The 115,343-nt window shown below is 63.3% G+C and carries 95 protein-coding genes (1 of these 95 cut by a window edge); 61 read left to right on the top strand and 34 right to left on the bottom strand.

Annotated features, from left to right (window positions below; genetic code table 11):
• The first annotated feature begins 96 nt into the window (after positions 1–96).
• The 4 genes from V3330_RS02700 to V3330_RS02685 are packed head-to-tail and all read left to right on the top strand — an operon-like array spanning position 97 to position 5,787.
• On the top strand, positions 97–1,314 hold the full coding sequence (locus V3330_RS02700) for a TolC family protein (protein WP_354693842.1): 1,218 nt from the start codon (positions 97–99) through the stop codon (positions 1,312–1,314).
• Entirely contained in the window at positions 1,311–2,402 is a 1,092-nt protein-coding gene (locus V3330_RS02695; RefSeq protein ID WP_354693841.1) for an efflux RND transporter periplasmic adaptor subunit, read from the top strand. Before V3330_RS02700 ends, V3330_RS02695 begins: the two co-directional genes overlap by 4 nt.
• Positions 2,402–5,473, top strand: coding sequence for an efflux RND transporter permease subunit (locus V3330_RS02690; protein ID WP_354693840.1), 3,072 nt, complete (start codon positions 2,402–2,404; stop codon positions 5,471–5,473). Before V3330_RS02695 ends, V3330_RS02690 begins: the two co-directional genes overlap by 1 nt.
• Before the next feature lie 2 nt (positions 5,474–5,475).
• Entirely contained in the window at positions 5,476–5,787 is a 312-nt protein-coding gene (locus V3330_RS02685; RefSeq protein ID WP_354693839.1) for a DUF3240 family protein, read from the top strand.
• Between the two features lie 115 nt (positions 5,788–5,902).
• Here V3330_RS02685 and V3330_RS02680 read toward each other — a convergent pair whose 3' ends face one another.
• Positions 5,903–7,660 (bottom strand): virginiamycin B lyase family protein, encoded by a 1,758-nt coding sequence (locus V3330_RS02680; protein ID WP_354693838.1) that lies wholly within the window; start codon positions 7,658–7,660, stop codon positions 5,903–5,905.
• A gap of 167 nt (positions 7,661–7,827) precedes the next feature.
• Complete coding sequence (locus tag V3330_RS02675; RefSeq protein ID WP_354693837.1) at positions 7,828–8,097, bottom strand: hypothetical protein; 270 nt, start codon at positions 8,095–8,097, stop codon at positions 7,828–7,830.
• A 203-nt stretch (positions 8,098–8,300) separates the two neighbouring features.
• Between V3330_RS02675 and V3330_RS02670 the strand changes: the two genes are divergently transcribed.
• The 3 genes from V3330_RS02670 (at position 8,301) to V3330_RS02660 (ending at position 12,249) form a co-directional block, all read left to right on the top strand.
• Positions 8,301–9,839, top strand: a complete 1,539-nt coding sequence (locus tag V3330_RS02670) for an AMP-binding protein (protein ID WP_354693836.1) — start codon at positions 8,301–8,303, stop codon at positions 9,837–9,839.
• Between the two features lie 148 nt (positions 9,840–9,987).
• Complete coding sequence (locus V3330_RS02665) at positions 9,988–11,502, top strand: IPTL-CTERM sorting domain-containing protein (protein WP_354693835.1); 1,515 nt, start codon at positions 9,988–9,990, stop codon at positions 11,500–11,502.
• A 357-nt stretch (positions 11,503–11,859) separates the two neighbouring features.
• Positions 11,860–12,249, top strand: a complete 390-nt coding sequence (locus V3330_RS02660; RefSeq protein ID WP_354693834.1) for a hypothetical protein — start codon at positions 11,860–11,862, stop codon at positions 12,247–12,249.
• Positions 12,250–12,354: 105 nt separating this feature from the next.
• On the opposite strand, the gene V3330_RS02655 is transcribed toward V3330_RS02660, so the two are convergent.
• Entirely contained in the window at positions 12,355–12,570 is a 216-nt protein-coding gene (locus V3330_RS02655; RefSeq protein ID WP_354693833.1) for an amidohydrolase family protein, read from the bottom strand.
• Between the two features lie 216 nt (positions 12,571–12,786).
• Here V3330_RS02655 and fabA point away from each other — a divergent pair, with 216 nt between their 5' ends.
• Together fabA and fabB are read left to right on the top strand one after the other, a co-directional pair.
• Entirely contained in the window at positions 12,787–13,314 is a 528-nt protein-coding gene (fabA, locus tag V3330_RS02650; protein WP_354693832.1) for a bifunctional 3-hydroxydecanoyl-ACP dehydratase/trans-2-decenoyl-ACP isomerase, read from the top strand.
• On the top strand, positions 13,311–14,522 hold the full coding sequence (gene fabB / locus V3330_RS02645; protein WP_354693831.1) for a beta-ketoacyl-ACP synthase I: 1,212 nt from the start codon (positions 13,311–13,313) through the stop codon (positions 14,520–14,522). Before fabA ends, fabB begins: the two co-directional genes overlap by 4 nt.
• On the opposite strand, the gene V3330_RS02640 is transcribed toward fabB, so the two are convergent.
• The 4 genes from V3330_RS02640 to V3330_RS02625 all read right to left on the bottom strand — a co-directional run bounded on the left by V3330_RS02640 (position 14,509) and on the right by V3330_RS02625 (position 17,815).
• The gene (locus V3330_RS02640) at positions 14,509–15,036 is read right to left on the bottom strand and encodes a helix-turn-helix transcriptional regulator (protein WP_354693830.1); all 528 of its coding nucleotides are present in this window, start codon (positions 15,034–15,036) and stop codon (positions 14,509–14,511) included. The genes fabB and V3330_RS02640 overlap by 14 nt on opposite strands.
• 268 nt (positions 15,037–15,304) lie before the next feature.
• A complete protein-coding gene (locus V3330_RS02635; RefSeq protein WP_435791237.1) occupies positions 15,305–16,093 on the bottom strand; it encodes a TerC family protein in 789 nt (262 codons plus the stop codon).
• Positions 16,094–16,286: 193 nt separating this feature from the next.
• Positions 16,287–16,694: an ACT domain-containing protein gene (locus V3330_RS02630; protein ID WP_354693829.1), complete on the bottom strand. Its 408-nt coding sequence runs from the start codon at positions 16,692–16,694 to the stop codon at positions 16,287–16,289.
• A complete protein-coding gene (locus V3330_RS02625; RefSeq protein WP_354693828.1) occupies positions 16,691–17,815 on the bottom strand; it encodes a histidine decarboxylase in 1,125 nt (374 codons plus the stop codon). Before V3330_RS02625 ends, V3330_RS02630 begins: the two co-directional genes overlap by 4 nt.
• Positions 17,816–18,151: 336 nt before the next feature.
• Between V3330_RS02625 and V3330_RS02620 the strand changes: the two genes are divergently transcribed.
• From V3330_RS02620 to V3330_RS02605, 4 genes are all read left to right on the top strand, one after another.
• Entirely contained in the window at positions 18,152–18,514 is a 363-nt protein-coding gene (locus tag V3330_RS02620) for a response regulator (RefSeq protein ID WP_354693827.1), read from the top strand.
• On the top strand, positions 18,511–19,287 hold the full coding sequence (locus V3330_RS02615) for a chemotaxis protein CheC (RefSeq protein WP_354693826.1): 777 nt from the start codon (positions 18,511–18,513) through the stop codon (positions 19,285–19,287). The genes V3330_RS02620 and V3330_RS02615 overlap by 4 nt, the downstream gene beginning before the upstream one ends.
• A 90-nt stretch (positions 19,288–19,377) precedes the next feature.
• On the top strand, positions 19,378–20,586 hold the full coding sequence (locus tag V3330_RS02610) for a BaiN/RdsA family NAD(P)/FAD-dependent oxidoreductase (protein ID WP_354693825.1): 1,209 nt from the start codon (positions 19,378–19,380) through the stop codon (positions 20,584–20,586).
• 214 nt (positions 20,587–20,800) lie between these two features.
• Positions 20,801–21,292, top strand: a complete 492-nt coding sequence (locus tag V3330_RS02605; protein ID WP_354693824.1) for a MarR family winged helix-turn-helix transcriptional regulator — start codon at positions 20,801–20,803, stop codon at positions 21,290–21,292.
• Between the two features lie 135 nt (positions 21,293–21,427).
• Here V3330_RS02605 and V3330_RS02600 read toward each other — a convergent pair whose 3' ends face one another.
• Both V3330_RS02600 and V3330_RS02595 read right to left on the bottom strand, forming a co-directional pair.
• The gene (locus V3330_RS02600) at positions 21,428–24,694 is read right to left on the bottom strand and encodes a WD40/YVTN/BNR-like repeat-containing protein (RefSeq protein ID WP_354693823.1); all 3,267 of its coding nucleotides are present in this window, start codon (positions 24,692–24,694) and stop codon (positions 21,428–21,430) included.
• Positions 24,695–25,128: 434 nt separating this feature from the next.
• Positions 25,129–26,343: a VOC family protein gene (locus V3330_RS02595; protein WP_354693822.1), complete on the bottom strand. Its 1,215-nt coding sequence runs from the start codon at positions 26,341–26,343 to the stop codon at positions 25,129–25,131.
• A gap of 421 nt (positions 26,344–26,764) precedes the next feature.
• Between V3330_RS02595 and V3330_RS02590 the strand changes: the two genes are divergently transcribed.
• From V3330_RS02590 to V3330_RS02570, 5 genes are all read left to right on the top strand, one after another.
• Positions 26,765–28,558, top strand: coding sequence for a hypothetical protein (locus V3330_RS02590; protein ID WP_354693821.1), 1,794 nt, complete (start codon positions 26,765–26,767; stop codon positions 28,556–28,558).
• A 61-nt stretch (positions 28,559–28,619) separates the two neighbouring features.
• Entirely contained in the window at positions 28,620–29,429 is an 810-nt protein-coding gene (locus tag V3330_RS02585; protein WP_354693820.1) for a thrombospondin type 3 repeat-containing protein, read from the top strand.
• A 185-nt stretch (positions 29,430–29,614) separates the two neighbouring features.
• On the top strand, positions 29,615–30,292 hold the full coding sequence (locus V3330_RS02580; RefSeq protein WP_354693819.1) for a spermidine synthase: 678 nt from the start codon (positions 29,615–29,617) through the stop codon (positions 30,290–30,292).
• Positions 30,293–30,339: 47 nt separating this feature from the next.
• The gene (locus V3330_RS02575) at positions 30,340–31,350 is read left to right on the top strand and encodes an LLM class flavin-dependent oxidoreductase (protein WP_354693818.1); all 1,011 of its coding nucleotides are present in this window, start codon (positions 30,340–30,342) and stop codon (positions 31,348–31,350) included.
• Between the two features lie 195 nt (positions 31,351–31,545).
• Positions 31,546–32,610, top strand: a complete 1,065-nt coding sequence (locus tag V3330_RS02570) for a hypothetical protein (RefSeq protein ID WP_354693817.1) — start codon at positions 31,546–31,548, stop codon at positions 32,608–32,610.
• A gap of 19 nt (positions 32,611–32,629) precedes the next feature.
• On the opposite strand, the gene V3330_RS02565 is transcribed toward V3330_RS02570, so the two are convergent.
• Positions 32,630–33,088 (bottom strand): YybH family protein, encoded by a 459-nt coding sequence (locus V3330_RS02565; RefSeq protein WP_354693816.1) that lies wholly within the window; start codon positions 33,086–33,088, stop codon positions 32,630–32,632.
• Positions 33,089–33,371: 283 nt separating this feature from the next.
• Between V3330_RS02565 and V3330_RS02560 the strand changes: the two genes are divergently transcribed.
• The 5 genes from V3330_RS02560 (at position 33,372) to V3330_RS02540 (ending at position 38,105) form a co-directional block, all read left to right on the top strand.
• Complete coding sequence (locus V3330_RS02560; RefSeq protein WP_354693815.1) at positions 33,372–34,433, top strand: NAD(P)H-dependent amine dehydrogenase family protein; 1,062 nt, start codon at positions 33,372–33,374, stop codon at positions 34,431–34,433.
• A 179-nt stretch (positions 34,434–34,612) separates the two neighbouring features.
• Positions 34,613–34,831 (top strand): hypothetical protein, encoded by a 219-nt coding sequence (locus V3330_RS02555; RefSeq protein ID WP_354693814.1) that lies wholly within the window; start codon positions 34,613–34,615, stop codon positions 34,829–34,831.
• Between the two features lie 250 nt (positions 34,832–35,081).
• Entirely contained in the window at positions 35,082–35,345 is a 264-nt protein-coding gene (locus V3330_RS02550) for a hypothetical protein (protein ID WP_354693813.1), read from the top strand.
• The gene (locus V3330_RS02545) at positions 35,338–36,915 is read left to right on the top strand and encodes a carboxylesterase family protein (protein WP_354693812.1); all 1,578 of its coding nucleotides are present in this window, start codon (positions 35,338–35,340) and stop codon (positions 36,913–36,915) included. Before V3330_RS02550 ends, V3330_RS02545 begins: the two co-directional genes overlap by 8 nt.
• Before the next feature lie 161 nt (positions 36,916–37,076).
• On the top strand, positions 37,077–38,105 hold the full coding sequence (locus V3330_RS02540; protein ID WP_354693811.1) for a PfkB family carbohydrate kinase: 1,029 nt from the start codon (positions 37,077–37,079) through the stop codon (positions 38,103–38,105).
• A 75-nt stretch (positions 38,106–38,180) separates the two neighbouring features.
• Here V3330_RS02540 and V3330_RS02535 read toward each other — a convergent pair whose 3' ends face one another.
• Positions 38,181–40,376 (bottom strand): M3 family metallopeptidase, encoded by a 2,196-nt coding sequence (locus V3330_RS02535; RefSeq protein ID WP_354693810.1) that lies wholly within the window; start codon positions 40,374–40,376, stop codon positions 38,181–38,183.
• Positions 40,377–40,610: 234 nt separating this feature from the next.
• On the opposite strand from V3330_RS02535, the gene V3330_RS02530 reads away from it, so the two are divergent.
• Positions 40,611–41,105: a YybH family protein gene (locus V3330_RS02530; RefSeq protein ID WP_354693809.1), complete on the top strand. Its 495-nt coding sequence runs from the start codon at positions 40,611–40,613 to the stop codon at positions 41,103–41,105.
• Positions 41,106–41,155: 50 nt separating this feature from the next.
• Positions 41,156–42,115, top strand: a complete 960-nt coding sequence (locus V3330_RS02525) for a YihY/virulence factor BrkB family protein (protein WP_354693808.1) — start codon at positions 41,156–41,158, stop codon at positions 42,113–42,115.
• A gap of 89 nt (positions 42,116–42,204) precedes the next feature.
• On the opposite strand, the gene V3330_RS02520 is transcribed toward V3330_RS02525, so the two are convergent.
• A complete protein-coding gene (locus V3330_RS02520) occupies positions 42,205–42,528 on the bottom strand; it encodes a DUF4156 domain-containing protein (protein ID WP_354693807.1) in 324 nt (107 codons plus the stop codon).
• A 160-nt stretch (positions 42,529–42,688) separates the two neighbouring features.
• Here V3330_RS02520 and V3330_RS02515 point away from each other — a divergent pair, with 160 nt between their 5' ends.
• From V3330_RS02515 to V3330_RS02505, 3 genes are all read left to right on the top strand, one after another.
• Complete coding sequence (locus V3330_RS02515) at positions 42,689–43,885, top strand: MFS transporter (protein WP_354693806.1); 1,197 nt, start codon at positions 42,689–42,691, stop codon at positions 43,883–43,885.
• A gap of 231 nt (positions 43,886–44,116) precedes the next feature.
• Positions 44,117–45,223, top strand: coding sequence for an efflux RND transporter periplasmic adaptor subunit (locus V3330_RS02510; RefSeq protein WP_354693805.1), 1,107 nt, complete (start codon positions 44,117–44,119; stop codon positions 45,221–45,223).
• Between the two features lie 60 nt (positions 45,224–45,283).
• Entirely contained in the window at positions 45,284–48,319 is a 3,036-nt protein-coding gene (locus V3330_RS02505; RefSeq protein ID WP_354693804.1) for an efflux RND transporter permease subunit, read from the top strand.
• Positions 48,320–48,405: 86 nt separating this feature from the next.
• Here the strand turns inward: V3330_RS02505 and V3330_RS02500 are convergent, their stop codons facing one another.
• On the bottom strand, positions 48,406–48,960 hold the full coding sequence (locus V3330_RS02500; RefSeq protein WP_354693803.1) for a carboxymuconolactone decarboxylase family protein: 555 nt from the start codon (positions 48,958–48,960) through the stop codon (positions 48,406–48,408).
• Between the two features lie 270 nt (positions 48,961–49,230).
• On the opposite strand from V3330_RS02500, the gene V3330_RS02495 reads away from it, so the two are divergent.
• Positions 49,231–49,812 carry a TetR/AcrR family transcriptional regulator gene (locus V3330_RS02495; protein ID WP_354693802.1) on the top strand — a complete coding sequence of 194 codons (582 nt, stop codon included), beginning with the start codon at positions 49,231–49,233 and terminating at the stop codon, positions 49,810–49,812.
• A 189-nt stretch (positions 49,813–50,001) separates the two neighbouring features.
• Here the strand turns inward: V3330_RS02495 and V3330_RS02490 are convergent, their stop codons facing one another.
• Positions 50,002–51,318 (bottom strand): amidohydrolase family protein, encoded by a 1,317-nt coding sequence (locus tag V3330_RS02490; protein ID WP_354693801.1) that lies wholly within the window; start codon positions 51,316–51,318, stop codon positions 50,002–50,004.
• 132 nt (positions 51,319–51,450) lie between these two features.
• Here V3330_RS02490 and V3330_RS02485 point away from each other — a divergent pair, with 132 nt between their 5' ends.
• From V3330_RS02485 to V3330_RS02475, 3 genes are read left to right on the top strand one after another with little or no spacing between them, the layout of a single operon-like run.
• Positions 51,451–52,377 (top strand): AAA family ATPase, encoded by a 927-nt coding sequence (locus V3330_RS02485; protein ID WP_354693800.1) that lies wholly within the window; start codon positions 51,451–51,453, stop codon positions 52,375–52,377.
• 19 nt (positions 52,378–52,396) lie between these two features.
• Complete coding sequence (locus tag V3330_RS02480; protein ID WP_354693799.1) at positions 52,397–53,395, top strand: DUF58 domain-containing protein; 999 nt, start codon at positions 52,397–52,399, stop codon at positions 53,393–53,395.
• Positions 53,382–55,382: a transglutaminase TgpA family protein gene (locus V3330_RS02475; protein WP_354693798.1), complete on the top strand. Its 2,001-nt coding sequence runs from the start codon at positions 53,382–53,384 to the stop codon at positions 55,380–55,382. Before V3330_RS02480 ends, V3330_RS02475 begins: the two co-directional genes overlap by 14 nt.
• A gap of 51 nt (positions 55,383–55,433) precedes the next feature.
• Here V3330_RS02475 and V3330_RS02470 read toward each other — a convergent pair whose 3' ends face one another.
• From V3330_RS02470 to V3330_RS02430, 9 genes are all read right to left on the bottom strand, one after another.
• A complete protein-coding gene (locus tag V3330_RS02470; RefSeq protein ID WP_354693797.1) occupies positions 55,434–55,826 on the bottom strand; it encodes a nuclear transport factor 2 family protein in 393 nt (130 codons plus the stop codon).
• A gap of 282 nt (positions 55,827–56,108) precedes the next feature.
• Positions 56,109–56,558 (bottom strand): DUF3237 domain-containing protein, encoded by a 450-nt coding sequence (locus V3330_RS02465; RefSeq protein ID WP_354693796.1) that lies wholly within the window; start codon positions 56,556–56,558, stop codon positions 56,109–56,111.
• Entirely contained in the window at positions 56,555–57,883 is a 1,329-nt protein-coding gene (locus V3330_RS02460; RefSeq protein WP_354693795.1) for a flavin-dependent oxidoreductase, read from the bottom strand. Before V3330_RS02460 ends, V3330_RS02465 begins: the two co-directional genes overlap by 4 nt.
• Positions 57,884–58,086: 203 nt before the next feature.
• A complete protein-coding gene (locus tag V3330_RS02455) occupies positions 58,087–58,584 on the bottom strand; it encodes a MarR family winged helix-turn-helix transcriptional regulator (RefSeq protein WP_354693794.1) in 498 nt (165 codons plus the stop codon).
• Positions 58,585–58,722: 138 nt separating this feature from the next.
• Positions 58,723–59,679, bottom strand: coding sequence for a PepSY-associated TM helix domain-containing protein (locus V3330_RS02450; RefSeq protein ID WP_354693793.1), 957 nt, complete (start codon positions 59,677–59,679; stop codon positions 58,723–58,725).
• 81 nt (positions 59,680–59,760) lie between these two features.
• Positions 59,761–60,738, bottom strand: coding sequence for an ornithine cyclodeaminase family protein (locus tag V3330_RS02445; protein ID WP_354693792.1), 978 nt, complete (start codon positions 60,736–60,738; stop codon positions 59,761–59,763).
• Positions 60,739–60,812: 74 nt separating this feature from the next.
• Positions 60,813–61,946: an alanine racemase gene (locus tag V3330_RS02440; RefSeq protein ID WP_354693791.1), complete on the bottom strand. Its 1,134-nt coding sequence runs from the start codon at positions 61,944–61,946 to the stop codon at positions 60,813–60,815.
• On the bottom strand, positions 61,943–63,760 hold the full coding sequence (locus V3330_RS02435) for a DUF885 domain-containing protein (protein WP_354693790.1): 1,818 nt from the start codon (positions 63,758–63,760) through the stop codon (positions 61,943–61,945). Before V3330_RS02435 ends, V3330_RS02440 begins: the two co-directional genes overlap by 4 nt.
• Positions 63,761–63,898: 138 nt before the next feature.
• On the bottom strand, positions 63,899–65,086 hold the full coding sequence (locus V3330_RS02430; protein ID WP_354693789.1) for a DmpA family aminopeptidase: 1,188 nt from the start codon (positions 65,084–65,086) through the stop codon (positions 63,899–63,901).
• A 239-nt stretch (positions 65,087–65,325) separates the two neighbouring features.
• Between V3330_RS02430 and V3330_RS02425 the strand changes: the two genes are divergently transcribed.
• From V3330_RS02425 to V3330_RS02415, 3 genes are read left to right on the top strand one after another with little or no spacing between them, the layout of a single operon-like run.
• Entirely contained in the window at positions 65,326–69,012 is a 3,687-nt protein-coding gene (locus V3330_RS02425; RefSeq protein ID WP_354693788.1) for a prolyl oligopeptidase family serine peptidase, read from the top strand.
• A gap of 29 nt (positions 69,013–69,041) precedes the next feature.
• A complete protein-coding gene (locus V3330_RS02420) occupies positions 69,042–69,575 on the top strand; it encodes an RNA polymerase sigma factor (RefSeq protein ID WP_354693787.1) in 534 nt (177 codons plus the stop codon).
• A gap of 7 nt (positions 69,576–69,582) precedes the next feature.
• A complete protein-coding gene (locus tag V3330_RS02415; RefSeq protein WP_354693786.1) occupies positions 69,583–70,629 on the top strand; it encodes a FecR family protein in 1,047 nt (348 codons plus the stop codon).
• Positions 70,630–70,714: 85 nt separating this feature from the next.
• Here the strand turns inward: V3330_RS02415 and V3330_RS02410 are convergent, their stop codons facing one another.
• Positions 70,715–71,050 carry a hypothetical protein gene (locus V3330_RS02410; protein ID WP_354693785.1) on the bottom strand — a complete coding sequence of 112 codons (336 nt, stop codon included), beginning with the start codon at positions 71,048–71,050 and terminating at the stop codon, positions 70,715–70,717.
• Between the two features lie 36 nt (positions 71,051–71,086).
• Between V3330_RS02410 and V3330_RS02405 the strand changes: the two genes are divergently transcribed.
• The 5 genes from V3330_RS02405 to V3330_RS02385 all read left to right on the top strand — a co-directional run bounded on the left by V3330_RS02405 (position 71,087) and on the right by V3330_RS02385 (position 78,223).
• On the top strand, positions 71,087–73,363 hold the full coding sequence (locus V3330_RS02405) for a TonB-dependent receptor (RefSeq protein WP_354693784.1): 2,277 nt from the start codon (positions 71,087–71,089) through the stop codon (positions 73,361–73,363).
• Between the two features lie 30 nt (positions 73,364–73,393).
• Complete coding sequence (locus V3330_RS02400) at positions 73,394–75,322, top strand: serine hydrolase domain-containing protein (protein WP_354693783.1); 1,929 nt, start codon at positions 73,394–73,396, stop codon at positions 75,320–75,322.
• Positions 75,323–75,325: 3 nt separating this feature from the next.
• Positions 75,326–76,390: a pyridoxal-phosphate dependent enzyme gene (locus V3330_RS02395; RefSeq protein WP_354693782.1), complete on the top strand. Its 1,065-nt coding sequence runs from the start codon at positions 75,326–75,328 to the stop codon at positions 76,388–76,390.
• A 98-nt stretch (positions 76,391–76,488) separates the two neighbouring features.
• Positions 76,489–77,790, top strand: coding sequence for a hydroxyacid-oxoacid transhydrogenase (locus V3330_RS02390; protein ID WP_354693781.1), 1,302 nt, complete (start codon positions 76,489–76,491; stop codon positions 77,788–77,790).
• A gap of 4 nt (positions 77,791–77,794) precedes the next feature.
• Complete coding sequence (locus tag V3330_RS02385; RefSeq protein ID WP_354693780.1) at positions 77,795–78,223, top strand: acyl-CoA thioesterase; 429 nt, start codon at positions 77,795–77,797, stop codon at positions 78,221–78,223.
• Positions 78,224–78,242: 19 nt separating this feature from the next.
• Here the strand turns inward: V3330_RS02385 and V3330_RS02380 are convergent, their stop codons facing one another.
• Positions 78,243–80,021, bottom strand: a complete 1,779-nt coding sequence (locus tag V3330_RS02380) for a M14 family metallopeptidase (RefSeq protein WP_354693779.1) — start codon at positions 80,019–80,021, stop codon at positions 78,243–78,245.
• A gap of 238 nt (positions 80,022–80,259) precedes the next feature.
• Here V3330_RS02380 and V3330_RS02375 point away from each other — a divergent pair, with 238 nt between their 5' ends.
• Positions 80,260–81,108 (top strand): alpha/beta hydrolase family protein, encoded by an 849-nt coding sequence (locus V3330_RS02375; protein ID WP_354693778.1) that lies wholly within the window; start codon positions 80,260–80,262, stop codon positions 81,106–81,108.
• A gap of 53 nt (positions 81,109–81,161) precedes the next feature.
• The gene (locus V3330_RS02370; RefSeq protein WP_354693777.1) at positions 81,162–82,439 is read left to right on the top strand and encodes an amidohydrolase family protein; all 1,278 of its coding nucleotides are present in this window, start codon (positions 81,162–81,164) and stop codon (positions 82,437–82,439) included.
• Between the two features lie 40 nt (positions 82,440–82,479).
• Here the strand turns inward: V3330_RS02370 and V3330_RS02365 are convergent, their stop codons facing one another.
• Positions 82,480–83,802, bottom strand: coding sequence for a paraquat-inducible protein A (locus V3330_RS02365; RefSeq protein ID WP_354693776.1), 1,323 nt, complete (start codon positions 83,800–83,802; stop codon positions 82,480–82,482).
• 137 nt (positions 83,803–83,939) lie between these two features.
• Here V3330_RS02365 and V3330_RS02360 point away from each other — a divergent pair, with 137 nt between their 5' ends.
• Positions 83,940–84,380 carry a hypothetical protein gene (locus tag V3330_RS02360; protein ID WP_354693775.1) on the top strand — a complete coding sequence of 147 codons (441 nt, stop codon included), beginning with the start codon at positions 83,940–83,942 and terminating at the stop codon, positions 84,378–84,380.
• Between the two features lie 139 nt (positions 84,381–84,519).
• On the top strand, positions 84,520–85,638 hold the full coding sequence (locus tag V3330_RS02355) for a D-2-hydroxyacid dehydrogenase (protein ID WP_354693774.1): 1,119 nt from the start codon (positions 84,520–84,522) through the stop codon (positions 85,636–85,638).
• Positions 85,639–85,704: 66 nt separating this feature from the next.
• Here V3330_RS02355 and V3330_RS02350 read toward each other — a convergent pair whose 3' ends face one another.
• Positions 85,705–87,027 (bottom strand): NAD(P)-binding domain-containing protein, encoded by a 1,323-nt coding sequence (locus V3330_RS02350; protein WP_354693773.1) that lies wholly within the window; start codon positions 87,025–87,027, stop codon positions 85,705–85,707.
• Between the two features lie 377 nt (positions 87,028–87,404).
• On the opposite strand from V3330_RS02350, the gene V3330_RS02345 reads away from it, so the two are divergent.
• The 4 genes from V3330_RS02345 to V3330_RS02330 all read left to right on the top strand — a co-directional run bounded on the left by V3330_RS02345 (position 87,405) and on the right by V3330_RS02330 (position 92,184).
• A complete protein-coding gene (locus V3330_RS02345; RefSeq protein ID WP_354693772.1) occupies positions 87,405–88,055 on the top strand; it encodes a DJ-1/PfpI family protein in 651 nt (216 codons plus the stop codon).
• Between the two features lie 63 nt (positions 88,056–88,118).
• Positions 88,119–89,999 (top strand): NAD(P)/FAD-dependent oxidoreductase, encoded by a 1,881-nt coding sequence (locus V3330_RS02340; protein WP_354693883.1) that lies wholly within the window; start codon positions 88,119–88,121, stop codon positions 89,997–89,999.
• Positions 89,996–90,319, top strand: a complete 324-nt coding sequence (locus tag V3330_RS02335; protein ID WP_354693771.1) for a hypothetical protein — start codon at positions 89,996–89,998, stop codon at positions 90,317–90,319. The genes V3330_RS02340 and V3330_RS02335 overlap by 4 nt, the downstream gene beginning before the upstream one ends.
• On the top strand, positions 90,316–92,184 hold the full coding sequence (locus tag V3330_RS02330; protein ID WP_354693770.1) for a hypothetical protein: 1,869 nt from the start codon (positions 90,316–90,318) through the stop codon (positions 92,182–92,184). The genes V3330_RS02335 and V3330_RS02330 overlap by 4 nt, the downstream gene beginning before the upstream one ends.
• A gap of 6 nt (positions 92,185–92,190) precedes the next feature.
• Here V3330_RS02330 and V3330_RS02325 read toward each other — a convergent pair whose 3' ends face one another.
• The 3 genes from V3330_RS02325 to V3330_RS02315 are packed head-to-tail and all read right to left on the bottom strand — an operon-like array spanning position 92,191 to position 94,927.
• Entirely contained in the window at positions 92,191–93,411 is a 1,221-nt protein-coding gene (locus tag V3330_RS02325) for a glycosyltransferase family 2 protein (RefSeq protein WP_354693769.1), read from the bottom strand.
• Entirely contained in the window at positions 93,404–94,150 is a 747-nt protein-coding gene (locus tag V3330_RS02320; protein WP_354693768.1) for an ABC transporter ATP-binding protein, read from the bottom strand. Before V3330_RS02320 ends, V3330_RS02325 begins: the two co-directional genes overlap by 8 nt.
• Positions 94,151–94,159: 9 nt before the next feature.
• The gene (locus V3330_RS02315) at positions 94,160–94,927 is read right to left on the bottom strand and encodes an ABC transporter permease (protein WP_354693767.1); all 768 of its coding nucleotides are present in this window, start codon (positions 94,925–94,927) and stop codon (positions 94,160–94,162) included.
• Positions 94,928–95,160: 233 nt separating this feature from the next.
• Between V3330_RS02315 and V3330_RS02310 the strand changes: the two genes are divergently transcribed.
• From V3330_RS02310 to V3330_RS02285, 6 genes are all read left to right on the top strand, one after another.
• Positions 95,161–96,639 carry a glycosyltransferase family 39 protein gene (locus V3330_RS02310; protein ID WP_354693766.1) on the top strand — a complete coding sequence of 493 codons (1,479 nt, stop codon included), beginning with the start codon at positions 95,161–95,163 and terminating at the stop codon, positions 96,637–96,639.
• A gap of 55 nt (positions 96,640–96,694) precedes the next feature.
• The gene (locus tag V3330_RS02305; RefSeq protein WP_354693765.1) at positions 96,695–98,734 is read left to right on the top strand and encodes a TonB-dependent receptor plug domain-containing protein; all 2,040 of its coding nucleotides are present in this window, start codon (positions 96,695–96,697) and stop codon (positions 98,732–98,734) included.
• Between the two features lie 53 nt (positions 98,735–98,787).
• Positions 98,788–99,855 (top strand): tripartite tricarboxylate transporter substrate-binding protein, encoded by a 1,068-nt coding sequence (locus V3330_RS02300; protein WP_354693764.1) that lies wholly within the window; start codon positions 98,788–98,790, stop codon positions 99,853–99,855.
• 12 nt (positions 99,856–99,867) lie between these two features.
• Positions 99,868–101,382 (top strand): tripartite tricarboxylate transporter permease, encoded by a 1,515-nt coding sequence (locus V3330_RS02295; RefSeq protein WP_354693763.1) that lies wholly within the window; start codon positions 99,868–99,870, stop codon positions 101,380–101,382.
• 1 nt (position 101,383) lies between these two features.
• Entirely contained in the window at positions 101,384–101,857 is a 474-nt protein-coding gene (locus tag V3330_RS02290; protein WP_354693762.1) for a tripartite tricarboxylate transporter TctB family protein, read from the top strand.
• 85 nt (positions 101,858–101,942) lie between these two features.
• The gene (locus V3330_RS02285; RefSeq protein WP_354693761.1) at positions 101,943–102,734 is read left to right on the top strand and encodes a glycosyltransferase family 2 protein; all 792 of its coding nucleotides are present in this window, start codon (positions 101,943–101,945) and stop codon (positions 102,732–102,734) included.
• 8 nt (positions 102,735–102,742) lie between these two features.
• Here the strand turns inward: V3330_RS02285 and V3330_RS02280 are convergent, their stop codons facing one another.
• On the bottom strand, positions 102,743–104,359 hold the full coding sequence (locus V3330_RS02280) for a hypothetical protein (protein WP_354693760.1): 1,617 nt from the start codon (positions 104,357–104,359) through the stop codon (positions 102,743–102,745).
• A gap of 77 nt (positions 104,360–104,436) precedes the next feature.
• Here V3330_RS02280 and V3330_RS02275 point away from each other — a divergent pair, with 77 nt between their 5' ends.
• Together V3330_RS02275 and V3330_RS02270 are read left to right on the top strand one after the other, a co-directional pair.
• Positions 104,437–105,258, top strand: a complete 822-nt coding sequence (locus tag V3330_RS02275; RefSeq protein ID WP_354693759.1) for a glycosyltransferase family 2 protein — start codon at positions 104,437–104,439, stop codon at positions 105,256–105,258.
• A 2-nt stretch (positions 105,259–105,260) separates the two neighbouring features.
• Entirely contained in the window at positions 105,261–106,253 is a 993-nt protein-coding gene (locus V3330_RS02270) for a glycosyltransferase family 2 protein (protein ID WP_354693758.1), read from the top strand.
• Between the two features lie 13 nt (positions 106,254–106,266).
• Here the strand turns inward: V3330_RS02270 and V3330_RS02265 are convergent, their stop codons facing one another.
• On the bottom strand, positions 106,267–107,163 hold the full coding sequence (locus V3330_RS02265; protein WP_354693757.1) for a glycosyltransferase family 2 protein: 897 nt from the start codon (positions 107,161–107,163) through the stop codon (positions 106,267–106,269).
• 129 nt (positions 107,164–107,292) lie between these two features.
• Here V3330_RS02265 and V3330_RS02260 point away from each other — a divergent pair, with 129 nt between their 5' ends.
• The 3 genes from V3330_RS02260 to V3330_RS02250 all read left to right on the top strand — a co-directional run bounded on the left by V3330_RS02260 (position 107,293) and on the right by V3330_RS02250 (position 111,247).
• Positions 107,293–108,678: an ATP-grasp domain-containing protein gene (locus V3330_RS02260; RefSeq protein ID WP_354693756.1), complete on the top strand. Its 1,386-nt coding sequence runs from the start codon at positions 107,293–107,295 to the stop codon at positions 108,676–108,678.
• A gap of 218 nt (positions 108,679–108,896) precedes the next feature.
• On the top strand, positions 108,897–109,628 hold the full coding sequence (locus V3330_RS02255; RefSeq protein ID WP_354693755.1) for a phosphatase PAP2 family protein: 732 nt from the start codon (positions 108,897–108,899) through the stop codon (positions 109,626–109,628).
• A complete protein-coding gene (locus V3330_RS02250) occupies positions 109,625–111,247 on the top strand; it encodes a phosphoethanolamine transferase (RefSeq protein WP_354693754.1) in 1,623 nt (540 codons plus the stop codon). The genes V3330_RS02255 and V3330_RS02250 overlap by 4 nt, the downstream gene beginning before the upstream one ends.
• Before the next feature lie 164 nt (positions 111,248–111,411).
• Here V3330_RS02250 and V3330_RS02245 read toward each other — a convergent pair whose 3' ends face one another.
• Entirely contained in the window at positions 111,412–112,431 is a 1,020-nt protein-coding gene (locus V3330_RS02245; RefSeq protein ID WP_354693753.1) for a glycosyltransferase family 2 protein, read from the bottom strand.
• Positions 112,428–113,555, bottom strand: coding sequence for a DegT/DnrJ/EryC1/StrS family aminotransferase (locus tag V3330_RS02240; RefSeq protein WP_354693752.1), 1,128 nt, complete (start codon positions 113,553–113,555; stop codon positions 112,428–112,430). Before V3330_RS02240 ends, V3330_RS02245 begins: the two co-directional genes overlap by 4 nt.
• Positions 113,556–113,764: 209 nt before the next feature.
• Here V3330_RS02240 and V3330_RS02235 point away from each other — a divergent pair, with 209 nt between their 5' ends.
• Both V3330_RS02235 and V3330_RS02230 read left to right on the top strand, forming a co-directional pair.
• The gene (locus tag V3330_RS02235; RefSeq protein ID WP_354693751.1) at positions 113,765–115,198 is read left to right on the top strand and encodes an aldehyde dehydrogenase family protein; all 1,434 of its coding nucleotides are present in this window, start codon (positions 113,765–113,767) and stop codon (positions 115,196–115,198) included.
• Between the two features lies 1 nt (position 115,199).
• Positions 115,200–115,343, top strand: the 5' portion of a protein-coding gene (locus V3330_RS02230; protein WP_354693750.1) for an alpha-keto acid decarboxylase family protein. The gene runs 1,533 nt beyond the window's last position; the window shows 144 of its 1,677 coding nt (coding positions 1–144); it begins with the start codon at positions 115,200–115,202; the stop codon falls past the right edge of the window.

The following is a 115,343-nucleotide window of genomic DNA, read 5'->3' as shown; positions in this document are numbered from 1 at the left end:
GCGGTTCGAGCATATCGCCAGATGGCCATCTTAACGGACACAATCAGACTGTCCACCCGCGCGCGATCGCGGCCATGCCTGCTACAGATGGTGGCCTTGATCGTTTCGTTAACGGTAACGGCGGCCACCCAGGCCGCTACCAGGCACGAAGAGGATGCACTCGCCACCGACGCGAGTTTAACGCTCTCTGCCGTCCTGTCGGCGGCTGAGCAGCGTCATCCCGTTCAACGGCTTCTCGCGGCCCAGGCGGCCACTGGAAATGCGGAAGCCCGTTACGGCAGCCGCTGGATGCCGGAATCTGTCCAGCTCAAAGCATTCCACATGAGCGATCGCACTTTCGACGATATCGGCGCGAACGAGAGCGAACTGGCCGTTTCCTTTCCGGTCTGGATGCCGGGTGAGAAGCGGGCCCAGAAGGCCGTGGGTGACGCCGCGGCCGTAACCCGGGTTTCGCGCGAGGCCGGTTTTCGCTGGCAACTCAGCGGCGAGATTCGGCGACAGCTCTGGGATATTCGTTTGGCGCGGCGGCAGTGGCAGTTCGCGCAGGAACAGGAGCAACGACTGCAGGAGGTGTTTGAGCAGGTGGCGCGGTTCACCGAGGCCGGAGAACTGGCGCGCGCAGACCTGCTGTCCACGATGCAACAACTGGCGGTCTGGAAAGCCGAAACCATCGCGCTGGAGGCTGAATACCAGGATGCGGCGCGATCATACCGCTCACTGACCAGCCTGTCGGTCGTTCCGGAACACATCGAGGAAGTGCTCAGCGACAAGGACGATGCAGGGCCGAGCCACCCGGCGCTGAGCCTGGCGAGCGACCGAATGGCCGAGGCATCCGCCGTGGCCGAAGCCGTGTCGCAGACCAACGGTTACCGCCCGACGCTGGATGTGTTCTGGCGTGGTTTCCGGGGCGATCGCATGAGCACTTCCGTGGATGCGGTCGGAATCGGCTTTTCCGTGCCGCTGGGCAAGTCCCCGCGCAAAGGGCCGGAGATCGCCCGTGCGTGGGAAGCATATGCCCAGGCCGAATCGGAGTATCTGCAAGCACGGCGCGATGTCGAGTTGCAGCTCCATGAGGCCAGGCATCAGCTGGAAACCCTGCAACGCCAGTTGCATAACTCCGAGGCGATGATCAAGACGGCCGTTGAAAAATACGACCTGGATCGAATGGCGTTTGACCTCGGCGAGCTTTCGACCAACCAGTGGCTGCGACGGCTGGCCGAATTCCAGGAAATTGAGCGTTCGCACCAGCTTTTGCAGGTGCGGTACGGCGCCGCCATTGCTGCTTACAACCAGGCTGTTGGAGAGTCATTATGAAGTGGATCAACCCCCTGGCGCTGACTGCGTTGCTGCTGCCGGCTGGAGTTCTCGGGGCTGCCGATCTGCAGGTGGCTGTCGACGAACAGCGGTTGCTGGACATCCAGGTGGACCCGGTTTCCGCGCTGGCCGAAGCCGGCACGGCGGAGCTCACCCTGCGTGTGCGTTTCGCTCCGGATGGGGAGTGGGTGATCAAGACGCCTCTGCCGGGCATCGTGCAACGCGTGCATGTACAGAAGGGCGATCACGTCAGTCCGGGTGACCCGCTGTTGGTGGTCCGCAGTGCCGAGGGGGTTACATTGCAGCGAGATTTCCTGAAGGCGCGGGCCGATCTGACGCTGCAGCGTTCCACGCTCGAGCGAGACCTCAAGCTGGCCGAAGCCGGTTCGATATCCGAACGGCGTTTGCAGGAAACCCGCTACAACCACGACGCCGCCGAGGCGGAATTCTCGGGTCTGCGTGGTCGTTTGATGCTGGTGGGGTTCACTGAAAAAGACCTTCAGCGTCTGGTTGCGGGAACCCAGATAGGCCCGGACATCACCATACGCGCGCCCTGTGATGCTGTGGTGCTCGACCGACCGGTGATGTTGGGCGATCAGCTGGAGGGCAGCGAAATGCTGGCGCACCTGGGTCAGCCAGGCAAGCTCATGCTGCAGGGAAGTCTGGCCAACGCGGTAGCCGCGCGCCTGGCGGAAGGCGCTGTCCTGGAGTGGCTGGAAGGAGACAGCGTGGCGGATGTGGTCTTCATGTCCGACGTGATCGACCCGCAGACGCAGACCGTTCAGATTCGAGCGCGGCCGCGCGATCCCTACGGCCTGGTCCCCGGCCAGTTGACGCGCTGGCGTGTCCTCTCGGGTGGCAGCCTGCTGGCGGTTCCTTCGAGATCCGTGGTCAAGCTCGACGGCCGCGACGTGGTGTTTCTGGCCGTGCCCGGCGGCTTCGATATTCGCGAAGTCGATGTACGCAATACCGGGACGGGTTCCTGGATCGTGCTCTCCGGGCTCGAGCCCGGTGACCGCATCGCCGCCAGGGGCACCGCGGTGCTCAAGGGCATGAGCCTGGGCATGGGCGGAGGAGACGGTCCCTGATGTCGCTCGCCGCGCTTATCCGCTTCTCGCTGACCCAGCGGCTACTCATGCTGCTGCTGGTGGCGATTCTGCTGCCTGCCGGTTGGTGGGCCTTTCGGTCGATACCCATCGACGCCTTTCCGGACATCTCGCCCACACAGGTCAAGATCATCATGAAGGCTCCGGGCATGACGCCCGAGGAAGTCGAGTCGCGCATTACGCGTCTCATTGAGGTGGAATTGCTGGGCGTGCCGCGCCAGACCATGCTTCGGTCGATTGCCAAGTATGCCCTGACCGACATCACCGTGGATTTCGAGGAGGGCACGGACATCTACTGGGCGCGCCAGCAGGTGGCCGCCCGCCTGGCGGCGGTGCGTGACTCGCTGCCGGAGGGGATCAGTGGTGGCCTCGCACCGATGAGCACACCGCTCAGTGAAATGTACATGTTCACGGTGGATAGCGAAGAGCTGTCGTTGAGTGAACGGCGCTACCTGCTGGATTGGGTGGTGCGGCCCGCGCTGCGCACGGTACCCGGCGTCGCAGACGTCAACGCCCTGGGCGGGCTGGTCAAAACCTATCGCATCACGCCGCGCGCGGACGCCATGCTCGCGCTTGGCGTGACGACAGGTGAAATCCGACATGCGCTGGAGGCGAACAATCGTAATGACGGCGCCGGGCGCATGACCCGCGGTGAAGAATCATTGATGGTGCGCTCGCAGGGTGCCATGGACCGGATTGAAACCATCGAGGACACGCCGGTCGCTGAGCGTGATGGAAAGGTCATTACGCTGGGCATGGTTGCCGGCGTCAGCCTGGGCAGCCTCGAGCGCTACGGCGCTGTGACCGAAGATGGTACCCATGAGGCGGTCGAGGGACTCGTTGTCAGCCGGAGGGGCGCCAATGCGCGCGACGTCATTGTGGGCATCGAGAGCAAGCTGGCAGAAGTCCGGTCGGGTCTTCCGGACCATGTCAGTATCAGCGTGTTCTACGACCGCGGACATCTGGTCGATCGGGCGGTGAAAACGGTTTCCAAGGCCCTTGTCGAAGCCGTGGTCCTGGTGCTGGTTCTGCTCGGGTTGTTCCTGGGTAATCTTCGTTCGGCCATGACGGTGGCGCTGATTCTGCCGCTGTCAGCCCTCGTGACCTTTATCGCGATGCGGTTGACGGGCCTGTCGGCCAATCTGATGAGCCTGGGTGGCTTGGCCATCGCCATTGGTTTGCTGGTGGACGCCGCGGTCGTGGTGGTCGAGAACGTGGTGACCAAGATGGCCACCGCCAACCGTGAGACCCTGCCCCGGCTTCATATCATTTACCGCGCCGTGAAGGACGTTGCGGCCCCGGTGACCTCCGGCATTCTGATCATCATTCTGGTGTTTCTTCCCTTGCTGTCCCTGCAGGGGCTGGAAGGCAAGCTGTTTCGGCCGGTGGCGATGACCATCGTCTACGCGCTGGCCGGTTCGCTGCTCCTGTCGCTGACGGTGATTCCGGTGTTGTGCTCGTTCCTGATCCGCTCGGCCGATCATACCGAACCGTGGTTGCCCAGGCGTCTTTCGGCCCTGTACGGACCGGCCCTGAACTTCGCGCTGGCAAGTGAGCGGCGGGTGATCATTCCGGCGGCGCTTTTGCTCGCTGCAGCCGTGATCGCTTTTCCCTTCATCGGCAAGACCTTCATGCCGACCATGGATGAAGGCGACATTATCGTCCAGCTTGAAAAGCTGCCGTCGATCAACCTCGAGACCTCAATACGCCTGGACCAGGCGGTTCAGAGTGCACTTCTCGAGGAAGTTCCGGAGATTCAGCGCATCGTCGCACGGACCGGGTCAGACGAACTGGGTATGGATCCGATGGGGCTCAATGAGACGGACATGTTTTTGCAACTGAAGCCGTTGGAAGAGTGGAGGATGGACGAGAAAGGGCAGCTCGAAGATGCCATTCGGGATGTGCTCGACCGCTTCAAGGGCATCAACTACGGATTCACGCAACCGATCGAAATGCGCGTCTCGGAGATGCTCACGGGTTCACGTGGCGATCTCGCAGTGAAGATATTCGGCCAGGATATTGGAACGCTCAACGGGCTCGCGCGCGAGGTGGCCCAAACGCTCCAGGGCGTCGAGGGCAGCACCGACGTGCTGACCGGCGTGAACGAGGGCATGCAGTACATCGTGTTGAAGCCCCGGCGGGAAATTATCGGCCGTTACGGGCTGGATCTCGGCCAGATCACGGACCATGTAAAGGCGCTGGTGGAAGGTCTCCCGGCGGGTGTCGTCATCGAGGGCAGCGCCCGGGTGCCGATCGTCCTGCGCTATGCGCAGCTCGACGACGACCCGCAGGACCGATTTGCGCGGGAGCTCGTTAATCTGCCTGACGGTAGCCACGTGCCTTTGCCCACTCTTGTGGACATCGAGCGCGTCGAGGGCCCCGTGGCGGTGAAGCGAGAGCAAGGGCGGCGTTTCGTAGTGGTCATGGCCAACGTGCAGGGCCGGGATCTGGTGGGCTTCGTCGAGGACGCGCAGGCGCGTATCGCGGATTCGGTATCCATGCCATCCGGGTACCACATGGAATGGGGCGGAGAGTTTCAGAATCAGCAACGTGCTGCACAGCGCCTGATGCTGGTGGTGCCAGCCGCGATGATCCTGATCTTCCTGTTGTTGTTTTCGACCTTCCGTTCGGTCACGCAGGCGGTTCTGGTGCTGGCCAATGTGCCGCTGGCTTTGATCGGCGGAGTGCTCGCGCTGGCCGTTTCCGGAGAGTACATGTCCGTGCCGGCGTCGGTGGGCTTTATCGCCTTGATGGGCATCGCGGTGCTGAACGGCGTTGTCATGGTGACCTACTTCAACCAGTTGCATGCCCGCGGACTGCCGGTCGACGAGGTCGTGCGGCGCGGATCCGAGCGGCGTCTGCGCCCGGTGTTGATGACCGCGTCGATCGCCGCGCTCGGCCTGGTGCCGCTGTTGTTCGTTTCCGGTCCGGGGTCGGAAATTCAGCGTCCGCTGGCCATCGTTGTAATCGGCGGGTTGATCAGCAGCACAGCCCTGACGCTCTTTATTCTGCCGGTGCTGTACCGGCGCTTCGGTGTTTCGCGAGGTGAATGACCATGGAATACCTGCTGCGGCTCAACATACCCCCGAATCTCGAAGAGGACGTGGTCGACTTTCTGCTCGGGTCCGATGGCATTAAAGGATTTCAGTCCCTGCCGGTGCGCGGTCACGGCCTGGCCGGTGCGATGAGCATCGCCGAGCAGGTCGCTGGCCGGCGCCAGCGGATCCAGTTCGAAATCATGCTGGACGCCGACAGGCTGGATGCTTTGCTGCAGCGGCTCGAGGAGGCGTTTCCGGTGCGCGATGCGATCTACTGGGTGACACCCATCGTGCGGTCCGGTCGCCTGTTGGCGACGGCAGATTCCTGACCCGGTTCTCGCCGCGGCGCATGCCGTCACTTCTGCCCGGCCATCGCGGGGTTCGCCATCCCGCTATCGGCAACCGGATCACCCGGTGGGCATCTGGTCCGCTGATGTCCTGAAACTATCGGGTGGGTTTTGCGGGGTGCGGAGATCCGGAGCCGTAGGCCTTGCCCCACTCGTCGACCTGATAGTACGCGCCCAATGTCGTCATGCGGGAAACATCGGGGTACAACACGCCCACTGTCGCCGGTCCGTGCCCGGAGGAGGCGTACGAGCGATTGCTGTACCACACCGCACCCTCGCCCGTGATCGCCATCTTGGGCATGTCGCTGCGCCGTGGGCTGGGGTAGTAGGTGAACTGTTCGGTGTCGGGATCGAAGCGCACCAGCATTCCGCCCTGTCCGCCGTCCGTCAGCCAGATTTTGTCATCGGGATCGGCCCAGGCCTCGTAAGGTTCACTGAAGCGGCCAATCCGGTATTCCTTCATCTCGCCCGTCTTGGGGTCGATTCGGCCGAGCTTGCCGGAGCTGAAAGCGCCGTACCAGATGATGCCTTTCGAATCGAGACCGAGACGGCGCGAGGTGCAGGGTGACGATGGCAGGGTGTACTCGGTGAAGGACTCGGTCTCGGGATCGAAACGAGTCACCTGGCAGCCGTAGAACTCGGCGAACCAGACCTTGTCGTCGTGATCGACCAGGATGCCGTACGGTCGTCCACCCTTGTTCGGGATATCGAAGTGTTTCAGTTCGTCCGTTTTGCGGTCCCAATAACCGATGCGGTCCGCGGCGATCTGGGTCCACCACAGGTTGCCCCTGGAGTCGAAGACCGGCGTGTGACCGCCCCAGCGTTGCGGGTTGGACGTATCACCGTAGGGCGTCATTTCTCCGGTCTTCATGTCCATCCGCGTGACTTCGACCCCGCGCCCGGCCCACCACAGCATTTGCGGGTTCTGCGGGTCGACCACGAGGCCGTGCGGTGACCACTGGGGGTTGGGCGTTGGAAACCGGGTGAATTCTCCGGTGCGCGGGTCGAGTTTCAGGATCGCCGGCGCGCCGCGGGTTCTCTCCGTGTACCAGACGTTGCCCTGCAGATCGAAATACGGTTCCTGAATCCAGCGGTTCTGGCCATCCGGAGATTTCGGCTGGGCCACGGTGTATTCGACCCACATGGCCTTGCCCAGGGCCGCCTGGTCCAGGGGCAGATCTTCATCGTTTCGCACCATGCGGGCCGGCTGGTCGGGGCCGAAGTGTTCGGCGAGGTAGGCGATCAGTTCCTTGCGTTGCGCCGCGTTGATCGCGCCGGGCGGCATCATCGGCGTGCCGTCCTCGATGCCCCAGATGCTGTCGTTCATATTCAGCATCATGTCGACGAATGCCGTCCATGCGGTGGCATCGTTTCCGGAACGCTGCGAGATCCAGTTCACGCCGTGGCAGACGATGCAGGTTCGCTCCAGGGTATCGCGCCCCGGGCCTGGCGGATAAATTTCCTCGTAACCGGCGAACGCCACCGGGGCCACCGGGCGAGAGCCGACGACACGCACGCCCTGGCCTTCGCGCTCCACCTCGAGATCAATCGTGATTTCCGCGCCCGGGCTGACCGAGACCTGCTGGGAAGTACTGACCAGGCCGGGTTGTTCGACCGTGACCTCGTAGTTGCCCGGCAGTACGTAGGGGGCGGAAAAACGGCCATCCGCGGTATAGACCATGTACGTGAGATTGCGCTTCGGCTCGCGCAGGTAAACGCTGCCGGCCACCAGTGGCTCGGTCGAGGCAACGCGGCCTGAAACTGATCCGGTTCCGTCCAATTCGTCGGCGCGGACCGAGGGGAATGCAATCGAGAGAGAAAACACCAGGAACGGGACGATGAGGAAAGGGTTCATGCGCGTACTCTCCATGCAGAGTGAGTGCGACGGCACCTGACGTCAGGTCAGGCCCCGGTTTGCATAAGTACCTTTTTCATTACACGGCCGCATTGCGGCCTCGTCAAACCGCTTACCGCAGCGTTTATCCCGCGACCGCAGAACCTTTTTGGGTCCGAATCCCGGTGCTATTCGAATCCGTCTTTGAAGAGCAATTGAACTGGCAGATCACCCCCTTCGAGCGAACACTGCAGTTCATAGGTCCCGGCGAGAGGTACGGGCAGGCCGCCATCCTGACCGACGCGCAGGTAGTAAACGCCGGTTTGCGTAAAGTCGTACTCGATGTACGGATCACGCGGGTCGACCGAACCGATGGCTGCTGGCTGATCGCGGAACCATTCGCGCGATGTCGTGACTCCGGGTGGATTGGGTTGCTGACCCGAATCATGAACGGACATGCCGGAGTTTGATGCGGCGTGCCGCAATGGTGGGCATCAGCCCGGATCCTGCCTGGCTGCGGCCTGTCGATCGGGAAACCTGCCATCACTCATGGTTGCGAGATGGACGGATCCCGCTCGTGGAAAATCGCTCCCCCGTGCTTGTTAGAACGGGGAGGTGGTTGCGCTATACTTTCTGACCGCAGCTATTGAGGGGGGTTGAGATGCAGGTTCCACTGTCCATCATTGACTATCTGCGCCGCGCGGAACAGGTTTTTCCCGAGCGGATCGCCTTTGTTGACGAGCCGAACCAGCCGGCGGAGTCCTGGGGTGCGCAGACTTACCGGGAAATGGCGCGTCGTGCGCGCGCCCAGGCGGCGGGTCTCGATGCTCTTGGCATTGCTCGTGGTGCACGGGTTGCCATTGTCAGCCAGAACTCGGCGCGGCTGCTGACCTCGTTTTTCGGTGTCAGTGGCTACGGCCGCATCCTCGCGCCGATCAATTTTCGTCTCGTGGCCGATGAGGTCGCCTACATCGTGGACCACTGTGGCGCGGAAGTCCTGATCGTCGACCCGGAACTGGATGAAGCGCTGGCGGATGTGAGCGTCAGGCACCGGTTCGTCATCAGCGCGGAGTCGGACGAGGCGCTGTACCGGTTCGGTGTGGAACCCGAGCCCTGGGAGCATCCGGACGAGAATGCGGTGGCCACCATCAATTACACCAGCGGCACCACCGCGCGGCCCAAGGGCGTACAGCTCACCCACCGAAATCTGTGGCTGAATGCGGCGACCTTTGGTTGGCACCTGGGTGTGAATGACCGCGATGTTTATCTCCATACCCTGCCGCAGTTTCACTGTAACGGTTGGGGCATGCCCTACGCGGTAACCGCGATGGGTGGCCGGCACGTGATCCTGCGCAAGGTCGACGGTGCCGAGATTCTGCGACGGATCGAGTCGCATGGCGTGACGCTGATGTGTGGCGCGCCCGCGGTGGTGAACCTGGTGCTCGATGCCGCCGAACACTGGCGGGGTGAGATTCCCGGTGCGGGGCGAATGCAACTGGTGGTGGCGGGTGCGCCACCGCCGGCACGTACCATCGAACGGGTCGAGACCGAGCTGGGCTGGAAGCTGACACAGATTTACGGCCTCACCGAGACCGCCCCGCTGCTGACCATCAATTCTCCGCGGCAGGAGCTGGATGATCTGCCGCCTGCTGAACGGGCCACCCGGCTGGGCGCGGCCGGTGCTCCGGCTCTGGGTGTGGAAATCGCTGTCGATGACGATGGTGAGGTCCTCGCGCGCAGTAACGTTGTCATGGGTGGCTACTGGAACCAGGCTGAGGAGACCGACAAGGTGATCGCCAACGGTTGGTTCCGCACCGGTGACGGTGGGAGCCTGGGCGAGGGCCACGTGCTGACCATCGCCGATCGCAAGAAGGACGTGATCGTCAGCGGTGGTGAAAACGTCAGCTCCATCGAAGTCGAGGACGCCATTTTCGCGCATCCGGACGTTGCCGAGGTCGCCGTGATCGGCATCCCGGACGAGAAGTGGGGCGAGCTCGTGATGGCGCTGGTGGTGCGGAAGCCCGGGTCCGAGCTCTCCGAGCGTGACGTGATCGACCACACGAAGAAGAAGCTGGCCGGTTACAAGTGCCCCAAGCGCGTCGAGTTCCGCGAGCAGCTGGCCCGCACGGCTACCGGCAAGCTGCAGAAGTTCAAATTGCGCGAACCGTATTGGCAAGGGTATCAGCGGAACGTCAACTGAGGCTTGTCACCGCACCCCTTCGTTTGAACGAAGAGCCGTCTCACCGTACAATTCACGGGCTTTCGTTCGATGGTTGATGTGGAAACCCCGCAATAATTAACTCCCGCAACAAGAATTTCCGTAACAAACACCAAGGAGTGAAATTCGCATGTCCCGATACCCTGCCGCTGGTCGGCTGATGCTTATGGCCGTGTTGATCGCCCTGACGGGCCAGGTCTTCGCACAGTCCGTGCTCATCGCCAACACCAACGATAACGACCACGCCCCACTGGCTGCCGCGCTGTCTGGATTGTTCCCGACCGTCGACAATTTTGAAATGAACGATGACGGGTCGCTCACCTCAGGGGTGCTTGCCCCGTATGACGCGGTTATCGCCTACACCAACTCCGCGCTGGACGACAGCGCCGGCGCTGGCGACGCACTGGCTGACTATGTGGATGCCGGTGGTTGCATGGTTTTGGCTACCTACGGTATGTCAACCCCCTGGGAAATTGCGGGACGAATTGCCACGACGGGCTACAGCCCGCTGGTCAATGTCGGCAGCAATGGGACCGTCAGCGGCAATCTCAATGCCCTCGTTCCAGCAGATCCGGTATTCGCCGGAGTCAATTTTGGAACCTTGACTTACGACAATAACCCCAACTTTGCTCACCCTGATCTGGACACCGGTGCGACCCTGCTCGCCGACGACGGGGCCGGGATCAACATGATTGCGCGCAATGCCAGTGGAAACGTGCTCGCGATGAACCTGTTTCCTGAAGACGATGCTGACAATAATAATGATCTCTATCGGTTATTCGTCAACGCGGCGGCCGAATGTGCCGGCGGAATCCAGGCTTCGAGCCGTGCGTCTTTCAGCGTGGAAAAGGACTTCAGCGACGACAATCCTGGCGAAGTCGACGTGACGATCTCCTGCAACACCGGCCTGCCGCTGGAGCAGACCAAGACCATCAGCGAGGGCGAGGGTGTGCAGTTCATCGTCACCGATTACGATGACGGCGAACTGGATTGCACCATCACCGAATCCGTACCGGCGGGCTACGAGGTCGAGTACGACGATGGCAGCAGCGTCAGCGCGGACAGCTGTCAGTATGAAAACGTCGCGTTCGGTCAGGGATTCAGCTGCGATATCACCAACACGCCGGCTCCGGTCGACATCGTGATCGAGAAGGAGTGGGTGTTCGAGGGCAGCACCGGGCCGGAGGGTGTCGATACGGACTACTGGCTGACCCTGTGGTGCGATGCCGAGATCGTGAACGGTGTCGACACCGGCGATTTCGTGGAGGCGCCCGCGGTTCCGGGTCCGAAAGGCCCCGGGGGCTGCGGCCTGGTCCAGCCGACCCAGGAGAGCGGGCAGTTCATTGGCAATTACCACAACTGGTGCCAGTCGTTCTACGGTGACAGTTCCGCGGTATTCAACGCCCAGGTGATTCCGGAGTACCCGGACTCGCACTGCTACGTGACCGAGTCGGTGTTCGACGGCGCGGTCGAGGTGGACAACGGCTGTGACGACCTGACGGTCAGCGCCGGGCAGGGGGCCTCGTGCACCATCACCAACTCGGTGTTCTACGAGGGCATTCCGACCCTGAGCCAGTACGGCATGGCCATCCTGGCGCTGCTGATGCTGGGCATGGGCCTGGTCGGCTTCCGCCGCTTCGCCTGAGCCGAAGAGCAGCCAGTCAGGGCCAACCACCGGCCCTGACCCGCACGACCCAACCCCGCGGCAGGTAACTGCCGCGGGGTTTTTTGTTTTCCCGGTCGCGGCCACCAGGAGCAAAAATGGGGTCAGAGCAATAATGGGGTCAGAGCAATAATGGGGTCAGAGTAAAGGGACAGAGTAAATACTCTGTCCCTTTACTCTGACCCCAAAGTTTGTGACCCCGAAAGTTGCATCCCGCTTTCCAGCCTGGCGTCGATGCCGGCCACGACCGCCAGCCTCCCGGCCGGAGGCATGGGCGGGTTGGCTGGTCTATGCTGGAAAAAGCAAAACGCTGCATATCTTTATTGAAGGAGAATAGTCATGAGAAACCATTCGGTTCTGATACTGCTTCTGGCGCTGTTTCTTGCAACTCCCTCTGATGCGGATATGTTTCTGGTGAAAACAAATGACGGGCCGGGTTTTGCGACGCCGGATGAGGCGGCTGAAGTGCTTGAAAATGGCATCATCCTCACGTTCAATGCGTTGGCGGCATTGAACGTCGACGGGAGGATCCTCGTCGGAGGCCTGCCGGTGGGTACGCGCACGATTTACCTGATTGTCGAAGCCCCGTCTCACGACGAAGTCGACCGCATGCTGCGGGATCTCCCGGCCTGGGGTGTTTTTTCGTGGAAGGTCGTGCCGCTACAGAGTATCGAGGGCAGGGCGGCGATGGGGCGGGAAATACTGGCATCGCTCAAGGCGGGAGACTGACGCGTAATCGTTATACAGGTTCTGCCACGGTAAACGGCCGCCCGGTCCGCTGGTCGTGCCGACCCTTGATGCCATTCCCGTGTCTGGCCCTTGAGGGGGGAGGATCTACCTGCCGTGGTGCCGGGCGATTACCGTCTCGTTCAGCCGCAGGAAGCGGGCTGCATTGTGATACAGGATATCGCGTTTCTGGGCTTCGCTGAGAAACGGAGCCTCGTTTTTGACGTTTATGCTGCGCTCGATTGTCTCGGGCCAGACCATGTGATCGGAACCGAACATCACGTCCATGCTCACCAGGCAAGAAAGTAATACGGTCTGACGCATACCGGTACCCGGGCCGAGTGTCACGGACACCCGGAATACGCGATTTCCGGCCAATGGATAATCTCACGGTTTTTGACGCCGGGTTTGAGTGAGTCGCGCGCCCTGGTGACCGCCCGGTTTTTTGACCGCGGGTAAAGGCGTGGGAACGCAGGGTCAAGCACGCCGGCCTGCGTGCGGATATAGTTGGGCAGTTAACCCACTTGAGCCATCCGAGCCATGAACCGTCCCGAAAGTTACGACAAGGCCGCGCTGGTCGCCTGCGGCGAAGGTCGATTGTTTCCTGGCGACATGCGCCTGCCGGTCCGACAGATGCTGATGCTCGACCGGATCACAAAAATATCCGACAGCGGGGGCACCTACGGCAAGGGCGAGGTGATCGCCGAATTGGATATTCACCCCGATCTGTGGTTTTTCGACTGTCACTTCCAGGATGATCCGGTCATGCCCGGCTGCCTGGGCCTCGACGCGCTGTGGCAATTGCTGGGGTTTTTTCTGGCATGGGGCGGCGCCCAGGGACGTGGCCGCGCATTGGGTGTCGGCGAGGTCAAGTTTTTCGGCCAGGTGCTGCCCGAAAATAAGCTGGTGCGCTACCAGCTGGATGTTCGGCGCGTGATTCAGCGTGGGCTGTCCATGGTCGTGGCCGATGGGCGAATGGCGGTGGATGACCGCGAGATCTACACGGCGCGGAACCTGAAGGTCTGCCTGTTCACATCGATGGAAGGATTTGCGGGAGGTTCGGCATGAGACGCGTCGTCGTTACCGGTATGGGTATCGTCTCCAGCCTGGGCGTGGGCATCGAGGCTGTCGAAGAGTCGCTCCGGACCGCTCGTTCCGGCCTGGTGTTCAGCGACGAGGCCCGGGATGCCGGTCTGCGCAGTCACGTCGTTGGAGGCATCGATGTCGACCTGGAGGCGCTGATCGAGCGCAAACAGCGGCGCTTCATGTGCCCGGCCGCGGGCTATGCCACGCTGGCCATGCGCGAGGCGATCGCCCAGGCCGGCCTGGATGAGGAGCAGATCCGGTCCGACCGTACCGGTCTGGTCGCCGGAGCCGGCGGCAATTCCAGCGTGGAGCTGATCGATGCGGTCGACACCCATCGCGAACGTGGCATCCGGCGCGTCGGGCCGTTTCGCGTGCCGCGAACCATGAGCAGTTCGATCAACGCCAGCCTCAGTACCACGTTCGGCATCCGCGGCATCAATTACGGCATGACGTCGGCCTGCGCCACCAGTTCGCATGCCATCGGACACGCAGCCGACCTGATTGCACTCGGGCGACAGGACGTGATGTTCGCCGGTGGCGGTGAAGACCTGCACTGGAGCCTGAGCATGTTGTTCGACGCCATGGGCGCGTTGTCGACCCGGTATAACGACACGCCCGAGCGGGCGTCTCGCACTTACGATGCCGACCGCGACGGCTTCGTGATTGCCGGGGGCGGCGGCATTCTGGTACTCGAGGAACTGGAGCAGGCGCGGCAGCGCGGTGCAACGATTCTGGCCGAAGTGGCCGGTTTCGGAGCGACGTCCGACGGGGCCGACATGGTCATGCCGAGTGGTGAGGGTGCGGTGCGCTGCATGCGGCAGGCGCTGGCGAATGTGGACGAGCCGGTGGCTTACATCAATACCCACGGCACCAGTACGCCGGCTGGTGACGTGGTCGAATTGCAGGCCATCGCCGAGGTTTTCGGCAGCGACATGCCGCCGCTGTCATCCACCAAGCCGCTGACCGGCCATTCGCTGGGCGCGGCAGGTGTACACGAGGCCATCTACTGCCTGTTGATGCAGCAGGGCGGCTTCATCACGCCGTCGGCCAACATCGAGAACCTGGATCCGGCCGCCGAAGGATTTCCCATCGTGCGCGAACCGGTCGAGTCTACTGAACTGCCCCTGGTGTTGAGCAACAGCTTCGGTTTCGGTGGCACCAACGCCAGCCTGGCATTCAGGAAGCTGTAACGCTTCCAGCGCGGTATTGCGCGGGCGACTGGCCCATCCAGCGCTTGAACGCGCGGCTGAAGGCACTCAATTCGGAAAACCCCAGTCGTTGCGCCATTTCGGTCAGCGAACGGTCGGGGTCCTGCAGGTAGTTAAGGGCCTGTTCGCGCCGCACGCGGTCGAGCAGCGCCGCGAAAGTCTGGTTTTCCGCCTTGAGTCGTTTGTACAGTGTTTGCCGGCTCATATTGAGCTGGTCGGCGATCACCGCGGCACGGGCACGACCGGTTTCGAGCTGGCGGGTGATGAGTTCGTGCACTTTCTGGCTGAGTTTTTTCTGGCTGATCCCGGGCGACGGGCCCATTCTTTCCTGCAGCAACTGCCACAATCGCGTCATCTGCGACGGTGACAGCATCGGGCTCGTATCGTCAGGCTGTTCCGGTGGATCGTTAGCCTCCGAGGCCAACTCGTGGAGCGAAGTGCCGGTCGACTGCAGGTAGCGCGCCATGACATCGACCAGCCCGTTCAGTGAGCTCATCAGTATTTTTCCTCCCGTGCAAAAAATGCGGCTTTAGCGCCGGCTCGCCACTACGCCGGCTTCCGCGTCTGTGTGTGTCAGGTCCAGTGACCTGGTAAGACAGGTGGCTGGTTTTCAGCTCCCTCTTATACCATGTCCAAGCGCACCGTTCCGCGTGACAAGTATCCCCGGGCCGCGCCACTGCCACAGGTTCGCGCGACCTGTTGTTGTTCGCTGAGTGGCGCTGTACGTTTATATGAAGTTTTGCGTTCACTCTTCCAGGCTGTCGTTACATGCCCCTGGCTCGTGCCCGCCGTGCGCGGCGCGACAGCATGTTCAGCCCTTCCACCAGCGCGGAGAAGGCCATCGCGGCGTAGATGTAGCCTTTCGGCACGTGGGCACCGAAACCCTCGGCGATCAGTGTCGTGCCAATCAGCAGCAGGAAGGCCAGCGCCAGCATCACGATGGTCGGATTGCGGTGGATGAAGTTGGCCAGCGGGGTTGCCGCGAGCAGCATCACGCTGACCGCGAAGATAACGGCAATTACCATGATCGGGACGTGGTCGGTCATGCCCACGGCGGTGATGATGCTGTCGACGGAAAACACCAGGTCCAGAAGCAGGATCTGTCCGATCGCCGCCGCCACACCCATCGTCGCCTTGCCGGAGTCGAACAGGTCGGGGCCGGGGTCCGGGTCGACGTTGTGGTGAATCTCTTTGGTCGCCTTCCAGACCAGGAACAGGCCGCCTGCGATCAGGATCAGGTCACGCCAGGAAAATCCCTCTCCAAACAGTTCGAACACGGGCTCGGTGAGCTGGATGATGACGGCGATCAGCCCGAGCAGCACGAGGCGTAAAATCAACGCGCCGGCGATACCGATGCGGCGGGCCTTCTCCCGCCGGTCGGCCGGCAATTTGTTGGTCAGCACCGAGATGAAAATCAGATTGTCGATGCCCAGCACCACTTCCATGACGATGAGAGTGGCCAGCGCCAGCCAGGCGTTGGGGTCGAACAGAAGTGTCGCGAGATAGTCCATGGTGGGTTTGGAATTCCTGCGCTGCCGATAGTTTCGGGACAAGACTAGCAGAAGTGATACGCAGCGAATGGCGGACGAGTATCGACAGGTGTTTCACCGGAATGTGACGGTTGCGGCTGAACGTCGGACGTCAATAGAGATGAAGAATTATCCCGAGTTGAGTGTCCGGCGGTGTTCTTCAGCGGCGCTTGCGCTCCGAATCCGGTCCGAGTGATTGGTGGCCCATAACCGGAAATCAGTCGTCGGACTCATCCCGCACGAGCTGGTCGGCCAGAATCTCGCGTGCCCGGCGGGCATCAGGGGTTTCCAGTGCGACAATGCAGGCTTCCGGGTCCCGGCTGACGAAGTGCAGGCCGCGCACGTCGACCGCGGAGTCGGCCAGCCGGCGTGAGAGTTCGGCCAGGGCACCCGGATGATTCTCCAGCCGTACCAGCAGGTGGTCATGCGAGACGATTCGGTACCCGGCCTCGCCCAGGCAGCGAAACGCCTCCTCGTAGGGCTCCGCATGGATGCTGAAAACCACGTTGCTTCCAACCGTCTGTCCGGCGAAATCCTTGATACAAACCCCGGCTTCTTCCAGCAGCGACGTGAGTTCCGCCAGCACGCCGTGACGATCCTTGCCAATGACGGTGAGCAACTTCACGCGGCGTGATCCCGGGCTGTTTCTATGTCGCGAAGCAGCGAGTCAATCCGCTCACGGGTGACATGGGGCATGCACATGACGTGGCTGATGCCGTCACTGCTGGCGAGTTGCCATTTGGTGCACACTTCAGGTGCGGGCTGGGGAATGATGACCGACAAAGCCGCCGGGTTGCGCCAGGCGTCAATGCCCGCTGTCCGGAACCGATCTTCGGCGTAGGCCGCGACCTCGAGTGCGGCGTGCAGTCTTTGTTTCATGCCGTCCTCACCCAGCGCCCGGATCGCATACCAGAATATCAGCGACGCCAGGCCATTGCGTGATCCGGATATCGTTGTGTCGACGGAACCGATGTAGGCCACCGCGTGACTGATGCGCTCGACGTGCTCGCGGCGTGCCAGCACGATGCCACACGGCACCGGCGCACCGAGGAATTTATGCCCTGAAATCGCAATGCTGTCGGTGCCGTCGGCGAAATTCCAGTTGGGGCGGGGTTCGAGCCACGCGGCGTATCCGCCGCACAGGGCCGCGTCGCTGTGAATGTAGTACTGCTCGATAGCCAGGTCTTCCATGATGCCCCGGATGCGGGTGATGTCGTCGCGTGCCTCTTTCATGGTGGTGCCGATGTTGGCGAACACGATGGGCGGCACGTCCCGTCGGATCCGAATCGTTTCGCGCAAATCCTCGTAATCGATTTCGCCGTGCGGCTGCGATCGGATCATGATGTGCCGCATGTTCAAGAAGCGCAGATTCTTGGCCACCGAGTAGTGGCTGTCCTGGGAAAAGTAGGCAATGCCGTCCGGATAGCGCTCGCGCGCGAGATACAGTCCGTAGAGATTGCCCTCGGTACCACCGTTGCTGACATAGCCCCACCAGCCGTCTTCCGGGGCCTCGGTCAGACCGGCATAGAACGTCACCACCTCCCGCTCGAAAGCGTGCGAGTTCAGCCTGTAAGACGTTTCGCCGAAAGGATCGCCGATATTGTTCAGGCAGTAACGCAGAAAAGGCGCCAGTGCGCGGTAGTCCAGATCGAGCGCGCCCGGATAGCCGACTTCGGTCTCGGCGGCCTGTTCGAGGCTGTGCAGAAACTGGTCGAGCTGCATCTGGTCGGGTCGCGGTAGTTGCAAAATTCTGGATTCCTCGTCAGTTTCCCGTCAATTCCTCATCGTTTCAGAGCGTGAATATGCATCCGGTTGCATGGATGGTCGGTGCGTTTTCGCGCCTTGCCGGAACGAACTGCACCAGACGCCTGTGAAAATTAATCAAGGCACAGCGGTGGCGCCATGACCGGGGTCAGTCAGTCGGGCTACGAGCTTGCCGGATTGAGGATCCAGGCATGCGTTCCGCCTGAATGGGCACGAATTAGCCTGCGCTTTTTGCAACGACTGTAAGAATTGTCAGTCGGATTCCGCAACGGATTGAGGTTAAATGGTCCGTGATTGCCACCAAGGGGGAAATAGCACATGGCAAGTATTCTGATAGTGGATGACTCGGCGTTCGCGCGCAGCAGTTTGCAAATCATCGTCGAAGGCGGTGGCCACAAGGTGATCGGCCGGGCCAGCAATGGTGAAGAAGCCGTTGACCTGTTCAACGAGCTGAAGCCGGAACTCGTTACCCTGGACTTTTTGATGGCCGGTGAGACCGGCGACCAGGTGCTGGAGCGGCTGCTGGACATCACGCCCGATGCCAGGGTCATCATGATATCCGGCATGGGCGATCCCGCCATACAGGAAAAGGCCATGGCCGCTGGCGCCAAGTGCTTTCTTCCCAAACCCTTCAAAAAGGGTGAAGTGCTGAATTCCATCGACCGGGTTCTGCAGCCATGAGGTCCCGTGGCGTAATACTGGAACCGTGTCATGAGGACGGCTTCGACCGCCTCCTGCTGAAGGGTACCCAGAGCGTTCTGCAGTCGCTCGAATCCATGTTCGAACTGGAAGTCGAGAATTCCGCTTCGCTGCTCGAGGTCGTACCCTGGGACGAGAACCAGGCGCCGCTGCAATTTGGCGACGGCCCGTTCTACTCGGTGAGCTGCGGGTTCGACGGCGATCTCGCCGGCCGGGCTGCTTTCGTGCTCAGTGAGGACGACTTCCGGCACCTGGCCAACGAGCTCATGCCGGTTCTGAGTCTGATGTTTCTGTCGGATCCCGGGGCTGAACTGACCAGCCTGGAGGAAAGAAAGCCGAACTGGATGGAAGACACTTCGTCTGCGCTCGATGACGAGGAATGCCGAGCTCAAATTCTCGACGCCTTCTCCGAACTGGGCAACGTTCTTGTCGGAGCCTGCACTCGCGCGATCTTTGAATTGACCGGGTTGCGGACGCAGCATTCGTTGCCCGTCGTCGAGTTCAGCCACGACCGCAGCAAGGTCGACGGCTTGCTGGTCGAAGGCCTGGACTCACCGCCCATGTTGGTGGTCATCGACAACGAGCTCCTGATCGGTGGGCGGACGTTGCGGTTGTGGAGTTTCATCACGCTGGATGCTGTCTCTTTCGAGCGCGTGCTGGAAAGTCTCGACTCGTGCACGGAACGGGACAATTTCTCGAACCTGGTGGCCCGCAGCGGCCCCAAAGCCACGTACGCCGATTCGTTGGCGGTGTGATGCCGGGAATTCGGCTGCTGACCGTTTGACCGGGGCACCTGCTCCGGTCAGAACGCGACGCGACCGGGTTTAAGCGCTATCCTGCGGCCCATGCCGGCCCGCTCCACACACTACGACTGCATCGTTCTCGGCGCCGGAGCCGCCGGGCTGATGTGCGCCCTGACGGCCGGCCATCGTGGCCGGCGCGTGCTGGTGCTGGAGCGGTCGAACAAGCCGGGCAAGAAAATCCTGATGTCGGGCGGTGGCAAGTGCAATTTCACCAACCTGCACGTTGCGCCGGACCGGTTCCTGTCGGCCAACCCCCATTTTTGTAAAAGTGCGCTGGCGCGCTATTCCCAGTGGGATTTCATCGAGCTCGTTGAGCGCCACGGCATCGAGTATTTCGAGAAAGAAACCGTCAACGGTCTCAGCGGCCAATTGTTCTGCCGCCAGTCATCGAAACGGATCGTCGCCATGTTGATGGCGGAGTGCGACGCGGCCGGCGTCGAGGTTTACACCGGCTGCGAAACAAGCGGCGTGGTGCACCGGGATGGCTTCCATCTGGAAACCACGCTGGGCGGCTTCGCCGCCGATTCCCTGGTCGTGGCCACCGGTGGGCTGTCCGTGCCCAGCCTGGGCGGATCACCCTTCGGCTACCGCCTGGCCGAGCAGTTCGGCTTGAATGTATTACCCGTTGCGGCCGGCCTGGTGCCGTTCACGGTCACCGGCGCGCTGCATGAAATGTGCAGCCGCCTGTCGGGGGTTTCCTGCGAGGTCCGTATCACCACTTCGGCCGCGACCTTCCGCGAAGACCTGTTGTTCACGCACCGTGGCCTGAGCGGACCGGCCGTGCTTCAGGCTTCCAGTTACTGGCGGCCCGGTGAATCGGTCAGTATCGATCTGCTGCCCGGCGAGGATGCCGCGGCGTTGCTGTTGGGCTGGAAAGCCACGTCGCCGCAGAAGTTGCTGCGTTCGCTGCTGGGTGAGCGGTTGCCGAAGAACCTGGTGCACGAACTGGAGTTGTTGCACTGGCCGCGGCAGTCCGGGCACCCGCTGGCCGAGTGGCCCGACCGCGAACTTGTCGCCGTCGCCGCACAGCTCGAGGCGTGGCGGGTAAAGCCCGCGGCTACCGAGGGATACCGTACCGCCGAAGTCACTCTGGGCGGCGTCGACACGCGGGAGTTGTCGTCCAGAACCCAGTCCTCGCAGGTTCCAGGGCTCTTTTTCATCGGTGAAGTGGTCGACGTCAGCGGCCACCTGGGCGGTTTCAATTTTCAGTGGGCCTGGTCATCCGGTCATGCGGCCGGGCTCGAGGTGTAGATCTGATCCCACCCCCGGCAAACCCCTCAGGCTCGAAGCTGTGTTCCCATCGCGCCTGAGTAATTGATGATGGTCTCATCGATTTTCTTCGCATGTTTGCCGGGGCCTTGGTTTATTCCCGGAATCAGCCGCCGAGAGGCGATCCGGGGCGTAAGCGCTTTTCCAATATAATTCACGTTAATGATCACCCGATTCGTCATCAGGAATTTTGGCCATGACCAAGAAAACGAGTCAGAAACTTCCGGCATATCTGGATCCGGCGGGCAGCGAATTCGATCTGTTCAAGTCGCCTTTCTACCTCATTGCCCACGCGGATTTTCAGTACCACGCAGATCTCGACATGGCTATCGCCAAATACGGGCTCGACCGCACCTGCTACCGGCTTCTCACGATTCTGAAAAGCAAGGCTCCGCTCAATATCAAGGACGTGGCCGCACTGACCTTGCTCAAACGCTCCACCGCCAGCCGGGCGATCGAGCGGATGAGGCAGGAGGGCTGGGTCGAATCGGCGGCCAGTGAGACGGACCAACGGCTCAGCAATGTGCAGCTATCCGCCGAGGGCACGGCGCTGGCAGAAAAAGTGATGCCGATGGGACGGCGTCAGCTCGAGCGTGCCATCGAGGGTCTGGAGCCGTCGCGGATAATCGAACTGGTACGGACGCTGGAACATCTGGTCGGCAATCTCAGCCGGCTACCCATCGAATAGGGGAGGCCGGAGGCAATAACCCGGGTTGGCGCGGATTGCGGGTTCGGGAGCCGGGCTGCCGGGCGCGGGCCACCGGCCGGCCCCTGTGGTCCGGTCGGCAGCGCGGCTGGCCGCGGGGTTTTGCTGGCGACGTGATTATTGCGGGCGTGATACGTCCAGCCCGGGCAATTCCATTTGCAGCAGCAGCCGGTCGAGTTCACGCACGTCGTTTTCCAGCAAGCGGTCCAGGATGTCCAGTTGTTCGTGGATCTGACCCTGCAGCTTCTCGTAAACGGCATAGGACTGACGGGTGGGTGCCCGGTCGGAATTGGCCACGGTTCCCATCAGAATGCCGAGCTTGTTGTCGAGCCGGATCGGATAGTGAAACGCATCCGCCGGTCCTTCCATGCGTGGTTCGGTCAGGGCGTATTCAACGTCGGTCAGCCGGGCTTGCACCGTTTCGATGATCTCGGTGAGTCCGGTCTGACCCTGTGTGACTGCGTCCAGACCTGCCAGCGCTTCAAGCTGGCCGCGCACGTGACGGACGGTCAGAATGCCATCGCTGACGTCGGTGAGCTGATCACGAATCTGCAGGTGGAACTGCAGTTGCTCGTGCAACTCCCCGGGTCGTTCCTCGATGCGGGGATCGGACTCGATGACCAGGGGGGCGGTCATCACCTCACCCCCCGCCTCGAGTCGGACCTGGTAGCGGCCGGGAACGGCCAGCGGTCCGACCGGCGGTGTCTTGGGCCGGTGCCAGAAGGAGACGCGACCGGGTACTCCGAGCGCGCCGGGGTAACGCAGGTCCCATACGAACCGGTGCAACCCGCCGCCAGTGCCGACGGCCGTGCTGCGGCTGTACGCGGCACCGGTGTCTTCTTTCTCGGGAAACGGACTGGTTTCGATGGTCTGGGCCACGGCGTGCGTCGCGGATTCGCCGTCGGCGTCCGCCGTGGTCCGAAACGCGGCACCCGCCGACTCCTGCTTTTCGCTGGAGAATCGATTGACCAGCTTGCCGTCTCTGTCGAGGATCGAAAGGGTGACGGGGCCGCTCACATTGTCATCGAGGCGATAGTAGATGACGGCGCCGGGTGGCGGATTCTCGCCGACCGGCGAGGTCGGCGCCACATAGTCGTCGCGCACCCGAAGCGCGACCGCGGGATTGAACAGGTGCACCCGGGACCGGAGGGCGTCATTGCTCATCTGGCGCAGCGGACCGATATCGTCCAGCACCCAGAAAGCGCGGCCGTGGGTGGCCACGACGAGATCGTCCTCATGCACGGTCAGATCGTAGATGGGCGTGACCGGAAGGTTGCGTTGCAGCGGCTGCCAGCGGGCGCCGCCGTCGAACGACACAAAGATGCCGGTCTCCGTGCCCAGGTAAAGCAGGCCGGGGCGCACCGGGTCCTCGCGTACCACGCGGGCGAAGGTGTCGCCGGGCAGTCCTTCCACGATCTTGCGCCAGGTCTTGCCGTGGTCGGTGGTGCGGTACACATACGGGCGGTAGTCGTCGTGGTCGCGGCGCTGAACGGCGAGATAAGCCGTGCCGGCATCATGCGGCGAGGCTTCGACGGAGTTGATCTTGCTCCACTCGGGCAGGAGGCCGTCATCGGGTGTGATGTCGGTCCAGCTTTCACCGCCGTCGCGGGTGAGGTGGACCAGCCCGTCGTCCGAACCGACCCAGATGGCACCTTGTTCGACCGGCGATTCCGCCAGCGCATAAATGGTGTTGTAGACCTCGGTGCCGACGTTGTCGCGGTTGATCGGCCCGCCCGACGGTTTCTGCCGGCTCTTGTCGTCCCGGGTGAGGTCGGGGCTGATCAGCGCCCAGCTCATGCCGTCGTCGGTGGAGCGGAACAGGCGATTGGATCCGGAGTAGAGCATGCCGGGATCGTGTGGCGAAATGAGCAGTGGCGATGTCCACTGGAAGCGGAATTCCGCGGCCTCGGCGCCGTGACCGATGTTGGTTTCGGGCCAGGGGTCGACGGACTGGTTGCGTTGGGTCCCGTGATCGTAACGGCTGACCCCGCCGTCGGTGCAGCCGGCGTAAACGTACTGATGAGTGCGACGGTCCGGAGCGGCCCAGCCCATTTCGCAGCCGCCCACCGGGTACCAGTCGCGATGGCCGATGCCGTTCCAGTCTCCGCGGCTGGCGATGGCGATGATTTCCCAGTCCTGTTGGCCGCCGTAAATGCGGTAGGGGAAACGGTCGTCAGTGGTCACCCGGTAGAACTGGCCGGTGGGCTGGTTGTCGTCGGATCGGCTCCAGGTGGTGCCGGCGTTGAACGACACGTTGGCCCCACCGTCGTTGGCGCTGATCATGCGCGTGGGTAGTCCCGGGTCGATCCACAGGTCGTGGTGGTCGACGTGGTGTGCGCTCATGGGTGCGAAGGTCTCTCCTCCATCCGTAGAGCGTTCCAGGTTGATGTTCATGACGTAAACGGTATCGGCGTCGGTGGGATGCGCGATGATGTCCATGAAGAACCAACTGCGCCGCCACAGCGCGCGACTGCCATTGACATGGCGCCAGGTGCGTCCGTGGTCGTCGGAACGATACAGGCCGCCCTGTTCGGCCTCGATGACCGCGAAGACCCGTGCCGGGTCGGCCGGCGATACGGTCACCCCGCTCTTGCCCCAGACACCACCGGGTAATCCGTTGCCCTGCAGGCGTTCCCAACTGTCGCCACCGTCGGTGGAACGGAACAGCCCGCTGCCCGCGCCTCCGCTGACCAGTTCGTAGGGGTTGCGTTTCATCTGCCACGTGGTGGCGTAGAGCACGTCGGGATCGCCGGGGTGGAAGGTGATGTCGTATGCGCCGGTGCGGTCGTCGACGTAGAGCACCTTGTCCCAGGTGCGCCCGCCGTCGCGGGTGCGGAAAACTCCGCGGTCTTCGTTGGGGCCGAACACGTGTCCCAGTGCGGTGACATAAACCGTGTCGGGATCTTGCGGGTGAACGATGACGCGGCCGATGTGGCGAGTGTCGTCCAGACCCAGATGCTGCCAGGTACGGCCGCCGTCACGCGAGCTGTAAACCCCGTTTCCACGGGCCACATTGCCGCGCGGTTTCGGGTCGCCGGTGCCGACGTAGAGGATGTCGGGATTCGATGGCGCGATGGCGATGTCGCCGATGGCGGACACCGGCTGATCGTCAAAGATGGGCTGCCAGTTGACGCCGCCGTCCGTGGTTTTCCACACGCCGCCAGCCGGGGTTCCGAAATAGTAGGTGGCCGGATCACCCTCGATACCGGCCACCCGGCTGACCCGTCCGCCGCGCATCGGCCCGATCATGCGATAACGCAGGCCTTCCAGGGCGGATGCCGGAACGGCCCCGGTTTCCAGTGACCGGGCCGGAGCGGCCGTACCCAGTGCCCAGAACGTGATGCTCAGTAACAGCGTGGTCTGCAACAGGCGAAACGACTTCATTCAGCTCTCCTCGGTGGGGTCGGCCGGACCGTCATCATCCCGCAATCAATCGAGGTCGGCGAAAAACGGATGATCGAATGGACGGAGGCCGGGGCTTCACGCGTCAAGATTCCGGTCCAATATAACCAAATAAATATGAATAGTAGCAGGAAAAGGTTAGCTGCCCACACGAGCGAGCCTGCGGAGGACGCCAATCCTCGTGTGGGCTCATGGTTCAGGTGATCGGCGTGGGCCGGGCTGGCCCTGGACATCACGGCTCACGGCCCGGCCGCGGGCAGGGCAGTGCTTTGGGCTCGACGTTGGGGCGACCGTTCAAGCCATGCTCGAATGGAGCTCATCATCGTGCAGAAACGTGGCCGGGAAACTCAGGGGTTCACGTTAGCCTGAAGGCGGCGGCGTGCAGAAGGCGGACGCCCACGGCCCAGGGAGACGCGTCAGGGCCGGTTGTCCCGGGGATCCCAGAGCCGCGTTTGCGCCGAAGCCTCGTAGGCCATGCCGTCGGGATAACTGATCAGCTCGATGTAGGTACCGAACGGCGCGCGGACGTAATTGATGGTCTGTCCGGCCGCGGGGCCTTCGGTCACGGGCAGGGGGCCGAACAGTTTGTCGGCGCCAAGCGCGATGAGGTGGGCGACGGCCTGCTCGATATCGCTGACGTAAAAGGCGATGTGCTTGCCGCCGCGGTCCGAATTGCGGCGGAAGGTCTGATCCTGATCCGGGGCTTCGTACTCCATCAATTCGATGCTCGCGCCGGTACCGCAACGCACCTGCGTGATGCGGTTCACCACGGCGCGGGGATGTACGCCGAGCAGATCCTGCATGAAGGTCCCTTCAGGGTCGCTGAAGGGCCCGAAGGTCAGGGGCGCGCTGCAGCCCAGGCTGTCCTCGAGCCACGCGACCGCAACGTCGATATCCGGCACGGTGATGCCGGCATGATCGACGCCGAGCAGCCCGGGTACTGCAGAGCCCGATGCTTCGGTGCCGTTGTGTTTCGGTGACCACAGGGCCGGTTCCGCGTCCTGTTCGTAGGCCATGCCTTCCGGGTAGCTGATCAGCTCGATGTAGGTGCCGAAGGGTGCCCGGAAATAATTGATGGTCTGCCCCGCTGCCGGACCTTCGTTAACCGGCAGTGGCCCGTGCAGCTTCTCAACCCCTTTCGCCACGAGGTCCGCGACGGCGGCATCGATGTCCGTTACATAGAATGCGACGTGGTGCCCGCCCCAGTCGGAATTCTTCGGATAGCTGCGCTCCGGATCCGGTGATTCGTATTCCAGTAACTCGATATTGGCGGACTGGCCGCAGCGCAGCATGGTGATCTGTTGGATCACGGCCCGCGGGTGCACCCCGAGCAGGTCCTGCATGAACGTGCCTTCGGGGTCGCTGAATGGCCCGAAGCTCAGCGCGGCGCTGCAGCCGAACACGCTTTGGAACCAATCGACCGCCTGTTCGATGTCCGGTACCGTGAGCCCGACGTGATCCGCCGCGACGATAACGGGCGATATTTCCGCTGCGGCCGGTTCGACGGCGGCGCTTTCGTCTTCGGCGCTCACGGCCACCGGCGGAGGCGTGCCTGCGCCGTCACCGGAAGAGCAGGCCGTCAGGGCAAGGATGGCTGCAATCAGCAGGGTGGCGCGACACGATGGATTCATGATTTAGCCTTCACGGATTGATCAGTTTCCTGGAATGGTCTATGCGGCATTCAGGCCGACAGCGTGTTACCGCAGCGTTCGAAGGTATCACGCCGGTTGCAAATGCGGCAATCGCGCTCGCGTGGGGCCGTCCATGCCGTCCGTCCGCGGTTGCAGTTCGACTGCGGCGAGGACGGCCCGCAACCGGCAGGCAATTCATCGGTTGAAGATTCATTTCGATGAAGTTTGATCAACGACTTGCCTGACCGCCGGAATACACGCTTAATGGAGCGCCATGTCTCAGATGAAGCCGAAAATAACCGTGCTGGACACAACGGATTCAGTCCCGGGTTCGAACGGACCCATGGGTCTTGATGCTGACAGCGATAAACGATGGGACACGCATCGGGCCGGGGGCGGTTCAGTGGCGGAAAGCTTCGCGATGGCTATTCTCCTGGCGGTGGTTTGTGCAATGTCGCCGGGAGTGGCGCGCGGCTGGATGCAGCCGGCGGATTGCCCGCCGCCGGGTGATGTGGCGGAAGTGGCGGCATTGTTCGAGGCGGTGCGGGCCGGCCGCCATGACGAGCCGGCGGCCGGGCACGGCATGGAGGCCCATGCGCGCTGCCAGGTGTTTCTGACCGTTGGCGGACCCGATCGTGCCGCATTCACCACGGTGGGGCAGGGTGCGGATCCGGGACGTGCCCTGGCGGAGGCCATGGCCGGTCAGCCGGATGGTTGGCGAGACGGTACATGGCACCGCCTGGACTTCGTCTCCCGGGTTGAGCCGTTCATCGCTGGCGGACCACCCCGGCCGCGCAGCCTGTACGGGCTCGCTACCGGCGAAGTTGACGGCATCGCTCTGCTGCCAATGGAGCTTTCCGTGTGGGGCCTGGCCGACAAGGATGGCAGTCCGCGGGACGATCGCCTGCAGCGCTTTCTGGACCGCCAGCCCTGGCGATCGCGCCGGTCCGCGATATCTTTTCGGCCGGAGGTCAAGCCGGTGCCCTGGCGACATCGCTTCACGACGGATGCGTGGTTCTCCGTCGGGGGGGCACCGGTGCGACTGTACCGTGGCCACCCGGACGCACCCGCAACCGACCGGGAATCCCTGCTCCGCGCGGCAGTGGATGGTGGCGACTACCTGTTGCGTTCGCTCAGCGCGAAGGGCCGTTTTCTCTATCATTATTCCGCCCGCGACGATCGCGATCGGGGGGGATACAACATCCTGCGTCATGCCGGCACCACGTTCAGTTTGTTCGAGCTGTACCGGGCCACCGGGCTGCCCCGATTCGCAACGGGTGGCCGGCGTGCGCTGCAGTACCTGGAAGAGCACATCGTCGATTGCCCCGGCGACGCGGCGGCGGCGTGCGTCGCAGAGCATGGCAAGATCAAGCTAGGCGGCAATGGTCTGGCTCTGGTCGCGTTGACCGAGTACTTCGGCGCCACGGGTGATGACTCGATTCTGCCTGTTGCTCGGCGTCTCGCCCGATGGCTGGCCCGGGCGCAACAGCAGGACGGGCGTTTTCGCCCCCATCAGTGGAGCTACCCGGAGGGTGAGCCGCTCGATTTCATTTCGGCCTACTACCCGGGTGAAGCCATCTTTGGCCTGGCCCGTCTGCACGGTCTCGATCCCGATCCGCGCTGGTTGGACACCGCGAGCCGGGCCGCGCGTTATCTGGCCACAGGGCGCGACGGAGGAGTTCCCACCGACGAACTCGCTCATGATCACTGGCTGCTTTACGGCCTGGCGGAACTGCAGGTGATCGGGCCGGAACCGTTGTGGATCGATCACGGGACGCGCTTGTCACGAGCCATACTCCGATCGCAACGTCAAAAGGGCTCGCCCTGGCCCGACTGGCTCGGTAGCTATTACACACCTCCGAGATCGACACCGACGGCGACCCGGACCGAGGCGTTGGTGGCCGCCTGGCATCTGGCTGGCGCGGCGGGTCGAAATGAAGATCAACCGGTCCTGCTGGCCGCCGCGTGCCGTTCCGCGTCCTTCCAGCTGATGACCCGGTACACGCCGGCCAGCGCCCTGTTTCTGCCGGCTCCGGCGCGGGCGCTGGGCGGTTTTCGCTCCAGCCTGACGGACTTCAATGTCCGTATGGATTTCGTTCAACACAACATTTCCGCATTGCTGGGCATCGTCGTCATACTGGACGAAATCCTGGCGCACACAGAACCTGCGCAACGTGTCTGTTCGCATGCGTATGATCGCCAGAGGGGCAATTGATGGTATAAATCTGCATCTTTCCTATACTGAGGAATAATGTCGTGTAGGAGGGAGGGCTGTCATGATGTCGTATTCTCCGTTCAGAATTTCCGCCGTTGTCCTGATTCCGCTTCTGATTTTCTCCACACCACTGCTGGCGCAGTCCGAATGCGATGCCCTGTCCAATCGCAGCGCCGATTTGTGCGCGGATTACTGTCACGTACTCGAGTGCGATGCGTTGGGGTCGAATCCCTCCAACCGGGAGGTCAGACAATGCGACAAAACCCGCGACAAGTTGCTCGAGCGCATCATTCCCTCCGACCTCGTGACCGTGGACTGCGAAGACGTGGACCAGGACCTCGTTTACAACAGCGAGGACAATTGCCCCGAAGTGGCGAATTCGGACCAGTCGGATGCGGACGGGGATGGCATTGGTGATGCGTGTGACAATTGCCCTTCGGTCGGCAATCCCGATCAGCATGACAGCGATGGCGATGGAAAGGGTGACCTGTGCACCGCTCAGGGTGCCGCCCAGTGCCCGTGCTTCAGCATCGGGTTGGCGCGTCTGGTGATCCGGAGTCTTCAGCCCGGAATCAGCACCCAGGCCCCCGCCAATGACTACTGTATTTCGATGCCCGGCGTGATCGGGTCCATTCACGCGGGGTTTTCGGACTTTACCAGCCTGTCCAATCCCGGGCTGACGTCCGCCAGCGTCTACCAGCCGTCGGCCGGCACTTTCCGTTGCAGCATTACCTACCGGCACTACAACGTGATTCGGTACATGACCCTGGGCGCCACTGCCGAGGAGCGGGACGCCTGTGTGGATGTCATGGTCGAAGCCATTGCGCTGGAGGACAACAACGACCGCTGCAACAAGGACTATCTGCAGTAGCTCAGGACGTTTCCGGGCCTGAGTGGGCCGGATCAAACGCGTTCTTCCGGATGCCATCCGGCATCCGGAAGAACGGTTGACCGGTCCGCTCGCGTTCCGCATTCCCTCGAACTGAAAAGCCTGCTCTGAATTCCGGCAGCGGCGCGGGTACACTACGCCGGCCACACCGGGCTGCGGGAGTCGACTTGAAACGCTGGAAGGAATTGGGGATCGCAACGATCCCGGGAACATCGCAGCACCTCTATCTGTATCAGGGCACGGACGACTTCTCGATCAAGCTCGCGCGCGGGCACGAATTGATGAACACGCGCAAGCATGGCTCGGAGGATGCACTTGGTGCCTTGCCGTGCCGCCGCCTGGCCGACCGGCGGGCGCCGCGGGTTCTGATTGGTGGCCTGGGCATGGGATTCACCCTGGCGGCGGTGCTGGCCGAAGTCGGTGACGGGGCCCGGGTGACCGTCGCCGAGCTGGTGCCGGAAGTGGTGGAGTGGAATCGCGGTCCCCTGGGCCAGGCCAGCGGCTATCCGCTGAATGATCCGCGGACCCGGGTTCATATCGGCGATGTCGCGGAACTGCTGCGCGGCAGTCGCGAGGCTTTCGATGTGATCGCGCTGGATGTGGACAACGGCCCGGAAGGATTCACCACTCGCGGCAACGACTGGTTGTACTCCCTGGAAGGCATTGCCGTGACCAGCGGGGCGCTGCGCCCGGCCGGCGTGCTGGCCTACTGGTCGGCCGAACCGCACCGGGCGTTTTCCAGGCGGCTTGGCCAGTGTGGGCTGGATTACGAAGAAGTGCAGGTATACGCGCACGGCAACCGCGGTGCGCGGCACACCATCTGGCTGGTGCGAAAACCCGCATGAAACTTTTGCATGGAATACAGGGCCGGCAGGCCCCGGGAGTGTATTGAGTGTCCACCAAATTCAGTATCGACCTGAACGGCAATTACCCGGCAGGTGAGTACGTGCGACTGGCGCGGTTGGCCGAAGACCTCGGCTTTGACGAGGTCCACGTGGTCGATGATCTCGGTTTCCGGCCGGCCTGGCCCTTGCTGGCCCTGATCGCCGCGAATACCCGGCGCATCGGGATCGGACCCTGGCTGGTGAGCCCGCGGATCGTCCATCCGGCGTACCACGCGGCCAACCTCGCGGAAATCGATGAACTCAGCGATGGCCGGGCGGTATTCTGCATCGGCCGCGGCGGATTCATGGGCGCGCTGGGGCTCGACGAGCCCGACAAACCCCTGACCATGCTGCGTGAGTCGGTGGGGTTGATTCGCCGCCTGCTGGCCGGTGATCTCGATGCGTTCGAGGGTTCCGTGTTTCAGGCGCAGGAAGGATTGGGCCTGCATTTCGAGCCACGGCGTTCACGGGTTCCGCTCCTGGTCGGAACCTGGGGTCCGCAGACGGCGAAGATGGCGGGCGAAGTTGCCGATGGCTTTCTGGCCAGTTGCCTGACGGATCGCGAGTATTACCGTATGCTGGTGGAAAGCTTCGAAGCGGGCGCGGCGAAAGCCGGGCGGGATGGAACTTCCCTGGAAAAAGCCGTCAGCCCGTTGTGCTGCATTTCCCACGACCGCGAGTTGGCTTTCGAACTCATGCGCCGGAAACTGCCGGCCATGCTGCAGCACCTGTACCCGCTGACGGCACGGGCCGGCATCGATCCCGCCGACGTTCCGCGCGAGGCCTACAACGTCAAGGCGCTGGACCGGAGTCGGCCGGTGCCCGAACACGGTCTGGCGCTGACGGAAGACCAGGTCCGGTTTTTCTCCACGGTCGGCACGCCAGCGGATGTCATTCCCCAGGTCGAGGGCTTGATCGAAGCCGGAGCGACCCACATCGCCTTCAGCGGTCTGCTCGGCCCCGTTCCCGACGAGGCCATTCGATTGCTGGCAAGCGAGGTGGTGCCACGTTTCCGATAATGTTTGCCAGGGGACGCCCCCGTGACGCATTGTGTACTTCCGTGAATTCCAAAGCCGGAGTCAGTACCCGCGTCAATGCTGTGACAATGCCCGGGCAGCCGGATCGGATCATGGCATGGGTCTGCAAATGCCGGCCGCAAGGCCTGCCAGGCAGCATTGGCACGAAACTTATCACCGAGTGCCGGGGTCATTAACATGAGCCTCACACGAAACAAGGGCATGGCGCAGACCGCTAAAATCAAATCCGTTGCAGGAATCGTGGCCGCGGTTCTGGTCGTGGGGCTGATGGCGGCGTGGCTCATGTCGCGTGAAGAGTCTTCCGGGGTTGATGGTTTCGGTCAGGTGTCCGGGGTCGACGAAAGTTCGAGTCCGGACGATCTGGCCGCAGAGCCGGATGCCGCGGTGCCGCTCGAGGCCGATGAGTTGCGGTCGACGATTCTGGCGCGGGAGGCCGGGGATAGCCGCGCCGGGCAGACTATGCGCCGGGCGGCTCCGGTGGAAGTGACCATTCCGCGTGATGTCGTCATGGCCGACTACAAACGCGATCTGTGGACGGACATTCAGGCCAGCCCGCCCGACCTCGAAGCGCTGGATGACGTGCTTATCGACGCGGAAATGGCCTATCGGCTGTACATGTACTACGGCAACTGTTCCGTGTTACCGCGCACGGACACGCAGGCCGACCGGCGGCTGCAGCAAATCGAAGACCGTGTGGAACGGGCCCGGGGCCGCTTTCTCGAACGCCTGGAAGGGCGTGCCGATCAGATTCTCGACGACTATGAACTGTGCAGCCTCATCCCGCCCGACGAGGATGCCCGGTTGGAGGCGGTGGCGTGGCTATCCGAGGCGGTTCGCCTGGGGCACGAGGTCGCCGAAGTGCAGTTCTACGAAAAGGCCATGGGTTTCATTCTTCGCTCTGACCGCAATACGAATACCCCGCCGCTGGCCCTGCTGCAGCCCGGCGTGGTGATGGAATTCAAGGACACCGCCCGCTTCGCCTTCGCGCGCGCCATGGAGCGGGGGCATCCCGAGGCTTTTCTGGCGATGTCGCGCGCGGTGCTCGAAGGACTGATCTACCCGCGCGATCCGGTGCTGGCCTATGCTTACGCCGTCAAAGCGGAGATGGAAGCCGCCACCAATCGCACCATCGCCAGCAATGCCAGTTACTGGCGCGAGGCGGCGGGTCAATTCCTGGACCAGGATCAAATCGCCGAAGCCAGGCAACTGGCGCTGGAAATGCACTCTACCCTGGACGATTGAGTGCGGGCGTCAGGTTCGCCTACTCCGCGCCGGGCAGTGGTCGGTTGGAATTCCAGATATCGCAGTGGATCAGCCAGCTGCCATCGACCTTGCGGTTGACGTTCATCCATTTGCCGCTGTCGAGCACGGTGCCGTCAGCACTCATGATCGAATAGGTGCCGGTTGCATAACCGTTGCCGTCGAAGGTTTCGGTGTTGGTCAGGTCCAGTTTCACTTTGGGCGCTGCATTCCTGGAGCCCTCGAGTTGCGCCAGAATGGCTTCGCTACCGTGCGCGGTTTCGGCATTCGGCGGCATTCTGCAGCCGTCGGCGGTGTACAGGGCCTGGACTGCCGCCAGCTCTCCGGAATTGTAGTTGGCCTCCCACGCCTGGACCATTGCCTCCATGGGGGACTCGCCCGATGTCGCCAGGGGTGAGACGGCAAGAAAGGCGATCAGTACGAAACATCGGCTGCAACGCCGCAGTGTGGATGGTGTCATTGGGAACTCCTCTGTCGAATGGGTGCGCGTCTCGTGGTTCACGCGCCGGACGGGCAACGAAACTGCATCCTCATGATTCAGCTTAGCAGAGAGCGTTGGATTTGCTTCGGTTTCGCGGGCAGTACGCCGCTGCTTGCTTGATCATCGTCATATGTGAAGGCCACGACCTGCCGGGCACATGTCCTGCTCTCCATTTTCTGGTGTGTACCGTTCCGGTTTGATAGTCTTGTTACGCAAGTTACTAATACGCCGACAGCCGTCGGCGCCGAACCGGAGAAGTTGCATGTCGTACCGCGTTATCCAATGGGCCACCGGTGGAATGGGCCGCAATTGCCTGCGTGCCGTGATCGATCACCCCGCCATGGAGCTGGCGGGAGTGTACGTTTACAGCGACGGCAAGGCCGGCAGGGATGCCGGTGATCTCGCCCGGCGCGCGGAAACCGGGGTCATCGCCACGAACGATATCGATGCGATCCTGGACATCGATGCCGATGTGGTGATTCATGCGGGTCGCATCGTGCCGCCTTACGGTTCTCACGATGATGACCTGATTCGGATTTTGTCCTCCGGCAAGAACGTCATCAGCATCAACGGCTACTCCCATCCCGCCCATTGGGGCGGTGAGCGCCTGGCGGCTCTGGAAACCGCCGGCCGGCAGGGCAACGCGACCCTGACGGCGGCCGGCCTGAACCCGGGTTTCGCCGGCGAGCAACTCGCCGTGGTGGCTTCCGGCGTTTGTACCGCGATCGACAATCTCGAAGTGGTGGAGAGCGTCAGTGCCGTTGCCGTGCGGCATCCGGACTATGTGTTCAAGGCGCTGGGGTTTGGCGCCGATCCGGACGAGGTGGACCCGAACGATCCCGCGTGGGGGCCGGCGGCTTCGCTCAACGGCATGTATGAAGAAGTGCTGGCCGCGATCGCCGAACACCTGGACATGAAGCTTGAAGGAGTGATCACCGAACACCAGGTATTTCCCGCCACCGAAGATCTCGAGGTCGCCGCGGGCCTGATCCCGGCCGGCACCATCAGCCATTTCCGGTGGCGCTGGCATGGCATCGTGGGGGGGCAGCGGCGCCTGACGATGACCATCCACTGGTACATGCAAACGGCCCACCTCGACGAGACCGAACCGCCGCTGTGGACCATTCGGATACAGGGGCAGCCCGGCATCACGATGCAGGTTGAAGTCGAAAAGCGCGCGGGCGACACAACCCCGACCTCGGCCGAGCAGATCGCGGTCGCGGGCTCGGTGATCAACACCATCCCGGTGGTGTGCGCCGCGCCCGCCGGCGTGATGCTGCGCCCGCTCGCGACCCCGTACTCCGGCCGGCTGCACGCAGGCTGACCCGGTCGGCGGGTACGCTGCGCGCAAGCTGACCGGAACCGCGGAGAAGCTGACCGGAACCGCCGCCTCGAACAAGCGCACCGTCATCCTGAAACAGCGCGCCGTCATCCCGGACTTGATCCGGGATCCACCCGGCCCAGTGAAACGGATCCCGGCTTTCGCCGGGATGACGGGGTGGGATGCCTGGCGCGGAGCAGCGCACCGTCATCCCGAAACAGCACACCGTCACCCTGAAACAGCGCACCGTCGTCCTGAAACAGCACACCGTCCACCTAAAACAGCACACCGTCATCCCGGACTTGATCCGGGATCCACCTGGCCTGGTGGAATGGATCCCGGCTTTCGCCGGGATGACGGGGCCGGGATGCCTGGCGCGGAGCAGCGCACCGTCATCCTGAAACAGCGCACCGTCATCCCGAAACAGCATGCCGTCATCCCGAAACAGCATGCCGTCATCCCGGACTTGATCCGGGATCCACCCGGCCTGGTGGAATGGATCCCGGCTTTCGCCGGGATGACGGGGCGGGATGCCTCGCGCGGAGCAGCACACCGTCATCCTGAAACAGCACACCGTCATCCCGGACTTGATCCGGGATCCACTCGGCCTGGTGGAATGGATCCCGGCTTTCGCCGGGATGACGGGGTGGGATGCCTGGCGCGGAGCAGCGCACCGTCATCCTGAAACAGCACACCGTCATCCCGAAACAGCACGCGGTCATCCCGGACTTGATCCGGGATCCACTCGGCCTGGTGGAACGGATCCCGGCTTTCTCCGGGATGGCTGAAAACAGCAACAGGAAAGATACAATGGCTGTGTTGAATTCATCGCCGACTTTTTATTTGCAGGAGCAAGCGCCAAACCTTTATGCCTCGGTGCGTTTGCTCCAGTCATATCGGAGAACCCATGGGTAAGATCAGCCGTCGACACTTCCTGCAGGGTTCGGCTGCGGGCACCGCCGCAGCGTTAGTTGGTGGCTGCTTCGCAATCCGTGGAGCAAGCGAGGCCGACACACTCATCGCCGAAACGCATCAAGGGCCGGTCCTCGGCGTCGCGCTGGGTGACAGCGTGCGTTTTCTCGGCATTCCATTTGCGGCCGCCCCAACGGGGCCGTTGCGGTTTCGTGCGCCAGAGCCGGCCAAACGGCGCGATTTTGTGTTTTCTGCGACTTCGTTCGCTCCTGCTCCGATCCAGAATCCGCCTCGCGAAGGGCTATACGGCCCTGGCGCGTTGCCACTTTCCGAAGATTGCCTCTCGCTGAATATCTGGCGGCCATATGGGGCTGGGCCCCATCCGGTCTATGTCTGGATTCATGGCGGCGGCAATGTGGCCGGATCGAGTCGGATGCCCGTGTTTGACGGTGCGAGATTCGCGCGACACGGCATTGTTTGCGTGACTTTGACATACCGCGTCGGGGCGTTCGGATTTCTCGATGTCAGCTCTATTCTGGGGTCTGACTACGCTGGAAGCGGCAACAACGGCATGCTGGATATCCTTGCGGCTCTGGAATGGGTGCGCGATAACATCGCTGCGTTTGGCGGCGACCCGCAAGCGGTCACGGTCGGCGGACAAAGCGCGGGTGCGAAAAACGTTTGCACCTTGCTGGGTATGCCTGCTGCCAGAGGGCTTTTCAGGTCGGCCATCGCCCAAAGTGGTGGTGCGGAGACCCTGAATTCTGCCGCGGCTGCAGCCCATATGGCGGAGTTGTTTGCCCACGAAGTCGAGGGCAATGCGACGGCGATTGAAAAAATGTCTGCACAACACTTGCTGTTGATTCAGAACCGGGTCGCGGCAAAATGGCCGCGAAAATATCCGTTTCGGCCCGTCATTGACGGAATCCATCTGCCCAAACTACCTCTTTCTTCCTTGCAAGCGGGCGAGGGTCACAGAGTGCCGTTGTTGATTGGGACCACGCGTGATGAGGTCGCATTTTTCGGACCGAATGACACGCGTGACGGCGCTGTCGTTCAGAGTGACCTGGCCAATATTTCCCTGTCGGATTTTGCGCCGGTTTACGCCCGGTATCCCTCGATCATGCCCGAATCCGATGCGATCGATCGTCGCTATGCGGCACTGACCGCGGAAGAATACGGTATTCCGACCATTCATGCCGCCGATGCTCATGGCAGCCATGCACCGACGTGGCGCTATCGTCTGGACATGCCGCGAAATACTGATCCGAATGCGGGATATGCGGTGCATGGTTCAGAACTACCGCTGGTGTGGGATAAACAGGACGATCCGGGTTCTGCCGTCCTCGGACCGGAAGGACCAGAAGCGGAAGCGCTCGCCGCCCGCATGCACGCCCACTGGGTCTCCTTCATCCGCAATGGAGCGCCAGACCTGTCGATTGATCCCGGGTGGGGCAGGTATGAAGACAAAGCGCGCAGGACGATGCTTTTCGACAGGGACAGTCGAGTCGCAAGCGATCCCGGTCGGGCAGAACGCAAGCTGTGGGAAATGGCGAACTTCGATTTCAGCTAGTGGTTCCCGGAAATTCAGAGGTCAGAGTCGAGCGGACGGCGTTGCGCGCCCCGACCGCGCATCGCATTGCATTGGGCCACGAAAGGTGTTCGTATTGCGTCCCGGGCCGCCACCGGTGAGGTGGACAGGCCGGGGGCCATCATTTTTCAGCGAGGTATGACATGCAGGGTTTTGTGACATTTGGGGAGATCATGTTGCGGTTGAAGACGCCGGGGCACGAGCGTTTTTTCCAGTCGCCGTCGTTCGAGGCGACGTTTGGCGGGGGCGAAGCGAATGTCGCGGTGGCGCTGGCGAACTACGGTCTGAATGCCCGGTTTGTTTCGGCACTGCCCGACAATGCAATCGGCGATTCGGCATTGCGGGAGCTGCGTGGCTTCGGGGTCGATACCCATCACGTGCGGCGGTCTGGCGATCGGGTCGGTATTTATTACCTGGAAAGCGGGGCCAATCAGCGCCCGTCGAAAGTGATCTACGACCGGGCCGGCTCGGCGATCGCCGAGTGCCGGCCCGGCGATTTTGACTGGGCACGGGTGTTTGAAGGCGCGAAATGGTTCCACATTACCGGCATCACCCCGGCGCTGAGTCAGCCCGTGGCCGATCTCAGCCTGGAGTCGGTCAAGGCCGCACGTGAACTGGGTGTGACGGTTTCCTGTGATTTCAATTTCCGCGGCAAGTTGTGGAAGTACGGAAAATCGGCGCCGGAAGTGATGCGCGAATTGGTCCGCTACGTGGACGTGGGCATCGCGAACGAAGAGGACTGCCAAAAATCGCTGGGGATTACCGCGGACGTGCAGGTCGAGAGCGGTGACCTGGATACCGCCACGTACGAGGCGCTCAGTCAGCGGGTTCTCGAAGAATTTCCGGACATGAAGGCGATCGCCATTACCCTGCGCGAATCGCACAGCGCGGATGTCAACGGCTGGTCCGCCTGCCTGCGTGACCGCCAGGGATTCCACCTGTCGCGGCAATACCAGATGACGGACATTGTCGATCGGGTGGGCGGTGGTGACAGTTTCGCCTCCGCGCTGATTTACGCCTTGAATGCCTACGAAGACCGGCAGCAGGCCCTGGAATTCGCCGTGGCCGCGAGTTGCCTGAAGCATTCGATCCTGGGCGACTTCAACCGCGTCAGCGTGGCCGAAGTCGAGCAGTTGATGGGTGGCGATGCCTCTGGGCGGGTTCAGCGCTAGCGGTTCGAGCCCGCTCATGCATTCCGCCCCATTGCCCAACGGAAGGGCGGCTTCGATCGCACCTGGCTTGCGCGCTCAATCAGGTTTGGCCAGCCCCTTGCTGCGCAGCAGCGCCTCGACGCGGGCGTCGCGGCCGCGGAACGCGCGGTAGGCTTCGGCCGGGTCGATCGCGTTGCGCGGCGCGAACAGGTATTCAACCAGCCGCTCCGCCATTTCGGCATCGTAAAAGCCACCCGGCGCTTCGGCAAAAGCTTCGGCGGCGTCAGCGGTCAGCACCTCGGCCCAGGTGTAGCCGTAGTAGCCGGCGGCATAGCTCTCGCCGGAGAAGATATGTCCGAACTGACTGGTGCGGTGGCGCATCACCAGTTCGTCGGGCATGCCCAGTTCGGCCAGCATTTCACGTTCAAACGCCTGCGGGTCGAGGCCTGCGGGATCGGTGGTGTGCAGCTTCATGTCGATCAGCGCCGAGGCCAGGGCCTCGGTGGTCTTGAAACCCTGGTTGAACGTGGCCGCGCGCCGAATCCGCGCCACCAGTTCGTCCGGGATGGGTTCGCCGGTCTCGTGGTGCACGAGGTAGCCGTCGATCACGCGGTCGGTGGCCAGCCAGTTTTCCAGCAACTGGGACTGGAACTCGGTGTAATCGCGCAAGCCCTGGTTCAAGGTGGGGTAGGCCACGTTGGAAGACAGGTAATGCAGGGCGTGGCCGAACTCGTGGAAAAAGGTTTCGGCATCATCCCAGGAAATCAGCACGGGCTCGCCGGGCGGGCCGGAGCTGAAGTTGGAATTGTTCGAGACCAGTGGGGTGATTTCGCCGTTGATGTTTTCGTGACTGCGGTAGGCCGTGGCCCAGGCGCCGGATCGTTTGCCGGTGCGGGCGAAGGGGTCGAGATACCACAGGCCGATGTGTGCGCCGCTGTCGCGGTCGGTGACTTCCCAAACCGCGACATCGGGATGGAATACCGGAACCGTGCCCTGCGGCAACGGCGAGAAGCGGAAGCCGAACAGTTCACCGGCCACCATGAACATGGCTTCGCGCAGTTTGTCGAGCTGCAGGTATTGTTTGACTTCGTTTGAATCCAGGTCGTATTTCGCCTGACGGACTTTCTCCGCGTAATAGCGGTAGTCCCAGGGCTCGATGGTGATGTCCGCGCCCTCGCTGTCGGCGATCGCTTGCATGTCGGCGACCTCCTCGTGCACCCGCGCGACCGCGGCCGGCCACACGGCTTCCAGCAACGTCATGACCGCTTGCGGGGTTTTCGCCATGCGGTTCTGTACCTGCCATTGGGCGAAATTGTCGTAGCCCAGCAGTTCGGCGCGCTCATCGCGCAGCTGCAGAATCTCGCGGATGAGGGCGTTGGTGTCGTTGGCGTCGCCATTGTTGCCGCGGCTGTAGTAATTGCGCCACACCTGTTCGCGCAGCGCGCGCTCATCGGAAAAGGTAAGGAAGGGGTCCATGGACGATCGCGTGTTGGTGATGGCCCACTGGTCCGGCTTGCCGCGGTCGGCCGCGGCCTGTGCGGCGGCCGCGATCACCGAGTCCGGCAGACCACCCAACTGTTCTCCGCTCAGCCACGTCACGTAGCTTTCCTCGTCGGCCAGCAGGCGATTGGCGAATTCGGTCTGCAACTCGGCCAGGCGGGCGTTGATGGCCGCGTGGCGATTCCGGTCTTCGCCCTGCAGGGTTGCGCCATTGCTGGCGAAATCATCGTAAACCTGCCAGGTCAGGCGCTGCTGGTCGGGCCTCAGATCGGCGTATTCCTCGCCTTCGTACACCGCGCGGACCCGCTGGAACAGCGCGTCGTTCAGGCGGACTTGCGAGTAGTAATCAGCCAGGCGGGGTGCCAGTTCCTGCTGGATGGCGCGAAACTCGGGCGAGGAAAGATTGCTGCGCCACACGCCGTACAGGGCCAACACGCGATTGAGCGGATCACGGGCGGATTCCATCGCGACCAGGGTGTTTTCGAACGTCGGAGGCTCCGGCTGCGCGGCGATGGCATCGAGTGCGGCCAGACTCTGCGCCATGGCGGCTTCCATGGCCGGCTCCAGGTCGGCGAGCTTCATCTCATCGAACGGCGGCACGCCGTCGTAAGGGCCGGTCCATTCGGCCAGCAGCGGATTCACCGGTGTGTTCGGATCAGGCGCGGCCGTGGGCGATTGATGAGTGGTCTCCGGCACTTGGGAATCCGCGGTACGGTCGGGCGTGGAAGAATCACAGGCGGTGAGCAGGGCCGGGGCGATCGCGGCGGCCAGAATCCATTTCATGAACGGCATAGTTGCAAGCACTCCCTGGTGAAAGGGTGGTGAGTGAATTCGAAACGAGACAGTTTAGTGCAGCGGCGACCGGGTTTCGAACCGCGATCGCGTCGTAGCCCGGGGACTCGATGCCGGCGTGTGAGCCGTGAGTCCGAGAGGTCCCGCAATGACCGGTTCAGCCGGGCGGCGGGCCGATGCGCCGGGCTTGTCGTCTATACTTTCGAGTTCCTGTCCGCCATTCGAGTTCCCATCATGCGATACACCCCAGCGAAGATATTCTGCCTGCTGCTCGCCAGTGCGTGCATTCCAAACGTCTTTGCGGACCAGAATGCGGTACAGGCCGAACTCGACGCGTTCTGGTCGGAAGTGGCGCGGACCGTGCGGGAAGGCGATTTCGATGCCTATCGGCGGACCTATCACCCGGACGCGGTCCTGGTGTCGGGTCCGAACGGGGCCAGTGAGCCGATCACCGACTCCTTCGTCCGATGGGAGAGCGGCTTCGCCGAGACGCGGGAGCAGGGAATGAAAGTGGATCTCGATTTCCGCTTCGTCGCGCGCCTCAACAGCCCGACAACCGCACACGAAACCGGCCTGTTCCGCTACGCGGCAACGGATCGGGACGGAAACAAGGAAATCACTTTTTTCCACTTTCAGGCCCTGCTGATCAAGCGGAAGAATTGGAAAACAATGATGGAATACCAGGTCGGGCTGGCCACCGAGGCGGAATGGAATGCAGCGGGCGAATAATGTGGGTTCTGCCGAAGCCCCGGACTGCTTCCTGAGCGACGGCCGGGCCCGTGCCGTTCTCTGACTGGCTGGATCGGCTGAAGGCGCTGCCCGAGCGGCTGCCGCGCCCGGTCAGATACTGGCTGGACGTGGTGGTGGCCGCCGCCCGCAACTGGTCGGACAGCCAGGCATTCATCTATTCCGCGGCGCTGGCGTTCTTCACGGTGTTCTCCATCGCACCGGTGATGATCGTGGTCGTGGCTCTGGTGGGGTTGGTGCTGGGGCAGGAGGCCGCCAGCGGTGAATTGATGGAGCAGTTGCAGCAGGCGCTCGGCAGTGATGCGGCGGAGGTGGTGCAGACCGCGGTGCTGAATTCGCGCATCGAACAAAGCGGTATCTGGCCGACCCTGGTGGGTGTGACTGCAATCGCGCTCGGTGCGACGACCGTGTTCGCGCAGATGCAGAAATCGCTGAACCGCATCTGGGACGTCGTGCCGCGGCCTTCGCGCAGCAGTGCATGGCGACTGATCAAGGCCCGCTTGCTGTCATTGACCGTGGTGCTCGCGATTGGATTCGTGCTGCTGGTCTCACTGCTGCTCAGTGTCTTGCTGCGCACGATCATGACCTTTGCCGATCAATGGCTGCCGATGCCCGGATGGATCATGGTGGGGGCCGAGCTGATGTTGTCCCTGGTGGTCGTCACCGGGCTGTTCGCGGCCATTTTCAAGATTCTTCCCGATGTGGTGGTGCGTTGGCGCGATGTTCTGTCCGGCGCGCTGGTGACGGCGCTACTGTTCACCGTCGGGCGGTCCCTGATCGCACTGTATCTGGCCAAAACCGCGACCGCATCCACTTACGGTGCGGCGGGATCGCTGGTACTGCTGCTGCTCTGGGTCAATTATTCGGCCCTGATCCTGCTGTTTGGCGCGGCCATTACCCGCGCCGTCGTTGAGAAGGCGGGGAAACCCGTCAGGCCGCGCAGTATTGCCGTTCGCGTCCGTCGCGAGACCGTGGAAGAGGTGGATGAGTAACCGGCTCCAGGAACGCCGTGGCCGGTTCCGTGTGATTGATTTTCCACGCGGCCTCGCCGGGCAGATGCAGGCCGCGCAGGGGGCGGACTTCAGGGTGTGCAGCGGTAGACGCTGAACAGTTGCCGGCCATCCTTGACACCCGACTCGGCAACCACCGTGTCACCGCCCATCAGGGCGGCTTCATTGCGGGCCAGGGCTTCGAGTTCGCCGGCCACCTTGGACGGCTTGCGCTCGAAGCCGGCGATGCGGCTCTTGAGCACCGAGGCGACTTCGCCCTTGCGTTCGCAATTCTGAACCTCGGCTTTCTGTGCGACCCGGACCTTCGCGCCTTCGGGTGTCGGCTCCACCCAGGTGCAGGCATGGGCGGCGGCGGCCAGTGTGGCGAGCATGAAAATTCTGCGTGTCGAAATCATCCGTTTTTTCCTTCTCAATCGGGGCCTGTTGGTCCGGGTCGGCGAGCTTGTATGATAGCGCTTCCCGACCCGTGTGCCGGTCGATGACCGACAATTATCCGACCTTGAAAATTCCAAGCCTCCGGCGTTCCGCAAGGCGATCGTCTGATTTCCTCGAAACATGAATAAACCTCACAGCGATACCCGGCTTCAGCGCTGGGCGGTGGTGGCCGGCATCGTGCTGCTCGGCTTCAACCTGCGGCCGGTCGCGGTCAGCGTGGGGCCGTTGCTGGCGGAAGTGGAGCAGGGCCTGGGCATGGGGGAAGTCGCCACCGCGCTGCTGACCTCGCTGCCGGTGCTCGCCTTCGCTTTTTTCGGCGCGCTGGCGCCCGCTGCGGCCGGCCGTGCCGGGCTTCACCGGCTGACGTTTCTGGCGCTGCTGGCGGTTGTCGGCGGACTGTTGGGCCGTTCGGCGACATCCTCGGTGCCGCTGTTCCTGCTGTTGTCGATGGTGGCCCTGGCCGGGATGGCGGCCGCGAACGTGTTGCTGCCTTCGCTGGTGAAACTGCATTTCCCCAACCGGATCGGACTGCTGACCGCGCTCTATACGGCGGCGCTCTCGGTTGGCATCACGGTGTCATCGGTGTTCACGGTGCCGCTTGCCGTACAGTTCGGCAGTTGGCGAGGTGGCCTGGCGTTCTGGGCGGTCGCCGCCGCCGTCGCGGCGGTACCCTGGGTTCTGCTGCTGCGGCATGACGCGGCGCTGCGCACCCGGCGGCGTTCGATTTCGTTGTGGCAGGTGGCCCGAACGCGGCTCGGGTGGACCATGGCCCTGTTTTTCGGCTTGCAGGCGGCACAGGCCTACACGGTGTTCGGCTGGTTCGCCCAGGTCTATCGCGATGCCGGTTTTTCGCCCGCCCATGCCGGAATGATGCTTGGGCTCGTCACCGGCGTCAGCATACCGCTGTCGTTGTGGGCGCCGAATGCCGTCGCGCGAACGTCAAACCAGACCCGGCTGATGCTGGGTCTCATCACCTGTTATCCGCTGGGCTATCTGGGTCTCGCCGTCGCGCCGGTGTCGGGCGCGTGGTTGTGGGCCTTGCTGGTGGGAGTCGGAATGAGCATTTTTCCGGTGGTGCTGACCCTGATCGCGCTGCGCAGCCGCACGGCGGACGGCACGGCAGCGCTGTCCGGGTTTGCCCAGAGTGTGGGCTACGGTCTGTCCGCGATCGGTCCATTCGGCATTGGCCTGATCTACCACGCAACCGAGGGGTGGGTCTGGCCCATGCTGGCCCTTTCGGTGGTGGGCGTGGCGACGGCGGTGCTGGCGGTATCCGCCGGACGTTCGCAGTACATCGAGGATCAGATCGGGTCATGAGGGAAGGTCGAGGCTGACACGTATCTGGTTTTTACCGAGGTGCCCAAACGGGATGAAACCAAATGGGAACTCTCACGGTCTGATTGCGGAACAATGTGGTTTATACTGGCTGGCTACCGGGTGAAATCGATGGCTGAGTCGCGAGGCTGCGGGTTTCTGCTGCACGACTTCCGCTGAACCTGGCCTGCACAGACCGTTTTTGGTTTTTTGCTTTGAGGGATTGATACCGACGTGATCAGGAATCTCGCATTGATGCTCGTGTTTCTGGGCATCGTGTTCGGTGGCATTTTCGGTTGGAAATACCACCAGGCCCAGAAAATGGCGGGCGCTCGGGGCGGCATGGCAGCCGTGGTTTCCACGCAGCCCGTGCGCGAAGAGTCCTGGCAGGCCAAACTCCCTTCGGTCGGTACGGTCACTCCCACCTATGGCGTGGTGGTTTCCAGCGAAGTCGCCGGCATCGTGCGCGAGCTGGGTTTTGATTCCGGCGCAACGGTCAAGGCGGGCGACCTGCTGGTGCAACTCGATGCCGAAGTGGACATCGCCGAGGCCGCCGCGCTGGAGGCGGAGCGCAAACTGGCGGAACTCACGCGTGACAGGCTGCTTCGGATCGTCAATGAAAACCTGGGTTCACGGTCCGACCTCGACGAGGCCGAGGCTCACCTGGAAGCCATGCGGGCGCAGGTGGCTGCCAAGCAGGCCACGATCAACAAGAAATCCGTGCGCGCGCCGTTCGATGGAAAACTCGGCATCCGGACATTCAATCGCGGTCACTACCTGGGCGCCGGCGAAGAAATAGTTGAACTGGTCGCGCTGGATCCGATCTACGTGGATTACACGCTGCCGGAACGCTATCTCGCGCAAATTGAAGTCGGTCAGGATGTGATTGTCCAGGTGGCCGCCCGACCCGGCCAGGAATTCAAGGGCACCATCAACGCGATCAGTCCCAGTATCGAGCGGGCCACCCGCAGTGTGCCGGTGCGGGCGGAATTCGCGAACCCCGAGGGGTTGTTGCGACCGGGCATGTTCGCCGACGTCACGACCGTGCTGCCGGCCCGCGATGCCGTGGTGACCCTGCCGGAACGGGCCATCACCTACAACCCGTACGGCGATTCGGTGTTCGTGGTCGAGGACGGTGAGGGCGGGCAAACGGTTCGCCGCGTTCAGGTCAGAACGGGTAATGTTTCCGATGGGCGGGTGGAAATTCTCAGCGGTCTCGAGCCCGGAATGGAAGTCGTTACCGACGGCCATAACAAGTTGCGCAACGGTCAGCCGGTGACCGTGGACAATTCCTCCCTTCCCGATGAAAACCAGGCCGCCGGGCTCGTGGCGCCGTCCTGATGTCCGGCCACCCGATTTCGGCCGCCGAAAATACCAGACCGATCCGATAGCGCCCGCCTGATGAAATTCACGGACATCTTCATTCACCGACCGGTGCTGTCCAGCGTGGTCAGCCTGCTCATTCTCGTCATGGGCGCACGCGCGCTCGGGGAACTGGAAGTCCGTGAATATCCGGAGACCAGTAACACGGTGGTGACGGTCACGACGGTCTATCCCGGCGCCAGTAGCGAGCTTATCCAGGGATTTATCACCACGCCTCTGCAGCAGGCGATGGCCGAGGCGCGAGGGATCGACTTCCTGGTGGCCCGCAGTACCCAGAGCGTTTCCACGATCGAAGCGCACATGGAGCTGAATTACGACCCGAATGCGGCAGTGGCTGAGATTCAGGCCAAGGTTGCCAGCCAGCGCGGTGTGCTGCCGGCGGAAGCCGAGGATCCGGTGATCGATGCCACCACCGGGGACGACGTGGCGCTGATGTATCTGGTATTCACATCTGGCGCGATGTCTCCCTCGCAGATTACCGATTATCTTCTGCGCGTGGTGCAACCGGCATTGCAGGCGGTGCCCGGGGTCGCCAAGGCGCAACCGTTCGGGAACAATGCCTTCGCCATGCGCGTGTGGCTCGATCCGCTGCGGCTGGCGGCTCACGACATTTCACCGCAGGAAGTGTCCTCCGTGCTGGCCGAGAACAATTTCCTCGCCGCGGTGGGGCAGACCAAGGGCCTGTACGTGACGACGGATCTGGGCGCCACGACCGACGTCAGCACCGAAGCGGACTTCCGCCGTCTCATTGTGCGGCACGACGGCGACACGCTGGTCCGGCTGGAAGACATCGCGCGCATCGAGCTGGGGTCGGAAAGTTACGATGCGACGAGCTGGTTCAACGGCACTCCGGGTGTGGTGATCGGGGTGGAGGCCGCGCCGGGATCGAACCCGCTGACCGTGGCCGAACGGGTTCACGAGAAGCTGGCGGAGATCAAACCCCAGCTTCCCGAGGGCCTGGAGTCCATGGTGGCGTATGACGCCAGTGTCTACATCAACGACTCCATCCGCGAAGTGTTCAGCACGCTGACCGAAGCCTTGCTGATCGTGCTGGGCGTGATTTTCCTGTCGCTGGGATCACTGCGCGCCGCCATCGTGCCCGCGGTCGCCGTGCCGCTGTCGCTGGTGGGTGGCGCGCTATTGATGCTGATGATGGGGTTTTCGATCAATCTGCTGACCCTGTTGGCCATGGTGCTGGCGATTGGCCTGGTGGTGGACGACGCCATCATCGTGGTGGAAAACGTGCATCGGCACGTGGAGCTGGGCAAACGGCGCTTCGAGGCTGCCATCATCGGCGCGCGCGAGATCGGGCTGCCGATCATCGCGATGACCACGACCCTGGTGGCTGTTTACCTGCCCATCGGATTCATGGGCGGCCTGGTCGGGACCCTGTTCACCGAGTTTGCCTTTTCGCTGGCCGGTGCGGTATTGGTCTCCGGCGTGGTGGCACTCACCCTGTCACCCATGATCTCGTCCAAGGTGCTCACACGCCACGGAGAGCCGGGCCGCTTCGAGAAGGCCGTGGAGCATTTTTTCAACGCCCTGGCTGATGCCTACCGGCGGCGGCTGAGCGCTACCCTGGACTACAAGCCGGTGACCCTGGTATTCGCCGTCGTGGTGCTGACCAGCATTTACTTCATGTTCGTGACGACCCCGGCGGAACTGGCGCCGGTGGAAGACCAGAGCGTGGTGTTCATGCAGGGGCGGTTGTCGCAGACGGCGACCATCGAATACAACCGGTTCTACACCCAGCGGTTGCGCGAGGAACTGCAAACCATTCCGGAAGACCACAACACCTTCCTGTTCCTCGGCCGGGGATCGCCCAATACCACGTTTGGCGGATTCAAGCTGAGTCCACCGTCCGAGCGCGAGCGCTCGGTGATGGAAGTGATGCCCGAGGTGCAGGCGGCGGCCAACCGGGTGCCCGGCATTCAGGCGGCGGCTTTTCCGCGGCCGACCCTGCCCGGTGCCGCTCGGGGGTTGCCGGTCCAGTTCGTGATCACCACCGCGGCGGACTTCACGGAACTCGACGCGGTGGCCAACCAGATGCTCGGTGCGGCGATGCAGAGCGGCAAGTTCGGCTTCCTGCAGAAGAGTGTCGAGTTTGCGCGGCCGCGCACGACCCTGGTGGTCGACCGTGACCGGGCCGGTGACCTGGGCATCTCGATGGCGGCGGTGGCGCGCTCTCTGTCGACGATGCTGGGCGAAGGCTACGTCAATCGATTCAATCTGGAAGGCCGCAGTTACAAGGTCATTCCCCAGGTCGAGCGTTCCGCCCGGCTGAATGCAACCATGCTCGATGAATACTACCTGCCGACGGCCAGCGGCGAGCAGGTGCCGCTGTCCACTCTGGTGGGTTATCGCGACACGGTCGAGCCCAGTGCCCGCACCCAGTTTCAGCAGCTCAACTCGGTAACCCTGCAGGGGGTCGTGGCGCCCGGCACTTCGCTCGGCGAGGCGCTGGCGGAACTGGAGACTCTGGCGGCGGACATCTTTCCGCAGGGGTTCACCTACGACTTCGACGGTGAGTCGCGGCAGTACATGGAGCAGGGCAGTTCGCTGATCGTTACCTTCTTCCTGGCGATTCTCGTCATCTACCTGGTGCTGGCCGCCCAATTCGAGAGCTGGCGCGACCCGTTCATCATTCTGGTGTCGGTGCCGATGTCGATCGCCGGCGCGCTGATCTTCATGACGCTCGGATTCGCCACCGTGAACATTTACACCCAGGTCGGGCTGATCACTTTGATCGGACTGATTTCCAAGAACGGCATCCTGGTGGTCGAGTTCGCGAACCAGCTGCGGGAATCCGAAGGGCTCAACCGCCGACAGGCGATCGAGAAATCCGCCGCGATCCGGCTGCGCCCCGTGTTGATGACGACCGTGGCCATGATCATGGCCATGGTGCCGTTATTGCTGGCCAGCGGTCCGGGTGCGGTCAGTCGCTTTCACATCGGTCTGGTGATCGCCACCGGCCTGGGGATTGGCACCCTGTTCACGCTGTTCGTGCTGCCGGCCGTCTACCTGATGGTGACTGCGCCGCGGGCCCAGTCCTGACGGGACCGCGTGGCCTGGGATTGAGGTGAAGGGCGGTAGCGGCCCTTGAGGGAGAGAGACGGGTTCGGACCGCTACCGCAGAAACATCATGCCGCCTTTTGCCACTCCAGTTTTCTGAACGGTGCATCCACCGGGGTGTTGGCCAGGTGGTTGGTGTAGTTCGACATCACCTTCTGTGACAGGCCCAGGATGATTTCCAGAATCTGCCGGCGGGTGAAGCCGGCATCCAAAAACGCCTGAATCGCTTCATCGTCCACGTTGCCGCGGCCGCGCGTTACGTTCAGGGTGAACGTCCGCAGCGCTTCCAGGCGTGCATTGGGCAGTGGCGTCTCGTTGCGCAGCGCTTCCGAAATCTCTTCACTGACGCCCATGCTCTGCGCGATGAAGGTATGCGCAGGAACACAGTAGTGGCATTCGTGCTCCACGTTGATGGTCTGCCAGACCACGGTCAATTCGTCCTTGTCGAAGCTGGAGTTCACGAACAGTTCGTGCACCGTCTGATAGGCCTCGAGCAGCCCGGGAGCTTCGGCCATGACGGCGTGCAGGCCCGGAATCATGCCGTAGGCTTGCCGGGATTGGGCCAGCAGGGGTTTGCTGGCTTCAGGTGCGGTTTCCTGGGTGTGCAGGGTGAATTCAGTCATGTCGTTCTCCGGGTGGTTGGTGGTGGGTGAATTGTTTAAACCGATCGGTATAGACTAACTTTGTTTAAACCGATAGGTCAAGACAAATTTCCGATTTTCGCCGGCTGGGTTCACAATTAGGTTTAGAATTTATATAGAGTTACAGATAAATTAGATAGTTATAGTCATTTCTGAATGCTCTCTTGTAGACCTTAGGAAAAAGGTTATTTAAACCATAAAGTCAAAACATGGTAAGATTTCGCTGAACTTCAGACAGGAGGCGTGGCGAATATGCCGTGGGAAAAATCATTTGATGAAGAGACGGCCCTGGAAAAAGCCATGCAGGTGTTCTGGGACAAGGGCTATGAATCGGCCTCGATCGCCGACCTGATCGAAGGCACGGGTCTCAATCGCGGCAGTCTCTACAACGCGTTCGGCGGTAAACGGGATCTGTTTCTGAAGACGCTGACCAAGTACGACCGGGAGACCCGACAGGCCTGGCTCGCGGAACTCGAAGCCCTGGATGACCCCAGACAGGCGCTGTCCCGGTTCTTCGATGGAGTCGTTGAACAGACGATCGCGGACCCGGACCACAAAGGGTGCTTTCTGGTGAACACCTCACTGGAGTTTCCGGCGCATGATGAAGAAGTGCGACAGTTCGTCGCCAAAGGCCTCCGGGAACTGGAAGGATTCTTCCGGCGTTGCATCGAAGTCGGGCAGGCGCGTGGTGAGATTCGCGCGACCCTGGAGCCGCAGGTCGGCGCCAAAACGCTGGTCGCCCTGCTCGTTGGCATCCGTGTGCTCGGGCGGGGAGTCGGCGATGAGTCCACGCTTCAGGCCGTCGCCGATGAAGCCAAGCGTTTGATCGACTGAACCTGCACGGCCGATCTTGTCACTTTCGTTCCTGCCGCAACCGGCGCTTCACGCGGCGCCGGATGTGGTCATGCCCGTAACCGGACACCGATCATGAACCCAAACCGTCAATACACTTACGGCGCACACTGCGTCCCCGGATGTCGAGCCCGCGCTCGAGGCGCCCGAGCCGTCAATCTGTAAGGCGCCTTACTGACCGTCCTGATGGCTGCGGTCGATGACCAATTGGCCGGCTCGCACGACCGCCACGAGCCGCCGCGTATTGGAAATCCCGGTCAACGGGTTGGCGTCGAGGATAACGAGGTCGGCTGAAAAACCGGGCGCGACCGCGCCGTGGGTTTCGCCTTCATGAAGAAAATCAGCGGGTGCGGTGACCGCGGCGCGCAGAGCCTCCGCGGGACTCAGTCCCGCCCGCACCAGCCATTCGAGTTCATCGTGCAGACTGCGGCCGGGAACCAGGAACGGATTGCCGGCATCAGTGCCGGCGAGCAGGGGAATGTCCCGGTCGGCCAGCAGGGCCGTGAGCGCGAGCGCATGGCGGAACCTCGCCTCCCGGTCGTCGAAGCGACCACCGTCCCGATCGTTGCGGTGGCGCGCCGCCTGCTCATTCCACTCCGCGCGGAGGGAGGGCGGCAGCCCGGCCAGTTCGGGAGGAGGCGATTCCGCGTAGCCCGGAATCGAATTGGCGCGCAGGGTGACCAGCGTCGGCGTGTGGAAGGTGCCGTTGCGGGAAAAGGCGGTGATGGCGGCGTCGCAAGCCGTTGCGGGTGCGGGACGGCAGAACTGTCCCAGTTCGTCGCGCAGATGTTCCATGCTGGCCATCCCGGCGGCCGCGGCCTCGGCCAGCGTGACTTCCGCCGGGACGTGTCCGGCGATGGGTAATCCGAGCCGGGTCGCGGCCGCTGCGGCGGCGAAGAACGCATCGCGTGGCAACAGGGTGTAAACCTTGATGAAGTCCGTGCCGTGTGCAGCCAGGCTTTCGACGGTGGTGACGGCTTCAGCGGCATCTTTGACGGAACGGGAAACACCGGGATGCACGGGTTGTGGGCCGTCCAGCATGGGACCCGCAGCGGCAATCCGCGGGTAAGCCGCCGGGTCGGACCTCGCGCGGTTCCGGAAGCGGTCTGTGACCACGGGATCGCCGCCCATGTCGCGAATTCCGGTCACGCCCCAGGCCAGGAAGCGTGGCAACAGGTCGGCGGCGATCGCATCGTCCCACAAAACGTGAACGTGCATGTCCCACAGGCCCGGCATCACGTAACGGCCCCGGCCATCGAGCCGGCGGGAAGCATTGGCCGTCCCGGGTTCCCTGTTCGCACGCACGGCTTCGATGCGGTCGCAGCGGATGACCACGTCACGATTGGCTTGCACGGTGCCGGAGCGTACGTCGATGACCGCGATGTCATCCAGCAGCAGGCTGTCGGTTTCCGTACACGATCCGCCCGCGGCTGGCCCCGGCGCCAGCGCGGTGGTGATCAGAAGAGCGAGGAGTGGAGCGCTTCTCATTGACTGACATCTTAGGGCCGGCGGCAGAACATCTCCACCGCCATGCGGTCTGAATGCCTGGCCGCCCGCATGACGTCGAGCCAGCCTGTATTATTCGTCAGGTTTCCCAATGGATTGGCAGAGGACTGTGCCGTGAGCGTATCAAAAGGAAAGCTGGACTCGATCGTCGATGCGGTCAGCTCGGTGTTGATCGGCAAGGAGGCGGAAGTGCGGGTCGCGCTGGCGTGCCTGCTGGCGCGTGGGCATCTTCTGATCGAGGATTTGCCCGGCATGGGCAAGACCACGCTCGCCAACGCGATGGCCAGGGTGCTGGGGCTGGAATACAACCGCATCCAGTTCACCAGCGATCTGCTGCCGGCCGACATCGTCGGTGTTTCGGTCTACGACCGTAACGAGGCCGCGTTCCGTTTCCACCCCGGGCCGGTGTTCTGCCAGCTTCTGCTGGCGGACGAGATCAATCGCACCACTCCGAAAACCCAGAGCGCACTGCTCGAAGCGATGGCTGAAGGGCAGGTCACGGTCGAGGGCAAGACACGCGCGTTGTCGACGCCATTTTTTGTGGTGGCGACGCAGAACCCGATTCAGTACTCGGGCACGTTTCCACTTCCGGAATCCCAGCTCGATCGCTTCCTGATGAAGATCTCGCTGGGCTATCCGGACCTGGCGTCAGAAAAGCACATACTCACCGGCGGCGATCCCCGCGGGCGGCTGGTCGATCTCGAGCCGCAGATCTCGATCTCCGAACTGCTTGACCTGCAGGACGAGGTCGAGGCGGTCAATGTGGCCGAACCCGTGGTGGACTACCTGCAGCGCCTGATCCATTTCACGCGGACCAGCGAGGTTTTCGAATACGGACTGTCGCCACGCGCCGGGCTGGCGATCCTGCAGTCGGCCAAGGCGATCGCCCTGCTGGACGGACGCACCTTCGTGATTCCGGAAGACATCCAGGCCGTTTTCCCGGCGGTGGCCATCCATCGCCTTCAGGGCACGGGGCGGGGACACGACAGCGGCAGCCGGGTCCTCATCGACAAGGTGCTGGACTCGGTCGACGTGATCTGAGCGCGACGGAAGGCGAGCCATGCATCCGCTGAAACGCGCTCGGGAGTACTTCAGAAGGCGCTATCGCCGTTGGATCGACCGCCGCACCCGTCCGGTGGACGAAGCGCTGCTGGACCACCGTCGGCTGTTCATATTTCCATCCCGGGCCGGATTCGGGTTTCTCGCACTGGTGGCCGCCTTGTGGCTGCTGGCAACCAATTTCGAAAACAACCTGATCTTCGCGCTGTGCTTTCTGCTTGTCGCACTGTTCGTGGTCAGCATTCACTACACTCATGCCACGCTTACCCGGTTGCGGGTCAAGCCGGTGCGGGCGGAATCGGTGTTCAAGGGCGAGGAAGCCGCGGTCGAGATTTGTTTCAGTCAGGATAAAAGGCGTGCCCGTGAGCAGGTGCTGTTGCGTTTCGCGCGCGGGGAGGCCTTGATGGTGAACGTCGATCAGGCCGGGGACAGTTTCGTGACGGTGCTGGCTCCAACTTCGCGGCGCGGCTTTCTCGATCCGGGCTTGTTGACCATCGAGAGCTATTATCCGCTCGGTCTGTTGAGGGTATGGACGCATCTGCGATTCCGTTTCGATGCGGTGGTCTACCCCGCACCGGTCGCGGACCTGGCCGCGCCGGCCGAGCGGCGCGGCACCGGTGAAGGCCACTTCGCCGGCTCGGCCGGCGCTGAAGATTACGTGGGTCTCAAGACCCATGAGGCCGGCGAATCCTTACGGCATGTGGCGTGGAAGCAGTACGCACGTGAACAGGGGCTGTGGTCCAAACAGTACGGGGATCCGGTGGACAGTCGGGTGTGGATCGACTGGGCTGACTATCCTGGTATGGATACCGAGCAGCGTTTGTCGCGCATGGCCTGGCAGGTCTGTGAATGCGCATCCGGAGGGCGTTTGTACGGTCTGCGGCTGCCGGGGACCGAAATCGAGCCCGATCAGGGTGTGGCGCATCGGCAGAAGGCGTTGCGCCTGCTTGCGCTGCATGGCCTGGGCGACGCGGCGGGAGAGAACGATGCGGCGGCCTGACTGGCAACTGTCGCGTAACGGCCTGTTCTGGGTCCTGCTCGCCTTCGGGGGCGTGGTCGTGCTGCATGCGGACCACTTGCCTGTATGGGTGATTGGGCTTTCGGCGCTGGCCTCTGTGTGGCGCATCCTCGAGTACCGGGGCACGGTGCCGTTCCCGCCCTGGCCACTCAAGGGCGCCCTGGTGATTGGCTGCATGGCGGGGCTGGTTCTGCAGTATCGCACCATGCTGGCGCTCGAGCCCATGGTGTCGATGCTGATTGCCGGCTTCGCCCTGAAACTGCTGGAGATGCATCACAAGCGCGATGCCGTGGTGCTGGTCTACCTGGCATTCTTCACCGCCGCCGTCGACTCGGTGTTCACCCAGGAGGTGTTCCAGTTCGCCGGAGTATTGACGACTTTCGTCATCGCCGTTACCGCGCTGGTCAGCATCAACCAGGCACGTAGCCGGGGGTTCTCCGCGGGAACTTCAATGATCGCACTGCGGATGCTGGCGACGGCATTGCCGCTGATGCTTGTGCTGTTTCTGGTGGTGCCGCGGTTGGGCGCGCTGTGGTCGATTCCCGGGCCCAAAAGCCAGGCCCGGACCGGCATCAGCGACGTTATGGCGCCCGGCGATTTTTCCCAGCTAAGCCGTTCGGATGAACTGGCGTTTCGCGCCCGGTTCGATGGTCCCATCCCGTCCCGCTCCGCACTGTACTGGCGCGGTCTGGTGTTTTCGGAATTCGACGGCCGGGAATGGTCGCAGGCGGATCTCTACGGCCCGGATGCGGCCTTTTCGCGTCGCGGTAGTGACATTGAGGGTATCGAGCGGCACGGGCAGGCCGTGCGCTATACGATCACTCTCGAACCGACCTACAGCCACTGGCTGTTTGCGCTGTCGACGCCGGCGACCGGCGAACCCGGCGTTCGCCTGTTGCGCGACTCGCGGCTGGTCAGCATCGATGAAGTGACCCTGAAGCGGGGTTACGACATCCGTTCCTGGCTGGATTACCGGTTGGATCCGGAGGGACTGCATCCCAATCGGGAAGCGCTGGAACGCGCCATTCCCAGAGATTCCAATCCCGAGACCGTGCGGATCGCCCGGCAGTGGGCCGCCGAGGCGGGTTCACCCGAAGACCTGATCGAGCGCGTGCTGCGGCTGTATAACGAATCTTTCGTTTACACCCTCGAGCCGCCGCAGCTGGGCGAGCACACGATCGACGAGTTCCTGTGGCGCACCCGGCGGGGCTTCTGTGAGCATTTCGCCGGTAGTTTTGCGTTCTTCATGCGGGCGGCCGGCCATCCGGCGCGAGTCGTCGGCGGCTACCTCGGCGGTGAGGTACACCCCACCGAGAATTTCGTCACGGTGCGGCAGTACGACGCGCACGCCTGGGCCGAGGTCTGGATCGAGGGACGTGGCTGGGTACGGGTGGATCCCACCGCCGCGGTCGCGCCCGAACGCGTGGAAATGAGCGTGGCCGACCTGTTCGCCGACGATGACTGGTTCCTGGCCGACAGTCCGCTCAGCCTGGCGCGATTCCGCCATTTCGGGCTGGTCAACTGGCTGGTGCTGCAGATGGATTACGTGGACTACGTCTGGGGCACCTGGGTGCTGGGCTACGACAAGCGGCAGTTCGAATTCCTGCAGGATCTACTGGGCCGAATCACGTTCGCGCGAGTTGGCTTATTGTTTCTTCTGGCCGTGGCGTTGTCGGCGCTGCCGTACCTCCTGGTTCGGTGGGTTCAGGCGCACCGGGAAAAGCCGGATCCGCGAGATGTGCTGATCCGGAAGTTCTGTGACAAGCTGGCCCGGGCGGGCTCGCCGCGGCGCAAGGGAGAGGGCATCCTGGATTTTGCCCGCCGCATCGCCGCGCAGCGGCCGGAACTGGCCCCCGCTGCCCTGGCCATCGCCGAGGCGTACGCCGCCAACCGATACGATCCGGACGGACCGGCCGGTTTCGCTGATCTGCAACAGGCTGTGCGGAGATTTCGAATCCATGGGCGGTAGGATCCGGAACGAATAACTGGCCTTGGCCTGAAATTCGTTCGGGGGCGCGATTTACGGCTGGAGTGGCCGCTGATGCAGGACGGTGTCGGTGTGCTGCTGGAACTCGGCAACTTTGCCGTCTTCGAACTTCCACACGTGCGCAAAGGGCGCGCTGAACGACTTGCCCGTCGCCTTGTAGGTTCCGCTGTACTGTCCCAGCACCACGACAGTTGAGCCCTGCGCGACGAATTCCTCCGGGACCGCGGCGTAGCCGTCCCACTCGGCCCCGATTTTCATGAAGACATTTCCCAGGACAGCATCCGGCCCCACCGAGACGCCGCCATACGGTCCGCCTTCCGCCTCACTCCAGCGGATGTCCGGTGCAAACGATGCGACGATGGCGGGAACATCGCCTGCGGCGAATGCCTGATAAATACCACGCACGGAGTCAAGATTCAGGCTCATGAGATTCTCCCATTTGTAAAATTGGGGTCAGAGTAAAGGGACAGAGTAAACGGACAGAGTATACCGGCACGTCGAAAGTTTGGTTCAGGATTGGTGTGCTTTTTCTCGGATTGTCATCGCGATCAGAACAAGCGCTTGTGCTGACACGGTGCCGGTCGTCTGCAATTACCCCAGCCGTGGATGCCGTTGGCTTAAGCAGAAATGCCGTGAGCTGCGTCGATTTACTCTGTCCCTTTACTCTGTCCCTTTACTCTGACCCCATTCTTGTGGTGAATTGGTTTGTCAGGGGACTTCGAATACCTCGATGAGCACGCCTTGTTCGTCCCGGTGGCCGGTTCCGATGGCGAGAATGCCGTTGAGCCAGGCGTGGTCGCCGGGCGGGCACTCGAAATGAAACGACTGACGAAAGTAGATACCTGGGGGTTCGGTGGTATCGTTTTTTCCGGGGCGTTGCAGCGCCTTCGGGTAGGCGTGGCGCAGCCCCAGTCCCCTCAACAGAAAGCGGGTTCCGTCGTTTTCCTGGAGCATGATTCGAACATCCAGTTCCGCGACGTGGTCGGTGCGGACAAGCTGGCAGTCGGCTCCGCCGGGCAATAGGGTGCCCGACAGGTGTTTGCCGGTGAACTCTCCGCCGCTCACCGGCATGTAGCGCCGGTCGCCGTAGGGTCCCTGGTTAGCCGTTTGGGACTCACCCACCAGAGCGCGAAGCGTGAACAGGTGTTCGAGGTTCACGACTCGAGCATTTTTCCGCAAGGGCTGTTCGCCTGATTCCCGGTGCTTTTCGAAATGCCCTCGAAACGTGCTCCGGCGGGGATGTAGGGCGGGCTCTCGTTGGTACTGCGAATGCCGAACCCGGCGATGGCCTTGTAGTTGCGCGAGTGCTCTTCCATTTCCTCGTGGGTAATGACGTCGTGGATATCGTCGAACTGGCCGCCGCAACGTTCCTCGACGATATCCAGGATCTTGTCCGGTCCCGCCACACGGTTGGTCAGGATGATGCGGGACGTGGCCGGGCGCATTTCCGTTTCGTAGGCTTCCAGCGCCGCGGGAGTGAGGCCCAATTCGAGGAAGCTCTGGCCAAGTTTGCGTGCGTCGATGATCCCGGCGCCGGTGCCATTGGAGCCGACCGGGTAAGCGGCATGTGCCGCGTCGCCCATCAGGCTCACGCGTCCTTCGGTCCAGCGGTCCAGGGGGTCACGGTCCACCATCGGGTATTCAAATACCTTGTCCGACGCCTCGATCAACGCCGGGGCGTTCAGCCAGTCAAAGCGGAAACCGTCGAAGCGGGGCAGGAAATCGTCGGTATTCGCCTCGCGATTCCAGTCTTCCTTGTTCCATGCCGAGTCAGGGTCGTAGTTGAGGGTTGCGATCCAGTTGATCAGGGCCTCGCCGGATGCCGGGTCGGGCTTTGAAATGGGGTAGCTGACAAAGCGCAGTCCGTCGTGGCCAACCATCACCATGGACGCGCCGGTCAGAAACGGGCGGGACCGGGAGGTGCCGCGCCACAAGATCGTGCCGCCCCAGCGGGGTTCGCCTTCGTCAGGATACATCTGTGCGCGGATGGCCGAGTGAATGCCGTCGGCCCCGATCAGCAGGTCACCCGTGACCTCGTTGGTCTCGCCCCGGACCGACTTCAGGCGCAGCACGGCTTTGCCGTCGCGGTTCTCGAACCCTGTGGCCGACCAGCCCGTGCTCACGCAATCGGTGCCGGCCCGCTTGATCAGTTCGTCGTAAAGCATCATGTGCAGCTTTCCGCGGTGCACGGAATACTGCGGCCAGCGATATCCGGCCCATTCACCGCGTGGTTCGGTCCAGATGTGCAGGCCTTTCTTCGTGTACATCCCGTAGTCGCGTGTACGTATTCCCACCTCATCCAGCCGGCTCTCCAGGCCGAGTTCGAACAACTCGCGGACACAGCTGGGCTGAAGGTTGATGCCCACGCCGAGCGGCTTGAGCTGCGCGGTGGATTCATAAATACGAAACGGCACGCCGATCTGATGGCAGGTCAGGCCAAGCGCCATTCCCGAAATGCCACCGCCGGCAATCAAAACGGACATGGCTTCTCTCCGGACTCCTGCATGGGGTTGTGGGCGATGACGATGAAGCATTCGCCGATCGTCCATTTTCTTGATGAACTTATTTAGTTTGACAACAAATAAATGGATATGCAACTAAATGGCGGTCGGTTGTCGCGGAAACGTTCGGGTTTTTGTCGCCGGCGGGGCAGAGCCGGCGTGATCGATCGACGAACCGGTCGTGCTCAGTCCGCCTGCGACGACAGACGCGCGAACACGTCGTCCAACTCCCGCAGCAGGCGCCGCAATTGCTGTGCCTGCCGTGATCCGAGTTCTTCGGCGAGCCGGGCTTCCAGGGCCCTGACCTTGGTGTCGAAGCGTGCGGCCTGTCGATGTCCGGCCGGGGTGAGATAGAGTTCATGCGCCCGCTTGTCCGCCTGGCTGCGCCGGCGCTCGGCCCAACCCAGTTCCTCGAGCTTGTTCAGGAAGGGAACCAACGTGGATGTATCACGCCGAATGGCCGCCGCCAGGGCCTTTTGTGTCAGCCCGGGATTTTTTTCGATCAGGGACAAGGTGGTGAAGAAACCCGGGCGAAAATCGTCACCCATGTACTCCTTGAAGTAACGTGCCGTCGCGATGAACGTGCGCTGCAGCACGATGCCCAGCATCTCATCGAGATCGCCGAACTGCAGATCGTTATCGCCGGGTTCGGGTATGGGTGCTGGTTTTGATTTCGCGGTCATGTCCGGATTCCGGGGGTGAACTTTTGTGTCGCGCGACCAACGTTCCGATTCATGGGATTATCGCATCACTGTATCGCAGTTTGGCCGACCGAAGTCAGCTCTCGATGGCGGACTCTCCGGCAGTGCATTTTCCTCCTGTCAATCATCCTGTGCGCGTTTGCGGCGTCCCCGTAGCCGGTTCCACCACATGGTTGCGCCGGTGGCGATCATGATGGCCGGGGCGAGGCCGAACAGGGCCCAGACGGCCTTGGTGGTCTGGTCGCAAAGACCGGGGCCGTCGCAGGGGATGCCGATGCCGTTGATGCGGCCGAAGTGCAGAAAGGCCAGCCAGTACAGCACGCGATCGACCAGCCGGGTGCCGGCATTCTCATCGGTGACGGGTTGCAGCCAGTCGGCCACCGCGTGAAACGCCGGCGCGAAACACAGGTAGAGGCCGCTGACGACGAAAGTCAGCATGAAGGCGTAGCTCCAGATGCCGATCATGCTGTGGATGTCCCAGACCTGCCGCTTCCAGCCGATGCCGCGGTGAACCACCAGGCTGCGCCGCCAGCGCTTGATGCCGGGCCACCAGATCACCAGCCCGGTCAGCAGAATGAGCAGTACGCCGAATGCAACGACGCCATTGAGGGTGCGCCCGGTGGAGCCGGAAAGAAAATCGGCATGAAGCTCCATCAGGCCGGTGATCAGGGTCATTCCCAGTGGGGTGGCCTGGCCGACGTCCTCGCCCGACCGCGGATCGAACAGCCGCTTGCGCAGCGTGTCGTCGCGAGCCAGCCAGATAACGACTGCCTGCTCGGGGTTGGACGGACGATGAAGGCGTCGGATGGAATAGCCCGGGTGGGTCCGCTCGGCTGCCGCCGAGAGTTCCTGATCGCTCAGGATTGGCCCCGGTCCGGTGGATAGGATGGGCTCCGGCGTGGCCGCGACGTACAGCTCGTTGCGATAGACGAGGACGCTGCCCGACAGACTGATGAACCCGATGTAGAGACCGAGGCTGATCGCGGTCCAGCGGTGGACCTGGAACAGCAACCTGCGCAACTTCAGCTTCTGCGGCTGGCGCTGCCAGGTCCGCCAGGCGGAGCGTTCCCGCGCCATCAGGAATCCCGGCCCGCCGCCGCAAGGGTGCGTCCCGAACGGGGGGCTGGCCGGGCCGGCACTTCGAGCCTCCGGTGTCGGTCAGAGCTCAACGGTGCTGCCGAGCCCCCGTTCACGCGCCAGTTCGAGCATGGCGCGCGCCACGGACAGGTCCTGGATGGCGATGCCGGAGCTGTCGAATACGGTGATCTCTTCGTCGTCGCGGCGTCCGAGGTCCGGCTGCCGGGTGACGCGGCCCAACGGACAGATTGTATCGGCGGACGGGATGATGCCGGCCGCGAAGGCATGCTGGAATTCGCCGATGGCCACCGATTGCGCCGGCAAGTCGGCAAACCAGCGGGCGCGAGCCACGAGGTCGGTATCCAGCTCCTGCTTGCCCTTGCTGTCCGCGCCCATCGCGCAAACGTGCGCGCCAGCGGCGACCCATTCACTGCGCACGATGGGCTGCGTGCTCGGTGTTACGGTGGCGATGATGTCCGCACCCTCGACGGCTTGCTGCGCCGAGGTGAATTCGAACGGAATGTCGATGTCGTCGAGCTGCCGGGCCATCCACTCGGCGCGGCCGGTGGAGCGGGTGTGGATACGGATCCGGCTGAGCGCCCGCACCGCCGCGACGGCGCGGATTTCATGTTCGGCCTGATGGCCCGCGCCGATGACGCCGAGCACGGATGCATCCTTGCGGGCCAGGTAATCGACGGCGATGGCATTGGCGGCAGCGGTGCGAAAACCGTTCAGATAGGCGGCGCCGAGGATGGCCATCGGAAATCCGGTATCGGGATCGAGCAGGATGATGGTCGATCCGTGCGCCGGCAGGTCGTGTTGCCCGTTGTCGGGCCAGTAGCTGCCGATTTTCAGGCCAACGGTCGCGCCGGCCGAGTCGGCGCCGGCCTTGACCCCGAACACGTCCTGTGGCGCCAGGCCGGTACCGAAGGTCACCGGAAAAACTTCGGCTCGATCTTCGGCGATGGCTTCGAAGGCTTTTTTAACGGCTTCGTAGGCGTTTTCGCGGGTCACGATCTCGCGAATCGCGGATTCCGGGACGACGGTAACAGTGCTCATCTCATACGCTCCTTCGTAAAGGGGGTCGTCAGATCGGCATACACGGCGACTGCCGCATACGGAATGGGGCGTCTTCACCAGCCAGTGGTTTTATCCCATTCGGCCAGAATTTCGGTGCCCGTGCCGCGCACGACATGATAGCGGTCGTACATCGCGGCGGTCATGCAGGCGTGGTTGGGCAGGATTCGCAGGCGGGAACCGATGGGTGCATCCTGCAGTTCGGGAATCCCCCGCGTGCTGATTTCACCATGCTCCTGATGCACTTCCGCGACATGCGCCGTGGGCGCCAACGCCGTTCCGTCGATGCGGAGAATCCGCCCATAGCCCGAGTCAGGCGCCGATTCCACCCGTGAACGGTCCTTGGACAGGGCGAGGCCGCCGGCGTCGATCACCAGGCGATGCTCTTCGGGGTGTCGGCTAATGGTGCTGGCCAGAACCGATACCGCGATGTCATCGTGTCCGCAGGTCCCCAGACCCGCCTGGAACAGGTCGCCAAACAGAAAGACGCCTGCCCGCACTTCGGTCACGCCTTCGAAGGATTCGCCAAAGCGGGCCGTCGGCGTTGAACCGATGCTCACCTCGGGACAGGGCAGGCCGGCGGTGCGCAGCACGTTGGCCGCGATGACGGCTGCCTGCCGCTCTTCGTCGGCCACCGCGCGGACGCCGTGCGGATCGGTGCAGGAATAGGCGTGGCCGGCATGGGTGAGCACCCCGCGCAGGTCCGTGTGCGATCCGTCCCGAAGCGTTTCACCGGCCCCGACGAACGCCGGATCGGCCGCGGAAAAGCCGGTGCGGTGTTCGCCGCAGTCCACTTCCAGGTACACGCGGAACGCGACCCGCTGGTCCGCTGCGTAACGCGCAAGCGACCGGGCCACCTCCAGCGAGTCGACGATGACTTCCAGCTGCGCTCCGTTGCGGATCAGTCGGGCCGCCCGGTCGAATTTGCTCGGAACGATGCACACCGGGTACTGGATGTCGGTGAATCCGTTCTCGAGAAAGTACTCGGCTTCCTTCAGGGTGGCGACCGCGATGCCGCGGGCGCCGCGGTCCCGGGTCAGGCGGGCGACCGTGGCCGATTTCGCGGTTTTCAGGTGCGGGCGCAAGGCCACCCCATGGGGTTGCAGGCTCTGCACCATGCCGTCGAGGTTGGCCTCGAGCCGGTCCAGATCGAGGACCAGGGCGGGCGTTTCGAGGTCATTCAGAGTCATTGCGCCTGCTCGCTGCGGCGGGCGATCCAGCGCTCGATGTGCTGGCGCAGCGCGACCAGTGGAATCGCTCCCGGAGCCAGGATCTGGTCGTGGAATTCACGAATGTCAAACCGGTCGCCCAGGGCCTCTTCGGCTTCCCGGCGCAGCGCCAGGATTTCCAGTCCGCCGGAATCGTAGGCGGTCAGCTGGCCCGGCAGGATCGCGATCCGGTCCACTTGTTCCACGGCGGTGGATTCGGGGAAGCGGTTGGCCGCGATCATGAATTCAACCGCTTCCTCCCGGGTCCAGCCCAATAAATGGATGCCGGGGTCGACGACCATGCCCCGGGCCGGCCAGGCTCGCCGCTGAATCGGCCCGGTGACGGTTTCGTACAAATCCATTTCTTCGGCCAGCCCTTCCGAGTAGCGGGCCCAGCCCTCGCCAGGGCCGGCGAACCAGAGAATCTGCGAAACGGGATGCAGGTCCTCGACGGACTGGGCGACGGCGACCTGCAGGTGGTGGCCCGGCCAGGTTTCGTGGAAAGCGGTGGACTCGGCCGCGCCGAGGGTCTGCTTTTCGGGCTCGTGGAGTGGAATGCGGTATTCACCCGGGCGGTCCGGGGTGGGCGGGCGGTAGTGCGCGGAACGCCCCGTGCCCTCCTCGTGCTCGGGAAACGGAATCACCTCCACCGGCTGCCGCGGCATCGTGCCGATCCAGTTGGGCATTTCGGCGTGGGCCCGCTCAACGGCGTCACGCGAGAACTGCAGTAACTGTTCTTTGCTCTCGAAGTAGTCATCGGGATCGGCCTTGACGTGGGCGATGATGGCGTCGAAGTCGTCGAGTCCGTAGGCTTCCTTGCCCAGTTCGATGACCGTGGCCTTGTTGGCTTCGACCGTTTTCTGTCCCAGTTCGAAAACGTCCCGGCCCGAACGATCCAGTGTCGTATAGCTGCGCAGCGAGGCTTCATAACACGCTTCGCCGTCCGGGTTGGCGGTGACGGCGAGCGCTTCTCGCGCCTGGTCGAGGTACTCGTCGGCCAGAAAGTCGCGGTAGCGCTGCAGAGCGGGGTAGACCGATTCGGCGACCAGGGTCCGGGTGGCCTCCACGAAGTCGGGATCGGGATCGCGAACAGCCGGTGAGTAATAGGGTGAATCCTCGATGTCGAGGGCCAGCAGCCCGTCCACCTGGTCCAATACGAGTCGAACCACGGAGCGGGGTGATGAATAGCCCTGGGCCAGGCCCTGCCGGGCGTTTTCGATTTCCTGGTCCACGTAGGCCGAGAATTTCCCCCAGCGGGCCAATGACTGCTCGCGCAGCTCCGGGCTGCCGACGGGTTGCAGTTCCGCGATCAGCGCGTATCCGGTCTGCCAGCCGTCCATCTGATTGACGTTCCACCATTCGAATCTGCACACGCGCAAATCCCTCGAGGATTTCAGGGATTGCTCGATGTAGGCGAGAGTCAGCCACTCGGGCCTTCCCGCCAACGCGTTTGAATCCACCGATTCCAGGTCGTCCAGCAGGTTATCGATGACCGATTCCGCTTCGAGGCGGGCGGCGGGGCTGCGGTCTTCGATGCCATCGTGGCGGTCGATCTCGACCCCGGAGAAGTAAGCGATTTGCGGGTATCGGCTCAGTAACTCGGAGTAGTACCGGTCCGCGACGTCCGTGACCGTTTCCGCCATCGCGGATACGGAATCCCCGGATTCGGCAATGGCTTCGGCGGCGGGTTCAGTAGTGGCTACGGCTTCGGACGTCGGTTCGGACTGTTTCTGGCAGGCCGTGACAAAAATCGCCAGCAGGGAGGCCAGAAGAAGGGTTCGAGTGGCGTGGGACATGCGAGGCTCCTGGCTAGAAATGACGGGAAAACGGATGAACAGGTTCAGCGGGCCCGTTCGACCGGCGGTGATGCGGCCTGGCCCGTGCGCCTTCGGGTGCGAGCCTATACCGCCGGGCTTCGATCACGGAGCGCGACATCATTCGACGGGTCCTTCATGCGGGATGAACAGGGTGCGGACCGCATCGTGCGGCAGGGCCGGAACCCGCATTCCGGCCACGCCCGTCATCGTCTCGGCAGCCACCATGGCATTGACGATGGCTTCCTCGGTGGCCTGCACAGTGGCATGAAACACCGCGCTGAGTCGGTTGTTCGGGTACATGTCGATTCCGGAGGGTTCGTTCTCGTCGATCCGCCCCGCGTTCGCGGTGGAAAAGGCCACGAAAATATCGCCGGACCCGTCTTCGCTGACCGCGCCCAGCCGGCCCAGGGCCAGGGAGGGCCGCTTCGCCACGCGGCGCAACTGGTGGGGCAGCAGTGGCGCATCGGTGGCCACCACGATGATGATCGATCCGTCGCGAATCGGAGCGGTGGTGGTCTCCCGCGTGGCATCCTCGCAGTAGGGATACCAGTCCACGTGCCGTTCGACTGCGGGGTCGGAAAAACACTGCTGGCCCAACGGGAGTACCTGGTCCACGTCACGGCCGGCGAGCCGGAAGCCGCGACCGCTCCAGTTGTAGTTGCACTGCACCAGCACGCCCACGGTATAGGTCTTGCCATCGTGATCGAATCGTCGCGATGCGGTGCCGATGCCGCCCTTGAAGCCGTTGCAGATCATTCCCGTACCGCCGCCGACGGCGCCTTCCTCGACCTTGCCCCCCGTTGCGGAGCGCATGGCTTTGAGTGCGGCTTCAGCCGTTACGTGAAAACCATTGATGTCGTTCAGGGCACCGTCGTAGGTTTCCGCGACCACGGGTGCGTGCCAGTCGGCCGGCCAGCCCTTCTCGACCATCCAGGCCACGGCGGCGTCCCGCACCACGCCCACACTGTGGGTATTGGTGATGGCGATGGGGCCGTCGATCAGGCCGCGCTCTTCCAGCCAGGTCGTGCCGGTCATCTCGCCGGATGCATTCAGCGTGAACCAGCCGGCGAAGACGGGATCGGTCGATTCGCGCCCGCGCGGGTGAACGACCGTGACCCCGGTTCGTACCGGACCCTCACCGACGATGAGTGCGCCATCGCCTTCGATCAGGGTGACATGACCGACTTCAATACCCGCCACGTCGGTGATGGCGTTGAGTTCGCCGGGTTGTCCATCGAAGGGAATGCCCAGGTCGCGGGCTCGTGGAGTATCGGCATGAAGGTTTGGAATTGCCTGTAAAAACAAAAGGCAGAGGAGGGGAGTGAAGGTTCTTGTTGTCGTGATCAGCATGCATCTGCCTCTGTGATTTTCGGAGCTGACGACGCGCCATCATATACGCGAAGTCCGCGGACGTCAGCGTGCCGCTTGAAAAATATCGCCGCCGTTGCCGTTTTGACTCGAATGAACGCTGCCGCTAGAGTCTGCCGTCTTCGCCGTTCCGGTCGCGCCGGAAATAAGCGGCCAGCCGCGGGAGAGGGAATCCCATGAAGTACAGAATCCTGCTTGTCCTGGCCGTTGCCACCTCCTTTGTTTTCGGGACGAGTCGCCCGTCGCTGGCGGACGACTCGCCGGCGCCGGGACTCACGGTCGAAGAGATCGTGACGTTGAAGAAGGTGCGGCAGGCGGTGTTGAGCCCGACGGGCGACCGGGTCGCCTATCTGCTGGAAGTGCCGCGAACGCCGTACCTCGATGAAGACGGGTCGGCCTGGGTCGAGTTGCACGTGGTCGACCTCGCGGGACACTCGCGCCCGATGTTCACTGGAAAGGTCAATGCGTCGTCACCGCAATGGTCGGCCGACGGAGACCGGGTGTATTTCATCGCTCGCGAGACCCCCTTGGATCCGTACGTCAGCCTGCTGTCGGTGCCGGTATCCGGTGGCGGCCCGACCGTGGTATTCCGGCCCGCGCGGGACATCGGCGCGCTGCACCTGTCACCGGACGGGCGAACCGCTGCCTTCCTCGCAACAGCGGAACCCACCGCCACCCAACTCGACCTGGCCCGCGCCGGTCTGACCGCCAGCGCGCACGATGAATCCGCCGAATCGGTGCGCGTCTGGCTGGTGGATCTGGAGAACGGGACCGTCGCCGCGCCGTACCTGCCGGGCTCGGCATCGGATTTCGCCTGGTCTCCGGACGGTTCGCGCTACGCGGTGGCACTGGCGCCCTCACCGATGGCGGATGACTGGGAATTGAACCGTGACATCGTCGTGGTCGAAACCCGCGATGCATCCCGGCGGCATGCGCTGGGCGTGATCGGCAAGCTGGGCGCCTTCGCCTGGTCTCCCGACGGCCGGCATATCGCGTACATCGCCGGCTCGGAGCGGAGCGACCCCAATCCCGGCCGCCTGTTCGTAAGGCCGGCGGGTGGCGGGGAGCGGGAGGAGTGGTTGCCTGAATATCCGGGCCAGGTCGAGGCGCTCGCCTGGTCCGGTGCGGACACGGTGACCTATATCGGTTCGCTCGGGCTCGACCGTGAAATCGCACGGGTGTCGGGCGAATCTTCGCGGCGGGCCCCCGTTTCCGGACCGGGGGCGCAAACCATCATCTGGCAGTCGATGGACGCACATGCCGACCTGGCGACCGTCGCCGCGGTCGGTCACACGCTCGCCCATCCGGCCGAGGTATACCTCATCCAGGACGGGGAACCGCCGCGACGGCTGACCGACTCGAATCCGCTGCTCGCCGAGCGTCGTCTCGGCCGGCAGGAAGCCATCCGGATTGCGGCGCGCGACGGCGTTGAGCTGGACGCCGTGGTGATTCATCCCGTGCCGGATGCCGGCCACGATCCTGCTCAAAGCGCTGAGTGGCACGCGGCGCCGCTGATCGTGTTCGCGCACGGCGGGCCGGAGGGGCACTACGGCAACGGCTGGCTTTCCGGCTATGACGAGCCGGCGCAGGCGCTGGCCGCGCAGGGGTTCCGGGTGGTCTTTCCCAATTACCGCGGCAGTACCGGCCGGGGGGTGGCGTTCTCGAAAATGGGGCAAGGCGACCCGGCGGGCGCTGAGTTCAATGACCTGGTCGACACCCGTCAGTACTTCGTTGACCGGGGGCTGGCGGATCCCGATCGGGTGGGAATCGCGGGCATTTCCTATGGTGGCTATGCAGCCATGTGGGCGGCCACGGCGCAAACCGATTATTTTGCCGCCGCGGTTTCCTTCGTCGGCCTGAGCAACCTGGTTTCCGCCTTCGGAACCACGGACATTCCCGGCGAAATGCAGGTTTCACACACCCGGGCCTGGCCCTGGGACGACTGGACCGCCATGCTGGAGCGCAGCCCGGTCTTTCACGCCGGCCAGTCGCGGACCCCTTTGCTGATTTCGGGTGGCGACTCGGATGAACGTTTTCATCCCGCGCAGTCACTGGAGCTCTACCGTCACCTGAAGCTCCGAACCGAGACCCCGGTGCGCCTGGTCACCTATCCGGGCGAGGGTCATGGCCATCGGAACACGGCGGCGCGGTACGATTACGCGCTGCGGCTCGAACGGTGGATGAACCACTACCTGCAGGGTCCCGGCGGCGAGCCGCCCCCGTTCGATATCGGACATGGATCCCGCCTGCTGACCCGAAACGCCGCAGATGCCTCGCCGATCGAGGGTGGGCCTCCGGAATACGACCTGGTCATTCGCGGCGGAATGGTGCTGGACGGGCGTGGCAATCCGCCCACGCGCGCCGACGTCGCCATCGACGACGGCCGGTTCGTCGCGATGGGTGAGGTGCCGGGTCGGGGGCTTACCGAACTCGACGCGCACGGCCGCATGGTGTCGCCGGGCTGGATCGACATGATGGATCAGTCGGGTGAAACCCTGCTGCGCAACGGCCTGGCCGAGAACAAGCTGTTGATGGGCGTGACTACCGCATTTGGCGGCGAAGGCGGTACACCGGTGCCGGCGAAGGAGATACCGGAATATTTCGCGAGGCTGGAGGAGCAGGGCATCAGCCTGAATTTCGGCAGCTACTACAACGCGTTTCAGGCGCGCGAAGCGGTGGTCGGTGAAGCCGATGTCGCGGTAACCGAGGCCGACCTGTCACTCATGCGCGCTGAAATGCGCCGGGCGATGCAGGCGGGCGCCGTGGGCATGAGCAGCGCGGCGTTCTATCCGCCGGCATCGTTCATGAGCACGGAGGAACTGGTCGAGCTCGGCAAAGCCATGGCGCCATTCGGTGGCATTCACGCGGCGCATCTGCGTGACGAGAGCCGGCATCTGCTGGAAGCCATCGACGAACTGATCACCGTCGGTGAGCAGGCCGGCATCCGGGTGGAGATCTTCCACTTCAAGAACGCATTCGCGCCCAACTGGGGCCGGACGGTGCACGAGGCCATCGAACGCATCGAGGCTGCGCGCGCCCGCGGCGTCGATATCGGCGCCAACCAGTATCCCTACATCGCCGGCGGCACCGGGATCGATGCCACCGTTCCGGCCTATGTTTTCGCCAACGGCCGTGACGACGGCATGGCATTGCTGGCCGACCCCGTGCAGCGGCAGCGGCTGAAAGCGGAAATCGCGGATCCGCGATCGGACCGCATGGTGATGAACGCCGGCGGCTGGCAGAACATCGTGTTGATGAGCGCTTTCAGCGAACGCTACGAACCGTTTCAGGGGATGGATTTCGTGCAGATCGGCCGGGCGCTGGAGCGGGACCCGGCGGACGCGGCCTGGGACATCATGCTGGAAGCTCTGCCGCGCCGTGCGAATGCGCTGTACTTTTTGATGTCCGAGCCGGATGTGCAGACGATTCTGCGCCAGCCGTGGGTGTCCATCGGCAGCGATGCCGGAACCAGTCTGGTGCTGGGCCGGCCTGACGACATGGCTTTGCCGCACCCGCGCACCTACGGCACCTTTCCGCGCATCATCGCCCGTTATGTGCGTGACCTGGGCTTGTTTGGCCTGCCCGAAGCCGTGCGCCGTATGACCTCCCTGCCGGCGAGCCGGATGAGCCTGGAAGACCGCGGCGTCATCGAACCGGGCCGCTGGGCCGACGTGGTGATTTTCGATGACCGTTCGATCCGGGATACGGCGACCTTCGAGGAACCACTGCGCGTGCCTGCGGGCATCGATTACGTGCTGGTGAACGGTGAAATCGTCGTCGATCACGGTCGTCATACCGGCGCCAGGCCGGGCCGGGTGTTGTACGGCCCCGGTCACGACCCGGCGGCCATGGAGCGCTGGTAACGCCGGGCCGGGTAGCTTAGTCTGTCGCGATGGAAGGCGTTTTCATGGAAATTCGCTCGTCGCTGATGCGCTTCGTTTCGCGCTACTTCAGGCATCAGCAGGCTGCGGTCGAGGACGTCGTCCAGGAAGCCTACGTGCAGGCCCTCGAAGCGCAGCAGAAGACGGAAATTCGTAATCCCCGGGCTTACCTCTATCGCGCTTCCCGCAATCTCGCGCTCAAGGAACTGGAGAAGAGCATGAATCGGCTGACCGATTGCGTAGAGGATTCGGTGCTCGAATCGGTCTCACCTCATGAAGCCGGGCTCGATCACGAATACGAGGCTCGTCAGAAATTCGAATTGTTCTGCCGCGCGGTGCGCTGCCTGCCGGTCAAGTGCCGGCGGGTGTACATCCTGCGCAAGGTCTATGGATTCACGCAGAAGGAGATCGCGCAGCGCCTCGGCATTTCGGAGAAGACGGTGGAAGCTCACATCGCCAAGGCCGCAGTCCGCTGCACCGATTTCATGGATGCCAGCGAGAACCGGCCGGTGCAGCCTGTGGTCCGTACCGGCAAAGGATCCTGAGAATCGTATGGAAAACGTCACCCCATTCCCCAACCGCGACCAGGCCAAAGAAGAAGCCGGGCTGTGGCTTGCCCGGCTGGATCGCGGTGAGCTCAGTGCTTCGGAGCGTGATGCGCTGCGGGAGTGGCTGGGTAAGAGCCGGTTTCACGAAGAATACCTGCGCAAACTGGTCGGCAACTGGGATGACATGGACATCCTGTCGGAGCTGGCTGATCTGTTCCCGTTGAAGCCCGATGGCCACGCGTCCCGTGGTCGCTCGGCGTGGAAGACTGCCTGGATCGGCGCCTCGGCGCTCGCGGCCGGCGTCCTCCTGACGATTGGCCTGCTGCGGCAGGAAAGCCCACAACCGCCCCCGCAACCGGAACTGGCTTCGGAGACGTACCAGACCGCGATCGGTGAACAGGCCAGTTTCGAACTTCAGGACGGCAGCACGGTGACCCTGAATACGAACAGCCGACTGAACGTCGCGTTCGGAGGCCCGCGCCGCGAAGTCACCCTGCTGCGTGGCGAGGCCAGTTTCGATGTCGCGCACGATGGCGTCCGGCCCTTCGTGGTTCACGTCGGATCCGGTCTGGTCTGGGCGGTGGGTACGCAGTTCAACGTGCGCCTTTTCTCGAGCGAGGTCGACGTCACCGTCACCGAGGGAACGGTCAAGGTGTTTGCCGGCATCGATCCGCGATCGGCCGATCTGGATCTGGTTGCCAATCGGGAAGCCACGACCCGGGAGGTCGTGTTGGACGCGGGTGAGTCGGCGCGTTACGACCAGCGGATCGAAATCATGGAACGCCAGCCGGCCGAGGCCATTCAGCAGAAACTGGCCTGGCAGCGGGGGTCACTGATTTTTCGCGGCGAGAGCCTGCGGGAAGCGGTGGCTGAAATCTCCCGGTATACCGAACAGGAACTGGTGATCGTCGACCCGTCCATCAACGACATTCCCATCGGCGGGCATTTCAAGACCCAGGACATCGATGCCCTGATCGCTTCGCTGGACCGCAATTTTCAGATCCGCTCCGAACAGGTTTCTCCCAACCGAATTCATCTCTACCGCCAATAAGCTTGCTCGCGCTCAATCCTCTTCAAAACCTGCTGAATCTTCCGCTTGTGAATTCGAGTAAGGGAAATTCACTTTGAATCGGTCATTAAGCGATAACGTCCCGCGTGTGCTTCCGAAAGAAGGCCTTCGCGGTGGCGGCTGTTGGGGATGGATCGTGCTGGCTTTCGCCCTCTGTCTTCCTGGATCGGGAATCCAGGCTGCGGAAACTGTAACACCGGTGCTGTTCGATATCCCCCGGCAACGAGCAGATGTTGCTTTGACATTGTTTGCTCAGCAGGCCGATATCACGGTGATTTTCAGACACGATCTGGCCCGGAAGCACCAGGCCAATCGACTGGTCGGACGGTACCTTCCTTCCCGGGCCGCTGACGTTTTGCTGAAGAATTCCGGCCTGCGAGCGGAATTCGATGAACGAGGCCATCTGACGATCGTGGAGAGACCGAGTCAGGAGACCGAAGTGAAGAAACCCTCGTGGATCGCGGTAACCCTAGCCGCATTGTTCGCACCCGCCGCCAGCGGGCAGGAGTCAGCGGGTGCGGAACCGGCCGAAGTTCAGCGGGCCGGCACCATCGAAGAAATCGTCGTGACCGCCACCAAGCGGGAAGCCAATATCCAGGACATCCCGGCCAGCATTACCGCGCTGGGCGGGCTGGAAATCGAGCGCCGCGGCCTGGTCAGCATGGATGATTACCTGAGCACCATCCCGGGCGTCAACATGGCCGACCGGGGCGTAAGCAGCAACAAGATCATCATTCGCGGGGTCAACGCGTCGATCGAAGAGGACTCCACGGTGGGCGTGTTTTTCGGTGAGGTTCCGTTGAACACGGTCTCCCGGGGTTCGACGGCCGATCTGAAAATGATTGACCTGCAGCGCGTGGAGATTCTGCGTGGTCCGCAGGGCACCCTGTTCGGTTCCGGCTCCATGGGCGGCGCCGTGCGCAACATTCCCAACCGGCCGAATCTCGAGCAGCTCGAAGGCAAGGTCGAAACCGGGTATTCCAATACGGCTCGCGCGGGCGGCTCGAATTACGACATGTCCGGTGTGCTCAACCTGCCGCTGGTCAAGGACACCCTGGCGCTGCGCATGGTCGGTTACTACTACGACAACAGCGGCTACGTCGACAACATCGGCGCCAGCATTCCGCGCGTCAAGGCCCTGGCCGACCAGTATGGCGCGACGGTGGTGGACAAGTATGGCGTGGGCGGTGCCGAGTACTCGGGCGCACGCGCCACACTGTTGTGGACACCCACCGATCGGCTCAGCCTGACCCTGATGTATGCCTGGCAGGACCAGGATCAGAACGGCGAGACCGAGGTGAATCTCTCGCTGGACGGCTACCAGAACTTCCCGATGCAGATCGCCAATCTGTATGAGGGCGATGAGCGCAAGGCTTCCGATCTCGACGTGACCAATCTGCTGATCGAATATGACCTGGGCTGGGGCAGTCTGCTGTCGAGCACCAGCCGCCTCAACCATGACACCCTGGAAGCCGAGGACATCAGCAAGGACTTCGAAATTCCGGCCGCTCAGACCCGGGAGCATTACAAGGAAGCTTTCGTGCAGGAGGTGCGCTTCACTTCGGACTGGGACAGCCCCTGGCAGGTGATCGCCGGCATTTACTACGAAGACCTGGAACAGAACATCGTCAGCGAAGTCCCGTGGACGGGCGCTCCCGAAGCAATCACCGAGACTCCATTCGGTGATTTTCTGGGTACCGATCCGAACGATCTGTACCACCAGAACGACGTGTTTACGCTGGAACAGACGGCGGTGTTCGGCGAACTGTCCTACCAGTTCAATGACCAGTGGTCCGCTCTGGTGGGTGCGCGCTGGTTCGATTACGACCGGCGCAAGATTGAAAACCAGACGGGCGTGTTTTCCGGCGACGGCATTTTCGAGGACCAGACGATCAAGGAAAGCGATACCAGCTTCAAGGCCAATGTCAGCTATACGCCGAACGACGACACCCTGATTTACGCGCAGTGGGCGGAAGGTTTCCGGGTCGGCCGGCCCATCACCCCGGCGCCGTCTTTCTGCGACTCGGTGGACGGCAACGGCAACCCCGGCTCCGACGGGTTCCTCGACGGCACCACGATCCCGATCGAAAGCGACGGAGTGGAGTCGGACAGCCTGGACAGCTACGAGCTGGGCGGAAAGTTCACCATGCTGGACAACCGGTTCCAGGCCAATGTCTCCATTTATCGCATCGACTGGAACGGCATTCCGGTCAGCGTGTTCGCCGAGCCCCATTGCGGTTTTTCGGTCACGGTGAATGCGGGCAAGGCCACCATCCAGGGCGGCGAACTGGAAACCACCTATTACTTCAACGACATGCTGCGTCTCGAATTCGGCCTGGCCTACACCGACGCGGAACTGGCCGAGGACAGTGATGCGCTGGGACCCAAGGGCACGCGGCTGCCGGGATCCTCGGAGTGGAAAGTCAACGTGGGCATGCAGTCCGACTTCGAGCTCTTTGAGCAGCCGGCTTTCGCGCGCTTCAACTACGCCTACGTGGACGGCTTCCATGACGACATCGGCGCGACCTTCACCGAAGCCGGTGATTACAGCAAGCTGGATCTGCGCGCCGGCATCCACTTCGATACCATCGAGCTGGAGATCTACGGAACCAACGTGCTCAATGAGGACGCGATCACGCATGTGATCAGCGACCCCTATATCGCTTACCAGCTGCGGCCGAGAACCATCGGCTTCGATGTTCGCTACCGCTTCTGACCGGACGGTCCGCGCGGGAGCGCGAGGCACATGAGGCGCCGGTTCGGTTGCCTGGGGGCGGTGTTGCTGTTGCTGGCGCCGGTCGTGGCGTCAGCAGCGACCCGGACGGATGCATCTGCCGACCTGGAACGGCCCGGAGAACTCCGGGCCTTCGTCGACGCGCTGGTTCCACCCCTGATGGAAAACAACAACAGCCCTTCCGGGGCTGTCGCCATCATGAAGGATGGCGAACTGGTTCTCGCCCGGGGCTACGGCTGGCAGAACATCGAACGGCGTATTCCGGTGGATCCGTACCGGACGTTGTTCCGGCCCGGTTCGGTGTCCAAGCTTTTCACCTGGGTGGCGGTCATGCAGCAGGTCGAGCAGGGCCGCCTGGATCTGGATACCGACGTCAATACGTGGCTCGAGCATTTCCGGATCGCCGATACCTTCGAGCGGCCGGTCACCCTGCGGGACCTGATGACCCACACACCCGGTTTCGACGACGGCGGCATGGGTTACCTGATCATCGACGACGCCGAGCGGGCCCTTCCGCTGGCCGAAGCGATGGCCCGGTACCAGCCGGCCCGGGTCAATCCACCCGGAACATTCACGGCCTACAGCAATTACGGCACCGCGCTTGCCGGTCTCATCGTGTCCAATGTGACGGGCACACCTTATATTGAGTACGTGCGCGAACACATACTCGTCCCCCTGGGAATGCGCGATTCCACTTTCGAGGAGCCCCTGCCGGCAGCCTTGAAGAATCAGATGGCCGCGAGCTATGCCGCCGCCGGCGGCGGTTACGTTGAGCAGCCGTTCGAAATCATTATCAGTTTCGCGCCCGCGGGTGCGATGAGCGCATCGGTGACCGACCTGGCGCGCTTCGGACAGGCAATACTCAACGGGGGCGAACTGGACGGCCGGCGAATCCTCCGTCCCGAATCGGTCGAGGCCATGCTCACGCGCCAGTTCGCCCAGGACGATCGGCTCAACGGCATGGGCCTGGGGTTCTACGAAAACGAACGCAACGGAATTCGCCTGCTGGGCCACGACGGTGACACCGCGTGGTTTCATTCGGAACTGATACTGGATCCCGCCCACAGTCTCGTCGTCTTCGTTTCCTTCGGCGGAGGCGGCGGCGGTGTGGTGCGGTCCACGTTCAAAAACGCGTTCTACGACCGGTTTTTCCCGAACGACGAAATGCCGCCCGTGCCACCACCGGATTTCGCCTCGCGTGCCGGGAAGTACGTGGGTGAGTACTGGTTTTGGCGCAGCAACTTCTCGACCATCGAAAAAGCCTTCTCGATGGCGGACGCCTTCCACGTCGAAGCGACGGCGGACGATACGCTGCGACTGGTGATCGGCGCGGATTCCAAGCAGTACGTGGAGGTCGAAACCAACCTGTTTCGTGAACTCGATGGCGACTACACCCTGGGCGGCGGGTTTCGGCCGCGGCTGCTCGCGTTTCAGCAGGATTCCGCCGGGACCATCACCGGGTTTACGATGGACGAATGGCCGTTCATGTCGCTGCGCAAGAAGCCCTGGTATGAACGCCTGCTTTTCATGCAACCCCTCTTGTGGTTTTGCGGCGGAGTCTTCGTCGCCACTCTGCTCTTGCGATTGATGCGGCGGCGCGCCATCGGCCTCCTGCCTCGAACCGACCGCCGGGCCATCGATGCCGCGGTCTGGGCCGCGGCCAGCCATTTGACCGTCGGCGTGGCGGCGGCCTGGGTGCTGCACTTCGTGGCGGGCCAGTTGCGCAACGAGGTTCCGTTTTCCTTCAAGTTCGCTCTGGTCCTGCCACTGATCGCCACCGTGCTGACCGCCTACCTGGTGTACCACGCCATCGGGGTCTGGAGTGGCCCCCGCCTCGGTGGGCGGACGGTCCGGCTGGCGCATGCGCTGGTGTCGTTCTGCGCCTTGTTCATGTGCTGGTTCTATGCCTACTGGAACATACTCGGGTTCCAGCTGCCCTGAGTTATGAACCTGCACCGCGACTATTCCGCGCTCGATCGTGACGGAGTCCGGTTCGAACCGGACCCGGCCCGGCCGTTGGCCTTGTTCGCACCGGATCCCGAATACCGGCCGACGGCTGTACTCGAGGTGGAGCCGGAGCCCCGGTTCCGGTTATTGATCAAGAATGAAACGAGCCGCCTTGGCCTGCCGGCGTTCAAGGCCCTGGGGGGCATTTACGCGGTTTCGCGGTTGGTGGGAGAAAGGTGGTATCGGGAGACCGGGGAGCACCTCCCGGTGGCGGAACTCAATCGGCCGGACGTGCGCCGGTTCGCGGGCCGGCTGACGTTCGTGTGCGCGAGCGCCGGCAATCACGGGCTCGCGGTCGCGCGGGGGGCGCGACGGATCGGCGCGTCCGCACGGGTGCACCTGGCCGAGACCGTACCCGAGGCCTTCGTGGAGCGCCTGGCCGGTGAAGGGGCCGAAGTTCGCCGTTCGGGCTCGGACTACGAGGCCAGTGTCGACGTCGCGATGCAGGACGCGGAATCCAGCGGGGCGATGCTCCTGGCCGATGGATCCTGGCCCGGGTACCTCGATCCGCCGGCATTGGTGATGGAAGGCTATACCCTGATCGCAGAAGAACTGCGTGAAGGCTTCGCCCGGAATTCGGCCTGGCCGGACCGCGTCTACCTGCAGGCCGGGGTCGGCGGCCTGGCGGCCGCGATGACGTACATGATCCGCTCCAACTGGCCGGTGCAGCCGGAAGTGATCGTGGTGGAGCCGGAAGCCGCCCCGTGCCTTCGTGAGAGTCATTCCGCAGGCCGGCTCGTGCGGGTCCACGGTCCCGAATCGGTCATGGGACGGCTCGATTGCAAGGTGCCCTCCTTACTGGCTCTGGACGTGCTCGGCCGCAGCGCCGACCGGTTCATCACGGTCAGCGATACGGCGGCGGAGCGGGCGGTCGAGCGCCTGGGGCAGTTTGGCGTGGCCACCACGCCTTCGGGTGCGGCGGGTCTGGCCGGGGTTCTTGGTGACGGTGGGTTCGCCCACGGTCGGCGGTCGCTGATCCTCGCGACCGAGGCGTCCGTTTAGCCCGGCCCTTTCCGACCCCGAGTTTCACCCTGGCGGGCGCGCCCCGCTGGTATATACTTTTCGACCGTTCTCATCGGGTTGACGGGCCCCGAGTTTCCATGAGTTGCTGCCACCACTACCATCCCGATCCGGGCTGCGACGCCGCGTTCGCGGTCGATGTGTCGGCCATTACCTTCGGGCGCGGCTGCATGAGGGAGCTGGGTCCGCAGGCCCACCGTCTGGGACTGCGCCGAGTGGCCGTGTTTACGGATCCGCGGGTCCGGGAATTGCCGCCCATGAGGGGTGCGCTGGCGAGCCTGGCCGCTGCCGGAATCGGTTTCGAGGTGTTCGACGAGGTGCGCATCGAGCCGACCGACCGTTCGTTCGCCGCGGCCATCGCTTTCGCCCGCGAGGCCAGGGTCGACGGTTACGTCTCCGTCGGCGGCGGATCGGTGATCGATACGGCCAAGGCGGCCAATCTCTACGCCACCCATCCCGCGGCATTCGACACCTACGTCAATGCCCCGGTCGGCGCGGGGCAGCCGGTGCCCGGACCGCTGCGGCCGCACATCGCCTGCCCGACGACGTCCGGTACCGGCAGTGAATGCACCGGCATCGCGATTTTCGATGATCTGTCGCTGCACGCCAAAACGGGCATCGCATCCCGGCGGCTGCGGCTCGACCTCGCGCTGATCGATCCGGACTGGACCCGGCACCTGCCGCGCATGGTGCTGGCCTGCTCGGCCTTCGATGTGCTGTCGCATGCACTGGAGTCGCTGACCGCGCGGCCACATACCCGGCGCCCGCACGAACCCGGCGCCGAACGTCCGCTCAGTCAGGGTGCCAACCCCTGGTCCGACATGGGCTGTGCGCGGTCTCTGGAATTGCTCGGCAAATACATGCTGCGGGCGATCGACGATGCCGCGGACGACGAGGCTCGCGAGCAGGTGATGTGGGCATCGACCCTGGCCGGCATCGCGTTCGGCAACTCCGGCGTACATCTGCCGCATGGCATGGCCTACGCGGTGGCCGGTAACGTGCGCGATTACCGGCCGCCGGATTATCCGCGGACCGAGCCGATGGTGCCGCACGGCATGTCGGTGATTCTGAACGCGCCGGCGGTGTTCGCCGAGACCGCTTCCACGTCACCTCAGCGTCATCTCGACGGCGCCCGCTGGCTCGGAGCCGATGTCGCCGAGGCTGCCGAGGCCGATGCGGGTGAGATCGTCGGAACGCGGTTGATCGAGCTGATGCAGGCCGCCGGCCTGCCCCAGGGGCTCGCGGGACTCGGCTATGCGGCTTCCGACATCGGCCGGCTCACCGAGGGCGCGGCGGTGCAGCGCCGTTTACTGGACAATGCACCCGTAGCCGTGGACGATGCCTTGTTGAACCACCTTTTTTCCCAGTCACTGTGCTATTGATCTCATGAGCGACACACCGCCCGGCCGGGCCGAATTTCCCTGGTTCCACGCCATTGGTACCCGCTGGATGGACAACGACATCTATGGGCACGTCAACAACGTCCAGTATTACTCCTATTTCGACACCGCGGTGAATCACTTCCTGATCACCGAGGGCGGGCTGGACATCCAGGCCGCGGACGTTATTGGGGTCTGCGTGGAATCCAGGTGCACTTATCGCGCACCACTGGCTTTCCCGGAGCCGATCGAGGCGGGCGTACGGGTCGAGCGGCTGGGCAACACATCAGTCCGCTATGGCGTTGGTATCTTCCGCGCAGATGAGCCGGAGCCGGCGGCCTGGGGCTACTTCGTTCACGTGTTCGTGTGTCGCCAGGACATGAGTCCGACGCCTATTCCCGCAGCACTCCGGGAAGCGCTCAACCGCCTGGCCTGAAACCGGAGAAAAGCTGCCTTCAGCGTAGCTCCAGGTTGCGACTGTCCGTGCCGCCTTTCTGCGAAACGGCGGTCACCGTCGCCATTGGCGTGCCGTTGCCGGCCTGTGTTTTCGCCAGCCATTCCACCCAGGCGCGGCGTTTGCCAGACCGGGAGGAGCCGCCTTCCAGGTGGCCGATCTCCATGCTGGCCGAGCCGGAAAGCAGGGCGGCGTTGTGCAGTTCGATGTTGGCGCGCACCGGTACCGCGATGCCGGTGTCCAGCGCCTGCTGCGTCACGTAGCTGGGCAGCAGGCCGGTGTTCTCGATCCGGGCCCGGATTCTCACCAGGTCTCCGTCGAGCGCTTCCACCTGCGTTTCGGTCACGCGCACCAGTGGTGATTGTTCGATCAGATACAGGTGCCAGTTGGTGTGCGCCTCGAGCAGCCGGTCGTAGCGCTCGCCGGGCAGGCAGCCGATGCTGGTGTAGGTGCCGTAATCCGGCATGTAGATCTTGCGCAGGAACCCCCCGATTTCGACTTCGCCGAGCTGGGGATGGTCGTAGGGCTGCCAGTCGACGAACAGCTTGCCGCCCATTTTGTCGCTGATGCGCAGGCGTTCGCTTTCACTGGGCCGGGCGGGCAGCGCGGCGGTGGTCTGCGGATAGACGCCGAACTCGAAGATCCAGCTGAAGATTCCGTTCTGGAAATAGGCCCAGTCCACGTAGGTGCCCCAGATGGATCCGTGCCAGGATGCCGGTGAGGCGCCGTGGATTTTGAATACGTTGACCTCCACGTCGTCTTTGACGAGGTCGGCGATCTTGCCGCCCATGCGCTTGTAGATTTTCTCGTCTTCAAACGAAGCGCGGACCTTGTCGCCGGACAGCGGGTCCACCCGTTGATTCGACGGCGGATACACCGCCACGTTGCCGGACATGTGGTAGTTGATGAGGCCGGTCAGGTTCGGCAGGGTGAGCTGAAAATCGACCACCGCGCGGGACTCGGCCTCGGACAGCGGGTAGGGTCCCGGCTGATAGGAAATCGGGTGCGGCTGCCAGTTCTCGGGAAAATTGCGGTTGATGTCGATGCCGCCGACCCCGTCTTCGTTGAACCGGCCATCTCCGTCGCTGTCCACGCCCTCGGTGTACACCGTCCACTCGCCCTGCCAGTCGGTGGGGTCGTCACCGTCGGTGACGGACACCATCAGGCGCGGGTCATCCGGGGAAGTCCGCAGCGCGCCGTTCGGGTCGCGCACCCGCATCATCGTGATGTAGCCGTCGCCGTTCAGATCCTCACCGGGGTCTTCGTCCTTCTGGCCATCACCATCGTCGTCGAAGGGCCGCACCACGCTGCGCAGGTTATCGGGCCGCGTGATGACGTGGTCCGAGCCGTCCGGGTTCAGCTTGGGCATGATGTAGAACACCTTGTCGTCCAGCACCGAGGTGATCTTGGGGTCGCTGCCATAGCCGGAAGTCAGGGTCTTGATGGTGTGCAGGGCGATTTCACCGCCGGCGACTTCGCCGGCATGCAGGTTACCGTCGATCCAGTATCCCGGTTTGTCGAGACCGTCGCCGGTCTCCCGGTTGGTGAGTTCCAGCACCAGCAGATCCTTGCCGAGGTAGCTCTGGCCGATCGTGTGCAGCCGGGTGATCTCCGGGTACGCTGCGACGACTTCTTCCAGGTAGCTGACCACCTCGGCGTAGGTGTGGACGTGGTCGAACTTGATCCGGGGGGCTTGCGCACCCCACGCGAGCGGCGCGCCCATGGCGATCAGGAGCAGGAACTGCGGGAATCTCGAATACCCGGCGAAAATTGGTTTCATGTCTTGGGTCCCTCGGTGATTACCAGTACAGTATAGAGCGATGCTGAATGCCGGTGGCCGGGAAATTGGGCGGATCGCCCCAGAAGAGAAGTGTGTCGTGTCGGCTGCAAGCCAGTTCATTTTCAGATGAAAAAAAGTCGCTGGGAGGCGTCGCCAAGTGAACCTGTTTCGTACTAAATGGATGACGACGCTTCTGTGTGCGGGCGTCGTGCTGCCTCTGGGCGCGGAGCCCGAAGTCATGGATAAACCGTACCGACACCCACCGCCGCTGGACACCGTTCTGTGGCTGCCGGATTCGCAACCCGATGCCCGGGTGCGCTACGCCAACGACAGCGCCGTACAGTTTGGCGACCTGCGCCTGCCGGAAACCGAGGCTCCTGCGGCGGGTCATCCGGTGGTCGTTTTCATCCATGGCGGCGGCTGGAAGGTGGACTGGACCAAGGATTACACCAACCGCTTCGTCGAAGCGCTGACCCGTGAGGGGTTCGCGACCTGGGATCTCGAGTTTCGGCGCATGGGTAACCAGGGCGGCGCGTATCCCGGCACCTTTCTCGATGTCGCGGCCGGAACCGACCATTTGCGGACCCTGGCCGAAACTCATCCCCTGAATCTCGAGCAGGTCGTCGTCGTCGGGCATTCGTCCGGCGGCCACCTGGCCCTGTGGGTGGCGGGACGCGGCAACCTGCCGGAATCCAGCCCGTTGTACACCCCCGATCCGCTGCCGCTGGCCGGCGTGGTCTCGCTGGCCGGTGTCAACGATCTGGAGCGCTCGCTGGAACTGGGCGACCGAACCGATGTTCTCGAACTCCTGGGGGTCGATTCCCGGGCCGCCGCGGCATCGCGTTTCGCCGAGACCAATCCGGCCCGGCTGCTGCCGTTCGGGATTCCCCAGGTGTTGATCGTCGGCACGGCCGACGGCGAATGGCGCATCGCGATGACCCGGGAATACGCCGCGGCCGCCCGTACCGCGGGCGATGCGGTTGAACTGACCCTGCCGGAAGGGGCGGATCATTTCGACGTAACGGATTCGGAAGGCCCCGCGGTCGGAATCGTCACACAAGCCGTGGACTCGATATTGAGGCGGTAACGCTAAAGACAGAAACCGGACGGCGCAGGGCGCAAACCGGGGAGAAGGTGCACATGAATTTCACACTGCGAGCGATACTGGTCGGGTTTGTCGGCGGCTGCCTGGCCGGACCTCTGGCCGCCGACGATCTGGTGATTTCGGGGGCGCGGGTTTTCACCGCAACCGGGCCGGTGGCCCGTGAGGGCTTAAACGTGGTGATCCGGGACGATCGCATCGCCGCGGTTTCCACAGACGTGGAACCGCCGGAAGACGCCGTCGTTATCGACGGGCGTGGCTACACGGTTCTGCCGGGGCTGATCGATCCGCACGTTCATCTGTTTTTCGATCTGACCGGCGACGGCCCGGCGTTTCCGACCAGCGATGCGGACGCCGAGGCCTTTTTGATGCGGGAAATGCCCGCCGACCTCGAGGACTACCTCGATCACGGCTTCACGACCCTGCTCGCGGCGATCGATTTCTGGCCGCACATCCTGAAGGTGCGCGCCCGGCTGGAATCCGGCGAGTTGCGCGGGCCGCGCCTGCTGGCCGCTGGCGGAGTGTTGATGGCGCCCGGCTGGCATTACATTTGCGGACGTCTTAAAGGCGAGCCGAAGCAATGGTGCAACGATCATGTCGCGGTGCAGATCGACAGTCCGTCCAGCGCGGTCGCGGCAGTGCAGCGTTACGCCGCGAGCGGGGTGGATGCGATCGTCTACGACAGCATGACCAATGCGTCCGGCGTCGATCCGGCAGTGGTCACCGCCGTGGTCGACACCGCCCGGGCTTCGGGTCTCCCGGTGCTGGTTCACAATTCCGATACCGCGGGTTACGCGGCCCTGATGGACGCCGGGGTCGACGGCTTTCTGCACCCGCCGGCCGGTACCCTGGACACCACGACTGGCGAGTGGCGGGTGATTTCCGGGGCAGTGCCCGAAGGCCTCGTGCTCGGTATCACCATCGGTGAAACCGAAGAGGCCATCCGCAACGGTCAGCGCAGTCCCGAACAGCAGGCTGCGTTTTCCTGGACGCGCAAGAACGTACAGTACCTGTTGGCGAACGGTGCGCTGCCCGTTTATGCCTCGGACATTCCCGGTGCGGCCCCGGATTACACGATGCCCATCGTCATCCGCTCGCTGACCGACCTGGGGCTGACTCCCGCGGAAGTGTTGCAGGCGGCGACGATCCATGCCGCGGCCGCATTGGGCCAGGCGGATGAAATCGGCAGCCTGGAAGCGGGCAAGCGGGCCGACGTACTGGTCGTGCGCGGTGACCCGACCCGGGACCCCGCGGCGCTGGGCGAGGTGGTCCTGGTGATCCAGAACGGTGAGATCGTGGTGGACAATCGGCCGTAGTTGCGGCTGCCGACAGGAAGGACGGTCGCGGCGGGCCCGATCACTCCCGCTGAGTCGAAGTTTCGTCCAATGAGATCGCCGTTTCCATCAGGGTGGAGACCAGCAGGCTGAACAAACAGAACGACAGGAACATGAAAAAGCCGAGCTGAAGGGTCGTCCCGTTCGTGGTCAGAACCTCCACGCTGGCGCGCCGTGCGCCCTGGCTGATCAGGTTCAACTGGCTGTTGATCATGCCATTGAAGGCGATGTAGGCCATCAGGATGGCGATCACCATGACGTCGGCCATCGACCACTTGCCCGATTTCAGTGCGAAGAACTCGATGAAGGCGTTGTGGCGCAGGCCGCGCAGGTCGTAGGCGTAGGCGATGGAGGCCAGCAGCTTGAGCAGCGGAAAGGCCACGCTGAACGTGACCAGCAACACGCCGACGAGCACCATGTCGGGTTCGCGCGTCGCGGTCAGTATGGACACCACGTCGAGAATGCTTTTGCTCTGAAAGTACAACACCTCGTTGTAGAACCTCACCGGCTCGCCCATCAGGGTGAAGCTCAATTGGTTGATCTGTGCTTCCACCTCGATCATGGGTGTGAGAATGCCGCAGGCCAGCAGCAGTCCAGCCGCCCCGGACAGCAGGATCCACTGGGCACGGTTACCCGCCTGTCCGGCGTGTTTCACTTCCAGCAGCATCAGCAGGGCACAGATCAGGGCCAGGCCCGCGAGGTTGCGGGAACGGCCCTGGTGATGCGCCAACCGGTCGTTGATCAGGGCCTTGCACTCGGTGATCGATCCGGCGCAGCCGTGCCGTTCGCGGATGTCCTGGCGCACGCTGTCATCGACCTGGCCGAAAGTCTCCTCGGTGATGTCGCTGAGCAGGCTGACCAGAAAGGCACTGAGTTGGCGGCGGGTTTCGGGTTTGTCCAGTTCCAGCAGGATGCGGTCGGCGTACTGGGGGATGCCGGCCTTGACGGTGTCGATGTCCATCAGGGTGTTGCGCATGCCTTCCTTGATGCGCCCGGTGGTCCGGTCCCACCAGTCCCCGGTCGTGTTCTGCAGGCGAACGTATTCGTCGGCGGCGGTCAGCAGGGTGTCCAGGATGTTTTCCAGCGCGTGGCGGACCGACTCGCGTTTCGCGCCCTGAATTTCGAGATCGCGCACCTGGTTTTCGACGATCTCACTGACCTGGTTGACCCAGATGTCGGCATTGAGCATGCCGTACCGAACGTGCCTGAGTTCGGCCAGGTCCTGGCTCAGGGACTGCTGGGTTTTCATGTGCCCGATCAACTGCCAGGACAGAAGCGCCAGCAGTACCAGCAGCACGCCCAGCAAGGCGTTCACCGTCGGATTCCGGTCGGCGGTGTTGGTCATGTCGAGTGATTCCAGAGCGACCCCGTTGGCACCATTGTGCACATTTCAGGCCCATGAACCCACACGGCAGCGGATTTCCGGGCCGCGCAGACTGTTACCATGGGCGTGAAATCGACCCCGTCATAAAGGAATCCTCGATGTCACAATCCGTGGAACAGGCAGTGAAGCATGAAATCGAATCGCTGCATGAATTCTTCGTGGGGTGGTTCACGGGCGAGTTGCCCGCGGAGCGTTTCGACGAACTCTTTCTCCACCGCATGGACGAGGAGATGATTCTGATTCCGCCGGCGGGGATGGTTCTGAATCTGCAAGCGCTGAGTGAAATGCTTCGGCAGAGTCACGGCAACAACCCGGCGTTCCGGATTGCGATCCGCAACGTCACGGTGCGGCGCGTCTGGCCGGACCACGTCCTCGCCACCTACGAGGAATGGCAGCGCAACGCGCTGGCTTCGGAGCCGGCGGACAACGGCCGCATTTCCACGGTCCTGTTTCGGCGGGGCGACGCCTTGAGCTGGCTGCACCTGCAGGAAACCTGGCTGCCGGCCGAAGTGATGGCGGCGGGGCCCTACGACTTCTGAATCCCGGTCGGGGATTCGGTAAATCGGCCTGGTTTTGCGCCGTGCACGGCGAACCGGACGCGGATTCCGCACTTGCGGGGCCTGTGTATACTCGGGGTCCGCGATAACGACCCGCTTGCAAATCCCGGAGTCCCGAACGATGAAACGTTTTCCCTGCCTCGCCCTGTTGCTGGCTTTCCTGGCTACGAGTGTCGTTGCTGACGAATCGCCGTATTCTCCCGAATCGATCGACCGTCTGATCGAACAACTCGGCCTGGTCGAGGATTCCGTCCCCGCGCGCGAACGGCCCGGTTGGGCGCCGCCGCGGCGGATCGCGTTCAGCCCGTTCGGCACCGCGGCGCAACGCGAAGAAGCGCTGGCCGCGGCACGGGCCGTGGCCGGCGGTGCCGAGGTCGTGGCGTTTGGCGAGGAAGGCCTCGGAGCGCTGGCGGACGCGGACGTGGTGATCAGCCGCTGCACGCCGGCCATCGTCGAAGCGGCCCCCGCGATGCGCTGGATGCACAGCCTGACCGTGGGGGTGGATCGCTGTACATTCTCCGCGGACGTGCGGGACCGCGAGTTCCTGCTCACCAACAACCAGCGGGGCATGGGGCCGGACATCTCCGAGCACGCCATCGCCCTGTTGCTGGGCCTGACCCGCAACCTCGATTTCTACGTCCGCGAGCAGCAGGCGGGCCGCTGGTCGCGTGGTCAGCGCGAGGCGGTAAACGTGCGCGGCAAGACCTTGCTGGTGCTGGGTCTGGGCGGAATCGGCACTGAGATCGCGCGCCGGGCTCACGGCCTGGGCATGCGGGTCATCGCCACCCGCAACTCCAGCCGATCGGGTCCGGATTTTGTCGAATACGTGGGTCTGAGCGACGAGACGCTGGAACTGGCCGCGCGGGCCGATGCGGTGGCCAACTCCCTGCCGCTGACACCGGATACGGCCGGTCTGGTGGGTGAGGCGTTTTTCTCGGCCCTCAAGCCCGGAGCCTTCTATGTGTCGGTCGGGCGGGGTGGCACCACGGATACCGATGCCCTGGTCGCGGCGCTGCGGTCCGGCACGCTCGGCGGAGCCGGCCTGGATGTCACGGACCCCGAACCGCTGCCGCCGGAGCATTCCTTGTGGCAGATGGACAACGTGATCATCACGCCGCACGTTTCGGGACATACCGACGAAGTGCGCGGCCGCGCCCTGGCCATTGCCGTTGAAAACCTGCGTCGCTACACCCTGGGCGAACCGTTGCTGAGCGTGGTCGATCGTGAGGCGGGTTACTGAGCGAAACTCGCGCACCGGACGCCAGCCACCGGACACCCGGGGCTTTCGTCCGGCAAGAAGCCGGTCTTACGCCACGGCCGGATTCCGCGGGAGAAGCGAGGGGCCGGGAAGCGCGGTTGTGGCCAGGCGGGCGCGGATGGCTTCGCCGATAATCTGCGCCTGGGCGCGCACCGACACGGTGAATGCCAGGAAGCTGCCGAAGTCCCGCGTCGCCGCGAGACTGGTGATATAAAGGCCCGGCACCTGGGTCTGGAACCCGGGGTCCAGTTGCGGAAACCCGTCCCGGATGTTCAGCTCGCTCAGCAGGCCTTCGGTGAGTAACGGCACCCGCTGGAGATCCACCCGGTAACCGGTGGCGAACACGACTTCGTCCACGGTCAGGACCTCTTCGTTGTCCAGGGTCACGCGAATCCCGCCGTCCCCGTCGTGGGTATCCCGAACGTTCGTATGCGGATGAAGATGAACGTTGGGGTGATCGATCCGGTCAGCCAGCCACGGTTCCAGTTTCAGTCGGCCTTCCTCCCAGAAGCGGCGGTTGAGATCGGCCTTCTCCGAATCGGTGAGTCGCCGGTACCAGGCGGGGTCGGTGCTCAGGCGGTCGACGATGTCATTGACCCAGCCCCATTCGGAGGTTTCGAACAGCGGCGTGTCGTGTCGATAGGCCACGTGCACTGCCGCCGCGCCGGCCTCGCGGATCAATGCCGTCCATTCAAAAGCGCTCTGGCGTCCGCCGATGATCAGCACCCTGCGATCCCGAAGCTGTCCGAAATCAACCCGGTCGCAGGTATGTCCGTACCGGTCGGCAGGAAACAGGGGTGCGAGTTCCGGCGGGGTATAGGCGAAGTTGCCGAAACCGAGGGCCAGTACCACATTGCGGCTGCGAATCCGTTGGCCCGTGTCGGTCAGGGCGATCAGGTCGGCGCCGTCCCTCAGTAGCTGGGTGATGGTCGTCTGCCGGCTGTAGATGGCTTTTTGTTCCTGAAACCAGCGTGCGTAGTCGAGGTAGAAGCCCCGCGAAAGGGGTTCGACATCCCGGCAGCGGCGGCCGAGTGTCGTGAGATAGGCATCGATGGTGTGAATTCCGAGAGGATCGAGTGACCAGTCGCAGGTCGAACGCAGCAGCATGCCTTCGGGCATGTGTTCACGCCAGAAACCCATGGGCACTCCGACCACCTGATGATGGATGCCGTGCTCTTGCGCGTAGGCGGCCAGGGCCAGGCCAAAGGGGCCTGCGCCGACAATCAGCAGATCGGTGGAAAGCGTGTTGCCGGCGTCTGCGAGCAGGTTGGCGATGCCGGCCGCTCCCAGTCCGGGGAGGACCAGGCCGCCGCCTGCGGCCAGGCTTGAGCGCAACAGGTTTCGTTTTGTGCGGTCGATGGCGTCGCTCATGCCGTTACCTTTGTTTTTCTTCAATACGTTTGTGCAGTGGAATCCCGGGGAGGACTCCGCGTGCCCGCAACCGATCTCCTTGCCCGGGTCCCGTCGATGGTCCGCCACAGGGTGGTGTGGGAAAGGTTGTTGACCGGGTCGTTGACCGGGTTATTGAGCGGGTTTCCGTCCGCTTCGTCAAGCTCACCGTGATCCTCTCCTTCCCTGGCGTATGGAATCTTTGCGCACCCCGGTTTATGGTAACGGTATTCCGAACGAGGGTCTCGCGCCAGATCAAAGCGTCGGCATGGACCAGGCTTGCAGGCTCACCGCCTGCCCCCGGTCGCCCGTCGCCCGCAGAGCGCGAGCCTTTCCAGCGTTTGCCCCGGAGCAATCAAATGCAAACCGCCATACTGCTGTTCGACGGCATGACCGTCCTTGATGCCATAGGTCCGTACGAGGTGCTGCAATCTGTGCCCGGCGTGGAAGTGTGTTTCGTGGCTCGCGAAAAAGGCGAGATACGGTCGGATTTCAAACGCCTCGGGCTGATGGCGGATTTCACCCTGGCGGAGGTGCCACAGCCGGACATTTTGATCATTCCGGGCACGCCGTTCCCCGAGTCGGTGACTGGCGATCCCGCAGTGCTCGACTGGATTCGCGGGGCGCATGAATCCAGTACCTGGACCACATCGGTGTGCACCGGCGCGCTGGGCCTGGGTGCGGCGGGCGTACTCGAGGGCCGGCGTGCGACCACCCACTGGTTGGCCCTGGACGCATTGAAAGCATTCGGTGCGACGCCGGTCGAAGAACGGGTGGTCCGCGACGGCAAGGTCTGGACGGCCGCCGGCGTGTCTTCGGGTATCGACATGGCTCTGGCTCTGGTGGGCGAGCAATTTGGCGACGAAGCGGCACAGGCGGCCCAGTTGATCATCGAGTATGATCCGCAGCCACCCTGTGATGCCGGGTCGGTGAAGAAAGCGCCCGCGCCACTGGTCGCCGCCCTGCGCGAGCAGTTCGGCGACCTGATGCAGGGAACTGGCGAGGCATGACCCCCCTCTGGGCGTCTGTCACTGAGCAACCCGAGGACGTGAGCGCGAGAGCCCTGATTGCAGATGCGAGATGAGCAGGAGGAACAGCCGGCGGACCGGCTTGGCGGCGCCGAACCGTGCGTGATCGTCGGGGGCGGACCCGCCGGTCTGACGGCGGCGCACGAGCTTAACAGGCTGGGACACGCCGCCGTCGTACTCGAAGCCGACCACCAGGTGGGTGGAATCTCGCGCACCGTCGAGTACCGGAATTACCGTTTTGATATCGGCGGGCACCGGTTTTTCACCAAGGTCCGGATGGTGCAGGACTGGTGGCGGGAGATGCTGCCGAATGATTTTCTGGTGCGTCCGCGCTTGTCCCGCATTTTTTACAACGACCGCTTCTTCGACTATCCGCTCAAGCCGCTGAATGCACTGCGCAACCTGGGTTTTCGCGAGAGCGTCCGGGTGTGCCTGAGCTTCGCCTGGATCAAGCTGTTTCCGCATCGCGAAGAGCACAGCTTCGAGCAATGGGTTTCGAACCGCTTCGGCCGCCGGCTGTTCGAAATTTTCTTCAAAACCTATACCGAAAAGGTCTGGGGCATGCGTTGCTCGGAAATCAGCGCGGACTGGGCCGCTCAGCGCATCAAGAACCTGGATCTCGTCACCGTGGTCAAGGCAGCCTTTCTCGGTAATCGTGGCACCGACGGCCAGATCACGTCGACCCTGATCGAGGAATTTCATTATCCGCGTCTCGGTCCGGGCATGATGTGGGAACGGGCCGCGCGCGTTCTCGCCGATGCCGGTCGACCGGTCGCGTTCGGGCACCGCGTGATTGGTGTGCGCCACGAGGACGGCCAGGTGCGGTCGGTGACGGTGGATACGCCCGAGGGCGTCGTCGAGATGGCCGGCTCGTCGTTCATTTCGACCATGGCGATTCGCGACCTGTTCGAGGCACTGGATCCGCCGCCCCCCGAACGGGTGCTGCAGGCCGCGCGTGATCTCAGGTACCGCGATTTCCTGACGGTTGGCCTCATCCTCGACTGCCCCGAGCCGTTTCCGGACAACTGGATTTACATTCATTCCGAACAGGTTCGCGTGGGTCGCATCCAGAATTACAAGGCCTGGAGTCCGGAAATGGTTCCGGACCCTGATCGGAGCTGCATCGGTCTGGAATACTTCGTACAGGAAAACGACGATCTGTGGAGCATGGCCGACGCAGACCTGATCGCTCTGGGTATCGCGGAGTGTGCGTCGCTGGGTCTCATCGAGTCGCCGGATGTGGTCGACGGTGTCGTGATCCGGATGCCGAAGGCCTACCCGGTATACGATCGTGACCATCACGAGCGCATGGAGATCATCCGTGATTACGTTGCCGGACTGCGCAATCTGCAGCTGGCCGGACGCAATGGTCAGCATCGGTACAACAACCAGGATCATTCCATGGTGACGGCCATCTACGCGGCGCGAAATATTGCCGGCGCCGATTACGACGTCTGGAATGTGAACGTCGAGCAAACCTACCTCGAGGAGGGCGGGGACAATCGCCCGGAAGCGGTCAGGACTTCCGATCGCCTGGTGCCGCAGCGGATGGAGGAAAACCGGGCGGCCCGAACCCTCAGAAAAGCCTTCGCGCGCTACGATCCCGTGGCGCTCGGCATCGCACTGGCCGTTCCCGCCGCCCTCGGCCTGTTTTGCGCCACCGCCGTATTGTTGCTCAAAGGGGGCGATTCGGTCGGCGCAAACCTGGCCTTGCTCAGTTACTACATCATCGGTTACCGGGTCAGTTGGGGCGGCGCGGTCGTGGGTATGATCGAAACCGGCCTGCTGGCGTTTGGGTTCGGCTGGCTGATGGCGAGCCTGATCAACACCGTGGTAGGGTGGCAGGAACGGGCGTTGCGGAAACGGCTCGAGCTCTACCTGATATTCGAGAATGTTGATAAAAACGTAAGCGACGTGAACCGATGAATTCAGAAGAGCGGAGTCAGGACGTTGACTGGGCGCTGATCAACCAGGCCATCGCGCGGTTGCGCGCGTCCGTCATGGCGATTGCGATCGGACTCACGGCCGGTACCGGCTTGTTCGTCGCCACCGTATGGCTGGTGATTCGGGGCGGTGACCCCGTGGGTCCCACCCTGGGCTTGTTGCGCCATTTCCTGCCGGGCTATTCGGTGACCTGGGCCGGGGCATTTCTGGGCTTTTTCTACGCGGCGCTGCTCGGTGCGATCGTCGGCTGGGTCGTCGCATTCATTTATAACCGGGTCGCCGCCCGGCGCAACGGTGGATGACGGCCACCGCGGACAAAATCCAGCGCAACTGGCTGCTGGCGGCGGTGTTCGTTCTGGCCGGCGCCGCGTTCGCCGCCTATGCCAACGTCTGGCCGGACTCGCCGGTCGTCGATGACCGTTTTTTTGTTGGCGAAGACCGTTTTTCCGGAATCGGGGACATACCGGGATTTTTCACCGAAGACCTGTGGGCCGGATCCGGCGTCACCAGTGGTCATTATCGGCCGGTCCTGTTGTTGAGCATCTGGCTGGACTGGAAACTCCACGGCGCGTCCCTGGAGGGCTATCGACTGACCAATATCCTGTTGCACGTGCTGGTGACCCTGACGGTCTTCGGCTGGGTCCTTCACGTGTTGCGGACGTTTCACGGGAATGGGGCCAATCCCGTCTGGTGCGCTTTCCTGGCGGCCCTGGTGTTCGCCGTCCATCCGGTGCATGGCGAAGTGGTCAATTCGGTGTTCAACCGCTCGTCCATGCTGGTGGCATTGAGCGGGGTCGCGGGACTTTGGTGGCTGTTCGCCCGGGTCCGGCATCAGCCCTTTCTTGCCTGGGCCGGCATGGCCTGCGCTTATTTCGTCGCCATGCTTTCCAAGGAAAGTGCCGTCGTGCTTCCGGGAATCGCGGCCATCTACCTGTTCGTGCTGACCGACGGCAACTGGCGGGCGCGCCTGCGCGCCAGCCTGCCAGTGCTTTGCCTGCTGGTGCCTCTGGCCCTGTACTTCTGGCTGCGGATGCAGGCCCTGACGGATGCGGGCCCGGTGGATGTGGGTCCGGTGGATGCGGGCCTGGCGGATACAGGTCTGGCGGACGGGGGCCTGGCGGATGCGGGTCCGGCGCGTGTCGAGTCCGATGGGGAGGACCGGCCGTCGCCACAAATCCTGAACCTGTTGCAATTGCCGACCTGGAACATCGTGCTGCGCGCGGCGAGCGTGTGGGCCGATTCCCTCAGATTGGTACTGTGGCCGCACCCCCTGACCCTGGAACACGCAGCCCAGTCGCGAGGGTATCAGTGGTTGGCATTTGTGCTGCAGGCCGCCCTGGTTTTCGTCGCGCTCGCCGCATCCGTCCGCCGGCGTTTCGGTCTGCTGCTCGGCCTCGCGTTTTTCTATCTCGCGTTTTTGCCGGCCAGCCGGCTGGTCGGCGCGCCGGGGGAACAGCCGCATCTCGTTGAACGCTATCTCTACTTCCCGTCTGTGGGGCTGACTCTGTTACTTGCATTAGCCCTGGGTTTCGTGGAGCGGCGTTTGCGCCCGGGGGCGGCCGGCATTCCCGTTCTCATTGCCGTGCTGGCTCTGACCCCGGTCTGCTGGGCGCGCAATTCGGAATGGGTGGACGAGGTGACCCTGTACGAGAGTGAATACCACAAAAACAGCCGCTCGCCGCGAACCCTGCAACTGCTTACCGCGGCCCTCCTGCCCGCCGGAAACCACCAGCGGGTGGTGGAAATCTGCGACCGGCACGAAGCGGCGCAGCGGGTGAACGGCAAGTACAGCAACCAGTGCGCCATCGCGTACGCGTTGAGCGGCCAGGTGGCCAGGGCCGAGCGCGCCTTCATCAATGCCACGTTAAACAACAAGGGAAAGGCGCTGGCCCACGCCAACCTGGCGCGTTTCTACCTGCGCAACGGCCGCCAGGACGATGCTCGGACCCAGCTGGAGGCCGCCATCGAAGCGGAGCGCGAGCCCGCCAGGATCGCGTTCCGTGAGGGCGAACTGCGCGTGCTGCTGCAGCGCGGCGATCGGGCACGGATGATCGAGGCGCGGAAATGGTTCGAAGAGGCTTTGCGTCTCGATCCGTACATGACCGATGCGCTGCGGTGGAAGCGTACCCTGGACAAGGAACTGGGGTCGGCCCCCGCGGCGGACTAGGGTTCTTCAGTGTTTCCGGCCGGCCTGGCGCTGGCCTAGCCAGCTGAGCCAGCCCAGCGGCACCGACACGGCGCAACTGATGAAGAAAAGCAATTGCAGCGGTATCGCGGCAAAGGCGAATCCCGGCCCGCCACGATCTGCCAACAGTCTGTAAAAAGCGCGTTGTGTGGTGACGACGACCACAATCAGGCCCAGCGGAACCAGGGCCCAGAGGCTCGTGGTCCAGATCAGGGCGGCCAATGCCGCTCCGACGCCGATCCACACACTGGCGGATACCAGGGCGTTTCCGCGTTTCATGGGGGCGCCCGCGGCAGTGTCGAAAGAGTTCGCTAAACCGCTGATTGCCGCCGCGGCCAGCAGGATCAGGGTCGGCAGCAGCGCCGTGGCACCGCCCTGCCATATGGCCAGTATGCAGGCGATTGGAAACAGCGCGGCCGCCACGGTGGCGACCCGTGCGCGCCGGTTCAGATTGAGATCCGGTGGCGCCGAACGGTGTTGCAACAGCAACGCCGTCCACGGAACGCCGCGACGGAAGATGTCGGTTCTGATCATGTCGCCGAAGCGCCAGCGTTTCAAATGGGTGGCCAGCATGGCCTTGTGCAGGCGAATGCGGTGACCGGTCTGCCGGATGCGGTAACCCAGTTCGATGTCTTCCACGCTCGGCTCGCGGTAATCGGCGTTGAAACCGCCGGCCTCGGCGAACACCGTGCGCCTGATGGCGCCGCAACCCGACCAGAACGTGGACGCCTGTTCCCGGCCGACCTGGTGGTTCCAGTGGTGAAACAGGTTGCGGTAGCGGGACAGCAATGACGGGTGCGCGGGCGTGTCGTCATAACTGCCGATCACCGCGGAGAGTTCCGGGTCCGATTGCAGGGCACTGACGGCTTTGGCAATGGCGTCCGTGTGCAACACGACATCGGCATCGGTGAAGAACAGAATCTCGCCGCGGGCGAGTTCGGCGCCGGCATTGCGTGCCGCTGCCGGACCTGAGCGACGCTCGATTCGTCGATGGCGCACACCGTGCCGCTCGATGACCGCGGCGACATCGGACGCGGGTGAGGCATCGTCAATAACGATGACTTCAAGGGTCGCCCAGTCGGATCGGTGAATGGCGGTGAGACATTGATCCAGGTCACCCGCCCCGCCGTGTACCGGCACGATGACCGAAACGAGAACATCAGCGGCCCCTGGCCCGGTCGCGATATCCGGCGGAAGGTCTTCAGCCATCGTGCGGGTCATGCCGATACCGTTCGAGAATGTCTTCGGTGGGGCCGAAGGAGCGAATTCGGCAATCCTCCACCCAGATGGCGCTGGGGCAGGTTCGCCGCATCAATTCGTGATCGTGGGATGCGTGCAGAACGATCTGGTTCGTGCCGGGGTAGTGGATCAGTGCGTCCTCGACCTTGCCCCGAAAAGCCTGATCCACGCCCATCAGAAACTCGTCGAACAGAAATACCTCGGCTCGCTGCAGACGCATGGTTTCGATCAGGATGGACATGAACAGCCGTTGCTGCATGCCGAAGGACAGGTGTTCCACCCAGGTGAATTCCTGGTTCTCCAACCCGCAGAATTTCAGAATCCGCTCCAGGCTGTCCCGGGTTTCCCGCCAGCCCAGGCCGGCCAGGGATGCGTACAGGAATACATTGTCGCGCACCGGCAGCGCGGAGGCCGCGCCCGCGCCCGGCTCGAGAAAGCAGCACAGGCGGCCGTCCACGTCCACCGAGCCGGAATTCGGGCGGTAGATTCCGGCGATCAATCGCAGCAGGGTGGACTTGCCCGCGCCGTTCCGTCCGATCACGGCAACCCGCGATCCATCCGGAATTTCGAGTTGCAGATCGTTCAGAACGACCTTGCGACCCTCGGGGCGCTGGTGGTTTCGCAGGCTCATCAGCTCACGGTACAGGGGGCGCCGGCGCCGGTCGGAGACCATGAATGCCTTGCTGACGGAGTTGAGACGGATGGCCATGGTTCGGGTTCAGATGTAGTCCGGAATACGCGGGCTGGTGGTTCTGAACAGGATCCAGCCGAAAGCCAGTACCAGCATCGATCCCATCAGCGCCAGCCCGGTTTCAAGCGGGTCGATTTCACCGCCATAGAGCAGGGTGTCCCGCGCCAGGGTGATCAGGCCGGTCAGCGGATTGAGCTCCACGACCGTGCGGGCCAGCCCGTCGCCGACAATTTGCGGGTCGAAGAACACCGGGGTGACGAAAAACAGCATGCGGCAGAACAGGCTCCAGATGTAATTGAGGTCGGACAGGAATACCACCAGGGCGCACAGCAGCAGGGAAGCGCCCAGCGACAGGGCGAGGATGCCGGCGAATACCAGTGGATAGACGAGCAGCGCGCCTCCGAGGTTCGCGCCCATGAAGACTCCAAGCACCAGGACAAGTAGAATTTCGATGAACAGGGTGAGTCCTTCGATGCAGGTCTGCCGCAGCACCAGAAGTTGAAGCGGCACGGTGGTGTTGAGTATCAGTGAACGGCTGCGCAGGAAATTCTGGGCACAGCGCGTTGTCGAGTTGATGAAGAAGTTGTAATGGACGAGCCCGATCAGGATGAACAGCTCGTAATGTTCGATTTCGCGCAGGCGGTCGACATTGCGGAAGACCATGAACAGAACGGCCGTCATCAGAATGGGGTTCAGCAGATGCCAGATCAGACCGAGCGAAGAATTTTTCTCTTCGGCCAGAAACGACGCCCGGGTCGTCTGGAACAGCACGTAGGCGAAATGCCGCCAGCTCATCGGCCGAAGGTACCTCGTTCGTATCCGCTGGCCGCGGGGCATCGGACCGCGGCATCGTTGGCTGCTTGCATCGTCTCCCCCTGCCTGGTTGCCAGTGCGGATGATACTCCAACGACACCGGCCGGGCGAAAGTCTGTGTGGTGTGGCCGCGTTTTCGATGGGTCTCCGGCCAGTTTGGGCTCGAGTGCTTCGCGGTGTCGGGGCGCACCGCAGGGGAGCCGGGAGCGCGTGGCGTGAGAGAACCGGGCGGCGAGGGTCTGCAGCCGGCCCCGGAATGGCGTCGTGCAGATGTGGTCGGCATCGTCGTGCTCACGCTGGTGGGTGCGGGCTTGAGGATTATCGGCCTGAACGAAGGGTTGTGGGTGGACGAGATCGCGACCCTGGTCAACCACGTTCTGACGCCGGTCCGGGACATCATTGGCGATTACGGATCCCGCAACAACCACATTCTGTATTCGGTTCTGGCCCATTTCAGCGTCGAACAGTTCGGCGCCAGCGCCTGGGCCTTGCGGCTGCCCGCCGCGCTGTTCGGTATCGCCACGATTCCGGCGGCCTGGTACCTTGGCCGCCAACTCGCTTCACGGTCGGAAGCCTGGGTGGCCACGGCTTTTCTGACCTTCAGCTATCACCACGTGTGGTTTTCGCAAAATGCCCGGGGTTACTCCGGCCTGCTGTTCGGATCGGTGCTGTCCACCATTTTGTTCATCCGTCTGCTGTCACCACGAACCGCGGGCTACGGTACGATCATCGCCTACGCGGTCTGTGCCGCGCTGACCTGCTGGTTGCACCTGATGGGGGCCGCGGTCATGGTGTCCCACGGGCTGATCTGGCTGGTGCTGACGTTGTATCGCCGCGGCGCGGGATCGACGGATGTGCCGCTGGCGACCCTGCCGGCGCTGGTTCTGGCGGGCGGGATCTGCTTGCTGCTCTACCTGCCCGCCCTGGATCCGGTGGTGGTTCAATTCGTCGACGTACCGGCGCAGCGGGCGGGTCCGGGGACGTTGCCGTCCCTGGGCTGGATGGCGGGTGAATTCTGGGCTGGTGGGCTGCGCGCGGTCCCGGGCGGCTGGCCGGTCGCCCTGCTGGCCTGGCTGGTCGCGGGATTCGGAGTCGTGGCATGGCTGCGGCGCGGCCTGGTTGCGACCGCCATCCTGATATTACCCATGGTCGCGATCCTGCTGATCGCGGCGGCGGTGAACGCGGTCGTCTTTCCGCGCTTTTTCTTCGGCTCCATGGTCTTCATGCTGCTGATCGGGGTGGGTGGCGGTTTTGCGCTCGGGCGGATCGTCGTGCCGTGGCTCGGCCGGCGCTCCTTGACCGCTCTGGGCCTGGCCGTCGCGCTTGCTACATCGGTGATGGTTCCAGGCGCCTGGCAACCGAAACAGGACTACGAGGGCGCGGCGGCGTTCGTCGAAAGCCGCTGGCAGCCTGGCGACGTGGTGCTGGCTTCAAACGCAGTCGCGGAACCGATGAGACAATACCTCGGACTGGACTGGAGCGAACTGCAGAGTCTCAGTCAACTCAACGACCTGGAACACAACCACCGGCGAATCTGGCTGGTGTACTCGCTGCCCCGAAGTTGGGCGGGCGACTTACCCGGGATCTGGACCAAATTGTGTGAAGACTATATTTTGATGCATACCTTCCGCGGCACGGTTGGCGGCGGCGACCTCGTCGTGATGTTGAATGCGAAAGGGGGCCGGGCGCCCTGAATCAGACAGGCTCCGGAACACCCGATCGCAAACCCAGTGGCCACTTGAAAAATTCATGATCAATCGCGACCTGCGCCGGAAGATGAACTCCAACATGCACCTTCCCGGGTGGGCTCTCATTCGTCTGTTGCTCACCGCAACCGCCTGCTTGGCCAGTGTCGCGGCCTGGGGCAGTGCGGAACTGCAGAATGACGCTGGAAAAGTGAATTCGCCGTCGGGCGCTGAAGCGAACCCGCGGCCGTCCCCGGATGAGTCGACCGCTGAATCCGCTGGCACGGCTTTTCCGCTGCCCGAAATCATCGTGACCAGACGGCGGGCCCGTGCTCCGTCTTCGGTCATCGTGCGCGATGTCACACCAGCCGACTTCGCCGCATGGAATGCGCATACCGTGGGTGACTCCCTGACCTACGTGCCGGGGGTCAACGTTCAGATCGGCGGATCGTCCGCGGATTCCCGGGCGTGGATCCGCGGATTTCGCGATCGTGACGTGCTCGTGCTGTACGACGGAATTCCCATTGCGTCCGGGTTCGAAGGCACGGTCGACCTCAACGAAATCTCGCTGACTGCGGTTCGCAACATCCAGGTGATGAAGAGCGCCCCTTCGGTCATATACGGCACCAACGGCATGGGCGGGGTCATCGACGTGATCCCACAGACCCGGGTCGATGATGACTACCTGGCAGGAGGCGCGGAACTGGGTAGCGATGGCCGGAAGTTGATCCGGGCGAGCGCCGGCGGTGGCAACGGCAGTGTCAGCTATGCCGCGTCGGCCAGTTACCAGAGGGCCGATGACTATTCGCTTTCGGAAGGCTTCGACGCCGTGGCGTACCAGCCGGCCGGCACCCGCGTGAACAGTGATTTCCGGCGCAGCAACCTGTTCGTCAGCCTGGATGCGGCGGAAACCCCGCTGGGTCACGCGTCGGTCTTTTTCAATGTCAGTGACGCGGAAAAAGGTCTGCCGCCCGAGGCGGGATCCGACGACCCGGATTTCGAGCGGCTGACGCATTCCCTTCGCACCACCCTGGGCGTGTCCAACCGTTTTGCGCATCTGCCGCTTACCGCGAAGCTGTACTACAACAGCTACGACAGTGATCTGACGGCCTATACCGATGCCAGCTACGGCGAGGTCGACGAGATCGAAACGGCCGAAGACTACTCCCTGGGTGGCAAGTTGTACGCCACACTGGAAACCTCCGGCCACAACCAGCTGGTGATCAGTGGTGGCGTGCAGAAAGACGTGTATATGGCCGAAGGTGAACTCGAGAACGGCAACAAGGCCGAACTCGCCACCTGGACCCTGGCCGTGGAGGACCAGTACTGGATCAATGACCGGCTGTCGTTGGCTGCCGGGCTGATCCACACCTACTTCGATCAGACCCGGCTGGACCGGACACGCAGCGCCACCAATCCGCAGATTGCCCTGGCCTGGCGGGTTTCCCGGCCGTTATCGATTCACGCTTCGGCCGCGCAGCGCACCCGTTTTCCCAAGCTCAGGGAGTTGTATCGCCGTCGCTGGGGCAATCCGGACCTGAAGGAACAGACCGCCAACAACTACGAACTGGGTCTGCGCTACGAGCATCGTCCGGGATGGAGCAGCGATCTGTCGCTGTTTCGCAGCGATGTCGATGATCTCATCGAACGCCCGAACCGGGATTCCCTGTACCAGAACCTCGACCGGGTGACGCTGTCCGGCATCGAGCTGGCCAGCCGGGGCTGGATCAGTGACGATCTGTTCGCCGGGCTGGCCTATACCTGCGTGGATGCCGAAGAGAAGCTGGATGACGGCACGTCCCGCCAATTACGCAGCCGGCCCCGGCATACGGTGATGCTGGAACTGCGTTATCGTCTGACTGCCGATACACTGATTTCCGTGAACAGTATTCGTGTGTCCGGGCTGTACGACCTGACTGGCGACGGAGTGCATACCCGTGTGCCGAGTTACCTCGTGTTCAACGCCCGGGCCAGTCACGCATTCGCCGGGCGCTGGGAAGCCTACGTCGCGGTTTCCAACGCGTTCGACGAGGATTATGTGCAGCGGCTGGGCAATCCAAGAGAGGGCCGGGCCTGGTTGGCCGGCATCGGTTTTGACTTCTGATCATTCGCTGCGGCCGGAATTCCGGGCACCGGAACGGTTTGGGGCGTGTGCGCATGGCGTTTGACGGGCGCGGCCGTGTGGCCGGTATCGTTTTCGCGGTCTGCGCCCTGGTCATGGCGGACGAAGCGGGCGCCACCCCCTGCGAGATGCTCGCGGACCAAACCCTGCGCTGGGTGGTGCCATCGAAGCCGGGTGGCGGCTACGACGCGTATTCGCGGCTGATTCAGCCCTATCTGGAGCAACGGCTCGGAGCCCGGATACTGATCGACAACCGGCCCCAGGCGGGCGGCATCGTGGGTGCCGCCGCGATTCGTGACGCCCGTCCCGACGGGCGGACCCTCGGTTTCATCAACGCCCCGGGACTCCTCGCCGCCCATGTGTCGGGCCGGCAGCAGGCGCCCGACCCGTCAACGGATTTCACGCTGCTCGCCCGGGTGGTCAGCAACCGCATGCTGCTCTTCACCGGCCATGACTCGGGCATCGGTGATGCGGCCGAACTGTTGCGCGTGGCGGCCGATCGGCCCGTGGTCGCGGGTACACGCGATGCCGGTTCCGCGAGCTTTTTCGTGTTTCCCATCGTCGCCCACCACCTGGGATTGGATTACGCGATGGTGACTGGCTATGTGGGCAGCACCGCCCGCGTGCACGCCGCGGTGCGCGGTGAGGTGGATGTCATTGTACAGACTCTCGATTCGGTGATGCCGTACGTGGTTACGGGCGAGCTGCGGCCGTTGCTGTGGGTTTCCGGAGCGCCGGCTGACGGGTCATCGGGGCCACTTGCGGTCCGGGTCCCGGGGCTGTCTGACTTCAGCAGCCGTTTGGGGGAAGGGAACGAGGGGGACGGCGTGGCCGACGTCGCAGCGGCGGTGTCGTCCATCCTGCTGGCCGGCCGCACGATCGTGGCGCCTGCGGGACTGCCGGAGGCGGAGGCGGCCTGTCTCGAGCGCGCTGTGATGGATGTGCTCAAGGATCCGCTGCTGCAGCAACGGGCGGAGGCGTCGGGACTGACCCTGGAACCGGTCGGCGCCGAGCAGGCCGGGCGCGAGCTGCGGGAAGCGCGTCGGCACATGAGGACGTACGCTTTCCTGGTGCGGTCGGTGATCGACCGGACGAGCCGGTAAGGGATAGCGGGTATGGATTCGAGCGTCATGGACGCCGCCTGGGAAGCGCTACGGCTGGTGCTGTCGTGGCCTTACATCGTTTACCCGATTGCCGGCACCTTGCTGGCCATGGCTTTTTCCGCCACGCCGGGTTTGAACAGCGCCAGCCTGATGGCACTGGCGATTCCCGTCACCATTGCCTGGGATCCGCTACCGGTGATGCTGCTGTTCGGCGCGTTCGTCGGCGGCGCCACTTTCATGGGGTCGATCACCGCCATTCTGTTCAACATTCCCGGCAAGGCGTCGAACGCCGTGGTGCTGCTCGACGGCTATCCCATGACGGTCCAGGGTCATGCACGGGAAGCCATCGGCGCCGCGGCGACCTCCTCGGCGCTCGGGGCCACCGTCGGCGTACTGATGCTGGTCGTCATGCTGCCGTTCATGCGCAGTGCTGCGCTGGCGCTGGGTCCGGCGGAATACCTGATGATCGCGATCTGGGGATTGACGACACTGGCGGCCCTGTCCGGTGGCTCCCTGCTGCGGGGACTGGTGGCCGCCGGACTCGGGTTCCAGCTGGCTTTCATCGGCTACGATCCGCGTACCGCCGAACTGCGTTTCACATTCGGGCTCGACTATCTGAGCGACGGACTCAGCCTGGTTCCGGTCCTGCTCGGCTTGTTCGCCATTGCCGAGGTGCTCGACCTGATGGCGAGCGGCCGCGAAACCCTGGCACCCAGGCGGACGCCCGATCCGCTGCGCGGCCGCGTGGGTGGAGGTATCCGTGCGGTATTCCGGCATTTTCCGTTGTTCTTGCGCAGTTCGGTACTGGGTACCGTCATCGGAGCCATTCCCGGAATCGGCGGTTCGGTGGCGGGGTTCATCGCCTACGGGCAGGCCAGCCAGACAGCGGCCGACCCGTCTGAATTCGGCAAGGGAGACGTGCGTGGCGTTATCGCACCGGAGGCCGCCAATGACGCCAAGGACGGAGGTGCGTTGATTCCGACCCTGGCGCTGGGCATTCCCGGCGGTACCGGCACGGCCCTGCTGCTGGGGGTCCTGACCCTGCACGGACTGACGCCCGGCCGGGAAATGCTGACCGATCACCTGGTGCTGGTTTTCGTGCTGATCTGGTCCCTGTTCCTTTCCAATTGGCTGACATCCCTGCTGGGCATCGCGCTGGTCAATCCGATGGCGCGACTGACCACTGTCCGGGCCGGACGGCTGATTCCGGTGATCCTGGTGTTGGCCGCGGTCGGGGCTGTCCAGTACCGGGGTCTGCTGGCCGACCTGGTCTGCGCCGTCGTGTTCGGTTTCATCGGTTACCGGATGAAGCGTGTCGGCTGGCCCCGCATTCCGCTGGTCATGGCCCTGGTGCTGGCGCCCCTGTTCGAGAACAGCCTGCACCTGACCCTGCGGCTGCACGAGTTGGGGCGGATCGACTTCTGGTCGCGTCCGCTGGTGATTGTGTTGTTGGTTCTGACCGCAACCAGCCTGGTTCTTCCCGTGATGCGGGCGCGCCTGCGCGCCTGGCGACAGCGAGGGGGTTGAGATGCGCCTGCTGCGTCCCGGCACCGGGTTGTCCATCGGATTCGCGCTGCTGTCGGCGTGGTTTCTCTGGCAATCGTTCGGTCTGAGCCCGGTCGCTTCCTCGGTTCCCCGGGTGGTGCTGATCCTGACCCTGGTGCTGCTCGCCGTCGAGGCGCTGAAGAGCGGGATTCACGTTTCAGGGCGTGCCGATGCGGCCTTGCCGGATGGCGGCGATGCCAGTGGCCCGGTTCCATCGAATGAAAATGCCGGTCCGGTCGGGCGCTGCCTGGCGTGGATCGTCCTGCTGCCGGTGGCCCTGGGCGTGCTCGGTCTGCTGATCGGTTCGACCGTGTACTGCCTGTTGTTTCTGCGTTGGCGAAGTCACGAGCCATGGGCTTTCAGCCTGGCGACCTCCTGCGGGCTGGGTCTGCTGTTGTACCTGTTGTATGCGGTGGTGTTCCGCGCTGCGCCTTACGCGGGCTTGCTGGGCTTGTAGTGGCCCGGTAAGCAACGATGCGGCGAGGTGGCGTGAATTGCCGAAGCGGGTGCGCGGGACTGCGGATTCGGTCTATGCTCCCGGCATGAATTCCCGGCCCGAGATCTCGAGTGTCATGTTGTGCTGGAACCGCCTTCCGCTTTCCAGGGTGTGCCTGGCGTCCTATCTGGAGACCATCTCGGTGCCGCATGAGCTGTTCGTGATCGACAACGGTTCGATCGATGAAACCGCGAACTGGCTGGAGGAGATTGCCGGACTTCCCGGTGTCACCGACGTGATTTCCCAGTCGCGCAACGATCCCGCGGCCGCGCTGAATCTCGGGCTTTCACGGTGTTCAGGCCGTTTTGTGCATTTGATGGAGAACGACTACCGCTATCGGCCCGGGTGGGATCGGTACATCATTGACCGATTCGACCGCATTCCGGAACTCGGCCAGTTGGCCCTGTTCGAGGGCGATGCGCGGTTTCACCGGGGCAGTCATAAGGGGCTGGTGTGGCTTGCGGCCGAGAACGTGTGCACGACCTCGGTGCTTCGCCGGGAGCTTTACGCCGGGCAGGGTATCCGGGTGCACGGGCACTACTTGGGCAATTGCTATCCCGATGATCACGACCTGTCGACCCAGGTGCGTGAGGCGGGCTGGCTGGTGGCCTGGCCGGACCGTGACCTTGCGCGCAACGTGGGTTTCGAGAACACCGAGTATGGTCGGGATCCGGGTTACTACGTCCGGAATTACGCGCTGAAACTGTTTTCTGTGGCCCGGCTTCGGGGCAATCTGCGTCACTGGCTGAAACTGGATTTTCACGACACATTGACCCTGGTCGGGCGCCTGGCTCGCGCCTGCTGTTTGAAACTGCGCCGGTTGATCAGGCCGGGCTGAGCGGTGGCTCAGAGCAGGGGGCTGCCACTCAGCTTGCCGGGAATATCCGCCCCGAGCAGGCGGAACACCGTGGGTATGACGTCGTACGAGTCGCGGACGCCGAAATCGCCGGAGCTGATGCCATCGCCGGCGAGCAGCGCCATACCGTGAGGACCGGTGTGTCCGCCGGTTCTGCGATACGGCACGGGTCCGATGCATCCCAGCGAGGGATGCTCGAAGCCCAGGGCGGCATTGCTCCAGGTGATGATCAGGTCGCACCCGGTGGGTCCGAGCTCAAGCGGATCGGAGCCGCCGCAAGTGACTACCTGATCGACCACTTCCTCGCCCGTCCGGACGTCGCGGCAGTCGCGTACCAGGGCTTCGATCGCGTCACAGACCGAAGGGTAATCCGCCCTGGCGACGATTCCCGATCGTTCCCGCCCCTCCAGATTGATCCGGACCCGGCCGTCATAGAACGAGGGTAGCGCGAAGTACGGCAATCGTTGCCAGTGAGGCCGGTAGAGCTCGGTCGGCATCCAGTCGAGTGGCAACCGGAGTTCGCCTTCAGCGGTATGGAACGCCTGCGGCGCGGCGGTCCGCAACCGGCGTTTGACCGATTCGGGCAGCACTCGCGCTGCGATGCGTCGTGCCGAATCCAGCGGTTCGGGAAATTGCCGGATCTGTGTCTTGATTATCTGTGACCACGGGATCGCGGGGTCCGCCATGGGCAGGCCTGCCGGTGCGCGGGACCAGCGCCGCGGCGTGCGCAGGAGCGGACGACTCGTGTGATGCCGGTAAAGCAACTCGGGCAGCAGAACCATGCTGGCCACATCGGACCGGTTGGGCCCCATGCCGTTCATGGCGAAGGCCACCACGGTGGCTTCCGGGAAAGCCGTGACCAGTTCGCCCACGAAGCGATCCGCCGCCCGGTGCACGGCGAGCAGGCCTTGGGCGGCCACCGCTGCTGAAGGCAGGTGGTGCAACGGGTGTGTCGGATCGATGCCGTGCCACAGGTTCTCGATGGCCGAATGCAGTTCACCGGCGACCACGAAGGCCAGCTCCCATTCCGGACAGCGTTCGGCGAGCAGCCAGCGGGCGGCCCGGGTGCGGAGGTCGCTCGCGCGGACCAGTGTGTCGCCCAGCGCCCGGGTCTGCTCGACACACGGCCATACCACGTCGTACATTCGTTCCCGGGCCGGATATTCGCCGAAGCGCTCCAGCAGTTCGCCGACCAGACCGTTCGGGCGGGATCCGCGAGCCGTGCCGGGATCGTGCGCGCCCCAGTTGACGATTCCCCGGACGGTGGGTGCCCTGGCCAGGTCGAAATAAGGCGCATCGAATACGACGGTGGACCGGTTCAGATGCGCGGGGAACGGTGTCAGGGTGGTGCCCCCATGCCACGCTTGATAAGACTGTGTATCGAAGTGCACCGCGGATGCGCGCCCGGCCGCCTGCGGGTCCAGGCCGCTGCTGGCATGCTCCCAGGCGAGCCCGGTTCGGGTCGCCGAACCGTGATGCAGCAAGAACCGGGCGCTGCGGTCGCGCAGGGACCGCAGGTGAGGCAGTTCACCCTCCGCCATCAGCCGATCCGCCAGGGAGGCTTCGTAACCGTCCAGGCCGATGGCCAGTACCCGTCGCTGTGTCACGCCTGTATGCGGCTCCCGTGCCAGGGTTTGCGGTACTATCCTAGAGTCCCCGGCTGGGTGCAAGGCGAGTCTTTCGTATGGGTGATCACGCGCAGGTGGCAAGCACGGGCGAGGTCTCTGTCAGCGTCATTCTGCCGACCTACAATCGTGCCGCACTGCTGCAACGCAGCATTGACGGTGTTCTCGGACAGTCGTTCGACGACCTGGAACTGATCGTGGTGGATGACGGTTCCACGGACAACACCGCCACGGTGATGAACGGGTACGGCGATCCCCGTTTGCGCTACCTGCGGCTGGATCGGAACCGGGGCCTGTCGGCTGCGCGCAATGCCGGGCTGGCCTGCGCGCGCGGGCGGTACCTGGCGTTTCAGGATTCGGATGACGAATGGCACCCCGGAAAGCTGGAAAGCAGCTTGCGGGCTCTTGGTGCCCACCCCGACGCGGCCGTGGTCTACGGCGATATGATCCGGCAACTGGCGGACGGGCGACGGCTTTATCTGCGCTCACCCGACATCGAGCGTGGACGCCTGATCAATCCCCGAACCCGTTTCTGGCAAACCTATATGCTGGCCATGCAGCCCACGCTGATCCGTCGCGAGGCAGCGGGGGACATAAGCTTCGATGAAGCGCTGAACTATTTCGAAGACCTGGATTTTCACCTGCGCCTGGCCATGAACCACACCTACGTGCACCTGCGCGAACCGCTGGTGACCTACCACGAGACCGGCGGGCTCACCGCCGATCCGACGCTGGAGTTCAGGGCCCGCCGCTACCTGCTGCGCAAGTACCGAGCAAGCCTGCGCCGGGAAGCACCCGGCATGATCGTGCGCGAATCCGTGAACATCACGCTGCGACGTTCGCTGATGCCCATCGTGCGCCAACACCTGGAGCCAATGTGACCGTGCGGCCGCCACTTGTTTCCGTGATGATTCCGACCTGGCGGCCCGATCCTGAATATCTCGAAACCGCGGTTGCCAGCGTGCTGGCACAATTCGAGCCCGGGCAGGCGGTACAGATCGAACTGGTGGACGATTGTTCACCGGATTTCGACGTCAGTGCGTTCGCGGACCGGTTCGGTACCGGCCGCCCTGGCAGCGGGCGTGTGTCCGCGCGACGCAACGAGCGGCGGCTGGGGCTGGTCGGAAACTGGAACTCATGCCTGGAACACGCAAAGCATCCGTGGGTTCATCTGCTGCATCAGGACGATTTCGTGCTGGACGGTTTCTATGCGGCCTTGCAGGGCGGTGTCGGCCGAACGCCGCAGGCGGCGCTGGCGTTTTCGGCGAGTTATTTCGTCGACGGGGATGGCCTTGCCTGGGCACCGAAGCTCGTGGCTCAGGACGCCCCTGGCATTCTCGAAGACTGGATGCAGGCGGTGTTCGCCCGGCTGGCGATACAGTGCTCGGCGACCCTGGTCCGGGCGGACGCGGTGCGGGCGCTGGGCGGTTTCGACACCGCGCTGGCCTATACCCCGGACTGGGATCTGTGGCAGCGGCTGGCGGTCGACTTCCCGATCTGGTTCGATCCGAGGCCACTGGCGGCTTTCCGCCAGCACTCCGGTTCCGAGACCAGCCGCCAGCGCGCCAGCGGAGCGCACGTGGCCGAAATTTTCCAGTGCATCGAACGGTTCCCGGCGCGGCTGGGGCCGGAAGCGGTGGAGCCTGTGTCCCGGACGGCCCGGCGTCATTACGCGGCCTTCGCCGTGGAAGAGGCCTGGACCGTCTTGCCGACGCCCGGTGGAGCGGGCCGGGCTGGCGGACTGCTGAAGCTGGCCTGGCAACGGACCTCGACCCTGACGCTGGCTGCGGCCCTTTGCATGTGCCTGGCTCGCGCGTGTGTGCGTCCCCTGGTTTCTCGCCGCAGACCGCTGGATCTGTCCCGGACCGCGCGCTGAACGAAAAAGCCGGTCAGTGGTGCGGGCCGGTTCCACGCACCGCTGCGTATCCGAAACCGAGCGCGTTGACCGCCTGGGCCACGCACAGCAGTGAGGCGACCGGCACGAACCGGCGCAGTGGCTGCGCGGCAGCGGCGCGTAACAGGGTCCACAGGAAAACCGGGTAGCGGAAAACTTCGCGCGAAACGTGCACGGTCCCTCGCCGCGCACGTTCGCGATGGAATTGAAATGCGCCGCGGCCGTAACTGAAGTGCTGGTGGACGAACTCCCGCAAGCTCGGCGACTTGGTGTGCCGAACCACGGCCGCGGGCACCGACACCAGCGGATGTCCCCGCCAGCGCCAGCGGTCGCACAATTCACGGTCCTCCGACGCGGTGCGAAAGGCCTCCGAAAAGCCGCCCACTGAATGGTAGGTATCAGCCGGCAGCGCGATGTTGCTGGAGGCGAAGAATCGCGCGTTGACGGGGTCGCTGTTATAGAAGGTGTATGCACTGTCGAGGATGATCTGGCTGGCGACCGCGCAGGAGTTGTCTGGGCAGTGGTTGACCATTTCTCCGCCGAGCAGGGCCAGCGGCGTGCGCGTGTGGGACTGGGCGAAGGCTTCGATCCAGCCGGGGTCCGGCAGGCAGTCGTCGTCGGTGAATAGCAGCAGTTCGCCGCGCGCCTCGGCCGCCCCGCGGTTCCGGGCGGCCGCCGGGCCGCTGTTCTTCTGGCGCATCAGCGTAATATCCAAAAGGTCCCGGAGACTCGCCGCCACGTCGTCCAGCGGAGGGTTGCTGCCGTCATCGACCACGATGACCTCGAAGCGCCCGGTGGGGTAAGTCTGCTCACGCAGCCGTTGAAGGCACCGTCGCAGTGGGCCGGGCCGGCAATAGCTGGGAATGATGACCGAAACGAAGGGCTTGTCCATCTGAAATCCGTGTCAGCCGCGCCGGACCTGACCCGGCCCGACCTGGCCCGTTATCCCCCGTGCCACTGGATTTGAATTCGACGTCGCCATTATAGCAACGACCCGGAAAGTCGCTGATCGGAGTCGGGCTTGCAGCCGACCACTCGGCTGATGCACTCTGCAACCCAGCACCTCAACAGCGGAGCTGTGCCGTCGCGTCCCATGAACCTGCTGGTCACCAATACCCAGGAGGAGCAGGCCTACCTGATCCTGCGCTGCCTGCGTCACGAGGCGAAACGCATAGTGATTACCGTGCCCGAGGGATCGGTGTTTTCGCGCTGGTCGGGCATCTCTGCGTGGTCCCGTCACGTGAGCCGGCGTTACACGGTGCCGGACTGCACCGCCGAGTGGCGGGCCGGGCGGATCCGCGCCGAGAACACACCGGCCGAAGAGCACTACATGCAGCGTATCGAGGAGATCTGCGTCCGCGAGCAAATCGATGTGATCTTTCCCTCGTACGATGCCGAGGTCATGGTCTTTGCCAAGAACAGGGCGCGTCTGGCGGAGCAGGGAATACTCGCCATCGTGCCCGATTACAAACCCCTCGCGCGCATCATCGACAAGGCGCGGACCCTGGAGGCCGCCCGCGCCGTCGGATTTCCAACGCCGGCCAGCTGCATACCGGAAAACGAGGCGGAACTGCTGGATGCGGCCGGCCGCTTGAATCCGCCCTGGGTTCTCAAACCACGCTGTAATGCCCATGGGGCCAATATCCATCGGCTGGAGGACGTCGAATCCCTGCGAACCGCGTTCGCCGAACTCGCGGCCATTCAGCCCCGGCCGCTGTTGCAGGAGTGCGTGCCGGTCGGCACCAAGCGCAATTACTATCTGATGGTGACGCCGGATTTCGAGGTGGTCAGCGTCCATTCACCGCAAATCCACCGCCACCGTGTCATCGGCGTGCGCACCCCTTGCGCGGTCGCCGAGACGACCGATGAGGTGCCGTTGCTCGACGAAGTGAAGGCGCTGGTGCGGGAACTGGGCGTTTGGGGCGCCATGACCGTGCAGACCATCGTCAGCCAGCACGATGGAGTGCCCCGGCTGATGGAGATCAATCCACGGTTCGGCCACAACCTGTGGTACCGGACCGAGTTTGGCGTCAACGAGCCGCTGATTTACCTGCGTATGGTCGAGGGCAAACCGCTGCCGGAAATTCCCCGCTGGCCGGCCGGTGTGTTGTTGCTGGATCCGCTGTGGGATTTGCTGCAGCTTTATCTGCTGGCAGTCGATCGGGCCGGTGTCTGGCTGCGTCGACGCCTGGGACGGAATGGCGGGAACATACCCGGCCAATCCGGCGAATCGGTCCGGGATCTGATGCGTACCCTGAAATCCGAATATTTCGGCCCGTCAGCCCGGGTCACCAATCCACTGAACCGCGGCCTGCTGTCCGATCCGTTGCCCCCGCTGGTCCGGATCGGCCGCACGGTGCTGTTCGAATGGAACCGGCGCCGTGCCGTGAAACGGGAACGAAAATGAGGGTCATGACACGCCCGGTGCCGTCGGCCTGGGAGCCCGCCGGCTCGGGCTTCGCCCCGGCAACACGGCGTCATAACCGATAACTCGCGCAACGGATTCCAATCACGGCTTGTTTGGCCCTTTGGTGCTTAACGTGGCCGTCCGGACTTTTTTACCCCGGTTTAACACGCCATGGCGTATCTTCGCCGAGTCCCCGGTTTTACGGAAAGACATCCACATTGGCGTTTCATCCGACTGCCGGTTTCTGGGTTCGACACCTCGTTATCCCGTTGCTTTGCGCTGCGATCGTGCTGTCCATGCTGGAACAGACTTCCTTTGACTTGTGGCTGGCCGATCGCTGGTATGCCCTGGAGGGAGGCGCATGGGCCTGGCGCAACCACTGGCTGACTTACGACATCATTCACCACCGGGGTAAACAAATGGTCATCGGTTTCGGTTTGTTGATTCTCCTGGTGACTGGATTAACGTTCCGTGTGGATCGCATCGCCCACTGGCGCATGCCGTTGGCCTACCTGTTCTGCAGCATGGCCGTGGTGCCGGCCTTGATTGCCTGGAGCAAGCATTACAGTGGGGTGCCATGCCCGTGGCATCTGGAACGTTACGGCGGAACCGAGGTTTATCGGCACAACCTCGAGTACGCGGTCGGTGCGGCGCAGGGCGGTCACTGTTTTCCAGCCGGGCATGCCTCCGGCGGATTCGCCCTGCTGGCACTGTATTTCGCGGTATTGCCGTTTGCCCGCAAGCCGCTGATCGCGCTGATTCCCGGCCTGGTGGTTGGAACCGTGTTCGCTCTGGGACAACAGGCCAGAGGCGCGCATTTCATTTCACATGATCTGTGGACACTCAGCCTTTGCTGGTTTGGCGCCCTGGCCCTGTTCTTTGCTTTCCGGCCCTGGCGCTGGCCGCGGCCTGCTGGTACCCATGACACGACCCGGGACGCCAGGCCATGAAAGTTTGCTGGTCCACAAACCGATTGGTGCTGGCCGCGGCTGTCTTTCTGGCCGCCTTCGCGAATCTGACGTTCTTTCGCAACGTCGCAATCGTACTGGCCGATGATCCGCAACGAATTCTGCATGCTGTTTCACTGACGCTGATATTGCTGTGTGCGCTGATACTGTTGATCGCGGCCTTTTCGTTCCGGCGCGTGATCCGGCCATTCCTGATGGTGCTGTTCGTCGTATCCGCCGGGGCGGCCTACTTCATGGACACGTTCAACGTCATCATTGACAGCGACATGATCCTGAATGCGCTGTCGACCGATGCCGCGGAAGTGGGCGATTTGCTCACAGGGCGGCTTGCGGCCTACCTGTTGCTGCTGGGTGTGCTCCCGGCCGTGCTTGTCTGGCGTGTCGAAATCCGCCCGATGCCGCTGTTGAAAGCGTTGAAAACCCGGCTGGCGCTGGTCGGCGGCGCGCTGGCGGTTCTCACGCTGGCTGCCTTCGTCTCGTCGTCATTCATGGCGACCTTCGTCCGGGAGCACAAGGCGGTTCGATACTATGCCAACCCGTTGACACCGGTCTATTCCGCGTACCGCTTCGCGAGCTCACGGGCGGTTCGCGCCGACCAGCCGCTGGAAAAAATCGGCGAAGATGCGCGCATTCCCGCCGCTGACGTGCACCGCGAGCTTGTGATCCTGGTCGTGGGTGAAACGGCCCGCGCCGACCGATTCTCGTTGAACGGTTACCCACGGGAGACGAATCCGGAGTTGGCGTCACGGGATGTGATCAGCTTCGACAACGTGTCGGCCTGCGGTACATCCACCGCTGTCTCGGTGCCCTGCATGTTCGCTGTTTCGGGTCGCGCAGATTTCGATGGCAGGCGGGCACAGTCAACCGAGAACCTGCTGGATGTCCTGCAGCACGCGAATGTTAACCTGCTGTGGCGCGATAACAATTCCAGTTCCAAGGGCGTTGCGGAGCGGATTCGCGCCGAGGACTTTCGGACGGTAGAGGCGAACCCGGTGTGTGACCTGGAGTGCCGCGACGAGGGTATGCTGGCGGGGTTGCAGTCCCTGGTCGACCGGCAACCGTCTGGCGACATCCTGATCGTGCTCCATCAAATGGGGAGCCACGGACCCGCTTATTACAAACGCTATCCCGAGAGTTACCGCGTATTCCGCCCCACCTGCGAAAGCGAACAACTCGACAGTTGCACGGAAGAGCAGATATCCAACAGCTATGACAACACGATCCGCTATACCGATCATTTCCTCGCACGGGTCGTCGACTTCCTGCACTCCAATGATGCCCGGTTCGAGACCGCGATGGTCTACATCAGTGATCATGGAGAGTCGCTGGGCGAAGGCGGGATTTACCTGCACGGCATGCCTTATTGGATGGCGCCGGAATCCCAGGTCGCGGTGCCGATGATCATGTGGTTTGGCAGCAATTACGACGAAGTCGATGTGAGTGCGCTCAAACGGCTGATTCACGCGCCGCTGTCGCACGATAACCTGTTTCATACGATGCTCGGGATATTCGAAGTCAGCGCGGAGGTCTATGACGAGAAGAAAGACCTGCTGTACCAGTCCAGGGTACTGCAAGGTCAGTCCGCCGAATACGACGGCTGACAGCTGTCCCGCTGACAGTGCGTCACGGCCTGTCCCCTCGTGTCTGGGTGGCCGTCTCAGATCAGGAGCCGGTCTGCAGTTCTGTTTCGGACACGGATCAGAAAGTCACGAGGTGCCGGGCCTTCCAGTCCGGTCCGTTCCAGTTGGCGCGTGTGCATGTAAATTCAATCCGCCGCCGGGCTGGAATCTGGCAGAAACGGCGTGCCCGGAGTCAGGCCGAACATCGCCGTCGCCACCCGGCTCCAGATCGGACGTTGGAATCCCGCCGGCAGCAGGCGGGCGAACGCGAACAGCAGCACGATGCCCCAGCGTCTTGGCGCGTGGAGGACCGGCATTTTGGAAACGTGCAGGGACTGACGCAGGATGCCGCCCGCTTCGTCAACACGCCCGTCGGCCAGGGCGAGACAGAAAACGCCGAAGGCATCGCGCGCGCGGGCACGTCGAAGAACCTGATGGTCAAGCTCCGGATCGGTTTCCGCGGCACGCCTGAGAACCGCCTCGCCGGCCCGGATCATCCGCTGGTAGTCGGCGGAATAGTTGCCAGGCCGCCGTACATACCCCACCAGGATTTCGTCCACCGTGGTGAACTCACAATGGCGCGACACCCGCAACCAGGCTTCCCAGTCGGAGCGGCCCTGCACCTCGGGGGCGGGTTCGAATCCGCCGGCGGCCTCGATGACGTCCCGGCGGATCAACGGAACGCTGCCGCCGGCGACCAGGTCGCAAAAACGCATCTGCCGGTACACCGAACCCTCGGCGCGGGCTCCGAAACGCCAGCCGGTGCAATGATGCCGGCTGTCCAGCAGTGCCGAAAAACAACTGACCAGTCCGGCCCGTGGGTTGTGTTCCAGCCGTTCGATCTGCCGCTGGAGTTTTTCCTGTCGCCACAGGTCATCGTGGTCGAGGAATGCAATCAGCTCGCCGCGGGCCTCCGCCAGCCCCCGGTTGACGGCGTTCGAGTAGCCTGCATTCCGCTGGCGGATCAGCCGAATTCGGGGGTCGCTGGCCGCGAGACGTTCGACGAGGTCGGCCGACCCGTCTTCGGAGCCGTCGTCGATGACCACGGATTCGAAGTCGGTGTAAGACTGCGCCAGCAGCGAACACAGGGTGGTCTCGAGAAAGGCCTCGGCGTTATGGACCGTCGTGATGACGCTGACGCGGGGTATGGAGGATTCCCGGGTCAACCGGCAAACTCGCACACGGCCCCGATCACCCGGTCGAGGTCGTCGTCAGTGAGCCGGGGATGCAGTGGCAGGTTGAGCGCCGTTTCCGCCAGGCGTTCGCTGACGGGAAGCTCCACGGAACTGCCATACAGCGGGCTCAGGTGCAGCGGGTGAAAGCGCAACGTGGTGTAAATTCCCCGTTCCAGTAAGTGGTTCGCCAGTGCGTCGCGCCGGCCGTCGCGAACCTGGACGCAGTAGGTGAAATACGAGTGACGGTCGCCCGCGTCCGGCTCCGGTGGAACGGCCAGCCAATCGAGTTCGGCAAGTGCCTGCTGGTAGAGGGCCCACAACTTCGCCCGGCGTTGCTGGGAAGACCGGAGCCTGCGGAACTGGGCCAGGCCCACCGCGGCGCACAGGTCACTGGGCGTCATCTTGGGAAAGGCATCGGTGATCCGGTGTTCCCACCACCGGCCGCCCTCCCGGGCGGAAGCGAATCCCGTGCTCGTCACACCGCACAGTCTGAGGTCGCGGGCGCGCCGAAGGTGTTCGGGATTGCGCGCCACCAGCCCGCCTCCCTCGCCCATGGCCAGGTTCTTGATCGAATCAAAACTGAAGACGCCGATGTCGCCGAGGGTGCCACAGGCGCGTCCCTCGTGGCGCGAGTCGATGGCGTGTGCCGCATCCTCGATTACCGGCAGCCCGAACTCCTTCAGCCGGGGCACCTCCGCGGGCAGGCCCGCGTAATGTACGGCCATGATGGCGGCTGTCCGCGGGGTGATCGCCCCGGCGACGGATTCCGGATCGATGTTCAGGGTGGTTTTGTCGACATCGCAGAAAACCGGCCGATGTCCGGCCAGCAGAATGGCGGAAGCGCACGCGACCCAGGTAAATGACGGCACGATGATTTCCGCCCCGGTGCCGGGAGGGATGTCCAGCAGATGGACGGCCATCTGCAGGCCGCTGGACCCGGAATTGAGGAGGACCAGTTCGTCGACGTCGAGGTGCTGAGCCAGCCGGGACTCCAGTTGGGCGGTTTTCGGACCCATGCCAATCCACTGCCGGTCGATGCAGTCGCTTATTTCCGCCAGTTCCTCATCGCCCAGCAACGAGCCGAAAACATGAATCAATGACTCGTCCGTCGGCACAGCCCGATTCCGAGTGGCTTGTTTCATCCGGCTGGGATGGCTGCCGTGATGGATTGGTGTATTTCCCGCATGGGTGTCTCCCGGCGAACTCTGCGTCACATTTTACCCCGGACCCGGGCATTACTGGCCAGATGTTCCAGATCATTTACCGGCAGTTGTTTTTGAACAAGAATCGGGTACCTGAACGAGATGAATTTCCGGAGACGATGATGGCCGAAGTGAAGCAATCCGAACTGTGGATCGGCGGCGAACACGTGCCGCCTTCATCCGGCGAATATTTTGATGACCTCAATCCCGATGACGATTCTGTCTATTCGCGGGTCGCGAGCGCCACCGCCGAAGACATGGAGAACGCATTGCGGGTTGCACGCGATGCGTTCGAGCACAATCGCGACCGCCTGGCTTCCGAACGCGAAGCCTGGCTGAGCAAGGCCGCCGAGCTGGTCGAGCGTGACCGCCAGGACTACCTGGACATTCTGACGGACGAGGTGGGGTCGCCGCGTTTCAAGGCGGAATTCGAGGTTAATTACTGCATCAGCGGATTGCGGGCCGCGGCCGGTGTGCCGCGACAATTGACCGGAGAAGTCATTCCCTCGGACATGCCGGGGGTCTTCAGCATGGCCGTGCGTGAACCGGTGGGTGTGATAGCCGGTATCTCGCCATTCAACGTGCCATTGCTGAAAGTCACCAAGCAGGGTGCGATGCCGATTGCGACGGGAAACGCCACCGTCCATTTGCCGTCGGAATTCGCATCCCAGGTGGCTTTGCGGTTTGCACGCACACTGCATGAAGCCGGGGTTCCGGGTGGGTTGTTCAATGTGGTTACCGGCAACCCGTTCGAAATCGGGGACGTCCTGACATCGCATCCCCTGGTCGACAGCATCTCGTTCTGCGGATCACCGCGCATTGGAAAACACGTGGCGGAAATCGCGGCGCGGGATCTCAAGCCGCTGACGCTGGAACTGGGTGGCAAGAGCCCGATGGTCGTACTCGATGATGCCGATATCGACGAAGCCGTGCAGGCCGCGCATTTGAGCATTTTCTTTTTCCAGGGACAGGCCTGCATGGGCGCCAGCCGGATTTTCCTGCAGCGCGGTATCGCCGATGAGTTCATCGGGAAATTCACCGCGGCCGCCGAAAATTCAAAAATGGACGACCTGCGCGACATGGACACGTCGATCGGGCCGATCATCAGCGAGCGTCAGCGCGAACGGGTGCGGCGGCATATCGAAGATGCCAGGGCCAGGGGCGCTGAGGTGCTGACCGGTGGCGACTGGCGCGGCAACCGGTGTGAGCCGACCATCCTGCGCGGGGTGGCCGAGGGCATGGAGGTTTTCCGTGACGAGACTTTCGGCCCGGTGACGTCGATCTATACCTTCGACGACATCGACGAAGCCATGCGGATGGCCAACGATACCGAATACGGCCTGAGTTTCGCGATTTTCACGCGTGATATCGACACGGCCCTGCGGCTGGCGCGGCGGGCCGAGTCGGGCATGGTGCACATCAACCGTGCGACGATCCAGGACGAGCCCCATGTTCCGTTCGGTGGCGTCGGTCTCAGCGGGTTTGGCCGTGAGGGAACGTCCGCGGATCTCGATGTGATGACCGAGTGGAAGTGGATCACGATCCGGATGTCCTGACATGGCGAGGCCCGACGCACGCCCCAACCGTGCCGATACGGTTTCGCATCATCTTCTGCGGCGTTTGAAAGGCCTGGGCGCCGAGCATCTTTTCGGTATCCCGGGTGATTACATCCTGCCGTTGTACGAAGCGGTCGAAGGCAGC

Origin of the sequence: Elongatibacter sediminis (assembly GCF_037892215.1) — a bacterium.
GTDB classification, from domain to species: Bacteria; Pseudomonadota; Gammaproteobacteria; order Xanthomonadales; family SZUA-36; genus Elongatibacter; species Elongatibacter sediminis.
This window is presented reverse-complemented; position numbering and strand designations above follow the sequence as displayed.

What these genes read in the sequence shown, in the direction of transcription:
- V3330_RS02695 (WP_354693841.1), top strand. Translation starts at nt 1,311, where the DNA reads ATGAAGTGGATCAACCCCCTGGCGCTGACTGCGTTGCTGCTGCCGGCT.
- V3330_RS02690 (WP_354693840.1), top strand. Translation starts at nt 2,402, where the DNA reads ATGTCGCTCGCCGCGCTTATCCGCTTCTCGCTGACCCAGCGGCTACTC.
- V3330_RS02685 (WP_354693839.1), top strand. Translation starts at nt 5,476, where the DNA reads ATGGAATACCTGCTGCGGCTCAACATACCCCCGAATCTCGAAGAGGAC.
- V3330_RS02680 (WP_354693838.1), bottom strand. Translation starts at nt 7,660, where the DNA reads ATGAACCCTTTCCTCATCGTCCCGTTCCTGGTGTTTTCTCTCTCGATT.
- V3330_RS02675 (WP_354693837.1), bottom strand. Translation starts at nt 8,097, where the DNA reads ATGTCCGTTCATGATTCGGGTCAGCAACCCAATCCACCCGGAGTCACG.
- V3330_RS02670 (WP_354693836.1), top strand. Translation starts at nt 8,301, where the DNA reads ATGCAGGTTCCACTGTCCATCATTGACTATCTGCGCCGCGCGGAACAG.
- V3330_RS02665 (WP_354693835.1), top strand. Translation starts at nt 9,988, where the DNA reads ATGTCCCGATACCCTGCCGCTGGTCGGCTGATGCTTATGGCCGTGTTG.
- V3330_RS02660 (WP_354693834.1), top strand. Translation starts at nt 11,860, where the DNA reads ATGAGAAACCATTCGGTTCTGATACTGCTTCTGGCGCTGTTTCTTGCA.
- V3330_RS02655 (WP_354693833.1), bottom strand. Translation starts at nt 12,570, where the DNA reads ATGCGTCAGACCGTATTACTTTCTTGCCTGGTGAGCATGGACGTGATG.
- fabA (WP_354693832.1), top strand. Translation starts at nt 12,787, where the DNA reads ATGAACCGTCCCGAAAGTTACGACAAGGCCGCGCTGGTCGCCTGCGGC.
- fabB (WP_354693831.1), top strand. Translation starts at nt 13,311, where the DNA reads ATGAGACGCGTCGTCGTTACCGGTATGGGTATCGTCTCCAGCCTGGGC.
- V3330_RS02640 (WP_354693830.1), bottom strand. Translation starts at nt 15,036, where the DNA reads ATGAGCTCACTGAACGGGCTGGTCGATGTCATGGCGCGCTACCTGCAG.
- V3330_RS02620 (WP_354693827.1), top strand. Translation starts at nt 18,152, where the DNA reads ATGGCAAGTATTCTGATAGTGGATGACTCGGCGTTCGCGCGCAGCAGT.
- V3330_RS02615 (WP_354693826.1), top strand. Translation starts at nt 18,511, where the DNA reads ATGAGGTCCCGTGGCGTAATACTGGAACCGTGTCATGAGGACGGCTTC.
- V3330_RS02610 (WP_354693825.1), top strand. Translation starts at nt 19,378, where the DNA reads ATGCCGGCCCGCTCCACACACTACGACTGCATCGTTCTCGGCGCCGGA.
- V3330_RS02605 (WP_354693824.1), top strand. Translation starts at nt 20,801, where the DNA reads ATGACCAAGAAAACGAGTCAGAAACTTCCGGCATATCTGGATCCGGCG.
- V3330_RS02600 (WP_354693823.1), bottom strand. Translation starts at nt 24,694, where the DNA reads ATGAAGTCGTTTCGCCTGTTGCAGACCACGCTGTTACTGAGCATCACG.
- V3330_RS02595 (WP_354693822.1), bottom strand. Translation starts at nt 26,343, where the DNA reads ATGAATCCATCGTGTCGCGCCACCCTGCTGATTGCAGCCATCCTTGCC.
- V3330_RS02590 (WP_354693821.1), top strand. Translation starts at nt 26,765, where the DNA reads ATGGCTATTCTCCTGGCGGTGGTTTGTGCAATGTCGCCGGGAGTGGCG.
- V3330_RS02585 (WP_354693820.1), top strand. Translation starts at nt 28,620, where the DNA reads ATGATGTCGTATTCTCCGTTCAGAATTTCCGCCGTTGTCCTGATTCCG.
- V3330_RS02570 (WP_354693817.1), top strand. Translation starts at nt 31,546, where the DNA reads ATGAGCCTCACACGAAACAAGGGCATGGCGCAGACCGCTAAAATCAAA.
- V3330_RS02565 (WP_354693816.1), bottom strand. Translation starts at nt 33,088, where the DNA reads ATGACACCATCCACACTGCGGCGTTGCAGCCGATGTTTCGTACTGATC.
- V3330_RS02560 (WP_354693815.1), top strand. Translation starts at nt 33,372, where the DNA reads ATGTCGTACCGCGTTATCCAATGGGCCACCGGTGGAATGGGCCGCAAT.
- V3330_RS02555 (WP_354693814.1), top strand. Translation starts at nt 34,613, where the DNA reads ATGCCTGGCGCGGAGCAGCGCACCGTCATCCCGAAACAGCACACCGTC.
- V3330_RS02550 (WP_354693813.1), top strand. Translation starts at nt 35,082, where the DNA reads ATGCCTGGCGCGGAGCAGCGCACCGTCATCCTGAAACAGCACACCGTC.
- V3330_RS02545 (WP_354693812.1), top strand. Translation starts at nt 35,338, where the DNA reads ATGGGTAAGATCAGCCGTCGACACTTCCTGCAGGGTTCGGCTGCGGGC.
- V3330_RS02540 (WP_354693811.1), top strand. Translation starts at nt 37,077, where the DNA reads ATGCAGGGTTTTGTGACATTTGGGGAGATCATGTTGCGGTTGAAGACG.
- V3330_RS02535 (WP_354693810.1), bottom strand. Translation starts at nt 40,376, where the DNA reads ATGCCGTTCATGAAATGGATTCTGGCCGCCGCGATCGCCCCGGCCCTG.
- V3330_RS02530 (WP_354693809.1), top strand. Translation starts at nt 40,611, where the DNA reads ATGCGATACACCCCAGCGAAGATATTCTGCCTGCTGCTCGCCAGTGCG.
- V3330_RS02520 (WP_354693807.1), bottom strand. Translation starts at nt 42,528, where the DNA reads ATGATTTCGACACGCAGAATTTTCATGCTCGCCACACTGGCCGCCGCC.
- V3330_RS02515 (WP_354693806.1), top strand. Translation starts at nt 42,689, where the DNA reads ATGAATAAACCTCACAGCGATACCCGGCTTCAGCGCTGGGCGGTGGTG.
- V3330_RS02505 (WP_354693804.1), top strand. Translation starts at nt 45,284, where the DNA reads ATGAAATTCACGGACATCTTCATTCACCGACCGGTGCTGTCCAGCGTG.
- V3330_RS02500 (WP_354693803.1), bottom strand. Translation starts at nt 48,960, where the DNA reads ATGACTGAATTCACCCTGCACACCCAGGAAACCGCACCTGAAGCCAGC.
- V3330_RS02495 (WP_354693802.1), top strand. Translation starts at nt 49,231, where the DNA reads ATGCCGTGGGAAAAATCATTTGATGAAGAGACGGCCCTGGAAAAAGCC.
- V3330_RS02490 (WP_354693801.1), bottom strand. Translation starts at nt 51,318, where the DNA reads ATGAGAAGCGCTCCACTCCTCGCTCTTCTGATCACCACCGCGCTGGCG.
- V3330_RS02480 (WP_354693799.1), top strand. Translation starts at nt 52,397, where the DNA reads ATGCATCCGCTGAAACGCGCTCGGGAGTACTTCAGAAGGCGCTATCGC.
- V3330_RS02475 (WP_354693798.1), top strand. Translation starts at nt 53,382, where the DNA reads ATGCGGCGGCCTGACTGGCAACTGTCGCGTAACGGCCTGTTCTGGGTC.
- V3330_RS02470 (WP_354693797.1), bottom strand. Translation starts at nt 55,826, where the DNA reads ATGAGCCTGAATCTTGACTCCGTGCGTGGTATTTATCAGGCATTCGCC.
- V3330_RS02460 (WP_354693795.1), bottom strand. Translation starts at nt 57,883, where the DNA reads ATGTCCGTTTTGATTGCCGGCGGTGGCATTTCGGGAATGGCGCTTGGC.
- V3330_RS02455 (WP_354693794.1), bottom strand. Translation starts at nt 58,584, where the DNA reads ATGACCGCGAAATCAAAACCAGCACCCATACCCGAACCCGGCGATAAC.
- V3330_RS02450 (WP_354693793.1), bottom strand. Translation starts at nt 59,679, where the DNA reads ATGGCGCGGGAACGCTCCGCCTGGCGGACCTGGCAGCGCCAGCCGCAG.
- V3330_RS02445 (WP_354693792.1), bottom strand. Translation starts at nt 60,738, where the DNA reads ATGAGCACTGTTACCGTCGTCCCGGAATCCGCGATTCGCGAGATCGTG.
- V3330_RS02440 (WP_354693791.1), bottom strand. Translation starts at nt 61,946, where the DNA reads ATGACTCTGAATGACCTCGAAACGCCCGCCCTGGTCCTCGATCTGGAC.
- V3330_RS02435 (WP_354693790.1), bottom strand. Translation starts at nt 63,760, where the DNA reads ATGTCCCACGCCACTCGAACCCTTCTTCTGGCCTCCCTGCTGGCGATT.
- V3330_RS02425 (WP_354693788.1), top strand. Translation starts at nt 65,326, where the DNA reads ATGAAGTACAGAATCCTGCTTGTCCTGGCCGTTGCCACCTCCTTTGTT.
- V3330_RS02420 (WP_354693787.1), top strand. Translation starts at nt 69,042, where the DNA reads ATGGAAGGCGTTTTCATGGAAATTCGCTCGTCGCTGATGCGCTTCGTT.
- V3330_RS02415 (WP_354693786.1), top strand. Translation starts at nt 69,583, where the DNA reads ATGGAAAACGTCACCCCATTCCCCAACCGCGACCAGGCCAAAGAAGAA.
- V3330_RS02410 (WP_354693785.1), bottom strand. Translation starts at nt 71,050, where the DNA reads ATGGCCTCGTTCATCGAATTCCGCTCGCAGGCCGGAATTCTTCAGCAA.
- V3330_RS02400 (WP_354693783.1), top strand. Translation starts at nt 73,394, where the DNA reads ATGAGGCGCCGGTTCGGTTGCCTGGGGGCGGTGTTGCTGTTGCTGGCG.
- V3330_RS02395 (WP_354693782.1), top strand. Translation starts at nt 75,326, where the DNA reads ATGAACCTGCACCGCGACTATTCCGCGCTCGATCGTGACGGAGTCCGG.
- V3330_RS02390 (WP_354693781.1), top strand. Translation starts at nt 76,489, where the DNA reads ATGAGTTGCTGCCACCACTACCATCCCGATCCGGGCTGCGACGCCGCG.
- V3330_RS02385 (WP_354693780.1), top strand. Translation starts at nt 77,795, where the DNA reads ATGAGCGACACACCGCCCGGCCGGGCCGAATTTCCCTGGTTCCACGCC.
- V3330_RS02380 (WP_354693779.1), bottom strand. Translation starts at nt 80,021, where the DNA reads ATGAAACCAATTTTCGCCGGGTATTCGAGATTCCCGCAGTTCCTGCTC.
- V3330_RS02375 (WP_354693778.1), top strand. Translation starts at nt 80,260, where the DNA reads ATGGATAAACCGTACCGACACCCACCGCCGCTGGACACCGTTCTGTGG.
- V3330_RS02370 (WP_354693777.1), top strand. Translation starts at nt 81,162, where the DNA reads ATGAATTTCACACTGCGAGCGATACTGGTCGGGTTTGTCGGCGGCTGC.
- V3330_RS02365 (WP_354693776.1), bottom strand. Translation starts at nt 83,802, where the DNA reads ATGACCAACACCGCCGACCGGAATCCGACGGTGAACGCCTTGCTGGGC.
- V3330_RS02360 (WP_354693775.1), top strand. Translation starts at nt 83,940, where the DNA reads ATGTCACAATCCGTGGAACAGGCAGTGAAGCATGAAATCGAATCGCTG.
- V3330_RS02355 (WP_354693774.1), top strand. Translation starts at nt 84,520, where the DNA reads ATGAAACGTTTTCCCTGCCTCGCCCTGTTGCTGGCTTTCCTGGCTACG.
- V3330_RS02350 (WP_354693773.1), bottom strand. Translation starts at nt 87,027, where the DNA reads ATGAGCGACGCCATCGACCGCACAAAACGAAACCTGTTGCGCTCAAGC.
- V3330_RS02345 (WP_354693772.1), top strand. Translation starts at nt 87,405, where the DNA reads ATGCAAACCGCCATACTGCTGTTCGACGGCATGACCGTCCTTGATGCC.
- V3330_RS02340 (WP_354693883.1), top strand. Translation starts at nt 88,119, where the DNA reads ATGCGAGATGAGCAGGAGGAACAGCCGGCGGACCGGCTTGGCGGCGCC.
- V3330_RS02335 (WP_354693771.1), top strand. Translation starts at nt 89,996, where the DNA reads ATGAATTCAGAAGAGCGGAGTCAGGACGTTGACTGGGCGCTGATCAAC.
- V3330_RS02330 (WP_354693770.1), top strand. Translation starts at nt 90,316, where the DNA reads ATGACGGCCACCGCGGACAAAATCCAGCGCAACTGGCTGCTGGCGGCG.
- V3330_RS02325 (WP_354693769.1), bottom strand. Translation starts at nt 93,411, where the DNA reads ATGGCTGAAGACCTTCCGCCGGATATCGCGACCGGGCCAGGGGCCGCT.
- V3330_RS02320 (WP_354693768.1), bottom strand. Translation starts at nt 94,150, where the DNA reads ATGGCCATCCGTCTCAACTCCGTCAGCAAGGCATTCATGGTCTCCGAC.
- V3330_RS02315 (WP_354693767.1), bottom strand. Translation starts at nt 94,927, where the DNA reads ATGAGCTGGCGGCATTTCGCCTACGTGCTGTTCCAGACGACCCGGGCG.
- V3330_RS02305 (WP_354693765.1), top strand. Translation starts at nt 96,695, where the DNA reads ATGATCAATCGCGACCTGCGCCGGAAGATGAACTCCAACATGCACCTT.
- V3330_RS02300 (WP_354693764.1), top strand. Translation starts at nt 98,788, where the DNA reads ATGGCGTTTGACGGGCGCGGCCGTGTGGCCGGTATCGTTTTCGCGGTC.
- V3330_RS02295 (WP_354693763.1), top strand. Translation starts at nt 99,868, where the DNA reads ATGGATTCGAGCGTCATGGACGCCGCCTGGGAAGCGCTACGGCTGGTG.
- V3330_RS02290 (WP_354693762.1), top strand. Translation starts at nt 101,384, where the DNA reads ATGCGCCTGCTGCGTCCCGGCACCGGGTTGTCCATCGGATTCGCGCTG.
- V3330_RS02285 (WP_354693761.1), top strand. Translation starts at nt 101,943, where the DNA reads ATGAATTCCCGGCCCGAGATCTCGAGTGTCATGTTGTGCTGGAACCGC.
- V3330_RS02275 (WP_354693759.1), top strand. Translation starts at nt 104,437, where the DNA reads ATGGGTGATCACGCGCAGGTGGCAAGCACGGGCGAGGTCTCTGTCAGC.
- V3330_RS02265 (WP_354693757.1), bottom strand. Translation starts at nt 107,163, where the DNA reads ATGGACAAGCCCTTCGTTTCGGTCATCATTCCCAGCTATTGCCGGCCC.
- V3330_RS02250 (WP_354693754.1), top strand. Translation starts at nt 109,625, where the DNA reads ATGAAAGTTTGCTGGTCCACAAACCGATTGGTGCTGGCCGCGGCTGTC.
- V3330_RS02235 (WP_354693751.1), top strand. Translation starts at nt 113,765, where the DNA reads ATGGCCGAAGTGAAGCAATCCGAACTGTGGATCGGCGGCGAACACGTG.